Source organism: Nonomuraea sp. NPDC049141, assembly GCF_040648415.1.
In the GTDB taxonomy this organism is placed as follows: domain Bacteria; phylum Actinomycetota; class Actinomycetes; order Streptosporangiales; family Streptosporangiaceae; genus Nonomuraea.
In genome coordinates this window covers 246,231-338,730 of sequence record NZ_JBEZDR010000014.1, presented here as the reverse complement: position 1 = coordinate 338,730, position 92,500 = coordinate 246,231, and the positions used below count along the sequence as shown (strand labels likewise).

101 protein-coding genes (1 of these 101 running past the window's edge) are annotated in these 92,500 nt (G+C 68.1%); 72 read left to right on the top strand and 29 right to left on the bottom strand.

What is annotated here, in order from left to right; genetic code table 11:
* The 40 genes from AB0B91_RS38485 to AB0B91_RS38290 all read left to right on the top strand — a co-directional run.
* Nucleotides 1–2,124: DNA-directed RNA polymerase subunit beta (locus AB0B91_RS38485; RefSeq protein WP_358330642.1), on the top strand; the 2,124-nt coding region annotated here is incomplete at its 5' end.
* Nucleotides 2,125–2,141: 17 nt separating this feature from the next.
* Nucleotides 2,142–6,017 carry a DNA-directed RNA polymerase subunit beta' gene (locus tag AB0B91_RS38480; protein ID WP_358330639.1) on the top strand — a complete coding sequence of 1,292 codons (3,876 nt, stop codon included), beginning with the start codon at nt 2,142–2,144 and terminating at the stop codon, nt 6,015–6,017.
* Between the two features lie 649 nt (nt 6,018–6,666).
* Nucleotides 6,667–7,041: a 30S ribosomal protein S12 gene (gene rpsL, locus AB0B91_RS38475; RefSeq protein ID WP_214633169.1), complete on the top strand. Its 375-nt coding sequence runs from the start codon at nt 6,667–6,669 to the stop codon at nt 7,039–7,041.
* Between the two features lie 2 nt (nt 7,042–7,043).
* Entirely contained in the window at nt 7,044–7,514 is a 471-nt protein-coding gene (gene rpsG, locus AB0B91_RS38470; protein ID WP_138670613.1) for a 30S ribosomal protein S7, read from the top strand.
* A gap of 39 nt (nt 7,515–7,553) precedes the next feature.
* Nucleotides 7,554–9,653, top strand: a complete 2,100-nt coding sequence (fusA, locus tag AB0B91_RS38465) for an elongation factor G (RefSeq protein ID WP_358330635.1) — start codon at nt 7,554–7,556, stop codon at nt 9,651–9,653.
* Nucleotides 9,654–9,803: 150 nt separating this feature from the next.
* Nucleotides 9,804–10,997: an elongation factor Tu gene (tuf, locus tag AB0B91_RS38460; protein ID WP_358330632.1), complete on the top strand. Its 1,194-nt coding sequence runs from the start codon at nt 9,804–9,806 to the stop codon at nt 10,995–10,997.
* A gap of 275 nt (nt 10,998–11,272) precedes the next feature.
* Complete coding sequence (rpsJ, locus tag AB0B91_RS38455; protein WP_012887830.1) at nt 11,273–11,581, top strand: 30S ribosomal protein S10; 309 nt, start codon at nt 11,273–11,275, stop codon at nt 11,579–11,581.
* A 14-nt stretch (nt 11,582–11,595) separates the two neighbouring features.
* A complete protein-coding gene (gene rplC, locus AB0B91_RS38450; protein WP_219539602.1) occupies nt 11,596–12,249 on the top strand; it encodes a 50S ribosomal protein L3 in 654 nt (217 codons plus the stop codon).
* The gene (gene rplD, locus AB0B91_RS38445; protein WP_219539601.1) at nt 12,246–12,908 is read left to right on the top strand and encodes a 50S ribosomal protein L4; all 663 of its coding nucleotides are present in this window, start codon (nt 12,246–12,248) and stop codon (nt 12,906–12,908) included. The genes rplC and rplD overlap by 4 nt, the downstream gene beginning before the upstream one ends.
* Entirely contained in the window at nt 12,908–13,210 is a 303-nt protein-coding gene (rplW, locus tag AB0B91_RS38440; protein ID WP_358026397.1) for a 50S ribosomal protein L23, read from the top strand. The genes rplD and rplW overlap by 1 nt, the downstream gene beginning before the upstream one ends.
* A gap of 104 nt (nt 13,211–13,314) precedes the next feature.
* Nucleotides 13,315–14,151: a 50S ribosomal protein L2 gene (gene rplB, locus AB0B91_RS38435; RefSeq protein ID WP_214633175.1), complete on the top strand. Its 837-nt coding sequence runs from the start codon at nt 13,315–13,317 to the stop codon at nt 14,149–14,151.
* A gap of 11 nt (nt 14,152–14,162) precedes the next feature.
* The gene (gene rpsS, locus AB0B91_RS38430) at nt 14,163–14,441 is read left to right on the top strand and encodes a 30S ribosomal protein S19 (RefSeq protein ID WP_358026393.1); all 279 of its coding nucleotides are present in this window, start codon (nt 14,163–14,165) and stop codon (nt 14,439–14,441) included.
* Between the two features lie 32 nt (nt 14,442–14,473).
* Nucleotides 14,474–14,827, top strand: coding sequence for a 50S ribosomal protein L22 (rplV, locus tag AB0B91_RS38425; protein ID WP_219539598.1), 354 nt, complete (start codon nt 14,474–14,476; stop codon nt 14,825–14,827).
* Complete coding sequence (gene rpsC, locus AB0B91_RS38420; protein WP_358330628.1) at nt 14,827–15,690, top strand: 30S ribosomal protein S3; 864 nt, start codon at nt 14,827–14,829, stop codon at nt 15,688–15,690. Before rplV ends, rpsC begins: the two co-directional genes overlap by 1 nt.
* 2 nt (nt 15,691–15,692) lie before the next feature.
* A complete protein-coding gene (rplP, locus tag AB0B91_RS38415; RefSeq protein ID WP_219539596.1) occupies nt 15,693–16,112 on the top strand; it encodes a 50S ribosomal protein L16 in 420 nt (139 codons plus the stop codon).
* A complete protein-coding gene (rpmC, locus tag AB0B91_RS38410) occupies nt 16,112–16,348 on the top strand; it encodes a 50S ribosomal protein L29 (RefSeq protein WP_214633180.1) in 237 nt (78 codons plus the stop codon). Before rplP ends, rpmC begins: the two co-directional genes overlap by 1 nt.
* A complete protein-coding gene (gene rpsQ, locus AB0B91_RS38405) occupies nt 16,341–16,637 on the top strand; it encodes a 30S ribosomal protein S17 (protein WP_214633181.1) in 297 nt (98 codons plus the stop codon). The genes rpmC and rpsQ overlap by 8 nt, the downstream gene beginning before the upstream one ends.
* Before the next feature lie 188 nt (nt 16,638–16,825).
* Nucleotides 16,826–17,197 (top strand): 50S ribosomal protein L14, encoded by a 372-nt coding sequence (gene rplN / locus AB0B91_RS38400; RefSeq protein ID WP_026214151.1) that lies wholly within the window; start codon nt 16,826–16,828, stop codon nt 17,195–17,197.
* An 8-nt stretch (nt 17,198–17,205) separates the two neighbouring features.
* A complete protein-coding gene (gene rplX / locus AB0B91_RS38395) occupies nt 17,206–17,508 on the top strand; it encodes a 50S ribosomal protein L24 (protein WP_358330662.1) in 303 nt (100 codons plus the stop codon).
* Nucleotides 17,508–18,083, top strand: a complete 576-nt coding sequence (gene rplE / locus AB0B91_RS38390; protein ID WP_214633183.1) for a 50S ribosomal protein L5 — start codon at nt 17,508–17,510, stop codon at nt 18,081–18,083. The genes rplX and rplE overlap by 1 nt, the downstream gene beginning before the upstream one ends.
* 2 nt (nt 18,084–18,085) lie before the next feature.
* Nucleotides 18,086–18,271, top strand: a complete 186-nt coding sequence (locus AB0B91_RS38385; RefSeq protein WP_090769707.1) for a type Z 30S ribosomal protein S14 — start codon at nt 18,086–18,088, stop codon at nt 18,269–18,271.
* Nucleotides 18,272–18,439: 168 nt separating this feature from the next.
* Complete coding sequence (rpsH, locus tag AB0B91_RS38380) at nt 18,440–18,838, top strand: 30S ribosomal protein S8 (RefSeq protein ID WP_192789898.1); 399 nt, start codon at nt 18,440–18,442, stop codon at nt 18,836–18,838.
* Between the two features lie 16 nt (nt 18,839–18,854).
* Entirely contained in the window at nt 18,855–19,397 is a 543-nt protein-coding gene (rplF, locus tag AB0B91_RS38375; protein ID WP_214633184.1) for a 50S ribosomal protein L6, read from the top strand.
* Nucleotides 19,398–19,399: 2 nt separating this feature from the next.
* The gene (rplR, locus tag AB0B91_RS38370; RefSeq protein WP_358330625.1) at nt 19,400–19,783 is read left to right on the top strand and encodes a 50S ribosomal protein L18; all 384 of its coding nucleotides are present in this window, start codon (nt 19,400–19,402) and stop codon (nt 19,781–19,783) included.
* 49 nt (nt 19,784–19,832) lie between these two features.
* On the top strand, nt 19,833–20,462 hold the full coding sequence (gene rpsE, locus AB0B91_RS38365; protein WP_049572667.1) for a 30S ribosomal protein S5: 630 nt from the start codon (nt 19,833–19,835) through the stop codon (nt 20,460–20,462).
* Nucleotides 20,463–20,464: 2 nt separating this feature from the next.
* Nucleotides 20,465–20,647 (top strand): 50S ribosomal protein L30, encoded by a 183-nt coding sequence (gene rpmD / locus AB0B91_RS38360; protein WP_132509679.1) that lies wholly within the window; start codon nt 20,465–20,467, stop codon nt 20,645–20,647.
* 2 nt (nt 20,648–20,649) lie between these two features.
* Entirely contained in the window at nt 20,650–21,105 is a 456-nt protein-coding gene (gene rplO / locus AB0B91_RS38355) for a 50S ribosomal protein L15 (RefSeq protein ID WP_345558121.1), read from the top strand.
* A gap of 168 nt (nt 21,106–21,273) precedes the next feature.
* A complete protein-coding gene (gene secY / locus AB0B91_RS38350; RefSeq protein ID WP_358330621.1) occupies nt 21,274–22,584 on the top strand; it encodes a preprotein translocase subunit SecY in 1,311 nt (436 codons plus the stop codon).
* Nucleotides 22,584–23,234, top strand: coding sequence for an adenylate kinase (locus AB0B91_RS38345; protein WP_214633188.1), 651 nt, complete (start codon nt 22,584–22,586; stop codon nt 23,232–23,234). Before secY ends, AB0B91_RS38345 begins: the two co-directional genes overlap by 1 nt.
* A 109-nt stretch (nt 23,235–23,343) precedes the next feature.
* Nucleotides 23,344–24,147, top strand: coding sequence for a type I methionyl aminopeptidase (gene map, locus AB0B91_RS38340; RefSeq protein WP_358330618.1), 804 nt, complete (start codon nt 23,344–23,346; stop codon nt 24,145–24,147).
* A 21-nt stretch (nt 24,148–24,168) separates the two neighbouring features.
* Nucleotides 24,169–24,597, top strand: a complete 429-nt coding sequence (locus AB0B91_RS38335) for a DUF1707 domain-containing protein (protein WP_358330615.1) — start codon at nt 24,169–24,171, stop codon at nt 24,595–24,597.
* A gap of 137 nt (nt 24,598–24,734) precedes the next feature.
* On the top strand, nt 24,735–25,184 hold the full coding sequence (locus AB0B91_RS38330; protein ID WP_358330612.1) for a hypothetical protein: 450 nt from the start codon (nt 24,735–24,737) through the stop codon (nt 25,182–25,184).
* Nucleotides 25,185–25,477: 293 nt separating this feature from the next.
* Nucleotides 25,478–25,699 carry a translation initiation factor IF-1 gene (gene infA, locus AB0B91_RS38325; RefSeq protein WP_012887858.1) on the top strand — a complete coding sequence of 74 codons (222 nt, stop codon included), beginning with the start codon at nt 25,478–25,480 and terminating at the stop codon, nt 25,697–25,699.
* Nucleotides 25,700–25,723: 24 nt separating this feature from the next.
* A complete protein-coding gene (gene rpmJ, locus AB0B91_RS38320; RefSeq protein ID WP_003956441.1) occupies nt 25,724–25,837 on the top strand; it encodes a 50S ribosomal protein L36 in 114 nt (37 codons plus the stop codon).
* 218 nt (nt 25,838–26,055) lie between these two features.
* Entirely contained in the window at nt 26,056–26,436 is a 381-nt protein-coding gene (gene rpsM, locus AB0B91_RS38315) for a 30S ribosomal protein S13 (protein WP_214633192.1), read from the top strand.
* 45 nt (nt 26,437–26,481) lie between these two features.
* Complete coding sequence (rpsK, locus tag AB0B91_RS38310; RefSeq protein ID WP_012887860.1) at nt 26,482–26,886, top strand: 30S ribosomal protein S11; 405 nt, start codon at nt 26,482–26,484, stop codon at nt 26,884–26,886.
* A 20-nt stretch (nt 26,887–26,906) separates the two neighbouring features.
* Complete coding sequence (gene rpsD / locus AB0B91_RS38305) at nt 26,907–27,533, top strand: 30S ribosomal protein S4 (RefSeq protein ID WP_358330608.1); 627 nt, start codon at nt 26,907–26,909, stop codon at nt 27,531–27,533.
* A gap of 93 nt (nt 27,534–27,626) precedes the next feature.
* Nucleotides 27,627–28,643, top strand: coding sequence for a DNA-directed RNA polymerase subunit alpha (locus AB0B91_RS38300; protein ID WP_214633194.1), 1,017 nt, complete (start codon nt 27,627–27,629; stop codon nt 28,641–28,643).
* Nucleotides 28,644–28,798: 155 nt separating this feature from the next.
* Nucleotides 28,799–29,341, top strand: coding sequence for a 50S ribosomal protein L17 (rplQ, locus tag AB0B91_RS38295; protein ID WP_358330605.1), 543 nt, complete (start codon nt 28,799–28,801; stop codon nt 29,339–29,341).
* 96 nt (nt 29,342–29,437) lie between these two features.
* Nucleotides 29,438–30,514 (top strand): tRNA pseudouridine synthase A, encoded by a 1,077-nt coding sequence (locus AB0B91_RS38290; protein ID WP_358330659.1) that lies wholly within the window; start codon nt 29,438–29,440, stop codon nt 30,512–30,514.
* A gap of 124 nt (nt 30,515–30,638) precedes the next feature.
* Here the strand turns inward: AB0B91_RS38290 and AB0B91_RS38285 are convergent, their stop codons facing one another.
* The 3 genes from AB0B91_RS38285 to AB0B91_RS38275 all read right to left on the bottom strand — a co-directional run bounded on the left by AB0B91_RS38285 (nt 30,639) and on the right by AB0B91_RS38275 (nt 34,884).
* Nucleotides 30,639–32,807: a hypothetical protein gene (locus AB0B91_RS38285; protein ID WP_358330602.1), complete on the bottom strand. Its 2,169-nt coding sequence runs from the start codon at nt 32,805–32,807 to the stop codon at nt 30,639–30,641.
* Nucleotides 32,808–33,240: 433 nt separating this feature from the next.
* Nucleotides 33,241–34,185 (bottom strand): hypothetical protein, encoded by a 945-nt coding sequence (locus AB0B91_RS38280; RefSeq protein ID WP_358330599.1) that lies wholly within the window; start codon nt 34,183–34,185, stop codon nt 33,241–33,243.
* A 24-nt stretch (nt 34,186–34,209) separates the two neighbouring features.
* Entirely contained in the window at nt 34,210–34,884 is a 675-nt protein-coding gene (locus tag AB0B91_RS38275; protein ID WP_358330596.1) for a CAP domain-containing protein, read from the bottom strand.
* Between the two features lie 397 nt (nt 34,885–35,281).
* Here AB0B91_RS38275 and rplM point away from each other — a divergent pair, with 397 nt between their 5' ends.
* Genes rplM through AB0B91_RS38245 form a run of 6 tightly spaced genes read left to right on the top strand, consistent with a single transcriptional unit; the run spans nt 35,282 to nt 41,378 of the window.
* Complete coding sequence (gene rplM / locus AB0B91_RS38270) at nt 35,282–35,725, top strand: 50S ribosomal protein L13 (protein ID WP_219531477.1); 444 nt, start codon at nt 35,282–35,284, stop codon at nt 35,723–35,725.
* 25 nt (nt 35,726–35,750) lie between these two features.
* Nucleotides 35,751–36,272 (top strand): 30S ribosomal protein S9, encoded by a 522-nt coding sequence (rpsI, locus tag AB0B91_RS38265; RefSeq protein ID WP_358330593.1) that lies wholly within the window; start codon nt 35,751–35,753, stop codon nt 36,270–36,272.
* A gap of 1 nt (nt 36,273) precedes the next feature.
* Nucleotides 36,274–37,620 carry a phosphoglucosamine mutase gene (glmM, locus tag AB0B91_RS38260; RefSeq protein ID WP_358330590.1) on the top strand — a complete coding sequence of 449 codons (1,347 nt, stop codon included), beginning with the start codon at nt 36,274–36,276 and terminating at the stop codon, nt 37,618–37,620.
* Between the two features lie 57 nt (nt 37,621–37,677).
* On the top strand, nt 37,678–38,787 hold the full coding sequence (locus AB0B91_RS38255) for an ATP-grasp domain-containing protein (protein WP_358330587.1): 1,110 nt from the start codon (nt 37,678–37,680) through the stop codon (nt 38,785–38,787).
* Nucleotides 38,784–39,887 (top strand): GNAT family N-acetyltransferase, encoded by a 1,104-nt coding sequence (locus tag AB0B91_RS38250; protein WP_358330584.1) that lies wholly within the window; start codon nt 38,784–38,786, stop codon nt 39,885–39,887. The genes AB0B91_RS38255 and AB0B91_RS38250 overlap by 4 nt, the downstream gene beginning before the upstream one ends.
* 9 nt (nt 39,888–39,896) lie before the next feature.
* On the top strand, nt 39,897–41,378 hold the full coding sequence (locus AB0B91_RS38245) for a class I adenylate-forming enzyme family protein (RefSeq protein WP_358330581.1): 1,482 nt from the start codon (nt 39,897–39,899) through the stop codon (nt 41,376–41,378).
* On the opposite strand, the gene AB0B91_RS38240 is transcribed toward AB0B91_RS38245, so the two are convergent.
* Genes AB0B91_RS38240 through AB0B91_RS38220 form a run of 5 tightly spaced genes read right to left on the bottom strand, consistent with a single transcriptional unit; the run spans nt 41,362 to nt 45,720 of the window.
* Complete coding sequence (locus AB0B91_RS38240) at nt 41,362–42,081, bottom strand: ABC transporter permease subunit (protein WP_358330578.1); 720 nt, start codon at nt 42,079–42,081, stop codon at nt 41,362–41,364. The two genes, AB0B91_RS38245 and AB0B91_RS38240, sit on opposite strands and share 17 nt — an antisense overlap.
* Nucleotides 42,081–42,995, bottom strand: a complete 915-nt coding sequence (locus AB0B91_RS38235) for an ABC transporter ATP-binding protein (RefSeq protein ID WP_358330575.1) — start codon at nt 42,993–42,995, stop codon at nt 42,081–42,083. Before AB0B91_RS38235 ends, AB0B91_RS38240 begins: the two co-directional genes overlap by 1 nt.
* Nucleotides 42,992–43,852 carry an ABC transporter permease gene (locus AB0B91_RS38230; protein WP_358330572.1) on the bottom strand — a complete coding sequence of 287 codons (861 nt, stop codon included), beginning with the start codon at nt 43,850–43,852 and terminating at the stop codon, nt 42,992–42,994. The genes AB0B91_RS38235 and AB0B91_RS38230 overlap by 4 nt, the downstream gene beginning before the upstream one ends.
* Nucleotides 43,845–44,753 (bottom strand): ABC transporter ATP-binding protein, encoded by a 909-nt coding sequence (locus AB0B91_RS38225; RefSeq protein ID WP_358330570.1) that lies wholly within the window; start codon nt 44,751–44,753, stop codon nt 43,845–43,847. Before AB0B91_RS38225 ends, AB0B91_RS38230 begins: the two co-directional genes overlap by 8 nt.
* A 40-nt stretch (nt 44,754–44,793) precedes the next feature.
* A complete protein-coding gene (locus AB0B91_RS38220; RefSeq protein WP_358330567.1) occupies nt 44,794–45,720 on the bottom strand; it encodes a DUF389 domain-containing protein in 927 nt (308 codons plus the stop codon).
* Between the two features lie 63 nt (nt 45,721–45,783).
* On the opposite strand from AB0B91_RS38220, the gene AB0B91_RS38215 reads away from it, so the two are divergent.
* The gene (locus AB0B91_RS38215; protein WP_219531460.1) at nt 45,784–45,921 is read left to right on the top strand and encodes a hypothetical protein; all 138 of its coding nucleotides are present in this window, start codon (nt 45,784–45,786) and stop codon (nt 45,919–45,921) included.
* On the opposite strand, the gene coaA is transcribed toward AB0B91_RS38215, so the two are convergent.
* Complete coding sequence (coaA, locus tag AB0B91_RS38210) at nt 45,893–46,810, bottom strand: type I pantothenate kinase (RefSeq protein WP_358330564.1); 918 nt, start codon at nt 46,808–46,810, stop codon at nt 45,893–45,895. The genes AB0B91_RS38215 and coaA overlap by 29 nt on opposite strands.
* A 198-nt stretch (nt 46,811–47,008) precedes the next feature.
* Between coaA and AB0B91_RS38205 the strand changes: the two genes are divergently transcribed.
* Nucleotides 47,009–48,427, top strand: coding sequence for an alkaline phosphatase PhoX (locus AB0B91_RS38205; RefSeq protein ID WP_358330560.1), 1,419 nt, complete (start codon nt 47,009–47,011; stop codon nt 48,425–48,427).
* Here AB0B91_RS38205 and AB0B91_RS38200 read toward each other — a convergent pair.
* The gene (locus tag AB0B91_RS38200) at nt 48,424–49,554 is read right to left on the bottom strand and encodes an aminotransferase class V-fold PLP-dependent enzyme (RefSeq protein ID WP_358330558.1); all 1,131 of its coding nucleotides are present in this window, start codon (nt 49,552–49,554) and stop codon (nt 48,424–48,426) included. The two genes, AB0B91_RS38205 and AB0B91_RS38200, sit on opposite strands and share 4 nt — an antisense overlap.
* Nucleotides 49,555–49,645: 91 nt before the next feature.
* On the opposite strand from AB0B91_RS38200, the gene AB0B91_RS38195 reads away from it, so the two are divergent.
* The 14 genes from AB0B91_RS38195 to AB0B91_RS38130 all read left to right on the top strand — a co-directional run bounded on the left by AB0B91_RS38195 (nt 49,646) and on the right by AB0B91_RS38130 (nt 61,400).
* Nucleotides 49,646–51,037, top strand: coding sequence for a PLP-dependent aminotransferase family protein (locus AB0B91_RS38195; protein ID WP_358330556.1), 1,392 nt, complete (start codon nt 49,646–49,648; stop codon nt 51,035–51,037).
* A gap of 32 nt (nt 51,038–51,069) precedes the next feature.
* Nucleotides 51,070–51,609: a hypothetical protein gene (locus AB0B91_RS38190; RefSeq protein WP_358330553.1), complete on the top strand. Its 540-nt coding sequence runs from the start codon at nt 51,070–51,072 to the stop codon at nt 51,607–51,609.
* 22 nt (nt 51,610–51,631) lie between these two features.
* Nucleotides 51,632–51,982, top strand: coding sequence for a holo-ACP synthase (locus AB0B91_RS38185; RefSeq protein WP_358330550.1), 351 nt, complete (start codon nt 51,632–51,634; stop codon nt 51,980–51,982).
* 9 nt (nt 51,983–51,991) lie between these two features.
* The gene (locus AB0B91_RS38180; RefSeq protein WP_358330547.1) at nt 51,992–53,452 is read left to right on the top strand and encodes an NAD(P)H-hydrate dehydratase; all 1,461 of its coding nucleotides are present in this window, start codon (nt 51,992–51,994) and stop codon (nt 53,450–53,452) included.
* Between the two features lie 84 nt (nt 53,453–53,536).
* Nucleotides 53,537–54,667, top strand: coding sequence for an alanine racemase (gene alr, locus AB0B91_RS38175; protein ID WP_358330657.1), 1,131 nt, complete (start codon nt 53,537–53,539; stop codon nt 54,665–54,667).
* The gene (locus tag AB0B91_RS38170; protein WP_358330544.1) at nt 54,664–55,713 is read left to right on the top strand and encodes an alpha/beta hydrolase; all 1,050 of its coding nucleotides are present in this window, start codon (nt 54,664–54,666) and stop codon (nt 55,711–55,713) included. The genes alr and AB0B91_RS38170 overlap by 4 nt, the downstream gene beginning before the upstream one ends.
* The gene (gene tsaE / locus AB0B91_RS38165) at nt 55,713–56,177 is read left to right on the top strand and encodes a tRNA (adenosine(37)-N6)-threonylcarbamoyltransferase complex ATPase subunit type 1 TsaE (RefSeq protein ID WP_358330541.1); all 465 of its coding nucleotides are present in this window, start codon (nt 55,713–55,715) and stop codon (nt 56,175–56,177) included. Before AB0B91_RS38170 ends, tsaE begins: the two co-directional genes overlap by 1 nt.
* A gap of 137 nt (nt 56,178–56,314) precedes the next feature.
* Complete coding sequence (locus AB0B91_RS38160) at nt 56,315–57,007, top strand: hypothetical protein (protein WP_358330538.1); 693 nt, start codon at nt 56,315–56,317, stop codon at nt 57,005–57,007.
* A 3-nt stretch (nt 57,008–57,010) separates the two neighbouring features.
* Nucleotides 57,011–57,547, top strand: coding sequence for a class F sortase (locus AB0B91_RS38155; protein WP_358330535.1), 537 nt, complete (start codon nt 57,011–57,013; stop codon nt 57,545–57,547).
* The gene (locus AB0B91_RS38150; RefSeq protein ID WP_358330532.1) at nt 57,544–58,473 is read left to right on the top strand and encodes a phosphotransferase; all 930 of its coding nucleotides are present in this window, start codon (nt 57,544–57,546) and stop codon (nt 58,471–58,473) included. The genes AB0B91_RS38155 and AB0B91_RS38150 overlap by 4 nt, the downstream gene beginning before the upstream one ends.
* Before the next feature lie 27 nt (nt 58,474–58,500).
* Nucleotides 58,501–59,145, top strand: coding sequence for a tRNA (adenosine(37)-N6)-threonylcarbamoyltransferase complex dimerization subunit type 1 TsaB (tsaB, locus tag AB0B91_RS38145; protein WP_358330530.1), 645 nt, complete (start codon nt 58,501–58,503; stop codon nt 59,143–59,145).
* The gene (gene rimI / locus AB0B91_RS38140) at nt 59,142–59,609 is read left to right on the top strand and encodes a ribosomal protein S18-alanine N-acetyltransferase (protein ID WP_358330527.1); all 468 of its coding nucleotides are present in this window, start codon (nt 59,142–59,144) and stop codon (nt 59,607–59,609) included. Before tsaB ends, rimI begins: the two co-directional genes overlap by 4 nt.
* On the top strand, nt 59,602–60,633 hold the full coding sequence (gene tsaD, locus AB0B91_RS38135; protein WP_358330524.1) for a tRNA (adenosine(37)-N6)-threonylcarbamoyltransferase complex transferase subunit TsaD: 1,032 nt from the start codon (nt 59,602–59,604) through the stop codon (nt 60,631–60,633). The genes rimI and tsaD overlap by 8 nt, the downstream gene beginning before the upstream one ends.
* Nucleotides 60,634–60,764: 131 nt before the next feature.
* A complete protein-coding gene (locus tag AB0B91_RS38130) occupies nt 60,765–61,400 on the top strand; it encodes a hypothetical protein (RefSeq protein ID WP_358330521.1) in 636 nt (211 codons plus the stop codon).
* Here AB0B91_RS38130 and AB0B91_RS38125 read toward each other — a convergent pair.
* The 3 genes from AB0B91_RS38125 to AB0B91_RS38115 form a co-directional block, all read right to left on the bottom strand.
* A complete protein-coding gene (locus AB0B91_RS38125) occupies nt 61,382–62,290 on the bottom strand; it encodes an NAD(P)-dependent oxidoreductase (protein ID WP_358330518.1) in 909 nt (302 codons plus the stop codon). The genes AB0B91_RS38130 and AB0B91_RS38125 overlap by 19 nt on opposite strands.
* 494 nt (nt 62,291–62,784) lie before the next feature.
* Nucleotides 62,785–64,677: a hypothetical protein gene (locus AB0B91_RS38120; RefSeq protein WP_358330515.1), complete on the bottom strand. Its 1,893-nt coding sequence runs from the start codon at nt 64,675–64,677 to the stop codon at nt 62,785–62,787.
* A gap of 178 nt (nt 64,678–64,855) precedes the next feature.
* Entirely contained in the window at nt 64,856–66,271 is a 1,416-nt protein-coding gene (locus AB0B91_RS38115; protein ID WP_358330511.1) for a class I SAM-dependent methyltransferase, read from the bottom strand.
* 423 nt (nt 66,272–66,694) lie between these two features.
* Between AB0B91_RS38115 and groES the strand changes: the two genes are divergently transcribed.
* The 3 genes from groES to AB0B91_RS38100 all read left to right on the top strand — a co-directional run bounded on the left by groES (nt 66,695) and on the right by AB0B91_RS38100 (nt 69,921).
* Nucleotides 66,695–67,009 (top strand): co-chaperone GroES, encoded by a 315-nt coding sequence (groES, locus tag AB0B91_RS38110; RefSeq protein ID WP_214633886.1) that lies wholly within the window; start codon nt 66,695–66,697, stop codon nt 67,007–67,009.
* A gap of 84 nt (nt 67,010–67,093) precedes the next feature.
* Nucleotides 67,094–68,713, top strand: a complete 1,620-nt coding sequence (gene groL / locus AB0B91_RS38105) for a chaperonin GroEL (protein WP_358330509.1) — start codon at nt 67,094–67,096, stop codon at nt 68,711–68,713.
* A gap of 572 nt (nt 68,714–69,285) precedes the next feature.
* A complete protein-coding gene (locus AB0B91_RS38100) occupies nt 69,286–69,921 on the top strand; it encodes a sigma-70 family RNA polymerase sigma factor (protein WP_246651813.1) in 636 nt (211 codons plus the stop codon).
* A gap of 109 nt (nt 69,922–70,030) precedes the next feature.
* On the opposite strand, the gene AB0B91_RS38095 is transcribed toward AB0B91_RS38100, so the two are convergent.
* Both AB0B91_RS38095 and AB0B91_RS38090 read right to left on the bottom strand, forming a co-directional pair.
* The gene (locus AB0B91_RS38095; protein ID WP_214633227.1) at nt 70,031–70,408 is read right to left on the bottom strand and encodes a DUF5319 domain-containing protein; all 378 of its coding nucleotides are present in this window, start codon (nt 70,406–70,408) and stop codon (nt 70,031–70,033) included.
* A gap of 39 nt (nt 70,409–70,447) precedes the next feature.
* Nucleotides 70,448–71,455 carry a LuxR C-terminal-related transcriptional regulator gene (locus tag AB0B91_RS38090; RefSeq protein ID WP_358330506.1) on the bottom strand — a complete coding sequence of 336 codons (1,008 nt, stop codon included), beginning with the start codon at nt 71,453–71,455 and terminating at the stop codon, nt 70,448–70,450.
* A gap of 450 nt (nt 71,456–71,905) precedes the next feature.
* On the opposite strand from AB0B91_RS38090, the gene guaB reads away from it, so the two are divergent.
* Nucleotides 71,906–73,387: an IMP dehydrogenase gene (guaB, locus tag AB0B91_RS38085; RefSeq protein WP_358330503.1), complete on the top strand. Its 1,482-nt coding sequence runs from the start codon at nt 71,906–71,908 to the stop codon at nt 73,385–73,387.
* Nucleotides 73,388–73,390: 3 nt separating this feature from the next.
* Nucleotides 73,391–74,512 carry a GuaB3 family IMP dehydrogenase-related protein gene (locus AB0B91_RS38080; protein ID WP_358330500.1) on the top strand — a complete coding sequence of 374 codons (1,122 nt, stop codon included), beginning with the start codon at nt 73,391–73,393 and terminating at the stop codon, nt 74,510–74,512.
* Nucleotides 74,513–74,838: 326 nt separating this feature from the next.
* Here AB0B91_RS38080 and AB0B91_RS38075 read toward each other — a convergent pair whose 3' ends face one another.
* Nucleotides 74,839–75,747 (bottom strand): hypothetical protein, encoded by a 909-nt coding sequence (locus AB0B91_RS38075; protein ID WP_358330497.1) that lies wholly within the window; start codon nt 75,745–75,747, stop codon nt 74,839–74,841.
* Entirely contained in the window at nt 75,744–76,289 is a 546-nt protein-coding gene (locus AB0B91_RS38070) for a sigma-70 family RNA polymerase sigma factor (protein WP_358330494.1), read from the bottom strand. The genes AB0B91_RS38075 and AB0B91_RS38070 overlap by 4 nt, the downstream gene beginning before the upstream one ends.
* 427 nt (nt 76,290–76,716) lie before the next feature.
* Here AB0B91_RS38070 and AB0B91_RS38065 point away from each other — a divergent pair, with 427 nt between their 5' ends.
* Nucleotides 76,717–77,274, top strand: a complete 558-nt coding sequence (locus tag AB0B91_RS38065) for an AAA family ATPase (protein WP_358330491.1) — start codon at nt 76,717–76,719, stop codon at nt 77,272–77,274.
* A gap of 39 nt (nt 77,275–77,313) precedes the next feature.
* Here the strand turns inward: AB0B91_RS38065 and AB0B91_RS38060 are convergent, their stop codons facing one another.
* Nucleotides 77,314–78,270: a WYL domain-containing protein gene (locus AB0B91_RS38060; protein WP_358330488.1), complete on the bottom strand. Its 957-nt coding sequence runs from the start codon at nt 78,268–78,270 to the stop codon at nt 77,314–77,316.
* 62 nt (nt 78,271–78,332) lie between these two features.
* On the opposite strand from AB0B91_RS38060, the gene AB0B91_RS38055 reads away from it, so the two are divergent.
* Nucleotides 78,333–79,496 (top strand): epoxide hydrolase family protein, encoded by a 1,164-nt coding sequence (locus tag AB0B91_RS38055; RefSeq protein WP_358330485.1) that lies wholly within the window; start codon nt 78,333–78,335, stop codon nt 79,494–79,496.
* Between the two features lie 159 nt (nt 79,497–79,655).
* On the opposite strand, the gene AB0B91_RS38050 is transcribed toward AB0B91_RS38055, so the two are convergent.
* The 4 genes from AB0B91_RS38050 to AB0B91_RS38035 form a co-directional block, all read right to left on the bottom strand.
* Nucleotides 79,656–80,336 carry a hypothetical protein gene (locus AB0B91_RS38050; protein WP_358330482.1) on the bottom strand — a complete coding sequence of 227 codons (681 nt, stop codon included), beginning with the start codon at nt 80,334–80,336 and terminating at the stop codon, nt 79,656–79,658.
* Nucleotides 80,333–80,893 carry an RNA polymerase sigma factor gene (locus tag AB0B91_RS38045; RefSeq protein WP_358327329.1) on the bottom strand — a complete coding sequence of 187 codons (561 nt, stop codon included), beginning with the start codon at nt 80,891–80,893 and terminating at the stop codon, nt 80,333–80,335. The genes AB0B91_RS38050 and AB0B91_RS38045 overlap by 4 nt, the downstream gene beginning before the upstream one ends.
* Before the next feature lie 206 nt (nt 80,894–81,099).
* A complete protein-coding gene (locus tag AB0B91_RS38040; protein ID WP_358330479.1) occupies nt 81,100–82,299 on the bottom strand; it encodes an erythromycin esterase family protein in 1,200 nt (399 codons plus the stop codon).
* The gene (locus AB0B91_RS38035) at nt 82,296–82,883 is read right to left on the bottom strand and encodes an NAD(P)H-dependent oxidoreductase (RefSeq protein WP_358330476.1); all 588 of its coding nucleotides are present in this window, start codon (nt 82,881–82,883) and stop codon (nt 82,296–82,298) included. The genes AB0B91_RS38040 and AB0B91_RS38035 overlap by 4 nt, the downstream gene beginning before the upstream one ends.
* A 103-nt stretch (nt 82,884–82,986) precedes the next feature.
* Between AB0B91_RS38035 and AB0B91_RS38030 the strand changes: the two genes are divergently transcribed.
* Nucleotides 82,987–83,613 (top strand): TetR/AcrR family transcriptional regulator, encoded by a 627-nt coding sequence (locus tag AB0B91_RS38030; protein ID WP_358330473.1) that lies wholly within the window; start codon nt 82,987–82,989, stop codon nt 83,611–83,613.
* Between the two features lie 59 nt (nt 83,614–83,672).
* Here the strand turns inward: AB0B91_RS38030 and tgmC are convergent, their stop codons facing one another.
* The 6 genes from tgmC to AB0B91_RS38000 all read right to left on the bottom strand — a co-directional run bounded on the left by tgmC (nt 83,673) and on the right by AB0B91_RS38000 (nt 88,489).
* A complete protein-coding gene (tgmC, locus tag AB0B91_RS38025) occupies nt 83,673–84,815 on the bottom strand; it encodes an ATP-grasp peptide maturase system methyltransferase (protein ID WP_358330470.1) in 1,143 nt (380 codons plus the stop codon).
* A 127-nt stretch (nt 84,816–84,942) separates the two neighbouring features.
* Nucleotides 84,943–85,566 (bottom strand): hypothetical protein, encoded by a 624-nt coding sequence (locus tag AB0B91_RS38020; protein WP_358330467.1) that lies wholly within the window; start codon nt 85,564–85,566, stop codon nt 84,943–84,945.
* 214 nt (nt 85,567–85,780) lie between these two features.
* Nucleotides 85,781–86,080, bottom strand: coding sequence for a putative ATP-grasp-modified RiPP (tgmA, locus tag AB0B91_RS38015; RefSeq protein ID WP_358330464.1), 300 nt, complete (start codon nt 86,078–86,080; stop codon nt 85,781–85,783).
* A 253-nt stretch (nt 86,081–86,333) separates the two neighbouring features.
* Complete coding sequence (locus AB0B91_RS38010) at nt 86,334–86,579, bottom strand: DUF397 domain-containing protein (RefSeq protein ID WP_358330461.1); 246 nt, start codon at nt 86,577–86,579, stop codon at nt 86,334–86,336.
* 26 nt (nt 86,580–86,605) lie between these two features.
* Nucleotides 86,606–87,463: a helix-turn-helix transcriptional regulator gene (locus tag AB0B91_RS38005; protein ID WP_358330458.1), complete on the bottom strand. Its 858-nt coding sequence runs from the start codon at nt 87,461–87,463 to the stop codon at nt 86,606–86,608.
* Nucleotides 87,464–87,751: 288 nt separating this feature from the next.
* Complete coding sequence (locus AB0B91_RS38000) at nt 87,752–88,489, bottom strand: serine/threonine-protein kinase (RefSeq protein ID WP_358330455.1); 738 nt, start codon at nt 88,487–88,489, stop codon at nt 87,752–87,754.
* Between the two features lie 354 nt (nt 88,490–88,843).
* Between AB0B91_RS38000 and AB0B91_RS37995 the strand changes: the two genes are divergently transcribed.
* Complete coding sequence (locus tag AB0B91_RS37995) at nt 88,844–90,241, top strand: serine hydrolase (protein WP_358330451.1); 1,398 nt, start codon at nt 88,844–88,846, stop codon at nt 90,239–90,241.
* Between the two features lie 398 nt (nt 90,242–90,639).
* On the opposite strand, the gene AB0B91_RS37990 is transcribed toward AB0B91_RS37995, so the two are convergent.
* Complete coding sequence (locus AB0B91_RS37990; RefSeq protein WP_358330448.1) at nt 90,640–91,230, bottom strand: TetR/AcrR family transcriptional regulator; 591 nt, start codon at nt 91,228–91,230, stop codon at nt 90,640–90,642.
* 121 nt (nt 91,231–91,351) lie between these two features.
* Here AB0B91_RS37990 and AB0B91_RS37985 point away from each other — a divergent pair, with 121 nt between their 5' ends.
* Nucleotides 91,352–92,500, top strand: the 5' portion of a protein-coding gene (locus AB0B91_RS37985; protein WP_358330445.1) for an MFS transporter. 231 nt of this gene lie beyond the right edge of the window; only the first 1,149 of its 1,380 coding nucleotides appear in the window; its start codon is at nt 91,352–91,354; its stop codon lies beyond the right edge, outside the window.

Genomic DNA, 92,500 nt, shown 5'->3' with positions numbered 1-92,500 from the left:
GGCTTCGAGGTTCGTGACGTGCACCCGTCCCACTACGGCCGGATGTGCCCGATCGAGACCCCGGAAGGCCCCAACATCGGCCTGATCGGCTCGCTGGCCTCCTACGGCCGGATCAACGCCTTCGGCTTCGTGGAGACGCCTTACCGCAAGGTCGTCGACGGCAAGGTGACCGAACAGATCGACTACCTGACCGCCGACGAGGAAGACCGCTTCGTCAAGGCGCAGGCCAACAGCGCGATCAACCCCGACGGCTCGTTCGCCGAGGCTCGCGTCCTGGTCCGCACCAAGGGCGGCGAGACCGAGCTGGCCCGGGCCGAAGAGGTCGACTACATCGACGTCTCGCCGCGCCAGATGGTGTCGGTGGCCACCGCGATGATCCCGTTCCTGGAGCACGACGACGCCAACCGCGCGCTCATGGGCTCCAACATGCAGCGCCAGTCGGTGCCGCTGCTCAAGAGCGAGGCGCCGCTGGTCGGCACCGGCATGGAATACCGTGCCGCGACCGACGCCGGTGACGTCATCAGCGCCGAGAAGGCGGGCGTGGTCGAGGAGGTCTCCGCCGACTACGTCACCGTGATGAACGACGACGGCACCCGCACCACCTACCGTGTCGCCAAGTTCAAGCGGTCCAACCAGGGCACCTCCTTCAACCAGAAGCCCATCGTCGCCGAGGGCGACCGGGTCGAGGTCAACCAGGTCATCGCCGACGGTCCCTGCACCGACACCGGTGAGATGGCGCTGGGCAAGAACCTCCTCGTGGCGTTCATGCCATGGGAGGGCCACAACTACGAAGACGCGATCATCCTGTCCCAGCGGCTGGTGCAGGACGACGTCCTGTCCTCGATCCACATCGAGGAGCACGAGGTCGACGCCCGCGACACCAAGCTGGGCCCTGAGGAGATCACCCGGGACATCCCCAACGTCTCCGAGGAGGTCCTGGCCGACCTCGACGAGCGCGGCATCATCCGCATCGGCGCCGAGGTCGTACCCGGCGACATCCTGGTCGGCAAGGTCACCCCGAAGGGCGAGACCGAGCTGACCCCGGAGGAGCGGCTGCTGCGCGCGATCTTCGGTGAGAAGGCCCGTGAAGTCCGCGACACCTCGCTGAAGGTGCCGCACGGCGAGCAGGGCAAGGTCATCGGGGTCCGCGTGTTCTCCCGCGAAGAGGGCGACGAGCTGCCGCCCGGTGTCAACGAGCTGGTCCGCGTCTACGTGGCCCAGAAGCGTAAGATCACCGACGGCGACAAGCTGGCCGGCCGGCACGGCAACAAGGGTGTCATCTCCAAGATCCTGCCGGTCGAGGACATGCCGTTCCTGGAGGACGGCACCCCGGTCGACATCATCCTCAACCCCCTGGGCGTGCCCGGCCGAATGAACGTCGGCCAGGTGCTGGAGACCCACCTCGGGTGGATCGCCGCCCGCGGCTGGGACATCTCCGGCGTCCAGGAAGCCTGGGCCGAGCGGCTGCGTGACAAGGGCTTCGAGAAGGTCGCCCCGCGCACCAACATGGCCACGCCGGTCTTCGACGGCGCCCACGAGGAGGAGATCGTCGGCCTCCTCGGCAACACCGTCGCCAACCGCGACGGCGACCGGATGGTGCAGCAGAGCGGAAAGGCCAAGCTGTTCGACGGCCGCTCCGGCGAGCCGTTCCCCTATCCGATCGCGGTCGGCTACATCTACATCCTGAAGCTGCTCCACCTGGTCGATGACAAGATCCACGCCCGGTCGACCGGCCCCTACTCCATGATCACCCAGCAGCCGCTCGGCGGTAAGGCCCAGTTCGGTGGCCAGCGCTTCGGTGAGATGGAGGTCTGGGCTCTGGAGGCGTACGGCGCCGCCTACGCGCTCCAGGAGCTGCTGACGATCAAGTCCGACGACGTCCTGGGCCGCGTGAAGGTCTACGAGGCGATCGTCAAGGGCGAGAACATCCCCGAGCCGGGCATCCCGGAGTCCTTCAAGGTCCTCATCAAGGAAATGCAGTCGCTGTGCCTCAACGTCGAGGTGCTCTCCAGCGACGGCATGTCCATCGAGATGCGTGACACCGACGAGGACGTCTTCCGCGCGGCGGAGGAGCTCGGTATCGATCTGTCCCGGCGTGAGCCGAGCAGCGTGGAAGAAGTCTGAGGGGGAGATCGCACAAAATGCTAGACGTCAACTTCTTCGACGAGCTCAGGATCGGCCTCGCGACGGCCGACGACATCCGTCAGTGGTCGCACGGCGAGGTAAAGAAGCCAGAGACCATCAACTACCGCACCCTCAAGCCGGAAAAGGACGGGCTCTTCTGCGAGAAGATCTTCGGTCCGACCCGCGACTGGGAGTGCTACTGCGGCAAGTACAAGCGCGTCCGGTTCAAGGGCATCATCTGTGAGCGCTGTGGCGTCGAGGTGACTCGCGCCAAGGTGCGTCGTGAGCGGATGGGCCACATCGAGCTGGCCGCGCCCGTCACGCACATCTGGTACTTCAAGGGCGTCCCGTCGCGCCTCGGTTACCTGCTCGACCTGGCCCCGAAGGACCTGGAGAAGGTCATCTACTTCGCGGCGTACATGATCACGCATGTCGACACCGAGATGCGTGAGCGTGACCTGCCCTCGCTGGAGGCGAAGATCTCCGTCGAGCGGCAGCACATCGAGCAGCGCCGTGACGCCGACGTCGAGGCCAGGCAGAAGAAGCTCGAAGGCGACCTGGGCGAGCTTGAGGCCGCGGGCGCCAAGGGCGACCAGCGCCGCAAGGTCCGTGAGGGCGCCGAGCGCGAGATGCGTCAGCTTCGCGACCGGGCCCAGCGTGAGCTGGACCGGCTCGACGAGGTGTGGAGCCGCTTCAAGAACCTCAAGGTCCAGGACCTTGAGGGCGACGAGCTGCTCTACCGCGAGATGCGCGACCGCTTCGGCCGCTACTTCAAGGGCGGCATGGGCGCTCAGGCGATCCAGGACCGCCTGATCAGCTTCGACCTCGACGTCGAGTCGGAGAACCTGCGCGAGACGATCCGCAGCGGCAAGGGCCAGAAGAAGGCCCGCGCGCTCAAGCGGCTCAAGGTCGTGTCGGCGTTCCTCAACACCACCAACTCGCCGCGTGGCATGGTGCTCGACTGCATCCCGGTCATCCCGCCGGACCTGCGCCCGATGGTGCAGCTCGACGGTGGCCGGTTCGCGACCTCCGACCTGAACGACCTGTACCGCCGGGTCATCAACCGGAACAACCGCCTTAAGCGTCTGCTCGACCTCGGCGCGCCCGAGATCATCGTAAACAACGAGAAGCGGATGCTCCAGGAGGCCGTCGACGCGCTGTTCGACAACGGCCGTCGTGGTCGCCCGGTCACCGGTCCCGGCAACCGTCCGCTCAAGTCCCTCAGCGACATGCTGAAGGGCAAGCAGGGCCGGTTCCGCCAGAACCTGCTGGGCAAGCGAGTCGACTACTCCGGCCGTTCGGTCATCGTCGTCGGCCCGCAGCTCAAGCTGCACCAGTGCGGTCTGCCCAAGCAGATGGCGCTGGAGCTGTTCAAGCCGTTCGTGATGAAGAGGCTGGTCGATCTCAACCACGCCCAGAACATCAAGTCGGCCAAGCGGATGGTCGAGCGGGCTCGTCCGGTCGTGTGGGACGTGCTCGAAGAGGTCATCACCGAGCACCCGGTGCTGCTCAACCGCGCTCCGACGCTCCACCGTCTGGGCATCCAGGCGTTCGAGCCGCAGCTGGTCGAGGGCAAGGCCATCCAGATCCACCCGCTCGTCTGCACCGCGTTCAACGCGGACTTCGACGGTGACCAGATGGCCGTGCACCTGCCGCTGTCGGCTGAGGCCCAGGCCGAGGCACGCATCCTGATGCTCTCGACCAACAACATCCTCAAGCCGGCCGACGGCAAGCCCGTGACGATGCCCACCCAGGACATGGTCATCGGCCTCTACTGGCTGACCACCCAGAAGGACGGCGCGGCGGGCGAGGGCCGGGTCTTCGGCTCGATCGCCGAGGCTCAGATGGCCTTCGACCGTCACGAGCTGGAGATCCAGGCGAAGATCCAGATCCGGCTCAAGGACGTCCTGCCGCCCCGCGAGTGGGTCGCGCCGGAGGGCTGGGAGCAGGGTGACCCGATCCGTCTGGAGACGACGTTCGGCCGGTGCCTGTTCAACCAGACGCTGCCGGCGAGCTACCCGTTCGTCAACTTCCAGGTCGGCAAGAAGCAGCTGTCCGTCATCGTCAACGAGCTGGCCGAGACCTATCCCAAGGTCGACGTGGCCAACTCGCTCGACGCGCTCAAGGACGCCGGCTTCCGCTGGGCGACCCGCTCCGGTGTCACGATCTCGATCGACGACGTCGTCGCGCCGCCCAACAAGGCCACCATCATGGAGAACTACGAGCGCCGGGCCGACAAGGTCCAGCGTGAGTACGAGCGTGGTCTGATCACCGACGAGGAGCGCCGTCAGGAGCTCATCGAGATCTGGACGCACGCGACGGCCGACGTCGAGACCGACATGGTCAACGCCTTCCCGGCGACCAACCCGGTCTGGATGATGGTCAACTCCGGTGCCCGAGGCAACAAGATGCAGGTGCGTCAGATCGCCGGCATCCGTGGTCTGGTGTCCAACACCAAGGGTGAGACGATCCCGCGTCCGATCAAGGCCTCGTTCCGCGAGGGCCTGTCGGTGCTGGAGTACTTCATCTCCACCCACGGACAGCGGAAGGGTCTGGCCGACACCGCCCTGCGTACCGCCGACTCGGGTTACCTGACCCGTCGTCTGGTGGACGTGGCGCAGGACGTCATCGTGCGTGAGATCGACTGCGGCACCGACCGCGGGGTCCCGCTGCACGTCGCCGATCGGGACGCGTCGGGCAACCTGGTCAAGGCGGAGAACGCCGAGTCCAACGTGCACGGCCGCATCCTGGCCGAGGACGTCGAGGTCGACGGCAAGGTCATCGCGGCGGCTGGTGTCGACATCAACGACATCCACGTCACCGCGCTGGTCGAGGCCGGCATCGAGACCGTCCGCACGCGGAGCGCGCTCGTCTGCGAAGCCAAGATCGGCGTCTGCGCGACCTGCTACGGCCGCTCGCTGGCGACCGGCAAGCTCGTCGACGTCGGCGAGGCGGTCGGCATCATCGCCGCCCAGTCGATCGGTGAGCCGGGCACGCAGCTGACGATGCGTACCTTCCACACCGGTGGTGTGGCGGGCGCCGACATCACCCACGGTCTGCCCCGTGTCCAGGAGCTCTTCGAGGCGCGCATCCCCAAGGGTGTCGCCCCGATCTCCGAGACCGAGGGCAGGGTCCGCATCGACGAGACCGACAAGTCTCGTAAGATCGTCATCACACCGGATGACGGTTCGGAGGAGATCGCGTACCCGGTCTCGATGCGTTCACGCCTGCTCATCTCCGATGGCCAGCGCGTGACGGTCGGCCAGCAGCTGGTCGCCGGTGCGGTCAACCCCAACGAGGTGCTGCGCATCCTCGGCCCGCGGGCCGTGCAGCTGCACCTGGTGGCCGAGGTCCAGCAGGTGTACCGCTCGCAGGGTGTGTCGATCCACGACAAGCACATCGAGATCATCGTGCGGCAGATGCTCAAGCGCGTGAACGTGCTGGAGTCCGGCGAGACCGACCTGCTGCCCGGCGAGCTCGTCGAGCGCCCGCGCTTCGAGCAGATGAACCGCCAGACGGTGGCGGAAGGTGGCTCCCCGGCCGCCGGTCGCCCGGTGCTCATGGGCATCACGAAGGCGTCGCTCGCCACCGAGTCGTGGCTGTCGGCGGCCTCCTTCCAGGAGACCACCAGGGTCCTGACGGACGCGGCGATCCACGCCAAGTCCGACTCGCTCCTGGGCCTGAAGGAGAACGTCATCATCGGTAAGCTCATCCCGGCCGGTACGGGCATGCCCCAGTACCGCAACATCCGGGTCGAGCCCACCGAAGAGGCCAAGGCGGCGATGTACACCGTCGGTGGATACGACGGTTCCGCGGCCGACTACACCTTCGGCACCGGCAGCGGCGAGGCCGTTCCGCTGGAGGAGTACGACTTCGGTCAGTACAACCGCTAGTCAGCGTTTCGAAGCACCGCGTCTGGATCTTGGTGATCCGGGCGCGGTGCTTTGTTTTGGTAGTTACGGCCAGCCCGGTGGGCCCCACCCGCCGTACGGGGCCGGGCTCCCTCCAGGGGCACGCTCCTCCGGTTTACGGGCTGGGCGCCGCTACGTGCGCGCTCTGGGCCGTCTGGGTGGTCGGAGGGTAGCCGGGACCACTTCACAGGTTCCGATGCCTGGTGCGCCCATCCAGCGCGCGCATGGCCATGCGTGGTCCGGTGCGAGTCATCATGGGGAACCGCGACGAAATACTCCGTGGGCCGGATATCATGGGCGTGGAGCAGTAGCCGGGCATGTATCGAAGAGGGCCCAGCGACCAGCAGTAGTGGCAAAAGCGTGTCCGCTTTGTCGCGCTGCTTTGACGTGTCGCGTGGGCCTGGGTAGTCTAGAGCATCGTGCCCGTCGTTAGCGGGCTCTCGGCTGTGCGCTCATATATGGGAGCGCCGGACGGCTTCCTGGCTCGTTGTCCCTGCGGATGTGTCTGTGCGAAGAGCGCGACACGCCCGAGCGCGGGGGCGCCGAGACGGGGAAAACCAGCAGGTCATGACACCGGCAGAACCTGCGAAATGCACAAGACGTATTACCGGCCAGCACGAACGGAGTGGCAGTGCCCACTATTCAGCAGTTGGTCCGCAAGGGCCGGCAGGACAAGGTCGCCAAGACCAAGACTCCTGCCCTAAGGGCGAATCCGCAGCGTCGAGGTGTGTGCCAGCGCGTCTACACCACGACCCCTAAGAAGCCCAACTCGGCACTGCGCAAGGTGGCCCGTGTTCGGCTCACCAACGGCATCGAGGTCACGGCTTACATCCCCGGTGTGGGCCACAACCTGCAGGAGCACTCCATCGTGCTCGTGCGCGGCGGTCGTGTGAAGGACCTGCCGGGTGTCCGCTACAAGATCATTCGCGGTTCGCTGGACACCCAGGGTGTCCGCAACCGCAAGCAGGCTCGCAGCAAGTACGGCGCGAAGAGGGAGAAGAGCTAACTATGCCTCGCAAGGGTTCTCCCGGCCGCCGTCAGCTCATGTCTGACCCGGTCTACAGCTCGCCGCTGGTCACCGCTCTGATCAACAAGGTGCTCCTGGACGGCAAGCGTTCCATCGCGCAGTCGATCGTGTACGGCGCCCTTGAGGGCTGCAGGGACAAGACGGGCAACGACCCGGTCGTCACCCTGAAGCGCGCGCTTGACAACGTCAAGCCGACCCTCGAGGTTCGCAGCCGTCGTGTTGGTGGCGCGACCTACCAGGTGCCGGTCGAGGTGCGCGCCGCGCGCAGCACGACGCTGGCCCTGCGCTGGCTGGTGCAGTACTCCCGCGCCCGCCGCGAGAAGACCATGACCGAGCGCCTCATGAACGAGCTCCTCGACGCCAGCAATGGCCTCGGAGCGAGTGTCAAGAAGCGCGAGGACACCCACAAGATGGCCGAGTCCAACAAGGCCTTCGCCCACTACCGCTGGTAACCCCGGCGGGTTCGACGAGACGACGAGGACGCGAGAGAAGTGGCCGCAACGACCGCTCTAGACCTGGCAAAGGTCCGAAACATCGGGATCATCGCCCATATCGACGCGGGTAAGACCACCACGACTGAGCGCATCCTGTTCTACACCGGCATCAACTACAAGATCGGTGAAGTCCACGATGGCGCAGCCACCATGGACTGGATGGAGCAGGAGCAGGAGCGTGGCATCACGATCACGTCCGCTGCGACGACCTGCGAGTGGGACGGTCACACGATCAACCTGATCGACACCCCCGGCCACGTCGACTTCACCATCGAGGTCGAGCGTAACCTTCGTGTCCTCGACGGTGCGGTCACCGTGTTCGACGGTGTCGCGGGCGTCGAGCCGCAGTCGGAGACGGTGTGGCGTCAGGCCGACCGCTACAACGTCCCCCGCATTTGCTTCGTGAACAAGATGGACCGGGTCGGCGCGGAGTTCCACCGCTGCGTCGACATGATGGTCACGCGTCTGGGCGCCACCCCGGCGGTCATTCAGCTTCCCTGGGGCGTCGAGGCCGGTTTCAAGGGCGTCATCGACCTGGTGAAGATGAAGGGCCTGCTCTGGAGCGAGGACGCGGCCAAGGGCGAGATGTACGACGTCGTCGACATCCCGGCCGACCACGCCGAAGCCGCTCGTGAGTGGCGCGACAAGCTCGTCGAGACCGTCGCCGAGAACGACGACGAGATGATGGAGCTCTTCCTCGAGGCGATCGAGCCCACCGAGGAGCAGCTGGTCGCGGCTATCCGCCGCGCGACGCTGGCCAGCGTCATCAACCCGGTTCTCACCGGCACCGCGTTCAAGAACAAGGGCGTGCAGCCCCTGCTCGACGCGGTGGTCGCCTACCTCCCCGCGCCGATCGACATCCCGGCCTTCGAAGGCCACGCGGTCGGCAACGAGGAGAAGGTCGTCGTCCGTCACGCGGACCCGACCGAGCCGTTCTCCGCGCTGGCGTTCAAGATCGCGAGCGACCCGCACCTGGGCAAGATCACCTACATCCGCATCTACTCCGGCACTCTCGAGTCGGGTTCACAGGTCGTGAACTCGGTGAAGGGCCGGAAGGAGCGGATCGGCAAGATCTACCAGATGCACGCGAACAAGCGTGAGGAGCGCCCGGTGGCCTCCGCCGGCCAGATCGTCGCCGTCATGGGTCTCAAGGACACCACGACCGGCGACACCCTGTCCGACCCGGCCAACCAGGTCGTGCTCGAGTCCATGACGTTCCCGGCTCCGGTCATCAACGTCGCGATCGAGCCCAAGACCAAGGGCGACCAGGAGAAGCTGTCGACCGCGATCCAGCGGCTGGCCGAGGAGGACCCGTCCTTCCAGGTCCGTCGTGACGAGGAGACCGGCCAGACGGTCATCTGGGGCATGGGCGAGCTTCACCTGGAGATCCTCGTCGACCGTATGCGTCGCGAGTTCAAGGTCGAGGCCAACGTCGGTCGTCCTCAGGTGGCCTACCGCGAGACCATCCGCCGCACGGTGGACAAGGTCGACTACACCCACAAGAAGCAGACGGGTGGGTCCGGCCAGTTCGCGCGGGTCATCATCAAACTCGAACCGCTGGGCGAAGGCAACGACGGCTACGAGTTCGAGAACAAGGTCACGGGTGGCCGGGTCCCGAGGGAGTACATCCCCTCGGTCGACGCGGGTGCCCAGGAGGCCGCCGAGTTCGGCGTGCTGGCCGGCTATCCGATGGTGGGCGTGAAGGTGACGCTGATCGACGGTGCCGCGCACGACGTCGACTCCTCGGAAATGGCCTTCAAGATCGCCGGCTCGATGGCCTTCAAGGAGGCCGCTCGCAAGGCCGACGCTGTACTCCTCGAACCGATGATGGCCGTCGAGGTCACCACGCCCGAGGACTACATGGGTGACGTCATCGGTGACCTCAACGGTCGCCGCGGGCAGATCCAGGCGATGGACGAGCGGGCTGGTGCCCGTGTCGTCTCGGCGCTCGTACCGCTTTCTGAGATGTTCGGCTACGTGGGCGACCTGCGTAGCAAGACGCAGGGGCGCGCGAGCTACAGCATGCAGTTCGACTCTTACTCGGAGGTGCCTCCGGGCATCGCCAAGGAGATCGTCGCGAAGGTCCGGGGCGACTAGTCCCGGAACCCCCGGCCGGGCCCAGCCCGGCCGTCAAGGGGCTTCGGCCTCTGGTGGGGCGGTGCGAGCCGCCTCACCGCCTAGGGGTTCGGGATCACCCGGGCCCGAGTGTGTAGACGAAAGTCAGTCAGATTCTCAAGGAGAGAACCAGTGGCTAAGGCCAAGTTCGAGCGGAACAAGCCGCACATGAACATCGGCACCATTGGGCACATCGACCACGGCAAGACCACGCTGACCGCGGCGATCACCAAGGTGCTCCACGACCGTTTCCCCGAGCTGAACAAGGCTACTCCGTTCGACAAGATCGACAAGGCGCCGGAGGAGAAGGCCCGCGGCATCACGATCTCCATCGCGCACGTCGAGTACCAGACGGAGAAGCGCCACTACGCTCACGTGGACTGCCCCGGTCACGCGGACTACGTGAAGAACATGATCACCGGTGCCGCGCAGATGGACGGTGCGATCCTCGTGGTCGCCGCCACTGACGGCCCGATGCCGCAGACGAAGGAGCACGTCCTCCTGGCCCGCCAGGTCGGCGTCCCCTACATCGTCGTGGCCCTCAACAAGGCCGACATGGTCGACGACGAGGAGATCCTGGAGCTCGTCGAGCTCGAGGTCCGTGAGCTGCTCTCGGCTCAGGAGTTCCCCGGCGACGACCTTCCGGTCGTTCGCGTCTCCGCGCTCAAGGCTCTTGAGGGCGACGCGAAGTGGGCCGACAGCATCATCGAGCTGATGAACGCGGTCGACGAGAACGTGCCCGAGCCGCCCCGCGAGACGGACAAGCCGTTCCTCATGCCGGTCGAGGACGTCTTCTCGATCACCGGTCGCGGCACGGTCGTCACCGGCCGTATCGAGCGCGGTGTCGTCAAGACCAACGAGCAGGTCGACATCATCGGCATCAAGGCCGAGAAGACGACCACCACGGTCACCAGCATCGAGATGTTCAACAAGATCCTCGACGAGGGTCACGCGGGCGACAACGCCGCGCTGCTGCTCCGCGGCATCAAGCGCGACGACGTCGAGCGCGGCCAGTGCATCATCAAGCCGGGCACGACCACCCCGCACACCGAGTTCAACGGCCAGGTCTACATCCTGTCGAAGGACGAGGGCGGCCGCCACACGCCGTTCTTCAACAACTACCGCCCGCAGTTCTACTTCCGTACGACTGACGTGACCGGTGTCGTGCACCTCCCCGAGGGCACCGAGATGGTCATGCCGGGCGACAACACCGAGATGCGCGTTGAGCTGATCCAGCCCATCGCCATGGAGGACGGTCTCAAGTTCGCGATCCGTGAGGGTGGCCGCACCGTCGGCGCCGGCCGGGTCATCAAGATCATCAAGTAGTACGATCGCGGGGCGGCGGTCGTCCCTCGGATATCGAGGCCGACCGCCGCACCACGAGAGGGCAGGAGTCCCTACGGCTCCCGCCCTCAGGCCTCACGGGAAAGCCGTGATCTCGCAGTGGCTTCGGAGTGACCGAAGTAACTGCCGGATCACGGAAGAAAACGGCAGATCATCAACGTCTGTCACGTGGGGTTGTGCGGGCTCGTCCTGCACGAATAGCGGCAACAGGCCGCACGATACTTTTTCAGACGACAGCGAAGGACACCGAGGCCACTATGGCGGGACAAAAGATCCGCATCCGGCTTAAGGCCTATGACCACGAGGTCATCGACAGCTCGGCCAAGAAGATCGTCGAGACGGTGACGCGGACTGGCGCGAAGGTCGCGGGCCCGGTGCCGCTGCCGACCGAGAAGAACGTGTACTGCGTCATCCGCTCGCCGCACAAGTACAAGGACAGCCGCGAGCACTTCGAGATGCGCACGCACAAGCGGCTGATTGACATCATCGACCCGACGCCCAAGACCGTCGACTCGCTCATGCGGCTCGACCTCCCCGCGGGCGTCGACATTTCGATCAAGCTCTGAGGGAACGCACTGACATGGCTAAGACGATCAAGGGCGTCCTGGGCAAGAAGCTCGGCATGACCCAGGTCTTCGACGCGGACAACCGGATGGTTCCGGTAACCGTGGTCGAGGCCGGTCCGTGCGTGGTTACCAGGGTCCGCACCGCCGACAAGGATGGCTATTCCGCCGTTCAGCTCGGCTTCGGACAGGTCGACCCACGGAAGGTCAACAAGCCGCTCGGCGACTACCTGCGTAAGCACGACATCACCCCGCGCCGTTACTTCGCGGAGATCCGCACCGACGACGCTAGCGACTACACCCTGGGCCAGGAACTCCTGGCCGACACCTTCGAGGCCGGCCAGTTCGTCGACGTGACGGGCAAGAGCAAGGGCAAGGGCTTCGCCGGTGTCATGAAGCGACACGGCTTCAAGGGCCTGAGCGCGTCGCACGGTACGCAGCGCAAGCACCGCTCGCCGGGTTCCATCGGTGGCTGCGCCACCCCGGGCCGCGTATTCAAGGGTCTCCGCATGGCTGGTCGGATGGGTAACGTCCGCACCACCGTGCAGAGCCTCAAGGTTCACGCCGTCGACGTCGAGAACGGTCTCATCCTGATCAAGGGTGCGATCCCCGGCGCCAACGGCAGCCTGGTCCTCGTCCGCACCGCTGCCAAGAAGGGGGCTGCCAAGTGACCAGCATTGACGTCCTCGACGCCAGCGGTTCCAAGGCCGGCACCGTCGACCTGCCCGAAGACATCTTCGGCGCCAAGGTCAACATTCCGCTGATCCACCAGGTGGTCGTGGCCCAGCTCGCCGCTCGCCGGCAGGGCACCCACAAGGCCAAGACCCGTGGTGAGGTCAGGGGCGGCGGCAAGAAGCCGTACCGCCAGAAGGGCACCGGTCGCGCCCGTCAGGGCTCGACCCGCGCGCCGCAGTTCACCGGTGGTGGCGTCGTCCACGGCCCGGTGCCGCGCGACTACTCGCAGCGGACGCCCAAGAAGATGAAGGTCGCCGCCCTGCGCGGTGCCCTGTCCGACAGGGCGAGCGGCGGGCGCGTGCACGTCGTGAGCGGTCTGGTCACCGGCGAGACGCCGAAGACCAAGGCGGCTCTCGAGGCCCTGCGTAAGATCACCCAGTCCAGGACCGTCCTCCTCGTCGTCGACGAGGCCGACGAGCTGACCTGGCTGAGCCTGCGCAACGCTCCCGAGGTTCACCTGCTGGACTCCGGGCAGCTCAACACCTACGACGTGCTCTGCCACGACGACGTGGTCTTCACCCAGGAGGCGTACGACCAGGTCGTGGCGCGGCTGTCGGCAGGGTCGGCCAATGCGAGTGAAGGGGCTGACGCCTGATGGAGAAGATCGCCGACCCGCGCGACATCATCATCAAGCCGGTCGTCTCTGAGAAGAGCTACGGCCTGATCGATGAGAACAACAAGTACACGTTCCTGGTGCGCAATACCGCGAACAAGACCCAGGTCAAGATCGCTGTTGAGCAGATCTTCGGGGTCAAGGTCACCAGCGTGAACACGATCAACCGGCAGGGCAAGCGCAAGCGCACCCGCACCGGTTTCGGCAAGCGTCCCGACACCAAGCGCGCGATTGTGAGCCTGGTCGAGGGCGATCGGATCGACATCTTCGGTCAGATCGGCTAGCAGCCATAGAAGTAGGCGGGCCGTACGGCTTGCCAAGGGTAGAGACCGTCGCACGTTCGTGCGGCGGGCTCACCCATGTAACCGACGAAGGATGAACGAAAAAGATGGGCATCCGTAAGTACAAGCCGACGACTCCGGGTCGCCGCGGGTCGAGTGTCTCGGACTTCTCCGAGATCACCCGCAGCACGCCCGAGAAGTCGTTGCTTGCGCCCCTTCACAGCAAGGGCGGCCGCAACGTACACGGCCGGGTCACCGCTCGCCACCAAGGCGGCGGTCACAAGCGCGCCTACCGGATCATCGACTTCCGGAGGCATGACAAGGACGGCATCCCGGCGAAGGTCGCTCACATCGAGTACGACCCCAACCGCACCGCCAACATCGCTCTGCTGCACTACGCCGACGGCGAGAAGCGCTACATCATCGCGCCGACCGGCCTCAAGCAGGGCGACCGCATCGAGAACGGCGCCGGGGCCGACATCAAGCCGGGCAACTGCCTGCCGCTGCGCAACATCCCGACGGGTACCTTCATCCACGCGGTGGAGCTCCGTCCGGGCGGCGGCGCCAAGCTCGGCCGCTCCGCTGGCGCTCAGATCCAGCTGCTCGCCAAGGAAGGCCAGTACGCCACGCTGCGTATGCCGTCCGGTGAAATGCGCATGGTCGACGTGCGCTGCCGGGCGTCGGTGGGTCAGGTCGGCAACGCCGAGCAGGCCAACATCAACTGGGGCAAGGCCGGCCGCATGAGGTGGAAGGGCAAGCGCCCGACCGTCCGCGGTGTCGCCATGAACCCCGTTGACCACCCGCACGGTGGTGGTGAGGGTAAGACCTCCGGTGGTCGCCACCCGGTGAACCCGAAGGGCAAGCCCGAGGGCCGTACCCGCCAGGCCAACAAGTCCAGCGACCGGCTGATCATCCGCCGCCGGAGCAAGAGGAAGAAGCGGTAGGAGCAGCCGATATGCCACGTAGCCTTAAGAAGGGTCCCTTCGTCGACGACCACCTCGCCAAGAAGGTGGACGTTCAGAACGAGAAGGGCACCAAGACCGTTATCAAGACGTGGTCGCGGCGCTCCATGATCGTGCCGGACATGCTCGGGCACACGATCGCCGTGCACGACGGCCGCAAGCACGTCCCGGTGTTCGTCACCGAGTCGATGATCGGCCACAAGCTGGGAGAGTTCGCCCCGACGCGTACCTTCCGCAGCCACGTCAAGGAAGATCGCCGCAGCCGGCGATAGACGCCTTCAGAAGCAGTTAAGAGGAGTAAGCGATGGAAGCCAGGGCTCAGGCGCGGTTCGTCCGCGTCACGCCCCTCAAGGCCCGCCGCGTGGTGGACCTTATTCGCGGGCTGCCCGCTTCGGAGGCGCAGGCCGTGCTGCAGTTCGCTCCCCAGTCGGCGAGCGAGCCGATCTACAAGGTGCTCTCGAGCGCCATGGCAAATGCAGAGCACAACTTCGATCTCGACCCCCAGACGCTCTTCGTGAGCCGGGCGTGGGTCGATGAGGGCCCGACGCTGAAGCGGTTCCGTCCGCGTGCCCAGGGTCGTGCCTATCGGATCAACAAGCGGACGAGCCACATCACCGTGATCGTGGAGTCCCGCGAGCCGAAGGGAAGGACCCGATAGTGGGCCAGAAGGTTAACCCGCACGGGTTCCGCCTCGGCATCACGACCGACTTCAAGAGCCGGTGGTACGCCGACAAGCTGTACAAGTCGTACGTCGCCGAGGACGTGTCGATCCGTCGCATGCTGCAAAAGGGCATGGAGCGGGCCGGCATCTCCAAGGTGGAGATCGAGCGCACGACCGACCGCGTCCAGGTCGACATCCACACCGCCCGGCCGGGCATCGTCATCGGCCGTCGCGGCGCGGAGGCCGACCGCATCCGCGGTGACCTGGAGAAGCTGACCAAGAAGCAGGTCCAGCTCAACATCCTCGAGGTGAAGAACCCCGAGATCGACGCCCAGCTCGTCGCGCAGGGTGTCGCCGAGCAGCTCTCCAGCCGCGTCTCGTTCCGTCGTGCCATGCGCAAGGCCATGCAGTCGGCCATGAAGAGCGGCGCCAAGGGCATCCGGGTGCAGTGCTCGGGCCGTCTTGGCGGCGCTGAGATGTCGAGGTCGGAGTTCTACCGCGAGGGCCGCGTGCCGCTGCACACGCTCCGCGCGGACATCGACTACGGCTTCTACGAGGCCCGCACCACCTTCGGCCGCATCGGCGTGAAGGTGTGGATCTACAAGGGCGAGGCGCCCACCAGCCGCGCCGAGCGTGAGGCGGCCGCTGCCGGTGCCCGCGCCGGCCAGCGTCGTGAGCGTGACGACCGTCGCGGCGGCCCCGGTGGCGGCGGCGGCGGTGACCGTCCGCGCCGTGGTGGCGGCGCCGGTGGCGCCCGTCGCGGTGGCGGTCGTGGCGACCGCGCCCCCAGGACTGAGGCGGCCTCACAGGCTGCCCCCGAGACCGGCCCGGCTGCGCAGCCGGGTGCTGAAGGGAGCTGACCATGCTGATCCCGCGCAGGGTCAAGCACCGCAAGCAGCACCGGCCCGACCGCAGCGGTGCCGCCAAGGGCGGCACCAGGGTCGTGTTCGGCGAGTTCGGCATCCAGGCTGTTGAGCACTCCTACGTGACCAACCGCCAGATCGAGTCGGCTCGTATTGCGATGACCCGTCACATCAAGCGTGGTGGAAAGGTGTGGATCAACATCTACCCCGACCGCCCGCTGACCAAGAAGCCGGCTGAGACCCGCATGGGTTCCGGTAAGGGTTCGCCCGAGTGGTGGATCGCCAACGTCAAGCCGGGTCGCGTCATGTTCGAGCTTTCCGGTGTCGCCGAGTCGGTTGCCCGCGAGGCGCTCACTCGCGCGATCCACAAGCTGCCCATGAAGTGCAAGATCGTTAAGCGTGAAGTTGGTGAGGCGTGATGGCTAAGGGCCTGACCGCCGGCGAGCTGCGAGTCGAGGACGAGGACACCCTGGTCCAGAAGCTCAAGGAGGCCAAGGAGGAGCTGTTCAACCTCCGCTTCCAGGCAGCGACCGGACAGTTGGAGAGCCACGGGCGGCTGCGTGCCGTCCGCCGCGAGATCGCCCGTATCTACACCGTGATGCGCGAGCGCGAGCTTGGCATCATCACGGTTGAGAAGGAGACGAGCGATGGCTGAGACCGAGACCACAGAGACCACCGAGACGAACGACGACTCGCGGAACTTCCGCAAGGTCCGTGAGGGCCTGGTCGTCAGCGACAAGATGGACAAGACCGTCGTCGTCGCCGTCGAGGACCGTGTCAAGCACCGTCTGTACGGCAAGGTCATTCGCCGTACGACCAAGTACAAGGCACACGACGAGGCCAACGCCTGTGGCGTCGGCGACCGTGTGCTTCTGATGGAGACCCGCCCCCTCTCCGCCACCAAGCGGTGGAGGGTCGTGGAGATCCTCGAGAAGGCCAAGTAACACTTCTCGGATATACCGCGCCTCGTGGGGGCCTCCAGGCCCCCATGACGGTGTCCAAGGACGCGAGGCCCCGGCCTCGCGTCGCCTGCGGTGCGGCTCCTGGAGCTGTGGCCGGAGGAAAAAGACCATACAAGTTCCGCCAGGCTCGGCAATGACGAGAACCAGCGCGACTGATCAGGAGAAGAAACGTGATCCAGCAGGAGTCGCGGCTCAAGGTCGCCGACAACACGGGTGCCAAGGAGATTCTTTGCATCCGCGTTCTCGGTGGCTCGGGCCGACGCTACGCCGGTATCGGCGACGTGATCGTCGCCACTGTCAAGGATGCCCTGCCCGGTAGCACGGGCGTCAAGAAGGGCGACGTGGTCAAGGCCGTAATCGTCCGCACGGTCAAGGAGCGCCGCCGGCCCGACGGCTCCTACATCCGCTTCGACGAGAACGCCGCCGTCATCATCAAGGACAGCGGCGACCCTCGCGGCACCCGTATCTTCGGCCCGGTGGGCCGTGAGCTGCGCGACAAGAAGTTCATGCGCATCATCTCGCTCGCGCCGGAGGTGTTGTAATGCCGAAGCTGCATGTGAAGAAGGGTGACCTCGTCCAGGTCATCGCCGGTAAGGACAAGGGTGCCAAGGGTCATGTCATCGCCACCCTCCCGCGGGAAGACCGCGTGGTGGTCGAGGGCATCAACATGATCAAGAAGCACGCGAAGGAGACCCACCAGGGTCCGCGCGGCGCCAAGACCGGCGGCGTGCAGACCATGGAGGCTCCCATCCACGTGAGCAACGTGAAGAAGCTCAAGGACGAGAAGCGCGACGACAAGCCCGCCGACAAGAAGGCCGACGACAAGGCCGACGAGACGGGTGAGGACAGCTGATGACTGCCACGACTACTGAGACCGAGCGTCCGACGCCGCGCCTCAAGACGAAGTACCGCGAGGAGATCGCGGCCAAGCTTCGCGAGGACTTCGGCATCGAGAACGTCATGCAGATCCCCGGCCTGGTGAAGATCAAGGTCAACATGGGTGTCGGCGAGGCGGCTCGCGACTCGAAGCTCATCGAGGGGGCCGTTCGCGACCTCACCGTGATCACCGGTCAGAAGCCGGCCGTCGTCCGGGCGCGCAAGTCCATCGCCCAGTTCAAGCTGCGCGAGGGCATGCCGATCGGTGCGCACGTCACCCTCCGCGGCGACCGGATGTGGGAGTTCCTCGACAGGCTTCTGTCGCTGGCGCTGCCCCGCATCAGGGACTTCCGTGGCCTGTCGCCCAAGCAGTTCGACGGCAACGGCAACTACACGTTCGGTCTGACCGAGCAGGTCATGTTCCACGAGGTCGACCAGGACAAGGTCGACCGGCCGCGGGGCATGGACATCACGGTCGTGACCACCGCGAAGAACGACGACCAGGGCCGGGCGCTGCTGAAGCTCCTCGGGTTCCCCTTCAAGGAGGCCTGATCATGGCGAAGAAGTCGCTGATCGCCAAGGCAGGGCGTAAGCAGAAGTTCGAAGTCCGGGCGTACACCCGTTGCACGCGTTGTGGCCGGCCCCGCGCCGTCTACCGCAAGTTCGGGCTCTGCCGTGTGTGCTTCCGTGAGATGGCGCACCGGGGCGAGCTGCCTGGCATCACCAAGTCCAGCTGGTAGTTACCCTTGGGGGCGGCCACGTGTCGCCCCCGTGGGGCTGCCGGCCGTACATATGTAGAACTGTCAAACCAGGGTGCTCTCGCGGAGAGCGCCCATGACCGCGCCGAAGGTCCACCGGTAGAGCTCTGCTTCACCGACTGGAAACCGCGGCGAGGAAGGCCACTGGCCATGACGATGACCGACCCGATCGCAGACATGCTGACGCGTCTGCGTAATGCGAACTCGGCGTACCACGACAGCGTGACGATGCCGTATTCGAAGATCAAGGCGCACATCGCCGAGATCCTCCAGCAGGAGGGTTACATCCAGGCTTGGACTGTCGAAGACGCCAAGGTTGGCAAGAACCTCGTGGTGGAGCTCAAGTTCGGGCCTACCCGTGAGCGGTCGCTCGCGGGACTGCGCCGGGTGTCGAAGCCCGGTCTGCGGGTGTATGCGAAGAAGGACAATCTGCCTCGAGTCCTGGGTGGGCTGGGTGTCGCGATCATCTCGACGTCCGCCGGCCTCATGACCGACAAGCAGGCCGGCAAGCGTGGTGTGGGCGGGGAAGTCCTCGCCTACGTCTGGTAGAGGGGAGGAACACAGCATGTCGAGAATCGGACGGCTGCCCATCCCTGTGCCGAATGGCGTAGACATCGCGATCAGCGGCCAGGATGTTCAGGTCAAGGGCCCGAAGGGCACGCTTTCTCATACGGTCGCGGAGCCCATCGTGGTGGGTCGCGACGACGACGGCGCTATCGCCGTCACCCGGCCGAACGACGAGAACAAGGTTCGTGCGCTGCACGGCCTGTCGCGGACGCTGATCGCCAACATGGTGCAGGGCGTCACGCAGGGCTACTCCAAGACCTTGGAGATCGTCGGCGTCGGTTACCGCGTTCAGGCCAAGGGCCCGACGCAGCTGGAGTTCGCACTGGGCTTCAGTCACCCGGTCATCGTCGACGCCCCCGAGGGCGTCACCTTCCGTGTCGAGAGGCCGACCCTGTTCCACGTGGACGGCATCGACAAGCAGAAGGTCGGCGAGGTCGCGGCCAACATCCGCAAGTTGCGCAAGCCTGACCCGTACAAGGGCAAGGGCGTGCGTTACCAGGGCGAACAGATCCGCCGCAAGGTCGGAAAGGCTGGTAAGTAGGCATGGCTCCGAAGACTGCGTTCGGCAAGCACACGGCTGCCCGCACCGTCTCGCGGGCCCGCCGTCACCGCCGCGTCCGCAAGAACGTCGTCGGTACGGCCGCGCGTCCGCGCTTGGTCGTCAACCGCTCGACTCGTCACCTGTTCGTGCAGATCGTGGACGACTCCGTCGGCCACACGCTGGTGAGCGCGTCCACCATGGACTCCGCGCTGCGCACGCTCGAGGTTGACAAGACCGAGAAGGCCAAGAAGGTCGGCGAGCTCCTCGCTCAGCGGGCCAAGGAAGCCGGGATCACCGCGGTTGTGTTCGACCGTGGTGGCAACCGCTACGCAGGGCGCATCGCCGCTCTGGCGGACAGCGCCCGCGAAGGCGGGCTCGAGTTCTGATGCGGGCCCGGACATCGCAACTAATGGCAACTGAGATGAGGAACCACTGATGGCTGCAGCTCCGCGTCGCGGTGGCGGCACCGGTGGCGAGCGGCGTGACCGTCGTGACGATCGCCGCGGCGGCGCCGCCGACAAGGGCGTCTCGTACATCGAGCGCGTAGTGAAGATCAACCGAGTGGCCAAGGTCGTGAAGGGTGGTCGTCGCTTCAGCTTCACCGCCCTCGTCGTCGTCGGTGACGGCAACGGCCTGGTCGGCGTCGGCTATGGCAAGGCCAAGGAAGTCCCCGCGGCCATCGCCAAGGGTGTCGAGGAAGCGAAGAAGCACTTCTTCAAGGTGCCGCGCATCCAGGGCACCATCCCGCACACCGTGCAGGGTGAAGAGGCGGCCGGTGTCGTCTTCCTGCGTCCGGCCTCCGCCGGTACCGGCGTCATCGCCGGTGGCCCGGTGCGCGCCGTACTGGAGTGCGCCGGGATCCACGACGTCCTGTCCAAGTCGCTCGGCTCGGACAACCCGATCAACATCGTGCACGCCACCGTGGCGGCTCTGAAGGGTCTTTCCCGGCCCGAGGAGATCGCCGCCCGCCGTGGCCTGCCGATCGAGGACGTCGCTCCGGCCAGGATGCTGAAGGCTCAGCGCGAAGGCATCGCCGAAGCCGCGGCAGCCAAGGCGGTGAGCTAGTCATGGCACGCCTGAAGATCACTCAGGTTCGCTCGAAGATCGGTGGCAAGCAGAACCAGCGTGACTCGCTGCGTTCGCTTGGCCTGAAGCGAATCGGCGATGTCGTCGTCAAGGAGGACCGGCCCGAGATTCGCGGCATGGTCACCGTGGTGACGCACCTCGTCGAGGTGGAAGAGGTCGACTAGTCATGACTGACAAGGCTCCGCTCAAGATTCACGATCTGCGTCCGGCCCCCGGCGCCAACAAGTCCAAGGTCCGCAAGGGCCGTGGCGAGGCGTCCAAGGGTAAGACGTCCGGTCGCGGCACCAAGGGCAGCCACGCCCGTACGACGGTCCCCCTCGGTTTCGAGGGTGGCCAGGTGCCGCTGCAGAGGCGTCTGCCGAAGCTCAAGGGCTTCTCCAACGCGCTGTTCAAGACGACCTACCAGGTTGTCAATCTGGACAGGATCGGCGAGTTGTTCCCCGACGGTGGCGAGGTCACTGTCGAGACGCTGGTCGCCAAGGGTGCTGTCCGCAAGAACCAGCTGGTGAAGGTGCTCGGCACCGGCGAGATCTCGGTCGCGGTGAACGTGCAGGCTCACGCCTTCTCGTCCGCCGCGAAGGAGAAAATCGCCGCTGCTGGGGGTTCCGTTACCGAGCTGTAAGAGCTATTACGAGGCGTGGGGGCTCTGTCCATGGGCCCCCACGCCCGTAGTGCGTTAGAGTTCGCGAGACGGCAGGCTTCTGTCCGGCTCGTTTTACCAGAGACTTCTGATGGCAGATCCCCGCACCATCGCATACTCACACCGCCTTATAGGCGCGCAGGAGGGACCGTGCTGACCGCGTTTACCCGGGCGTTCCGGACGCCGGACCTGCGCAAGAAGTTGCTCTTCACTCTGGGCATCATCGCGCTGTTCCGTCTCGGCTCGGTTCTTCCGACTCCGGGCGTTCACGTCCAGAACCTTGCGTCCTGTTTTGATCAGGTCCGCAATGGTGAAAACGGCAATATCTACGGGATGGTGCAGCTGTTCAGCGGCGGCGCGCTCCTGAAGCTGTCGGTGTTCGCGCTGGGCATCATGCCTTACATCACCGCGAGCATCATCCTTCAACTTCTCGTCGTTGTGATCCCACGCCTCGAAGCCCTCAAGAAGGAGGGACAGGCCGGTCAGACGAAGATCACCCAATATACGCGTTACCTGACGATCGGTCTGGGCATTCTGCAGTCGACCGCGTTCATCGCGCTGGCGCGCTCCGGTCAGCTCTTCCAGGGTTGCGACAAGGACGTCCTGCTGGACCCCGACAACATCTTCATGATCGTCACCATGGTCGTCATCATGACGGCCGGCACCTCGGTAATCATGTGGCTGGGCGAGCTCATCACCGACCGTGGTGTGGGCAACGGCATGTCGATCCTGATCTTCACGCAGGTCGTCGCGGTCTTCCCGTCCGAGCTGGCCAGCATCTTCCAGGCCAACAAGTTCACCTTCGCGGTCGTCATGGTGGTCGGTGTCTTCATGATCGCCGCCGTGGTCTTCGTCGAGCAGGCGCAGCGCCGCATTCCCGTCCAGTACGCCAAGCGGATGGTCGGGCGCAGGATGTACGGCGGCACGTCCACCTACATCCCGCTGAAGGTCAACCAGGCCGGCATCATCCCGGTCATCTTCGCGTCCTCGCTGCTCTACCTGCCGCAGCTCCTGACCTCGCTCTTCGCCAACGCGGAGTCGCCGAACGCGGTCGTGGAGTGGATCTCTCAGAACCTTACCAAGGGTGACACGCCCGTCTACATGATCACGTTCTTCGTCCTGATCGTGTTCTTCACCTACTTCTACGTGTCCATCACGTTCAACCCCACTGAAGTAGCTGACAACATGAAGAAGTACGGTGGGTTCATTCCGGGCATCCGTCCGGGCCGGCCGACGGCTGGCTACCTGAGTTTTGTGCTCACCCGTCTGACCGCCCCTGGCGCTCTCTATCTGGGTCTGATCGCCATGATCCCGATCGTCGCGCTCGCGGTGGCCGGGGCGAGCCAGAACTTCCCGTTCGGAGGGACGAGCATTCTCATCATGGTTGGCGTCGGCCTGGACACCGTGAAGCAGATCGAGAGCCAGTTGCAGCAGCGTAATTACGAAGGCTTCCTGCGGTAGTGCGTCTCGTTCTAGTCGGGCCCCCCGGAGCGGGTAAGGGGACACAGGCCCAGTACATCGCGTCGAACCTGTCAATCCCGAAGATCTCGACAGGTGACATCTTCCGTGCCAACGTCTCCGGGGGCACGGAGCTCGGCAAGCTCGCCAAGGCTTACATGGACCGTGGCGACCTGGTGCCTGACAAGGTCACCATCGCCATGGTCCGTGACCGCCTCGCCGAGGACGACGCGCAGGACGGCTTCCTGCTCGACGGCTTCCCCAGGAACGTCGCTCAGGCCGAGATCCTGCGCGACATGCTGAAGGAGTGGGGCCAGGCTCTCGACCTGGTCCTGGAGCTCGTGGTGGACGACGACGAGGTGGTCAGGCGGCTGGCCGGCCGTCGCACCTGCAGCCAGTGCGGTCGCATCTGGCACGTCGAGTTCGACGACAAGAAAGACGACAGGTGTGACGCCTGCGGCGGCACGCTGTTCCAGCGTGACGACGACAAGGAAGAGACCGTCAGGCATCGCCTGGAGGTCTACCAGGAGCAGACGGCGCCGCTGGTGTCCTATTACGCGGACGAGGGCATCCTCGTGGGTGTCGACGCGACCGGTCCGGTCGAGGAGGTAACCCAGCGGGCCATGGAGGCCATCAGCCCTTTCATGGGGTAGGCCCGATGGCCGAGTGCGGAGGTGGCACGGATTTCCGTGCCACCTCGCGGCTATTGTGGGGGAATTGGTCTCCCACAACTGCCCGTTGAGACCCCGGGAGGTGCCAGACGTGTTCAAGAAGAACAAGCATGGAATTCAGATCAAGACGGCCGAGCAGCTCGACAAGATGCGGGCGGCCGGTCTGGTGGTCGGACGCACGCTCGACCTGCTGAAGCGTTCGGTCGAGCCGGGGATGACGCCCCTGGACCTCGACGCCATCGCCGAGAAGGCGATCAGGGATGAGGGCGCGATCCCGTCGTTCAAGGGTTATCAGGGGTTCCCCGCCACGATCTGCGCCTCGGTCAACGAGGAAGTGGTGCACGGCATCCCGACGGACGCCCGCCCGCTGCGCGACGGCGACGTCATCTCCATCGACTGCGGCGCGATCCTCGACGGCTGGCACGGCGACTCCGCGGTCACGGTGCCGGTGGGGGAGGTGGATGCGAAGCTCACCGAGCTGATGCGGATCACCGAGGAGGCGATGTGGCGCGGCATCGCCGCGTTGACCGTCGGCCGCCACCTGTCGGACATCGGGTACGAGGTGGAGCGCTACGTCAAGTCGCAGGGCCGCTTCGGCATCCCTCCGGAGTACGGCGGGCACGGCATCGGCACCGAGATGCACATGGACCCGTGGATCGCCAACCACGGGCGCCCCGGAAAGGGGCCGGTGCTGGAGGCCGGGATGTGCCTGGCCATCGAGCCCATGGTCAACCTGGGCACGGAGCGCACCCGTGTACTGGCCGACGATTGGACCGTCGTGACGATCGACGGCAAGCAGTCCGCACACTTCGAACACAGCGTCGCGGTGACACATAATGGTCCTTGGGTGCTTACCGCCCTTGATGGGGGCAAAGAGCGCTTGGCGCAGCCGTAGAACGAGCCGGGAGTGGTGGGTATGGCGCAGAGCCCCGAGATGCGTGCCTCGGACGTCGACCGCGACCGGGTGGCCGCCGTGCTCCGAGAGCACACCGCGCAGGGCCGCATCACGATGGACGAGTTCAACGAGCGCCTCGAACAGCTCTACCAGAGCAAGACGTACGGTGAGCTGGCCCGGCTGACCGCCGACCTGCCGGACGTGGACCTGCGCAACCCGCCCGCCAAGCTGCCCGGCACCGCTCCGGCGCCCAAGAGCGGCATGCATTCGGGGATGCGGGCGGCCTGGGGAGCGTGGGCCGCGGCGAGCTCGATCAACTGGGTGATCTGGTTCATCGTGAGCGTCACCTCCGGGCACATGATCTATCCCTGGCCACTGTGGGTGATGGGCCCCTGGGGTGTGATTCTGCTGCTGAGCACCATCTCCGGAGGCGGGCAAAAGCGGCGATGAGTGTGTAGTAGTGCACTGTGTGTATTCGTGCGCAGAAGGCCTGACATGACCTCCATAACGTAAGCGGTGCCGGACAAAAAGGGACTGACCCGAGCAGTCCCAGTCCGGTACGGGGAACCGTCTTACAGGAGGACACAGTGCGTATCCGTAACCTGCTCGCCGGCACCGCTCTCGCAGGATCGATGGTCGCCGGAGCGCTGGCCATCGCTCCCGCCGCCCAGGCCGACGCCGCTACCGCCACTCAGGCGCAGAGCGCCCAGGCCGCTCCGAAGCACTTCTTCGGTCCCTACTTCTCCAACGGCTCCGAGAACGGCAGCCACGAGTCGTACTTCAGGGGCTACTGGCAGAAGCGCGGCGGCAACTACTACTTCTACGGCGATCTGTGGGACCGTCACCACAACGACGGCGACTACAGCTACGTGTGGTTCAAGTACTACGACCGCCACGGCAACTTCCACAAGAACTGGTACCGGTCCGACGACCGTCGCCACTTCGACAGCATCCGCTTCAAGCGGGACTTCAAGATCCAGGTGTGTGAGGGCAACACGCGGAACAGCGGCTGCGGCAGCTGGCACGACGTGTTCTAAGCCCACCAGGGAGTGTGCTGACTCTCACGGGCCCGCCGGTTCGCCGGCGGGCCTTTCGCCGTACATACGGCCTGGACGGGTCTGCGGATGGGGTAAACTCGCTCGTGGTTGTGTCAGGACACCTGGCACGCGTTTCGCGTTTTAGTCTCAGGTGTCGTACACTCCTTACTCGGCTCACTATGACTATCACGCGTCGGCGCCCGTTGCCGGTCGCCGCTCTCTTCGAAGCGTGAGGTCGCGGCTGCTTAGTGAACCGGAGCCTCAGACGATCGATCAGTGAAACGCGAGGAATTTTGGCCAAAAAAGACGGCGCCATCGAGATCGAGGGCACTGTGGTCGAGTCGCTCCCGAACGCCATGTTCAGGGTGCAGCTTGACAACGGCCATAAGGTCCTGGCCCACATCAGCGGACGGATGCGGATGCACTACATCCGGATCCTGCCCGACGACCGGGTAGTCGTGGAACTGAGCCCCTACGACCTGAGTCGTGGGCGGATCGTCTACCGATACAAGTAAGACGTCTGAGGAACACGAAGGACAATGAAGGTAAAGCCGAGCGTCAAGAAGATCTGCGACAAGTGCAAGGTGATCCGCCGGCACGGTCGCGTCATGGTGATCTGCGACAACCTGCGCCACAAGCAGCGTCAGGGTTAGTCGCCGCAAGGCTTCTCCGAGTCCGCCCCAGCACGGGAGCGGGCTCGACGCATGAGAAGCCTGAGACAGTAATCGCGCGTCACACCTGAGCAGGCGGCCTGTTTTTCAGGCCGTACCACCCAGGAGACCCCCGGTCGGAGGCCGGGGCCCTCACCCCGGGCATGGGGAGGGGACGTGAGGCGCAAGACCTCCGCCACAACGAAGGAGAATGCCCGACCATGGCTCGCCTGGTTGGCGTCGACCTCCCCCGCGAAAAGCGGCTGGAGATCGCTCTCACCTACATTTACGGAATTGGCCGCACCCGCGCGCTGGAGGTCCTCGAGGCCACCGGTGTCAGCGGTGACACCCGCGTCCACCAGCTCACCGACGCCGAGCTCGTCCCGATGCGTGACTACATCGAGGCGAACTTCAAGATCGAAGGTGACCTGCGCCGCGAGGTTCAGGCCGACATTCGTCGCAAGATCGAGATTGGTTGCTACCAGGGCATCCGGCACCGCAAGGGCCTGCCTGTCCACGGTCAGCGCACCCAGACCAACGCGCGCACCCGCAAGGGCAAGAAGAAGACCGTGGCCGGCAAGAAGAAGCCCGGTAAGAAGTAGTCCACGCAGCCGCGGGACCGAACACCTCAGGAGTGAAGGCAAAGGATGCCTCCTAAGAGCCGTCAGGGTGCGCCCAAGAAGGTGCGCCGCAAGGAAAAGAAGAACGTCGCTCATGGGCACGCCCACATCAAGAGCACGTTCAACAACACGATCGTTTCGATCACCGACCCCAGTGGGAACGTGATCTCCTGGGCCAGCGCCGGCCACGTGGGTTTCAAGGGCTCCCGGAAGTCCACCCCGTTCGCCGCTCAGATGGCCGCCGAGAACGCCGCCCGCCGCGCCATGGAGCACGGCATGCGTAAGGTCGACGTCTTCGTCAAGGGTCCCGGCTCCGGCCGTGAGACCGCGATCCGTTCCCTTCAGGCCACCGGGCTCGAAGTGGGCTCGATCCAGGACGTCACCCCGGTTCCGCACAACGGCTGCCGTCCGCCGAAGCGCCGCCGCGTCTGACACCCAGGAGAAACTGAGAAATGGCTCGTTACACGGGTGCGGACTGCAAGCTCTGCCGCCGGGAGAAGACCAAGCTCTTCCTCAAGGGCAGCAAGTGCGAGTCCGCGAAGTGCCCCATCGAGATCCGTCCTTACCCGCCGGGTGAGCACGGCCGCGGACGTCCCAAGGAGTCCGAGTACCAGCTTCAGCTTCGTGAGAAGCAGAAGACCCGCCGCATTTACGGCGTCCTCGAGAAGCAGTTCCACAACTACTACGAGGAAGCCTCCCGCAAGGCCGGTAAGACCGGTGAGGCGCTGCTCCAGATCCTGGAGAGCCGTCTCGACAACGTGGTCTACCGCGCCGGGTTCGCCCAGTCGCGCGACGCCGCTCGCCAGCAGGTCCGTCACGGGCACTTCCTGGTCAACGGCAAGAAGGTCGACATCCCCTCGTACCGCGTGCGCGAGCACGACATCATCGAGGTCCGCGAGACCAAGCGCAACCTGCTGCCTTACGAGGTGGCTCGCGCCACCGCCGGCGACCGCTCGGTCCCGCCGTGGCTCGGCGTCGTGCCGGACAAGATCCGCGTCCTGATCCACCAGCTGCCGGTCCGCCAGCAGATCGACACCCAGGTTCAGGAACAGCTGATCGTCGAGTACTACTCGAAGTAAGTAGTGGTTGAGGTACGGCTCGCCGTACCTCAACTAAGCTTGTATCGGAGTGGCGTCATATAGCGGGCGCCACACGAAAAGGGGAGAACCCGCATGCTGATCGCTCAGCGCCCGACTCTTCTCGAAGAGTCGATCGACGACACCCGATCCCGATTCGTCATCGAGCCGCTGGAGCCGGGTTTCGGCTACACCATCGGCAACTCGGTCCGCCGCACGCTGCTGTCGTCCATTCCGGGCGCGGCCGTGACGAGCATCCGGATCGAGGGCGTGCTGCACGAGTTCTCGACCGTTCCCGGGGTCAAGGAAGACGTCACCGACATCATCCTCAACCTCAAGGAACTGGTCGTCTCGTCCGAGCACGACGAGCCGGTCGTGATGTACCTGCGCAAGCAGGGCCCGGGTGAGGTCACCGCCGCCGACATCGCGCCTCCGGCCGGTGTCGAGGTGCACAACCCCGAGCTGCGCATCGCCACGCTCAACGGCAAGGCGAAGCTGGAGATGGAGCTGACCGTCGAGCGCGGTCGCGGCTACGTCTCCGCCGCCCAGAACAAGCAGCCGGGCCAGGAGATCGGTCGTATTCCGATCGACTCGATCTACTCCCCGGTGCTCAAGGTCACCTACAAGGTCGAGGCGACCCGAGTCGAGCAGCGTACCGACTTCGACCGCCTGATCCTGGACGTCGAGACCAAGCCGGCCATGAAGCCCCGCGACGCGGTGGCCTCCGCCGGTAAGACTCTCGTCGAGCTCTTCGGCCTGGCCCGCGAGCTCAACGTCGAGGCCGAGGGCATCGACATCGGCCCGTCGCCGACCGACGCCGCCCTGGCCGCCGACCTGGCGCTGCCGATCGAGGAGCTGAACCTCACCGTTCGCTCGTACAACTGCCTCAAGCGCGAGGGCATCCACACCGTGGGTGAGCTCGTCGCCCGCAGCGAGCAGGACCTTCTCGATATAAGGAATTTCGGCGCCAAGTCGATCGAAGAGGTCAAGCAGAAGCTGCACGAGATGACGCTGGCGCTCAAGGACTCCCCGCCCGGGTTCGACCCGAGCGCGGTGGCCGGCGCCGGTTACGACGACGACGACAGCGCGTACGTCGAGACCGAGCAGTACTAAGCCATCGCGAGGGCTCATCCTCGCGAACCCCCGCGCCGGACGGCTCAGCCGCCCGGCGCGGGCGACGATAACGGGTCGCACAGAGAGCGACTGCGACCCGGCCCGACTTCGGTACCTGGTACGGCCGGGGCGGGTTAACTCACAAGGAGAACGCAATGCCCAAGCCTCCCAAGGGTGCACGTCTTGGTGGCAGCCCGGCGCACGAGCGGCTGATCCTGGCGAACCTCGCCACGGACCTGTTCCGCCACGGCAAGATCCGGACCACGGTCACCAAGGCCAAGCGCGTCCGTCCGCTGGCGGAGCGCCTGATCACCAAGGCGAAGAAGGGCGACATCCACAACCGTCGCCAGGTGCTCACGGTCGTCAAGGACAAGGGCGTCGTCCACCACCTCTTCACGGAGCTCGCGGTGACGTTCGCGGAGCGTCCGGGCGGTTACACCCGGATCACCAAGGTGGGCGCCCGTAAGGGTGACAACGCTCCTATGGCGGTGATCGAGCTGGTGACCGAGCCGCTGAACCCGGTGCGCGTCTCGCGCTCGGAGGCCCCGGCCGCTGCCGCCGCCCCCGCCGCTGAGGCGCCTGCTGCCGTTGAGGAGCCTGCTGCCGAGGCCGTCGCGTCGGACGAGGCCCCTGAGGCCCCCGCCGCGGAGGCCGCCGAGGCTGGCGAGGCTGGCGAGGCGAAGAAGGACGAGGCCTGATCCGTCAGGTCGGTTGAATCGGGCTCGGACCCCTCTTGTGGGGGTTCGGGCCCATTCGCGTTTCAGGTGGTCTGGGGAGGTTGCGGGAGGATGATCGTGGTACGGCTCCGCCTTGATCTCGGCTACGACGGGACGGATTTCTCCGGGTGGGCCAGGCAGCCGGGGCTGCGTACGGTCCAGGGGGAGATCGAGCAGGCGCTCGGCCGGATCCTGCGGCTCACCGAGCCGCCGGCGCTGACCGTCGCCGGGCGTACGGATGCCGGGGTGCACGCGCGCGGGCAGGTGGCGCACGTGGATCTCCCGGTGGAGGCGCTCTCCGCCCTCGACCGCAACCACCGGAGATCCGCCGTCCGCGAACCCTCGGCGACCTTCCAGCCTGCTGGCCCCACGCCTGCCGACCTGGCGTCAGCCGGCTCCGCGGCGACCGGCCCCAGGGCAATCGGCCCCGCATCGACCGGCCCCGCATCGACCGGCTCCAGGGCGACTGGCTCGGTGTCGGTGGACGCCGTAGGGGGGCTGGACGTGGATGAGCGGCTCGCTACGCTGCTGCGGCGGCTGGCTGGGGTGCTGGAGTCGGATGTGCGGGTTCATCGGGTCTCCGTGGCTCCTGAGGGCTTTGACGCGCGTTTCTCCGCGCTGTCACGCCGGTACGCGTACCGGGTGAGTGACGCGCCCGGTGGGGTGGATCCGTTGCGGCGCCGCGAGGTGGTCTGGCATAACCGCCCGCTGGACCTCGACGCGTTGAACGCGGCGGCCGGGGACCTGCTCGGTGAGCATGACTTCGCCGCCTTCTGCAAGAAGCGCGAAGGGGCCACCACGATCCGGCGGCTGCAACGGCTCGACTGGGTGCGGGAGGGCGACGGGGTATTGGTCGCCACCGTGGTCGCCGACGCGTTCTGCCACTCGATGGTGCGCTCGTTGGTCGGCTCGCTCCTGTCGGCGGCCGATGGGCGCCGGCCCATGGAGTGGCCGGGCCAGGTGCTGGCGCGGGCCGTGCGGGACTCCGGGGTGCACGTGGCGCCCGCGCACGGCCTGTGCCTGGAAGCGGTGAGCTACCCGCCGGACGCGGAACTCGCCGAGCGCGCCCTCGCGACCCGGCGCGTCCGCACGCTGGGCGATGTCCCGCCTACCACCGACCAGCAGATAGGCGATGTCCCGCCTGCCACCGACTAGCAGATCTCCGGCCTGCCACCGACTAGCAGATCTCCGGCCTGCCGCCGATCAAGGCGATCTCTGGCCCCGCCGCCGATCAAGGCGATCTTCGGCCTGCCGCCGACTGAGCCGTAGCCGTCATCGGTCAGTCGTTGGTGAGGCGGCGTTCCAGGACCTGTGAGGTCTGGTCGCGGAAGGCGCCGCTGACCTTGTCGAGTGTCTTCTCCTTGGTGCCGGGCGTGTGGCCGTCGGCGTACGTGGCGTAGCTGAAGACGATGTACCGGCCCCAGACCAGGCCCGCCGCGTAGCCGCCGGCGATCTCCACGCGTTCGCCGCCAGTGCCTTCCGCCGCGGGGAGGCCGCGGAACCAGACGTTGCGGCCGAGGTTCTTGGCCTTGTCGGCGCTCATGGCCGCCTCTTTGGTCGGCAGTACGGCGATGCCGGTCGTCACGGCGTAGCGGCGCTTGGTGTCCACATAGGTCGCCCGTACGATCCGGCTGCACTTCTGGTCGCGCAGCGCGTCGGCGAAGGGGCCGGAGGCGGCCTTCTCGCAGCTCGACGTCATGTCGGTCTTGACCTTGGAGAACACGGCGCCACCCGCTTCGATCTTCTTCTGCGGGAACGCCTCGGAGAGCGACATCTTGCGCGGATCGGTCTCTTCGGAGTTGAGGATCGAGGTGGCCGGGACGACCGGGGTCGTGGCGACGTCGGTGCTGACGATGGTCGGGGGTGCCGTCGCCGACGGCTCCTTGGCGGCCGTCGTGGCGGCGGGCGGGGGCGGCGCGCTCACCGACTTGTAGGCGAAGAAGCCGCCGGTGGCGACGCCTGCCAGAGCCAGTACGCCCAGGGTGATGAAGAGCGCCTTCCTGCCTGCCGGCTTGCCGGGCGGGCTGCCGGCGGGCGGTGTCGCCTGGAACGGCGACTGCTTGAACGGTCCTTGCCCGTAGGCGGCGGGGAGGCTCTGCGATCCCGGAGACAGTGCCACCGGGGCGGGCAGAGCGGGAGTGGGTTTCTGGCCCCATACCTCGAAGGGGAGGTCGGGGACCCGGCTCTCCTGCTCGGGTCCGCCGTGGGGGAGCGGGGGCCAGACCGGGACATCGCTGGGCTCTACCGGGTGTCCGGCGGGGGCGTTCGGATCGAATGCCGATGGAGCCGAGCCCGTGTCGAAGGCATGGGCTCGGGCGTTGGGGTCGAAGGCGCGCGCGGGAGTGGTGGGGGTGGAGGCGGCCGGGGTGGTCGCGTCGAACCCGGGCGCGGTCGTGTTCGCGTCGAAGTCAGGATCGGTGGTGTTCGCGTCGAACCCGGGTTGGGCCGCGTCCCTGGCGCCGAAGGGCCGGGCGGAGGCGCCCCTCGCGTCGAAGGGGTGGGGGGCGGTCAGGTTCGGGTCGGTCTGGAAGTCCTCGGCGTCCTCCGAGGGGTCGGCCTCTTCGTAGTCGGGTGCGGGCTCGCCGAATGTGGGGCCCTTGGTGGTGGGGCCGCCGTATACGGAGCTCTTGGCGCCGGACGGGGAGTCGCCGGATGTGGAGGTGAGAGGCGGGATGAGACCGCCCGGATAGGTGGGGGCGTCGTCCGGTGGCTCGTCCGAACTGTCCGATGGGACGTTCCAGGGAGACCTCGGGTCTGCCGCGTCGTCGGCGTCCGGCTCCACGGCGAGCTCGCCTGTGGCGGCGGGCCAGGGCGCGGGTGGGTCGGAGACCGGCGCGGGCCATACCTGCATGCCGGCGGCAGCGGCGGTGAAGGCCGGCGGTGGCTCCCAAGACGGCGCGCCGGGCACCACGGGTTCGACCGCCCAGGTGGCGGGCTCCTCCGGGACGGGCGCGGGCCACGGGCCGCTCGACGGCGACCATGGGACGCCGGACTGGCCGGGTGGTGTCTGGGGGTCCGGCTCCGGCTCCGCGACCTGCCACGAAGGCTGGGCGCCGGGCTGCGCGGGAGGCTGAGCACCGGGCAGCGCCGCGCCGGACTGCGACGCGGGTTGGGGGCCGGATGCCTGCGCGCCTGGTGCCGTGGGCTGCCGTGGCGGTCCGGAGCCGGTGGCCTGGGGGCCGCTGGGCGGTCGCGGGGAGGGGGACGGGGTGCCGGGCTGGGCGCCGAGATTGCGGGGCAGGCGGCCACGCATGGGGCGGGGCGGGCCCTGAGGGTCGGCGAACCAGTCGTACTGGGCGCCGTCGTCGCCGGCCACCTCCCACGGCTGCGCACCAGGGAAGGCCGGCAGGGCGGGCCGGTCCTCGGCCTCATCCGATGCCTGGTCCGCCGGCTGTGGTTCGAACGGTTGCCAGTCGGCCGACGCGTCGAAGGCCGATGCCCCGGTCACCGTCTGCTCGGCATCCGGCGTACCCGGGAAGGCGGGCAGCCTCTCCCCAGTGGGAACGGGGCCGAACGCCCCGCCCGGACGGGTTTCGGAGTCGTCATCGGCACGGTCATAACCGGCACCGCTATAGCCGCCGCTGTCAGAGCCGGAATCAGCGCCCGAGCCGGGTTCGGCTGGAGCCGGCGATGCTTGATGAGACCCGGGCGCCTCTTGGGACGCCCGTGACTCGGGATATTGAAGGGGCTGGCCGAAGCTCGGCGGGGGCGTCGCCGGTGCGGCCGAGCCGTCGGATTCCCTACGATCGTTCTCAGACCCAGGTTCCTGGCCACGCATAAAGGGGAGCCTAGCGAGAGTCGCGAGATCGTTATGCCGGTATGGGCGTTCCCGACTGGATCATCGATGCTATTTGAGTACTTATGAAGGGGTTTAAGCGCGTTTACGCACCCGAGTGGCCGGTCAGCGTGCGGGCGTCGAGAGCCTTGAAGACGGTGGCCTTGGTGATGTCGTCGACCGCCTGGAAGAGCTTCTTCTGCCCCTTCTTGTCGGGCTTGCTGCCGTCCTTGTTCTGGAACCAGATCATGACGGCGTAGTGGCCGTACATCCAGATCTGGGTGCCGCCGCTGCCGGAGCCCAGGTTCTTGGTGAGCGAGTCCTTGCCGGCCAGCGGCTTGACGTAGTCGGTCTTGCTGCCGACCGACCGCACCTTGGTCGCGGCCTTGGTGGAGGTGAGGTTGGCCACGCCGACCGTGCCCATCACCTTGCCGGCCTTGTCGCGGAAGGTGGCGCGGATGATCTGCGTGCACTTGCCGGACTTGAGGGCCTTCTGGATCTTGCCGCCGACAGCCCCGTCGGCGCACTTCTTGATCTTGCTGATGGTCGTCATCGTGTACGAGCGGCCGGCGACGGTGACCTTCTTGGTCGCGAAGAGCTCCTTGACCGTGAGCGGGTCGGGGTCGGTCTTGCGCTCGGACGCGTAGCTGTACTTGCCGGGCGGCGCCGACGGCAGCGGCGCGGAGGTGCGGCGGGCCGCCTCGGTCTGTGCCTGCTGGGAGTCGTCCGACCTGAACATCACCACGAGGCCTCCGACGAACACGCCGAGCACCGCGAGGCCGCCGAGCGTGAACCAGAGCGGTCCACGCGAGCGTTTGCCCTCGTCATAGGGGCTCCAGGTCGTGCTGCGCCGCACCGGCTCGGCGGCCGGCTCGGTCGGCGTCGGCGTCGGCGCCGGGGCCTTGTCCTTGTCCTTGGCTCTGCGGGAGGAACTGGCCGCGACCGGCTCGAAGGGGTTGCGGGTGCCGCCGGGTTCGGCCGTGTCACGGGCCCTGCGAGAACGGCGGGGAGTGCTCTCCGTGCTGGTGTCACGTTCGTCGGGAAAACCCATGCGGCGACATTACCGTGAAGGCGGTCATGAATAACCGAAGTCCTGGGTCCACCAAGGTCCGCCGGGACCGGCCACCACACCGACGCCGATGGACTCGATACGGCAGTTGAGGATGTTCTGGCGGTGGTCGGCGCTGTCGAGCCAGCCGCGGACCGCCTCTTCCGGCGAGGTGTAGCCGCGGCCGATGTTCTCGGCGGCGCCCATCCGGTATCCGGCGCGCTCCATCCGGTCCCACGGTGACGAGCCGTCGGGGGAGTCATGGGTGAAGCGGCCGCTCTCCGCCATCTCGATGGAGTGCGCGCGGGCCGAGCGGGTCAGCCTGGCGTCCGTCCGGAGCGGGCCGCAGCCGCGCTTGGCCCTGGCGGCGTTGGTGAGGCTGACGACCTTGGCCGCCATCGCCGGCGACACCTCGACGGTCTGCTCGCCGAGCACCCGAGTGGGGTCCTCCGCGGTGTAGCCGGGCACCGTGTTCTTGTCCGGGCGCTTGGTGGGCCGGATGCTGGCCCTGCCGCGCGGGATCCCGGTGGTGGTCTCCCTCGCGATGCGCCCGGCGTACGGCTGCGCCTTCTTGGGCTTGGGCGTGGCCTTGACCTTGGCCGCGGCGGCGGGCGGGGCCGTCTCGTTGAGATAGATGTGGTCGGCGGGATCCGCCTCGTCGGTCATCCGCCCGATCAGCACGCCCGTGAAGAGGACCGCCATGAGGCACGCGAGCACCCCCAGATGGTTCCGGCGCCGTGCGCTCCGCTGGGTTTGCCGGGTGAGAGAGTTGTGCCACATGCCGCAGTCAACGATAGAGATGTCTGGTCCTGGGAAAGAAGGGATCCCAGGGAACCGAAATCGAACCGTTCTGTGTCAGGTAGACTCGCCTTCGGGTTACCAGTCTTTTGACCAGCACCCTTAAGTGCGGGTAGCCTAATCAATCGTTGTGTGCATAGGTCCAGCGAGACCAATGCGCGGCGCGTCCGGCGTCATCTCCCATCATCAGCCCATCGGGCGGGGAGACGGAAGGTCCGGGCCGTCGTGTGCCCGCACCGACCGACCCTAGAGCTGTCGCTTCCGACAGCGCCGAAGACGCGAGCATAAGAAGGCTACGACCGTGCGCACGTACTCACCGAAGCCCGCCGACGTCCAGCGTCAGTGGTACGTCATCGACGCGACCGATGTCGTGCTGGGCCGGCTGGCCAGCCACGTCGCGATCCTGCTCCGCGGCAAGCACAAGCCGATCTTCGCCAACCATGTCGACACCGGTGACTTCGTGGTCGTCATCAACGCGGACAAGATCGCGCTCACCGGCAACAAGCGTGAGCAGAAGAAGGCTTACCGTCACTCGGGTTACCCGGGCGGTCTGCGTTCCGTCAGTTATGGCGAGCTCATGGACAAGCGGCCGGACAAGGCCGTCGAGAAGGCCGTCAAGGGCATGCTGCCGAAGAACTCCCTCGGCCGGAAGATGGCCAAGAAGCTGAAGGTCTACGCGGGGTCCGAGCACCCGCACCAGGCCCAGCAGCCGGTGCCGTTCGAGATCACCCAGATCGCCCAGTAGTTTCCGAAAGATTTAGAGGAGAACCGTGGCTGAGCCCACCGGTGTCGAGACGGCCGTCGAGGCCGAGGTGGAAGGCTTCTCCGGCGAGGAGTTCCCTTCCGAGTACACCACCGAGTCCACCGCCAGCGCTGACGCTCCCGTGCGTAAGCCCGTCACCACGGGCAACTCGTACGGAACCGGCCGCCGGAAGGAGGCGATCGCCCGCGTGCGCATCGTCCCTGGCACCGGCAAGTGGACGATCAACGGTCGTTCGCTGGACACCTACTTCCCCAACAAGGTCCACCAGCAGATCGTCAACGAGCCCTTCGTGGTGCTCGGCGCCGAGGAGGCGTTCGACGTCATCGCGCGCATCGACGGTGGCGGCGTGACCGGCCAGGCCGGCGCGCTCCGCATGGGCCTGTCCCGAGCGCTGTCGATCCTTGATGTCGATGTCAACCGAGCGCCTCTCAAGAAGGCCGGCTTCCTCACCCGTGACGCCCGCGCCACGGAGCGGAAGAAGTACGGTCTCAAGAAGGCCCGTAAGGCTCCGCAGTACAGCAAGCGCTAAATTGGCGCGCCTTTTCGGCACCGACGGGGTTCGTGGGGTCGCTGGCCGCGATCTCACGGCGGAGCTCGCCATGGACCTTTCGGTCGCGGCGGCTCACGTCCTCGGCGATGCGGGCGCGTTCACGGCCACAGGACGTCGTCCTGTGGCCGTCGTAGGCCGGGACCCGCGTGCCTCGGGGGAGTTCCTCGAGGCCGCCGTGGTCGCCGGCCTTGCGTCGTCCGGAGTGGATGTGCTGCGCCTCGGCGTGCTGCCCACCCCGGCCGTCGCCTACCTCACCGCCGCGCTCGGCGCCGACATCGGCGTCATGCTGTCGGCCTCGCACAATCCGGCGCCGGACAACGGCATCAAGTTCCTGGCCCGCGGCGGCTACAAGCTGTCCGACGCGGTCGAGGACGAGATCCAGCGCCGGCTCGGCGAGGACTGGACCTTTCCCGTCGGCTCCGCCGTGGGCCGGGTCCGCGACGCGTACGGTGAGGCCGACCGTTACATCTCCCATGTGCTGACCAGCGTCAGCGGCCGGCTCGACGGGCTCGACATCGTGGTCGACTGCGCTCACGGCGCGGCCCACATGGTCGCCCCCGAGGCGCTGGTGCGGTCCGGAGCCAGGGTGGAGGCGATCGGCGCGCGGCCCGACGGCCTCAACATCAACGCCGGCTACGGCTCCACCCACCTGCCCAAGCTGCAGCAGGTGGTCGTCTCGCGCGGCGCCGACCTCGGCATCGCCTACGACGGCGACGCCGACCGCTGCCTGGCGGTCGACCACACCGGTGCGATCCTCGACGGTGACCAGATCATGGCGATCCTCGCGGTCGACATGCACGCCGAGGGCACGCTGGCCAAGGACACCGTGGTCACGACCGTGATGTCCAACCTGGGCTTCAAGCTGGCCATGCGCGATACGGGCATCAACGTGGTGGAGACCGCGGTGGGCGACCGCTACGTGCTCGAACGCATGAAGGCCGACGGCTACAACCTCGGTGGCGAGCAGTCGGGTCACGTCATCATGCTCGACCACGCCACCACCGGAGACGGTCTGCTCACCTCGCTGCACCTGCTCTCGGTCGTGGCCAGGTCGGGCAAGTCGCTGCGTGAGCTGGCCGCGGTGATGACGCCGCTGCCGCAGATCCTGATCAACGTCAAGGACGTGGACCGGGGCAAGGCGTCGGTGCCCGAGCTCACCGAGGCCGTCGCGCTGGCGGAGAAGGAGCTGGGCGAGACCGGCAGGGTGCTGATCAGGCCCAGCGGCACCGAGCCGATGATCCGCGTGATGGTCGAGGCCTCGTCCGAGGAGCACGCCTCCGAGGTCGCGGGCCGGCTGGCCGACGTGGTGCGGGCCGCCTGCGTCTGAGGTCTTCACTGTGAGGGGCACGGCACCGCCGTGCCCCTCACGCGTATTCTGCGGCTGGTGAGCGTGACTGTGCTGATCACCGGTGGGCGGGCCCCTGTGGCGTTGGACCTGGCCAGGAAGTTCGCCAGGTCGGGCGTGCGGGTCGTGGTGGCCGAGAGTTCGCGGGCGCAGCTCTGCGCGCGGTCGGCGGCCGTGGCGGTGAGCCATCGGGTGCCGCCGCCCAACCGTGCCCCCGAGGCGTTCGCCGACGCGCTGGCCGACATCGTCAAGCTGGAGGGTGTGCGGCTGGTCGTGCCCACCTGCGAGGAGATCTTCTGGGTCGCCCGGGGGCGGAAGCGGCTGCCCTGCGAGGTGCTGGCCGAGCCGCTCGGGACGCTGCGGGCGTTGCACAGCAAGTGGGAGTTCGTCCAGCTGGCGAAGGGGTTCGGGCTGCCGGTGCCGGAGACGGTGCTGGTGACGTCGCAGGACGACCTGGTGGGGGTCCGACGGCCCTTCGTGCTAAAGCCGGTTTTTTCGCGCTTTGGTACGAAGGTGCGGGTGGTGCGGGGAAATATCGCGTTAAGGGCGGGCGAGGGGCCCTGGGTGGCTCAGGAGTTGCTCGACGGGGAGCAGATCTGCACGTACTCCGTGGCCGTCAAGGGCAGGGTGGTGGCTCATGCCGCCTACGCGGTGGAGTTCACGGCTTCCGGGGCCTGTGTCAGTTTTGAGCCGGTGGAGCATGCCGAGGTGGACGCCTGGGTGACGCGGTTCGTGGAGCGGACTGGGTTCAGCGGGCAGATCGCCTTCGACTTCATGGCCGGCGACCGGGTGGTGCCGATGGAGTGCAATCCGCGGGCCACCAGCGGGGTCCATCTTCTGGGCGACGAGCTGGCCGGGGTGTTGCTCGGTGACCTGCCGGACGAGCCGCTGCGGCCCGCGCCCGGCGCGCGGGCGATGATCGGGCTGGCGATGCTCGGCTTCGGGCTGGCCGGCGTGCGGTCCTGGCCGGAGTTGCGCCGGTGGGCGAGCGTGGTGTCGTCCACTGACGACGTGATCGCGGTGAAGGGTGATCGGGGGCCGTTCGTGGCGCAGTTCGGGGTGCTGTGGGAGAACTGGATCCGCTCGCTGTGGACGCGGCGGTCGCTGATCGAGTGTTCGACGTACGACATCGAGTGGGACGGTCGGTGAAGGCCGAGCTGTACACGAGGGATGACCTCGGCGAGCTGCCCTGGCCCGAGACCGAGGACGGCGCCTATGCGCGGGCCTACCTGGTGCCGCTGGTCGAGGGCGGGACCGAGGCGTACGTCGGCAATGTGGCCACGACCTACGGGGTCCTGCTGGTGGACGGGCGCGTGGTGCTGCCGGTGTCGGTCAACGACGGTGAGCAGGGGAACGCGTGGGTGTGCTCGCCGTACACGCATTATGTGACCTATGCCGGTGAGGAGCTGCGCGTGCTTCGTAGCGGGGTGCTGCGCGCGGTGCTGGCGGCGGCGCTGTCCGCGTTGGGGGCGCTGTGCCGGTGGGCGGAGCTGGACCGGGTGGTGCTGGTCAACAACTGGCTGCTCTCCACGAACCTCTATCCGGCGATCGAGCCCGCCCATGAGCAGGCGGCCATCCGGTTCCTGCGCGAGCGGTTCCCCGGGCACGCCGTCGGGTTCTGCTCGGTGAACCGGCGGATCGACGGCTGTGTGATGGTGCCGGGGCGGCGGATCTACCTGGTGCGGCCGGGGGAGCAGGGGGCCCGGCAGCGCAAGAAGTGGCGGCGTGATCTGCGGCTGATCGAGCGCCGGGGGTATGAGGTGGTGCGGCCGCGCGAGGATGACGCGGCTCGGGTGGTCGAGCTTTATAACCTGCTTTATCTGGATAAATACTCGCGGAACAATCCGCAGTTCACCGAGCGGTTCGTCCGCGAGACCATGCGGGCGGGGACGATCACTTACTGGGCGCTGGCCAGGGACGGGCGGATCTCCGGGGTGCTCGGCTACTTCCACCGTGACGGGACGCTGACCACGCCGATCTTCGGGTACGACACCGCGCTGCCGCAGCAGGTCGGGCTGTATCGGATGCTGAGCGCGCTGGTCTATCAGATCGCGGTGGACGAGGGGCTCGCGGTCAACGACAGTGCTGGTGCGGGGGAGTTCAAGCGGCTGCGCGGCGGGGTGCCGGAGATCGAGTACCGGGCCGTGCATGTCGGGCATCTGCCGTGGCGGCGTCGTACGGGCTGGGTGGTGCTGGCCTGGCTGCTGAACACGGTCGCGGTGCCGATCATGCGGCGTTACGAGCTTTGAGGGAGTGGGATGGGGAGCGATCTGCTGGCTCAGGTGTTCGCCGCCTGTGAGCGTACGCCGGGGGCGACGGCGATCGTGGGGGCGCGGGGGCGGGAGCTGACGTTCGGCGGGCTGCGCGAGCGGGCGCTGCGCATCCGCGACCGGCTGGTGGCCGAGGGGCTCGCGCGCGGGGACGGCGTGCTCTACGCCGTCGAGCCGTCGCCGGACGCGATCGCCGTGGCGCTGGGCGTGGTCGCCGCAGGTGGGGTGCTGGTGCTCGCCGATCCCGGTCTCGCGCCGGAGATCCTCCAGGCCCGGCTCCGGCTGGCCCGGCCGGGCTGGGTGGTGGCGGGGTCGCTGCTGTACGCCGTCACGTCGTTCGCGCCGCTGCGCGCCCTGGCCAGGCGCCGGGGCGTGCTCCTGCCCGACCTCCGCGATCCGCTGCCGGAGCTGGAGCTGCGTCACGCCTACACCGGTCGCCGGCTGCCCGGCGTGCCCAGGGACGCCGTACGCTTACGCGGCCTGAACGGACCGCTGACCGGTACCGTCACCGGCGACGTGGACGATCCGGCGGCGGTGATCTTCACCTCCGGCACCACCGCGCACCCCAGGGCCGTCGTGCACACCCGCGCGTCCCTCGCCGCCGGGCTGGAGATCTTCAGGGACCGCTTCCCCGTCGAACCCGGCGACGTCGTCCACACCGACGGCCTGATGCTGGGCCTGCCCGCGCTCATCGGCGGCGCCACCTGGTCGATGCCCGGCCAGGACAAGCTGATCTTCGAGCGCCGGGTGACCCACCTGTACTGCGTGCCCGTCGAGCTGGCCGCCCTCGTCGAGCGGGTGGAACGGCTGCCGGAGAGCCTGCGCCACCTGCTGCTCGGCTCGGCTCCCGCGCCGCCGGCCGTACTGCGGAAGGCGATCGCCGCCGCGCCGGGCGCGGAGGTGCTGAGCATCTACGCGATGACGGAGGCGCTGCCCATCGCACTGGCGAGCGCGGCGGAGAAGCTGGCCTGCGCGGAGGGAGACCTGCTCGGCGCACCGCTGCCGGGCGTCGGCGTGCGGTTCACCGAGGACCAGGAGCTGATCGTCAGCGGCCCGCACCTGGCGCGCGGCTACCTGGGCGAGCCGCCGCACGACGAGGTGGCCACCGGCGACCTGGTACGTCTGGACGGACAGGGCCGCCTCGTGTTGCTCGGCCGGAAGAAGGACATGATCCTTCGCGACGGGTTCAACATCTACCCGAGCCTGTACGAACCGGCCATCGCGGCGCTGCCCGGCGTGGCCGACGCCGCTATCGTCGGCCTGGCCGATCCGGTCACCGGCGACGAGGAGGTCGTGCTGGCGCTGGTGCCGGGCGACGGCTTCCAGGAGGCGGCCGTACGCGCCCGGCTGCCCGCGCTGGTCGACGTGGGCGCGCTGCCCGACCGGATCGCGGTGCTCGCGGACTTCCCGCGATCCAGCAGGCGCAAGCTCGACCGGGCGGCGCTGCGTGCGGCTATTCGTCGCCCGTGAGGGCGAAGACGCGCAGCCGCTGTCCCGCCCAGAGCACCGCGCCCAGCGTCACGATGATCAGCGCCGGCACGGCGAAGCCGAGCGTCACGTTGGTCTTCAGGAACGGGTTGTCGGAGATCTGGTCGGCGATCGTGTTGGCCCACTGCTGGATGGAGAACTTCTGCGCCCCCGGTACGAACGAGCCGACCAGCGTCTCCCACAGCAGCGCGTAGATGATCCCGATCGTGACCGCGTGCCGGGTGATGATGCCGAGCAGCAGGAACACCGCGGCGTAGGCGATGCCCGCGACCAGCGCGCCGAGTGCGAAGCCGACCGCGAGGTCGTCTTCGTTGCCCACCAGCAGCCAGGCCGCGAAGTACGTCGGGACCGCCGCGAACACCGCCAGCAGCGAGGCGCCCACCAGGAACTTCGTCTGCGCGATGACCGGCCGGGAGATCGGCTTGGACATCAGGTGGATGATCGTGCCGTCGTCGATCTCCGGGGCGATCACCCCGGTCCCCGCGATGAGGCCGAGCAGCGGGAGCATCGTGCCGATGGCGAACTTCTCCATCAGCAGTTCGGCCGAGTGCGGGTCGTTGGCGCCGCCGAACAGGCGCAGCATGACCGCCAGGGCGATCAGCGCCAACGGCAGCAGAAGCAGCAGGACAATCCGGCGCCTGCCTAGCAGCGCCCGGTAGGTGATCCCTGCAACGACCGTGTTCATCAGGTACTCCTGTTGATCAGGTAGGCGAACACGCTCTCCAGGTCCTCGTCGGCGGGGGAGACCTGGTGCAGGTGGATGCCTTCGGTGCGGGCGACGCGTGGCAGCAGTCGCGCGAAGCGCCGGAACTCGGTCGCCTGGACTTCCAGCCCGTCGGGGCCGAGTGCCACGCCGCCCGCCGAGCTGTCGAGCATCAGGGCGGCCGCGAGCTTCCGGTCGTCACTCGACCGGATCCTGAACAGGTGCGGCCGGTCGGTCATCAGCCGGCGGATCTCGCGGAAGTTGCCCGAGGCGGCGTGCCTGCCCGCGACCAGTACCTCGATCTGCTGGGCGACCCGCTCGACCTCTTCCAGGATGTGCGAGCTGAACAGGATCGTCTTGCCCGCCGTGCCCATCGCGCGGATCAGGTCCATCAGGTGCATCCGCTGGCGCGGGTCCATGCCGTTGAACGGCTCGTCGAGCAGCAGCACCGGCGGGTCGTGGACGAGCGCGGCGGCGACCTTCACCCGCTGGCGCATGCCCTTGGAGTAGGTCTCGACGCGGCGGTCCTTGGGCTCCTCCATCTCGACCGTGGCCAGCGCCTTGCGGGCGGCCTCGACCGGATCGGCCAGGCCGTGCAGCCTGGCGGCGGACAGAACGAACTGCCAGCCGGTGAGGAACCCGTAGACACCTTCCCGTTCAGGAACCAGGCCGATGTTCCGGTAGATGTGGTGATTTTTCCAGATCTGGGTGCCGTCCATCGTCACTGTGCCGCCCGAGGGGGCCAGGAACCCGGCCATCATGTGCAGCAGCGTCGACTTGCCCGCGCCGTTGGGACCGAGCAGGCCGGTGACGCCGGGACCGATCGTCATCGTGACGTCGTTGACCGCCACCACGTTGCCGTACCAGCGCGAGACCTGTGCGAGTTCGATGTTCATCGGGCGGCCGCCTTCCGGTAGCGCGCCGCGAGCGCCCCCAGTCCGATCGCGATGAGCACGACCACGATGATCGCCGGGGCGGGCCCCGGCGGGTAGCCGCTGCCGTCCAGCGCGTTGGACGTGGTGTTGAACAGCCACACCTGTACGGCGTCGACCAGCCAGAACGGGTGGATCAGCCAGGCCCAAGCGGCAGCCGACCGGTAGCCCGACGAATCCAGCGCGGCGAACATGATCGGGGTGGAGGCCGAGGTCAGCAGGTAGACGGCGATGATGGAGGCGACGCCGAGCCCGCGCCTGGGCGTCAGCGAGGCGATGGCCAGGCCGAACGACGACAGCAGGATCGACAGCAGCAGTGCCATGGCCATGGCCCCGAGGTATTCCTTGGTCTGCGGCGGCCCGTCGAGGTCGATGAGCAGCTCGCCCACGTAGATCAGCGTCAGCGGCACGGCGATCAGCAGGAACAGCGCCACGGTCATGGCGGTGACCTTGGCGGTCACGTACTCGGTGATCGTGACCGGACGTGACAGATACAGGGGCAGTACCCGGTGGCGCAGGTCGGGCGCGACCACCGTCGGGGCCTGCGAGGCCAGGAAGATCGCCAGGACCGTCTGCATGTAGACCGCGAAGCCGGTGTAGCTCATGCCGTGCTGCTTCAGCAGGGCCATCATCGCGATCGACACGATCGCGGGCAGCAGCATGATGAAGGCCAGGGCGAATGGCATGATCTTGCTGCGTGCCGTACGGCCGAGGCCGAAGACGCCGCGCAGGCTGTGGACGGTCAGGGCGCGCGTCGAGTAGCCGCGGCCGAGTCGCGGACCGTCGTAATGGCGGTAACCGATGTCATAGATCTCAGACATTCGCCGCCTCCTCCCTGAAGACGTCCTCGATGCGATGGCGGCCCTGCTCCAGCCGGATCAGGCAGAGGTCGAGATCGACGGTCGCGTCACGGATCGCGTCGAACGTCTCCGGACCCGTCACCTCGACCACCAGCAGGCGGCCGTGCTGGGTGGCGGAGTGGCCGAGCTCGGACAGCCGCTCGGCGAGCGGCTGCGTGCCCTCCTCGACCTCGACCGTGACGGTCTGCGTGGCCTGGGTGAACTCGGCGATCGCGGACGAGCGCAGCAGCCGGCCCGCGTCGATGACGATCACGTGGTCGCAGATCCGCTCCAGCTCGCCGAGCAGGTGCGAGGTGACGAGCACGCTGATGCCGAAGTCGGTGCCGATGCGCCTGATCAGCGACAGCATCTCGTCGCGGCCACGCGGATCGAGCCCGTTGGTCGGCTCGTCGAGGAAGATCAGCTTGGGGTCGTGCACGAGCGCCTGGGCCAGCTTGACGCGCTGCTTCATGCCGGTGGAGTAGCCGCCGATGGCGCGGTAGCGCTCCTCGGCCAGTCCCACGTGGCGCAGCACGTCGGCGGCGCGCTCTCGGGCGGCCGTGCGCGGCAGCCCGGACATCTGGGCGAGGTGGACGACCAGCTCGGTGGCGGACACGTCAGGGGGGAGACAGTCGTGCTCGGGCATGTAACCGACGAACCTGCGGATCTCGGCGCCCTGCGTGGTCACGTCGAGATCGAGCACGCGCGCGCCGCCCCCGGTCGGTGGCAGTAAGCCCAGCAGGATCTTGATCAGCGTCGACTTGCCCGCGCCGTTCGCCCCGACCAGGCCGGTGACGCCGGACCCGACGTTGACCGTCAGCTGGTCGAGTGCCGTGACGGTCGGGAAGCGTTTGGTCAGCCCCTCGGTAGCGAGGATGTGCATGATCTGGACCCTACTGGCCGGGGGTGGGGTGTGGCCTCGTTCACACGGATGAACGATGTCCTACTTGAGGCCAGAATTTCCGCTGGACCGCGAGGGTGACGGTGCCCGCGATGAGCATGCCGACGATGTTCAGCGCGAGCTGCGCGACCGACCCCGCGACCTCGTCCCAGTCACTGAGCGCCAGCGCCACGGCCACGTAGCCGGCGGCGGGGACCGTGGTGACCGAGATGAAGACGCCGATCAGGGCAGACGACTTGCCGGCCGTGATCGACAGCACCCCGGCCGCGCCCGCCAGCAGCGCCACGATGAACGACCAGCGGTCGGGCTTGACGATGAACTGGACCTCCTCGTTGACCCGCAGATTGGACAGGTCGATCCAGCCCATCCAGCGCGAGACCAGCGCGCAGGCGAACGTGATCGCGATCGCCACCGCGAATCCGATGACCAGGGTCTTGGCCGAGGTGATGATCAGATGGCCGCGGAAGCGGAGCAGGCCGAAGCAGATGGCCGCGATCGCGCCGAACTCGGGGCCGAGCACCATCGCGCCGACGATCAGGATGGGGGAGTTCTGCAGGACGCCGATGCCCGCGAGCTGCGTGGCGATCGCGAGGAAGGCCAGGTACGCCCATGTGATGCGCGACTCGGCCTGCACCTTGTGGGCGAGCTCCTCCCAGACGACCGCGTCGTCGGGGTCGCCGGGAGCCTCCTCGACGGCGTCCGCGGCCACCTTGGACAGGGCCAGGTGGATCTGCTCGACGGCGATGGACCCTTCGTCCTGCACCCACTTGAGCCTGCTGATCACCTCGTTGGCCGCCTCGCGGGCGACGTCGCAGAGGATCAGATCGCCGGCCGGCTCGCGGGCCGCGCCGGGCAGCACGGCGACGTTGGTGACGCCCGTGCACTCGTCGAGCACGGTCGTCACCTCGCCGGTACGGGCGGACGGGCAGATCAATCGCAGATGTAGCACCGGGTCATTCTTGTCGATCGGATGTTGATGATGTGTTGACAGTGGTACGCGAGGGTTTTTCGCATGAGGGAGACGTTCAGGTGCCACGACGAGGGCGAGGACTGCTGGTTCGCCGACATCGACGATCAGGGGTGCGCGGGCAGGTTCGCCGCCTACCTGTTCGAGGAGGCGTTCAGGTTCGGCGAAGCCGTACCCGCCTGACGGAGTGGTCGGCGCCTTTCTGCATGACCAGGCTGGCGCGGCCGCGCGTGGGGGCGATGTTCTCGACCAGGTTGCGCTCGTTGATGTCGCGCCAGACGTTGACCGCGAACTCCGTCGCCTCCTCGTCGGACAGGTCGGCGATGTACTTGAAGTACGACTGGGGGTCTTCGAAGGCGGTGCGGCGGAGCTTGTGGAAGCGGTCGACGTACCAGGCCCGGATGTCCTCCACCTTGGCGTCGACGTAGATCGAGAAGTCGAAGTAGTCGTTGACCGCCAGGGACGTGGGCGGGGCGGGCTGAAGCACGTTCAACCCCTCGATGATCAAGATATCCGGATTTTTCACCACTTGTTTTGCGCCAGGGACTATGTCGTATTCGAGGTGGCTGTAGACCGGGGCGTGCACCTCGGACTGCCCGGCCTTGACCTCGGCCACGAACCTGACCAGCGCCCTGCGGTCGTAGCTCTCCGGAAATCCCTTGCGGTGCATGATCCCCTTGGATTCCAGCACCGCGTTGGGGTAGAGGAAGCTGTCGGTGGTGAGCAGCTCCACGTGCGGGTGTTCCGGCCAGCGGGCCAGCAGCGTGTGCAGAAGCCGCGCCGTCGTCGATTTCCCGACCGCGACGCTGCCCGCGATGCCCAGGATGTACGGCACGCGCTGCCCCGGATGCTCGAGAAAGGCGTTCAGCACGTTACTGCGTTGTTTGGACCCGGTGAAGTGGAGATTCAGCAGCCGGGTCAAGGGGAGGTAGATGTCGGTGACCTCGGTGAGGTCGATGGGATCGTCGACGCCACGCAGCTCTTCCAGCTCTGCCGCGGTGAGAGTCAAGGGCGTGTTCTTGCGGAGTTCGCTCCACTGCTCCCTGCTCAGTTCAACGTAGCCGTTGTTCACCTTGGCAGCGTAGCGACGACGTCCAAACGCGCTCTCGACGGGTGCCAATCTTTGTCCACAGCCTGTGGATAAAGACATGGGATTACTTGGTCGCAGTTCTGGGTATGGGTGGCGGCTCCCGCCTGGGATCTCGGTGAAACGGGGCATGCGGCGATTTGTCAGAGGCTACTGTTCGGATACCGAGCCCTGGGAGGCCTTGTGGATCGTCGTCGCTTTCTGACCAGAGCAGGTCTGGCCGCCGCGGCCGGCATCGCCGGGCCGTTCGCCGGAGTCGCCTGCGCGGGCGCCAGAGGCGGCGTCGCCCTGGCGACCGGGTACGGACCGCTGAAGGCGGTGCGCGACGCGCGTGACGGGAAGGTCCGGCTGCACCTGCCCGAGGGGTTCAAGTACCGCTCTTTCAGCCCGGCGGGCAGCAAATACTCCGACGGCTCCATCGTGCCGGGCAAGCACGACGGGATGGCCGCGTTCCGCGGCCCGCGCGACACCGCGATCCTGGTGCGCAACCACGAGGTCGCCGGGCCGGTCGGCGCGTTCGGGGACAAGGACAAGGCCTACGACCCGGCGGCCGGCGGCGGCACCTCGACCCTCCAGGTCACCCGTTACGGCGAGGTGCTCAAGAGCGCCCCGTCGCTGAACGGCACCATGATGAACTGCTCGGGCGGCCCCATGCCCTGGAACGCCTGGGTGAGCTGCGAGGAGACCGTCAACGGCCCCGACGTGGCCAACGACTTCAACGGCAACGACAACAGCAAGCTGACCCGCAAGCACGGCTACATCTTCGAGGTGCCGGTGTCGGGCACCTCCAACGCCAAGCCGATCAAGGCGGCCGGCCGGTTCGCGCACGAGTCGGCCGCGTTCGACCCGCAGGCCGGGGCCCTCTACCTGACCGAGGACTGCTTCGCGTTCGCCTCCGGCTTCTACCGCTACACGCCGCCGAAGCACCCGCTCAAGGCGGGGCGGCTGCTCGACGGCGGCCGGCTGCAGATGCTCGCGATCAAGGGCTCCCCGCACAAGGACCTGTCCAAGGGGCAGCGGGCCGGCGTCACGTACAACACGGTATGGGTGACCATCGACGACCCCGACCCCACCTTCACCGGCAAGCCGTCGAACGACGATGCCGTCCAGGCCGTCGGCAAGCAGGGCCGGGCCGAGGGCGCGGCGATCTTCTCCCGGCTCGAAGGGGCCATCTACCACCAGGGCGTCGTGTACTTCTGCTCCACCCAGGGCGGCGCCACCGCCGAGGGTGACACGCCGCCGTCCGGGTTCGGCAAGGGACGCGGGCAGGTGTGGGCGTACGAGACGTGGACCGGGCGGCTCAGGCTCGTGTACGAGTCGCCGCGCTCGTCCGTGCTGGACCTGCCCGACAACGTGACGGCCAGCCCCCGCGGCACGCTGGTGCTCTGCGAGGACGGCGACGGCGACAACTTCCTGCGCGGCCTCACCAAAAAGGGAGAGATCTTCGACTTCGCCCGCCTGGAGCCGGTGGAAGGAGACCCGGGCGCGGAGTTCGCGGGCTCCACCTTCGGCCCCGGCGGTCACACCCTGTACGTCAACATCCAGTCCAAAGAGGGCATGTCCTTCGCCATCTGGGGACCCTGGCAGCGGGGCTCGTTCTAGACGGCCAGCTCCGCGACCGCGGCGGCCACCTGGTCCACCTCCTCCTCGGTGTTGTAGTAGTGCGGTGACAGGCGCAGGCACCAGTCGACGTCCTTGTCGCCGAAGTCGAACTGGGCGAACTCCCGGAAGCTGAGCGCCGAGTTGATCCGCCGTGCGTCCATCGCCGCCTTGAACGGCTCCGGCTGCCAGCCCTCGATGGTGAAGGTGACGATGGCGCCCAGCTCAGGGCCCTGTTCGAGCACCCGTGCCCCCGGAACGGCGTCGAGCAGGTCACGCAGCCGGGCGGCGAGCGCGGGCGAGCGGCGCGCGATGGCCTCGACGCCGATTCCGCGGGCGTAGCGGGCGGCGGCCGCGCAGCCCAGCACGGTCGCGTACGGGAACTCCCACTCCTCGAACCGCGAGGCCGACTTGGCGGGCTGGTAGCGGTCCGGCCCGGTCCAGCGCGCGCCGTGCATGTCGATGAACAGTGGCTCGTAGCCCGCCTTGAGTACCCGGTCCGACACGTACAGGAAGCCCGAGCCGCGCGGTCCGCGCAGGAACTTCCGGCAGGTGGCGGTGAGCAGGTCGCAGCCGATCTCGGCCACGTCGATGGGGCGCTGGCCGATCGACTGGCAGGCGTCGACCATGTACAGCAGGTCCAGTTCGCGGCAGTGGCGGCCGATCTCGGCGACCGGCTGGACCAGCCCGGAGTTGGTGGGGATGTGGGTGGCGCTCACCAGCCGGGGGCGGTGCACCCGCATGAGCCTGGCCATCGCCGCCACGTCCACGCCGCCCTCCGGCGCGTCCGGCGCGTGCACGACCCGCACGCCGAAGCGCTTGCGCAGGGACAGGAACGCGATCTGGTTGGAGATGAAGTCGTTGCGCGTGGTCAGGATGACGTCGCCGGCCTCGAACGGGATCGCGGACAGGGCCGTGGCGAAGGCGTGGGTGGCGCTACCGGCGAACGCGATGTTCTCCGGATGGCAGTTGATCAGGCCGGCGAGCTCCGCGTAGAACTCGCGGACCTGGCCGGCGCGGGCGGCCGCCGCCTCGTAGCCGCCGATCTGGGCTTCCAGTCGCAGGTGGTCGACCATCGTGGCCAGCACCGGAGCGGCCAGCAGCCCGCATCCGGCGTTGTTGAAGTGCACGACCTGCTTACACCCTGGAGTGTCGGCTCGCAGGGCCTCGACGTCGAGTAGCGGTTCAGAGCTGCTATTGAAAGCGCTATTATCCAGTTTCATGTCGGATAGTAGCAGTTCGGCGGAGCTGGCAGTGCGGCTGCGTGCCCTGCTGTCCGGGATGGCGCCGGGTGACCGCCTGCCCAGCAGCCGCGACCTGGTCCAGCGCTACCGGGTGGGCCCGGTGACCGTGTCGCAGGCCATCGCCGCGCTGGCCGCCGAAGGCGCGGTGATCACCCGGCCGGGCAGCGGCACGTTCGTGGCGCCGCGCGCCAGGAAGGGCGCCGCGGTCGCCGACACCGCCTGGCAGACGGTCGCGCTCACCGACCGGGCCGTGGACACCCGCTCACTGACCGACGCGCTCGGCCCGCCACCCGCCGGGACGATCATGCTGGACGGCGGCTACCTGCATCGATCGCTGCAGCCGACGCGGGCACTGACCGCGGCACTGGGCCGCGCGGCCCGCCGCCCCGACGCGTGGGACCGCGCGCCCGCGGCCGGCCTGGCGCCGTTGCGCGCCGTGTTCGCCACCATGGCGGGTGGCGGCGTCACCCCGGACGACGTGCTGATCACGGCGGGCGGGCAGAGTGCGCTGTCGATGGCGTTCCGCGCCATCGTCGGCCCCGGCAACCCGGTGCTGGTGGAGTCGCCCACCTACCCCGGAGCGATGGCCGCCGCCCGCGCGGCCGGGCTCAGCCCGGTGCCGGTGCCCATGGACGCCGACGGTCTGCGGCCCGATCTGCTGGCCGAGGCGTTCGAGCTGACCCGCGCGCGGGTGCTGTACTGCCAGCCGGCCCACCACAACCCGACCGGCGCGGTGCTGGCGCCCGAGCGGCGCCGTCAGGTGGTCGAGGTGGCCAGGGCGGCGGGTGCGTTCGTGATCGAGGACGACTTCGCCCGGCACCTCGGCCATGGCGGGCCCGTGCCGCCTCCGCTGGTGGCCGACGACCGTGACGGCACCGTCGTCTACCTGACCTCGCTCACCAAACCGGCCGCGCCGAGCCTGCGCATCGGGGCGCTGATCGCGCGCGGGCCCGTGATGGCGCGGCTGCGGGCGGTCCGCCTGGTCGACGACTTCTTCGTCACCCGGCCGCTTCAGGAGGCCGCACTGGAGCTGGTCAGCTCGCCGGCCTGGGAACGGCACCTGCGCACGCTGGCCACGGCCCTTCGGGAGCGGCGCGGGGAACTGGCCGCCGCCGTCGCGCGCGAACTGCCGGGCTGGACCATCGCGCGGGTGCCCGCCGGTGGGCTGCACCTGTGGGTCCGCCTGCCCGACGGGCTGAGCGACCCGGTGGTCGCCGGCGCCGCCCGGCAGCTCGGGGTCGCGGTCAGCGCGGGCAGCCGCTTCTTCGCCACCGAGGTGCCCGCCGCGTGGCTGCGCCTCGGATTCGCCGCCACGGCCGACGCCGCCGAACTGGCCGAGGGCGTACGGAGGCTGGCAGCCCTCTGTTGAAGGCGGCCAAGCGGTTGTTCATACTCCAAAGCATGCTGTACATCTTCGGTTTTGAGCGGATCGGCGTGGCCGTGAGCGATCTGTACTTCGTCGATCCGAACCCGGGCAAGGGCCAGGAGGGAGCCGAGCACGGCGTACGTCTCGAAATACGGATGCTCGAACGAGGGCAGCTGAAAGGGTCCATCTATTCGGCGCGGCCCATCAACGTCGACCGGCCCATCTGGCGCGTCGACCTGCTGGAATCGGTCGACGGCCGCCCCGGCAGCTTCGACCGGACCCATCACCACCCGGCCTTCACCGAATGGAACCCGGGCCCACGCGTGTTCGACAAGGAGCTGTCGAGTGATCCCCTGACGTGGCTGGCGGGCAAGCTGGCGGATCTGGACGCCGTGCTGGAGAAGGCGGGGGTCGATCGCGACGAGTCGATCGCGGCGGACGTGGCCGCGTTGCGCGGGTGCGTTCCCGAGATCATCGACAGCGTCAGCCGCCTGCTCGCAAGGCTGGGTAAGGGCGAGCTCGGCACGCGGCCCGATGACGGGTCGGCCGACAGCGTCCGGGCCAGTTGGTTGTAGGCGCGCCCGTTAACCTGAGGGGATGATCCTGGGCATCGGCGTGGACGTCGTCGACATCGCGCGGTTCGAGTCGGCGCTGGAGCGCACGCCGGGGCTGCGCGAGCGGCTGTTCACCGAGGTCGAACGGCCGCTCGCGGTGCACTCGCTGGCGGCCAGGTTCGCCGCCAAAGAGGCCGTCGCCAAGGCGCTCGGCGCGCCGAGAGGGCTCGGGCACCTGGAGGCCGAGGTGCGCTGCGACGAGACCGGCAAGCCCGAGCTCCACGTCACCGGCAAGGCCGCCGAAGTCGCCTACGGCCTGGGCGTCAAGCGCTGGCACGTCTCGCTCAGCCATGACGCCGGTGTGGCGATGGCCTACGTGATCGCGGAAGGATAGCTTCGGATCATGCCTACCGCCTACACCGCCGACCAGATCAGGACCGCCGAGCGCGCGCTGATGGCGCGACTGCCCGACGGCACGCTCATGGACCGCGCCGCCGCCGGCCTGGCCGCCGTCTGCGCCGGCCTGCTCGGCAAGGTGTACGGCACGCGCGTCCTGCTGCTCATCGGCAGCGGTGACAACGGCGGCGACGCCCTCTACGCCGGAGCCCGGCTGGCCGGACGCGGCGCCCGGGTCGAGGCCGTCCTGGCGGGCGCCAAGACCCACGAGGCCGGTCTGGAGGCGTTCCGCCGGGCGGGCGGCACCATCGCCGGCCCGGACGCCCTCGACCGGGCCGAGCTGATCGTCGACGGGCTGGTGGGCATCGGGGCGACCGGCGCGTTGCGGGAGCCGTACGCACGGCTGGCCGAGGCGGCCAACACCGCGCCCGGCCTGGTCGTCGCGGTGGACGTGCCCAGCGGCGTCGACGCGAGCACCGGTCAGGTGGCCGGGGCGGCCGTCGCGGCCCAGGTGACGGTGACCATGGGAGCCCGCAAGACCGGGCTGCTCGTCGATCCGGGCGCGAGCTACGTGGGCGAGCTGGAGCTGATCGACATCGGGCTCGACCCCTACCTGCCCGACCCCGACGTGGTGTCGCTCTCCCACCATGACGTCTACGGCCTGCTGAAGCACCCGATGGGCGAGTCCGACAAATACCGCAGGGGCGTCCTGGGTGTAGCGGCGGGCAGTGACCGCTACACGGGCGCCGCCGTGCTCGCCGTGGGCGGGGCGCTGCGCGCGGGCGCGGGGATGGTGCGTTACGTGGGGCCGGCGGAGCCGGTGACCCAGGTACGCGCCCGCTGGCCCGAGGCGGTCATCACCGAGCTGAGCGAGCCGTCGATCGACGAGGTCGGGCGGGTGCAGGCATGGGTGCTGGGACCGGGTCTTGGCACCGGTGACTGGGCGCACGAGCTGGCCGCCAGGGTGCTGGCCAGTGACGTGCCCGTCCTGATCGACGCCGACGCCCTGACCCTGGTCGCCGGGGACAGGGCGCTGCTCCGCCGTACCGCGCCGGTGCTGATCACGCCGCACGCGGGGGAGCTGTCGCGGCTGCTGGGGGCCGACCGCGCGGCGATCGAGGCGGGCCGGCTCGAACACGCCCGCCGGGCGGCGGCGGAGCTGGGCGTGACCGTGCTGCTCAAGGGCTCGACCACGGTCGTGGCCGCGCGGGACCTGCCGGTACGCGTCAACGGGACCGGCACCGCGTGGCTGGCCACCGGTGGCACGGGCGATGTGCTCTCCGGCGTGGCCGGCGCGCTGCTGGCGCAGGGGCTCGACTGCTTCGACGCGGGCTCGTGCGGGGCCTACCTGCACGGGCTGGCGGGGCGGATCGCGGCAGACGACGCCCCGCTGACCGCCGCCGACGTGGCCGAGGCGGTGCCGGCGGCGATCCGCATGCTGCGGGGCGCATCGCGTTCTCCCAGGTGAGCCGGAGGGCGGTCGTCGCCCCAAGAGGGCGAATCGCGCTCGACCACGCGAGTGAGCTGCCAGACTGGAGGGATGACATCCCCGATGGCGACGCCCGCGGAGGCGCGGGTCGATCTGGCCGCGATCAGGCACAACGTGGCACTGCTCAAGGAGCGCGCGGGCGGCGCCGAAGTGCTGGGGGCCGTCAAGGCCGACGCCTACGGGCACGGGCTCGTCCCGACCTCCGAGGCCGTGCTGCAGGGCGGCGCGAGCAGGCTCGGCACCGCCTACATCCGTGAGGCGCTCGCGCTGCGGGCCGGTGGCATCACCGCGCCGCTGCTGTCCTGGATCATCACGCCGGGAGAGCCGCTCGACGAGGCGCTCGAAGCCGAGATCGAGCTGTCGGCGGCCGACGAGGGGCTGCTCGACGAGATCGCCGCTGCGGCGCGGCGCACCGGGCGGACCGCCCGGACGCACCTTGAGGCCGACACCGGCATGAGCAGGGGCGGTTCACCGCTCGCGGCCTGGCCGGGGCTGCTGGCCAGGGCGCTCGCCCTCCAGGCCGAGGGCGTCATCGAGATCGTCGGCCTGTGGTCGCACTTCGCCTGCGCGGACATGCCGGGGCACGGCTCGATCGACCGGCAGATCGAGGCCTTCGAGGCGGCGCTCAAGCAGGCCGAGCAGGCCGGCGCGGCCGGGTCCCACGTCATCAGGCACCTGGCCAACTCCGCCGCGATCCTGACGCTGCCGCGCACCCACTACGACATGGTCCGGCCCGGCATCGCGATGTACGGGCTCAGCCCGGTCCCCGAGCTGGGCGACTTCGGGCTGCGGCAGGCGATGACGCTGGTGGCGCGGATCGCGCTGGCCAAGCGGGTGCCGGAGAGCTCAGGAGTGTCCTACGGACACCTTTATGTCACGAGTTCCGAGACCACGCTTGGCCTGGTACCGCTCGGGTACGCCGACGGGATCCTCAGGCACGCGACGGGGCGGGCGGAGGTGCTGGCAGGCGGCCGCCGCAGGGCGATAGCCGGCCGGGTGTGCATGGACCAGTTCATGATCGACATGGGCGACGACCCGCTGGCCGCGGGGGACGAGGTCATCCTGTTCGGGCCAGGTGGGAGGGGTGAGCCGACCGCTCAGGAGTGGGCGGATAACCTCGGCACGATTACGCATGAGATCGTGACCAGGATCGGTTCGCGGGTGCCGCGGGTGTATAGGGGATCAGGGACATGACGACGACAACACGGCGGAAGGTCGGGATCGCCGGCGCGATCGTCGGTGCCGCTTCGGCCGGTGTGGCCGCCGCGGCACTGGCCAAACGCTACGCGGTGGGCCGCATGAGGCTGCGCCCCGACGCCGAGGCCAGCGAGCGGTTCGGCGAGCTGCGCGGCCGGGACCGCACGCTCATCACCTCCGACAGCACGGCCCTGCACGTCGAGCTCGACGGGCCCGAGGACGCGCCGCTGACCATCGTGTTCTGCCACGGCTACTGCCTGAGCCTGGAGTCGTGGCACTACCAGCGCCGTGACCTGCGCGACAACTACCGCATGGTGCTGTGGGACCAGCGCTCCCACGGCCGCTCCCAGCGCGCGAGCGCCGAGGACAGCACGATCGACCGGCTGGGCGACGACCTGGCCGAGGTGATCGACCGTTTCGTACCCGGCCCGTGCGTGCTGGTCGGCCACTCCATGGGCGGCATGACGATCATGGCGCTGGCCGACCGCCACCCCGAGCTGTTCGGTGACAAGATCCGCGCGGTGTCGCTCATCGCCACCTCGGCGGGCAAGCTGGCCGAGCTCACGCTGGGCCTGCCCGCGCTGCTGTCCAAGGTCGTGCACAAGATCGCTCCGCCGACGATCTCGATGCTGGGCAAGCGGGGCTCGTTCGTCGACAAGACCCGCCACGCGGGCAGCGACATCGCGTTCCTGATGACCCGTCTCATGGGCTTCGGCGACTCCAAGAACGTCAGCCCCACCCTGGTCGACTTCGCCGAGACGATGATCAGGGCGACGCCGACCGAGGTGTTCGCCGACTTCTACCCGGCACTGATGAACCACGACAAGCTGGCCGCCCTCCACGTCCTCGACCCGGTGCCGACCGCGATCCTGGTCGGCGACAAGGACTGGTTGACGCCGCCCGAGCACAGCAAGGCGATCGCCGCCGCGCTGCCCGAGGCCCAGCTCACCGAGGTGCCGGACACGTCGCACCTGATCCAGCTGGAGCGCCCGGGCGTGGTCAACGACGCGCTGCGCGACCTGATCAAGCGAGTGGAGCTGTAGTGGCGGAGAGGCTCCCGACCGCCGAGGACATGCGCGCCTACGGCGCCCGCCTGGCCGGCCTGCTGGGCCCCGGCGACCTGGTCGTCCTGTCCGGCCCCCTCGGCGCGGGCAAGACCACGCTCGTGCAGGGCATCGCCGAAGGGCTCAAGGTACGCGGCCCGATCACCTCGCCCACGTTCGTGATCGCCAGGGTGCACCCGTCGCTCCGGCAGGGCCCGCCACTCGTCCATGCCGACGCCTACCGGCTGGGCGGTGACCTGGAGGTCGACGACCTCGACCTCGACGCCTCGCTCGACGAGTCGGTGACGGTCGTGGAGTGGGGCGAGGGACTCGTCGAGGGGCTGTCCGACGACCGGCTGGAGATCCACATCGACCGTGAGAGTGGCGACGACGCCCGCATCGTGACGCTGCGCGGCGTCGGCGCCCGGTGGGCCGACACGCCGTCCGAACCTGCGGAAAAGTAAAATCCGCCCTGTCTTCCGGCAAAGCTGTCACCCTTGATCTACCTCACCATCGATAGAAAACATGATCATTGGTAAGGGTTCGCCCAGAAAATCTGGGTATCAGGAGGGGCGGCGTCCACTTTTTTGGTGGATGCTTGGTGAAGGACGGCGCGGAGTGGGGTGCGGCGGTGCTCAGGGTCAGGCGAGTCGCGTACGCGGGAGCCATCGTCATGATCGGCGCGGTCGGCTGCTCAGCCTCCGCCCAAACCACACCGACCGCCACACCATCAGCCTCGGCCAGCACCACCCCCACGCTCGGCGCCACTCCGACCGCCAGCAGGAAGCCCATCCTCGTGCAGTTGAGCCCCGCGAAGGTCACCGCGGGTGAGAACTCCAAGGTGTGGATCTTAGCGAACTGCCCGGTCCCCACCGGCGGCCCCGCGCACACGGGCACCGCCGCGTCCAAGGCGTTCCTCAGCGGCGTGCCGCTGACCACCGCGCCGACCGCCGCCACGGCCACGCCCACGCCGACCGGCCGCGTCACGGCCGCCAACCCGTGGGTACGCGGCGAGGCGCAGGTGTCGAGCACCGTCAAGCGCGGCTCCTACCTGGTCGAGGTCAAGTGCGACGGCACCAACGACACCGGCAAGGCCACTCTGCAGGTCGTCAGAGCGACCGCGGACACCTCGGACGACGACACCAAGCCCACCAAGGCACCCCGAGCGGGCGGCGGCGGCACCTTCGGCAAGGACATCGACGACGACTCGGGGATGCCGGTCGGCGGCGTGCTGGCCGGCGTGGCCGTGCTGGCGGCGGCCGGGCTGCTGATCAAGCGCCGCGTCCGGGGTTAGCCGATGGCCCGCCCTGGACGCGTGGTCCTCGCGGGAGCCGTCACCGGGCTGTTGCTGGTCGCGTTCGGCAAGTCCTACCAGAACACCACCAAGACGACCGGCTCCGTCGTGCCCCAGAGCATCGACATCCCGTCGATCGAGGTCGAGGCGCCGCTGATGAAGCTCGGCCTGAGCAAGGACGGCGAGGTCGAGCTGCCGCCGTACGAGAAGCCCAAGATGGCCGGCTGGTACACCGGCAGCGCGGTGCCCGGCGACAAGGGCGCCTCGGTCATCATCGGCCACGTCGACACCAAGACGGCCCCGGCGGTGTTCTACAAGCTCAGGCAGGTACGCAAGGGCGAGATCGTCAAGGTCGAGCGAAGCGACGGCAAGGTCGTCAAGTACAAGGTCGACTCGATCGAGCAGGTGGCGAAGGAGCAGTTCCCGGCCGAGCGCGTCTACGGCGGAGACGGCCTCAAGCTGGTGACCTGTGGCGGCAAGTTCGACTACGCCAAGGGCGAATACCTCGACAACATCATCGTCTACGCTTCCCGAGCGTGAGCGATGAGCGCAACCCGCCCGCCTCGGGCGCGCGGGTTCCCTGGCCGGAGGTGCACCCGGCCGCCCGCGCGGCCGTCGAGGAGTTCCTCGGCGCTCCCGTGACCGAGGCCGTGACGCAGCAGGGCGGGTTCTCGCCCGCGGCGGCGGCCCGGCTCCGCGCCGCCAACGGCCGGCGCGCCTTCGTCAAAGCCGTCGGCCCGGAGCCGAACCCCGACAGCGTCCGCCTCTACCAGGCCGAAGCCAGGATCGCCGCCGCCCTGCCCGAGTCCGTGCCCGCGCCGCGGCTCCAGTACGACGTCGAGATCGAGGGCTGGGTGGTGCTGGTCTTCGAGGACATCGAGGGCCGCCACCCCGAGCTGCCCTGGCGCCGCGACGAGCTCGACCGGGTGATGGAGGCCGTACGGCGCATGTCCGCCGCGCTCACGCCCCCGCCGATCGAGGTGCCGCCGGTCGCGGAGGCGTTCGGGGAGGCCTTCCGCGGCTGGCGCTCGCTGCTCGACGAGGACACCACCGGCCTCGACCCCTGGGCGCTTCGCCACCTCGGCGCGCTGGCCGAGCTGGAGTCCGGCTGGGCCGACGCCGCCGCCGGCGACACGCTCCTCCACGCCGACCTGCGGGCCGACAACCTGCTGCTCACCGAGGACCGCGTCTACGTGGTCGACTGGCCGTGGGCCTGCGTCGGCGCGAGCTGGTTCGACTCCCTGGGCATGCTGCCCTCGGTCGCCATGCAGGGCGGCCCGCCGCCGCAGGAGCTGTTCCCCGACCCCGATCCCGCCGCCACCGCGGTGATCGCCGCCTTCACGGGTTACCTGGTACGGCAGGGCCGCCGGCCGTCGCCGCCCGGCCTGCCCACGGTCAGGGCGTTCCAGCGGGCGCAGGGCGTCGTGGCGCTCGACTGGCTGAAACTGCGCACCGGCTGGGCGTGACCCGCCAGGCAGGTAGGCTAAACAGTCGTGCTGGTCCTGGCCTTTGATACCGCGACGCCCGCCGTCACGGCCGCCCTCCATGACGGGCAGCGAGTGCTCGCCGAGTCGACGACGATCGACGCCCGGCGACACGGCGAGCTGCTCGTCCCCACCGTCGAAACCGTGCTGCGCGAGGCGGGCGCCGTCCTGTCCGACGTCACCGCCGTCGTCGCGGGCAGCGGCCCCGGCCCCTACACGGGGCTGCGCGTCGGGCTGATGACCGCGCAGGGGCTCGCCACCACGCTGGGCGTCCCCGCGTACGGCATCTGCACCCTCGACGCCGTCGCCTACGGCAGCGGGTTCACCGAACCGTTCCTGGTCGCCACCGACGCGCGGCGCAAGGAGGTGTTCTGGGCCCGCTACGCGGACGCGCGCACCAGGCTCGACGGGCCGTTCGTCGACCGGCCCGCCGATGTGCCGGTGGACGGCCTGCCCGTGGCCGGTGCCGGAGCCGGGCTCTACCCCGACCTCCTGGGGCGATCCGACGCTCCGCCGTACCCCTATGCCGGGTTCCTGGCCGCCCTGGCGGCCGAGGGCATCGCGGCGGGGGTGGCGCTCGGGCCGCCGCGCCCGATCTACCTGCGGCGCCCCGACGCGGTGGTGCCCGGCGCGCCCAAGCGGGTGACGGCATGAAGCTCCGGCAGATGGACGTGCGGCTCCGGCAGATGACCGAGGCCGACCTGCCGGCGGTCATGGAGATCGAGCGCAACACGTTTCCGATGGACGCGTGGAGCGAGGGCATGCTCCGTGGCGAGCTGGCCGACCAGCCGCGGACCAGGCACTACGTGGTGGCCGTCGTCGGTGAGGAGATCGTCGGCTACGCCGGTCTGGCCGCCGCGGCCGACCAGGCCGACGTTCAGACCATCGCGGTCGACTACCCGCATCAGGGCACCGGGATCGGCGGCGCGCTGCTGGCGGAGCTGCTGGCCGAGGCCGGCCGGCGCGCGGCGCGGGAGATCTTCCTGGAGGTGCGCGCCGACAACCCGCAGGCGCGGGGGGTCTACGAGCACTTCGAGTTCGAGGTGATCGGCCGGCGCCGCCGCTACTACGACGACGGCACCGACGCGATCATGATGAGAAGGAAGCTGGATGGCTGACGCACCCCTGGTCCTGGGCATCGAGACGTCCTGCGACGAGACCGGCATCGGCATCGTCAGGGGCCACACGCTGCTGGCCAACACGATCGCCTCCAGCATGGAGGAGCACGCCAGGTTCGGCGGCGTGGTGCCCGAGGTCGCCTCGCGAGCCCACCTGGAGGCGATGACGCCGACGGTGGAGGCCGCGCTGGCGCAGGCCGGGCTGAAGTTCTCCGATATCGACGCGATCGCCGTCACCGCAGGCCCGGGGCTGGCCGGGGCGCTGCTCGTCGGCGTCGCCGCGGCCAAGTCCTACTCGCTCGGCCTCGGCGTGCCCCTCTACGGCGTCAACCATCTGGCCGCCCACGTCGCCGTCGACCAGCTCGAACACGGCCCGCTGCCCAAGCCGTGCATCGCCATGCTGGTGTCGGGCGGCCACTCGTCGCTGCTGCTCGTGCCCGACGTCGCCGAAGACGTGATCTCGCTCGGCTCCACCGTGGACGACGCGGCCGGGGAGGCGTTCGACAAGGTGGCGCGGGTGCTCGGCCTGCCGTTCCCCGGCGGCCCGTACATCGACAAGGCGGCCACCTCCGGCTCGGGCACGGCCATCGCCTTCCCGCGCGGCAAGATCGACGACGGCACGCTCGACTTCTCCTTCTCCGGGCTGAAGACCGCGGTGGCGCGCTGGGTGGAGGCCCGTGAGACGGCCGGCGAGTCCATCCACGTGCCCGACGTGGCGGCCTCTTTCCAGGAGGCCGTGGTCGACGTACTGACCCGCAAGGCGCTGCAGGCCTGCCGGAAGTACGAGGTGCGCGACCTGCTGATCGGCGGGGGTGTCGCGGCCAACTCCCGGCTGCGTGCCCTGGCCCAGGAGCGGTGTGACGCGGCGGGCGTACGGTTGCGGGTGCCGCGGCCCGGGCTGTGCACCGACAACGGCGCCATGGTCGCGGCGCTGGGGTCCGACCTGGTCGCGGCGGGCGTCACCCCGTCGGCGCTGGACATCCCGGCTGACTCGTCGATGCCGATCACGACCGTGCACGTATGACGGGCGCGTTGGGGCCGTTCCCCCCTGCGGGGGAGGCGGTTCCCTCCGGCGGGCGATGAGCCGGCCCTGACGCGGCTGCGATCTTCGAGGTAGATCGGGCAAGCCATGCCCGCAGGCCCGAAGGACCGCCGATGACCACCCTCACCGAAGTACCGCCGACCACCGGGCGGCTACGCGCCGCCTGGACGGCCGCCCACGCCCCCGTGCCCGGAGTGCCCCGCTGGGCGCGGATCGCCGCCTACGCCATCCCGTTCACCGTGCTGCCGGCCAGCGTCTGGCGGATCGCGGCGGTCACCTTGCACCTGCCGATCGGTCACGGCGAGCAGGGCGCCGGGGACATCCCGTCATGGCTCCCGATGGAGCTGTACGTGGTGCTGCTGTCGATCTTCTCCGAGCTGGTGGCGTTCACCGCCATCGGGCTGATCTCCGCGTGGGGAGAGGTGTTCCCGCGCTGGATCCCGGGTCTGCGCGGGAAGCGGGTTCCGGTGCTGGTCGCCGGTGTCCCCGCCGGGCTCGGCGCGGTCGCCCTCACCTGGCTGTGGACGCTGGCGGCGGTCGCCACCTCAGCCGGACACGACATCTACGGCCGGCCGCTGCCCGCGGACTTCCCCCTGGAGTTCCACGACTGGCAGGGCCTGCTGGCCGTCGCCGCCTACGCGCCGCTGCTGCTGTGGGGCCCGCTGCTGGGAGCGCTCACCGTCGCGTACTGGCGGCGCCGCCGCGCCAGGCCCGCCGCGCCTGTGGCAGCTCACAGGCCGTCGCGGTAGGAGGGGTAGGCGGGCGCCCAGCCGAGCTCCCGTTTCGCGCGTTCGCTGGACACCCGGATGCGAACGCCCGTCATGAAGGCCCGCATGTACGGCGTCGGCGTCAGCAACCAGCCGGGCACCCGCGGCGGTGCGGGGGCTTTCGCCGCCCGAGCCAGCGCTCGGACGTACTCGTCGAAGCTCACCGGCTCGTCATCCGCGACGTTGTACGCCCGGCCGGGCCGGCCCCGGTCGAGCGCGGCGACGGCGGCCGAGGCGGCGTCGTGGATGTGCACGAGCGAGATGACGCTGGCCGGGTGTACCTCCGGCAGCATCCGCCGCCTCGCCATGGCCATCATCTTCCGCGTGGTCACCTCGGGGCCGTAGAACAGGCCGTAGCGCAGGGCGATGCCCTCGATGCCCGGTGTGTTGAGCACCTGCTCCTCATTGGCGCGCAACGTCCTCATGTGCACGCCGAAGGGGCCCCTGGCGGGCTCGGCGAACGGCCGGTCCTCGGTCACCGGCTCCGGGCCGTGGTCGCGGTAGCCGTACCCGAGGAAGAACGACTGCGTGACGAAGCGGCGCGCGCCGACCTTCTCGGCGGCCGCGATCAGGTTGGCCGTGCCCCGCTCGCGCAGCGCGCCGGTCGGATACAGCGCGCGGTGGAACAGCGGCACGCCGGTGATCGCCGTCGCCTGGTGCATCACCGCGTCGGCCTGATGACCCTTCACCGCGGCGAGCAGGGCGTCGCGGTCCATCATGTCCGCGACCAGGCCGGTCGCGCCCGCCTCCGCCAGCTTGGCGGCACCGCGCTCGGTACGGGTGAGGCCGAGCACGGAGTGGCCGGCGGAGATCAGCTGGGGGATCAGCTCGGTGCCGACGGTGCCGGTGGCTCCTGCCAGAAGTACCTTCATTCCTGCTTCCTTGTTGTGTGGTGGGGTTCTCACGCAACAGCTGCGTGGCGGGGCTCCCGATGTGACATGGCGAGCCGTGAGATGACCTACGTGCCCGCTACGGTGGGCCGAAACCGCCCCGGGGGAGCTGGAAGGGATCGTGGCCGATGCTGAGGCGGTGTTCACGTGGCCTGCGTGCCGCCAGAGGACGTGGCTGCCCGAGCCGCGGGTGACGCCCGACTACCCGGTGACGGCCGCCGAGAACGTCACCACGGGCCTGCTGGTCGTGCTGGAGACGTTGTCACCGCTGAAGTGGGTGGCGCGGGTGCTCACCGGAATCGTTCCCCGGTACGCGGGGGTGGACGTCCGGCGCGACGGGGTGTCGGCCTGCCCCGGCGACGGCCCAGGATGCGCGTCGTCACGGCGGGGACCCCGTGAGCGTTCACGACCGGCCAGGAAGGTCGCGCGCCCAGGTCGGCGCGTGCGGGTGACCTTGGCTGTGCCGTACAGGGAGGTCAGTCTTTTCTGGTGGGGCGGAGGAGGGCTTCGGCGAGGGCGAGCATGGTCTCCTCCAGAGCGCCCAGGCGCTTGGTGAGGTCGCCGGTGGCGGGCTCGACGATGTCGGTGACCGTCTGGGTGAGCTCGGAGCGGTCGGGGCGCGCCGCGACCAGCTCCGTGAGCGCGGACGCGGCGGCGGTCAGGCGCTCGCCCTGGTCGGTGGTCTGGGAGTCGAGGAGCTCGCGCACTCGCTCGCCGATGCTGAGTGTCGCGGGTAGCTGACCGATGCGCTGGTTGACGGCCTCGATGCGGTCGTCGACGGCTTCGAGGTGCTCGTTGGCCTGTTCGGCGCGTACGGCGAGGCCAGTCAGGTTGGTCTCCACGCTGTTGAGCTGGGTGCCGAGGCCGTTGACCGAGGTGCCGAGACCGTTGATCGAGGTGTCGACGCCGGCCAGCCGGGTGTTCAGGCCGGTTACGGAGAGGTCGACCTCGGTGAGCCGCTCGCTCAGGCCCGTCACGGTGGCGTTGACGCCGGTGAGCTGGTTGTCCAGGCCGTCGAAGCGGGTGGTCAGGCGCTCCTCCACCTCGCCCAGGCGTTCGTCGAGTGACTCCAGGCCGTTGTCGAGCTGGTTGAAGCGGCCCTCGTTGCGGGTGGCGGACTCGGTGAGGTGCCGGTCGGCGACGGCCAGGCGTTCGTCGAGCCGGATGAAGTGGCCGTCGACGCGGCCGTCGAGCGCGTCGAACCGGTCGTCGTGGCGGGACAGGTGACTGTTGACGGAGTTGAGGTGCTGGTCGACGCCGCCGAGCCCGCTTTGGGCGTCGAGCAGCTTGCCGTCGACGACGTCGAGGCGACCGGTCAGGCGCTGCTCGGACTCGCCCACACGGGCGGTGAGACCCTGCTCGGTCCTGTCGAGACGCGCGATCAGGGTCTGCTCGGCCCTGTCGATACGCGTGGTCAGGGTCTGCTCGGTCTTGTCGAGGCGGCCGGCGAGTCGCTGGTCCAGGTCGGCCAGTTGCTGCTCAGCGTCGTCGAGGCGGCCGACGAGGCGTTGTTCGGTGCCGTCCACCTGGGCGCCGAGACGGTCCGTCGCCGCGGTGAGCTTGCCGCCCAGTTGGTTGGCGGTGGCGGTGAGCTTGCCGTCGAGCTGGTCGGTTGCGGCGGTGAGCTTGCTGTCGAGCTGCTCGGTGGCGGTGGTGAGTTGTGCGGCGGTGGCGGTGAGCTTGTCGTCGAGCTGCTCGGCCGTGGCGGCGAGCTTGCCCTCCAAGCCGTCGGGCAGCTCCAGCACCGCGCTTTCGACACGGTCGGTACGGGCGGTCAGCTCGGCGAGCGACTTGTCGATGCGGGTGAAGCGGTTGGCGGCGGCCTCCATGCCCGTGGTGAGCCGGCCCAGCCTCATGCCCAGATCACCCATCTGCTTGGTGATGCCGTCGGTGCAGTCGAGGACCGACTGCAGCTTCTTGAGCACCTCGTCCACGTTGTCGCCGACGCTGCCGACCTCGGCCCAGAGCCCCGGCAGCTCCGACACCGGCGCCACCCGCTGATGAACCGACTCCACATGCGCGTCAACGGTGCCCACCTGCTCGCCGACGGCGTCAACGTGGTCGCGTACCGCCTCCACATGCTGGGCGAGACCCTCGGCCCACATCGGCGGTTTGGCCGCGATGTCGTCAAGCCGCCCGCTCACCGTCTCGAGCGTGCCGCTCAGCCCGCCGAGCTCCCGTTCGCGGACCTCGCGCAGCAGCCACTCCATACCTTCGAGGCGCTGGCGGATCTCGTCGAGGACGGCGCCCTGGGTGCGCTGCTCGTAGACGTGATCCTGGGAAGCACGCGCCAGCAGGTCCCGCATCCTTTCGGAGATGGCGGAATCGCCGCCTGCCTGTAGAAGGGTGGTGTGGTTGGAGTGATCCACCGAAAGGCTCCTTCGCTCGCCGACGGTCTGCCGCGCAGCGGTGGGATAGGTCCGGTTTGCAGATGGAAGAAAGAGAGCGCGGCTAACCGCCAGCGTGCCCACCTTAGCCTCTCGATCAAGGTAAGTCAGGGGCGAAGTGAAAGATAGGTATTGGCCCGGGAACGCCCGGATTTGTCATTTATGCAGGTGGGGCGGCATGGCAAATCAGGACGGAAGGCTTATTCATCACGCGGGTAAGGACGATTACCGCTGATTTATCGCCAGAAAGCCGAAGGTCATTTCTGAGCCGCTCGATGTCGACTGCCGAGGCTCGCTTCTTGATAACGACATTTCCGATTTGCCGCTCGCGAAGGGTGGCGCGGAGGCGCTTCAGCGAGAACGGCAGCACTTCCTCCACCGAGTAACGCGCGGCCCACGGGGTGTCGAACGCCTCGTCGCTCGTGATGTAGGCGATCATCGGGTCGGGGAGGCGGCCATTGACCATCTCGGCGACCTCCCCGATGAGGTGTGCACGGATCGCGGCCCCGTCGGGCTCGTACACATAGCGCCCGACGGGACCGATCTGCGCCTCGACCCCGCGGGCGACGAGCGTTTCCCCACCGGGCAGCAACGTCGCCCGCCGCACCGCACCACCGGGCACCGTCGCCGGTGGCACCACATCTCCCAGCCGCTCAACAGCGCCGATCGGACCTGTGGCGCTGATTGTGGGCGCTTCGTCTGTTCTGGGGGCGCCGGTTGTGTCTGGGGTGCCGGCCCTGGTCGTGGCGTCGATGGAGCCTGTCCAGAGGGCCGCTTCTTTTACCTCGCCCTTGTACGACACCCACTCGGCTTCGGCGCCGGCCGGGATGAACTCGTACGGGATCCCCGGAGCCACCTTCAGACAGGCCCGCGGGGCCCTGGCGACCAGGTCGAGCACGACCGGCCACGGCGGCGAGTAGGCCATGGGGTCGAACGTCCTGCCCCGGCTCGTACGGCGGGCAGGGTCGGCGAACAGCCAGTCATACTCCTCCGGCGAGACCGTCGCGGCGTCGCCCACCCGGACGGTGACCCGCTCCCCGAGCCCGAGCGCTTCGGCGTTGGCCCGGGCGACCGCGACGGTCAGCGGATCGAGGTCCACGGCGTCCACGAGGCACCCGGCGCGGGCCAGCGCGATGAAGTCGCCGCCGATCCCGCAGCAGACGTCCACCACCCGCGTTCCCCTGGTCACGACCCGCGTTTCTCCGGCCCAGCCAGGCCTGCCACCGGCCGCGACCGGCGTTTCCCTGGCCGCGCCCTGCGCTTCGCCGGATGTGGCCCGCGTTCCGTCGGTGAGTGTGGCCAGGCGGCGGGCGCGGTGGGCGCCGACCTCGGCGCGGGTGGCCTGCTCCAGGCCGTGCGGAGTGAAGTACATGCTGGCCGCGTCGGCGCCGAACTTGGCTCTGGCGCGGTCGCGTAGCCCCGCCTGGGTGAGCGCGGCCGAGGTGAGCGCGGCGTCGTACGTCCTGCGCAGTCTCGTCGCGGCGGTCACCGGATCGGCCCCCACCAGCTCGACGGCCTCGGCCAGAGCGCGCTGCCCGCGCGGGGTGAGCAACTCGGTGAAGGCGTCGAGATCCACGTCACACCACGCTAGCGCCTCCCCGCCACGCTCCAGGCCGCGACCCCGTAGGCGCGAAGGCGGTGGTGAAGGGACGGGTGGCCGCACGCGTTGCGGTGGTCTGACGCGGCTGCCTGGCCAGATACGGCTGGTGGACTGATGTGTCCGCTGTGCGCGTAAAGCGGGTACTCGTGCGTACTCACGCATCCGCCGTACCCCACGAGCACGTGTCACCCCATTTACTCCCAACCTTGGGCAAGCTCTTGGGCCTGATCGCTCTGAGCAGACGCGTTCGTGTTGACTGTCAAGCCCCTCTTGCATATGTTTCCTGTTGGCACTCTCCCCTTGAGAGTGCCAACGTGCGACGAGGCAGGTCTGACACCCGCGACGGCAGGCCCCGCTGGTCGCCTCTTCTAGATCATTCAAATCTGAAGGGGAGGTCCGATCGTGACGACCGCCACCAAGGTTCCCGTTAAGCCGCTCGGCGACCGCATTGTGGTTCAGCCGCTTGAGGCCGAGCAGACGACCGCTTCCGGCCTGGTCATCCCTGACACCGCCAAGGAGAAGCCGCAAGAGGGCAAGGTCCTCGCGGTGGGCCCGGGCAACTGGGATGAGGACGGCGACAAGCGCATTCCGCTTGACGTCGCTGAGGGCGACATCGTCCTCTACAGCAAGTACGGCGGCACCGAGGTCAAGTACGGCGGCGAGGAGTACCTCGTGCTCTCCGCCCGCGACGTTCTCGCGATCATCGAGAAGTAAGTCGGATGCGTCGGGCCCCGGGCGCGCGCTTCTCGTCTGAGCGCGTGCGGCCGGGGCTTTCGACGCTAGGAGAGGACTTTCAGCATGGCCAAGATCCTAGCGTTCGACGAGGACGCCCGCCGCGCGCTTGAGCGCGGCGTCAACGCCCTCGCGGACGCCGTGAAGGTTACCCTCGGCCCGCGTGGCCGCAACGTCGTCATCGACAAGAAGTTCGGTGCTCCGACGATCACGAACGACGGCGTGACCATCGCTCGTGAGATCGAGCTGGAGGAGCGCTACGAGAACCTCGGCGCCCAGCTCGCCAAGGAAGTCGCCACCAAGACCAACGACGTCGCCGGTGACGGCACCACCACCGCGACCGTCCTGGCCCAGGCGATGGTCCGCGAGGGTCTGCGCAACGTGGCGGCCGGCGCTTCGCCGCTGTCGCTCAAGCGCGGCATCGACAAGGCCGCCAAGGCGGTCAGCGACAAGCTGCTCGCCAGCGCGCGCCCGGTCGAGGACAAGAAGGAGATCGCGAACGTCGCGACCATCTCCGCTCAGGACGCCAAGATCGGCGACCTGATCGCCGAGGCGTTCGACAAGGTCGGCAAGGACGGTGTTCTCACCGTCGAAGAGTCCAACGCCATGGGCATGGAGCTCGAGTTCACCGAGGGCCTCCAGTTCGACAAGGGCTACCTGTCGGCGTACATGGTGACCGACCCCGAGCGCATGGAGTCCGTCCTCGAGGACGCCTACATTCTGCTCACCCAGGGCAAGATCTCCTCGATCGCGGACTTCCTGCCGCTGCTCGAGCAGATCGCCCAGACCAAGAAGCCGCTGCTCGTGGTCGCCGAGGACGTCGAGGGCGAGGCCCTGGCCGTTCTGGTCACCAACAAGATCCGTGGCACGTTCACCTCCGTGGCCGTCAAGGCTCCGGGCTTCGGCGACCGCCGCAAGGCGATGCTGCAGGACATCGCCATCCTCACCGGTGGCCAGGTCGTGAGCGAGGAAGTCGGTCTCAAGCTCGAGAACGTCGGCCTTGAGGTGCTCGGCACCGCTCGCCGCATCGTCGTCACCAAGGACGCCACGACCATCGTCGACGGCGCCGGTGACGCGAAGGCGATCGAGGACCGGGTCAAGGAGATCAAGCTCGCCATCGAGCAGTCCGACTCCGACTGGGACCGCGAGAAGCTGCAGGAGCGCCTGGCCAAGCTGGCCGGCGGCGTGTGCGTGCTGCGCGTCGGCGCTGCCACCGAGGTGGAGCTCAAGGAGAAGAAGCACCGTCTCGAGGACGCGATCTCCGCTACGCGGGCCGCGATCGAGGAGGGCATCGTCTCCGGCGGTGGCTCCGCGCTGATCCACGTCTCCAAGGACCTCGACGACCTCGGCCTGACGGGCGACGAGGCGACCGGTGTCGCCATCGTCCGCCGCTCGCTGGTCGAGCCGACGCGCTGGATCGCCGAGAACGCCGGTCTCGAGGGCTACGTGGTCACCCACAAGGTCTCGGAGCTGTCCGCGGGCCACGGCCTCAACGCCGCCACGGGCGAGTACGTCGACCTGCTCAGCGAGGGCGTCATCGACCCGGTCAAGGTCACCCGCTCGGCCGTGCAGAACGCCGCGTCCATCGCCGGCATGCTCCTCACCACCGAGGCGCTCGTCGTCGACAAGCCGGAAGAGGAGTCCGCTCCTGCCGGTGGGGGCCACGGTCACGGCCACGGTCACTGACCAGTTTCTCCCTTACACGGTTCGCGCCTGTTCTCTGGGTGCGGGCCGTGTTTTGGTTTTTGCGGCTTTACGGCAGGCATGGGCCGGCCCCACCCGCCGTCCAGGGCCGGGGTCTGTCCAGGGGCACGCTCCTCCGGTGGAGGCGGCTGAGCGCCGTGACGCGCGCATGGTGGGCCCCGGCCATCCCTTCTTGCCCGGGTTGCCGCCCTGGCACTTCCTTGGACGCTGAGGCGCCGCGTATCGCCTACCCTCGGCCGCTCTCACGGCCGAGAGACGTTGGCCCAACTCCCACCACCAGGTATGGCATATGACATACGCTCAATCCCGGCAGGCCGCTGGAGAGGTGGCCGAACGATGATGAAGTGGGAAAAGTCCTTTATTCGGGTAAACCTGATGTGTGCCGTAAACGTCTAGCCGCCTGGCAATTTCTGCACATTTCGGGTTATGGGATGAAATATTCTTCCGCAATAAAGGCTTAGTGTCGTCGTTTGATTACTGCCCGTTATCGTCTCGTCAATGTGACCAATCCGTAGCCGTTCGCGATGACGACAGGCCCGATCAGTGCGGGCATCATGCCTATCGTGAGCGAGGGAAGCGTCGCCGACGCCAAAATTGGGGTAAGGCTCGCGTCGAGACTTCCGGCACGGACGGATGACTCCGACCTAAGGGAACTGACGAGCCTCGCCGTGCAGGGAGATCGCAGTGCGATCGAATCCCTGCTGGGCGAGTTGCGTCCGATGGTGGTGCGCTATTGTCGCGCCAGGCTGGGCAGGGTTTCAGGGCAATATCACATTGCCGATGACGTAGCCCAGGAGGTGTGCATCGCGGTCCTGTCCGCGCTGCCGCGATACCGAGACATGGGGCGGCCTTTCGCCTCCTTCGTCTTCGGTATCGCCTCGCACAAGGTGGCCGATGCGTTGCGGAGTTCGGTCCGCTCGGCCGTACCGACTCAGGATCTACCGGACGGGCCGGACGATGGACCGGGGCCCGAGGAGACGGTAGTCCGTTACATCGAGGTGGAGTACGCCCGCAGGCTGCTCGCCAAGCTGCCCGACAACCAACGCGAGTTGCTGTTGTTGCGGGTGGTGTCGGGGTTGTCGGCGGAGGAGACCGGTAATGTACTCGGTATGTCACCAGGTGCGGTCCGCGTCGCCCAGCATCGAGCGCTGGCGAGGTTGCGGCAGATGGCCGAACTGGAGTCGGCTTGACGCCGGAGGAGCAGACTGACGCGCTTCTCGACGTGCTAGCCCGCGGCGAGCTGCCTGATTCGCGCGATCCGGCCGCACGGCTGCTCGCCGTGCTGCTGGACGACGTGGATCAGCGGCGCTCCTCGGTGTCGATGACACCGTCGACATAGCCTCTGGCGTACTCCCAGGTCACGTAGTCGGCCGGGTCGGGAAGAAAGGCCGGCTCGTGCATCTGGGGCTGGCCTTTGTCGATCATCTGGCGCAGATTGCCGCGCAGCAGCTCCCAGTCGAAGAAGTGCTGCTCGCCGCATTCCGGGCAGTCGAGCACGAGTCCCAGCACTCCCTGCTGCTCTAACAAGGAGCGAAAGACCTCGACGTCGGCGAGGTCGGTGATGGCCTCGTCGCGCTCGCTCGCGGTCAGCGGTTCGGCGTCGTCGAGCTCGCCCATCGCTGAGGAGGGGTCGTTCGGGTCGTCCGCGAACGGGTCGCGGGGGACGTCTTCCAGCACCTTCCCACCATATGACCGATGCGGCCGACGCGGTGGCTATTAGCTCAGCCAGCCACGCCGCGCGGCCTCCACACCTGCGTGAAAGCGTGATTGCGCGCCGAGCTGAACCATGGCGTCGGCGAACCTGGCCCGTACCGTGCGCACCGAGACGCCCAGCTGGCGGGCGATCGAGTCGTCGCACATGCCCTGCGCCGCGAGCCGCAGCACCTGCACCACGCCCTCGCCCCGGCGGCCCCAGGGCAGGGGTACGGCCCGGCCCCACAGCTCCTCGAAGAGCGATCGGAGCATGCCGACGACGATCGGCGTCCGTACTAAATAGAAGTTGTACGCGTGGTCGGGCAGGTTGCCGCCCCATAAAGCAGGCAGGCCGGCGGCGTCGGAGCCGGCGGTCATGAACCAGCTCGGCACCCGGTCCAGTGTGCGGACCGTTCCGCCGGTCGCCAGCAGCCTGGTCAGCTGGTCGCGTACGCCGGGCAGGGTGAGCGTGGAGACCGGGATGACGGCCCGCACATTCAGGAGTTTCCGCTGCTGTGCATCGATCCAAGGATCGGCAAATTTTCGTACAAAGTCTGCCATGGTGCGGTCATCGGGGATCGCGGTGAGCAGTCGCATCGGCGGGGACTGCACCGCCATGCCCACCACGCTCTCGTAGAGCACGTCGGCGCCGCTCACCATCTCGACCCGGAACGCGCCGTTCTGGTAGTCGTGCCCCACGTCGTAGTCGCGGATCAGCCCCCGGATCGATCCAAGCGCGGAGTCGATGCGCCTGCTCTCCTCGGCCAGCCGGTCGAGGCGCTCGGCGATCAGCCGGCCGAGCGCGGCGGCGGGGTGCCTGGCCAGGTACTCGCCCGACTGCTCGTCGATCACGCCGAGCCTGACCAGGTCGTCGAGCTGCCTGCTCACCTTGTCCACGGGACCGTCCATGGCCTCGGCCAGTTCGGTACGCGTGGTTCTGTGCAGGCGCAGCACCGCCGTGTACAGCGCGGTCTGAGCCGGGTCGAGGCCCAGCGTCGCGAGGGGATCAGACGCCTTAAGGGGATCAGACACCTTAAGGGGATCAGACACGGTGTGGGACTCGGTGCGCATATAAGGGGCTCCGTAGGGAGGACACGGGCGTGTCGTGAGAATAACTCGGCGATACGTCCTTGTCCGCTCCTTGCGTTGGACTCCCTGGTCACATGTGCAACTTCGTGCAATTGCACGTTTTCACATTGCGGTGTGCCGATGAGTAACGCAGGCTTAACCCAGCGTCGGCATCCACTTGAGCTGGCAGCGCTGGCCATCAGGACGCGGAGGGGGGTTCGGTGGCGCTTTACGCGCTTCCGCCCGGATGCCGGTGGCCGGAGGATGGGGCGGATCACCGACCGCCCCATCCCTCGGCACTTTTGGCGGCCGGGGGTACGACGGGCCGTGGGGGCCATCGTGCTCCCGGCCTCAAGACTTTTGCACGTAGGCCCTAGACTTGCCTGCATCAGCATCGGCAGGAGGGGCCGCAGCATGTCCAAGTTCACCGAGACAGGTCTGACCTTCGACGACGTGTTGCTCGTCCCGAGCTATTCAGATCTGCAACCCGGTGACGCGGATACCGGGTCGCGGCTCTCCCGTGGGATCAGACTGTCGATCCCGCTGGTCTCCGCCGCGATGGACACCGTCACCGAGGCCCGCATGGCCGTCGCGATGGCCCGCCAGGGCGGCATCGGCATCCTGCACCGCAACCTGTCGGCAGAAGAGCAGGCTCAGCAGGTGGACCTGGTCAAACGGTCCGAGGCCGGGATGGTCACCAACCCGGTGACCTGCACTCCCGACAACACCCTGGCCGACGTGGAGCGGCTGTGCGCGACGTACCGGATCTCCGGGGTGCCGGTCACGGACGTCTCCGGCGTACTCGTCGGCATCGTGACCAACCGCGACATGCGCTTCGAGACCGACCAGTCGCGCCCCGTGCGCGAGGTCATGACCAAGATGCCGCTGGTCACCGCCCCGGTGGGGGTGTCGCGTGACGACGCGTTCGCGCTGCTCCGGCGCAACAAGATCGAGAAGCTGCCCCTCGTCGATCACGAGGGCAAGCTGCGCGGCCTGATCACGGTCAAAGACTTCACCAAGAGCGAGCAGTACCCACTGGCCACCAAGGACGCCGACGGCCGCCTGGTCGTCGGCGCCGCGGTGGGCGTCGGCGGCGACGCGGAGCTGCGGGCCAAGGCGCTGATCGAGGCGGGCGTCGACGTGATCGTGGTCGACGTCGCGCACGGCCACTCCAAGGGCCTCGCCGAGATGATCGCCAAGGTCAAGGCCAACAGCAAGGTCGACGTCATCGGCGGCAACATCGCGACGAGGGCGGGCGCCCAGATGCTCGTCGACGCGGGTGTCGACGCGGTCAAGGTCGGTGTGGGCCCCGGCTCCATCTGCACCACCCGCGTCGTGGCCGGGGTGGGCGCGCCGCAGGTCACCGCCATCTACCAGGCGTCGCTGGCGTGCGGGCCGGCCGGTGTGCCGGTCATCGGCGACGGCGGCCTTCAATACTCCGGCGACATCGTCAAGGCCATCGCCGCCGGCGCCGACACGGTCATGCTCGGCTCGCTGCTCGCCGGCTGCGAGGAGTCGCCCGGTGAGCTGATCTTCATCAACGGCAAGCAGTTCAAGTCGTACCGCGGCATGGGCTCGCTCGGCGCGGTCCGCAACCGCGAGCGCGGCGGCATGTCCTTCAGCAAGGACCGCTACGCCCAGGCCGACGTCGGCGGCGACGACAAGTACATCCCCGAAGGCATCGAAGGCCAGGTCCCCTTCCGGGGCCCGGTCGCGGCCGTCGCCCACCAGCTGATCGGCGGACTGCGCCAGGGCATGTGGTACGCGGGCTGCCGCACGATCAGCCAGATGCACACCGACTGTGAGCTCATGCCGATCACGGCGGCGGGTCTCACGGAGAGCCATCCCCACGACATTCAGATGACCGTGGAAGCCCCGAACTATCACAGAAGGTAAGACATGACTCAGCAGGTGGAGATCGGCCGGGGCAAGACCGGTCGCCGGGCCTACGCGCTCGACGAGATCGGCCTCGTACCCTCCCGGCGCACTCGTGACCCGGAGGAGGTCTCGATCGCCTGGCAGATCGACGCCTACCGGTTCGAACTGCCCGTGGTCGTCGCTCCCATGGACAGCGTGGTCTCGCCCGCCACCGCCATCGAGATCGGGCGGCTCGGCGGCTTGGCGCCGCTCGACCTCGAAGGCCTCTGGACTCGCTACGACGACCCGTCGCCGCTGCTGGAGGAGTGCGCCTCGCTCGATGCCGAGGCCGCGACCAAGCGGCTGCAGGAGATCTACGCGGCGCCGATCAAGGAAGAGCTGATCGGGCAGCGGATCTCGGAGATCCGGGAGTCCGGCGTGACGACCGCCGTCCGCCTGTCTCCGCAGCGTACGGTGCAGTACCACAAGGCCGTCATCGACGCGGGCGTCGACATCTTCGTCATCCGCGGCACCACGGTCTCGGCCGAGCACGTCTCGGGCCGTGCCGAGCCGCTGAACCTCAAGCAGTTCATCTACGAGCTCGACGTGCCGGTCATCGTGGGCGGCTGCGCCACCTACACGGCGGCCCTGCACCTCATGCGTACCGGCGCGGCGGGCGTTCTGGTGGGCTTCGGCGGCGGCGCCTCTCACACCACCCGCAACGTGCTGGGCGTGGCCGTGCCGATGGCCACGGCGATCTCCGACGTCGCCGCCGCCCGCCGCGACTACATGGACGAGTCGGGCGGACGCTACGTCCACGTGATCGCCGACGGCGGCATGGGCACCTCGGGCGACATCGCCAAGGCCATCGCCTGCGGGGCCGACGCGGTCATGGTCGGCTCCCCGCTCGCCCGCGCCACGGAGGCGCCCGGCCACGGCTTCCACTGGGGCTCGGAGGCACACCACCCGGACCTGCCTCGCGGGCGTCGGGTGGCTTTCGGCCAGGTGGGCAGCTTGGAGCAGATTCTGCACGGGCCGTCCAGCGTGGCCGATGGGTCGATGAATCTGATGGGGGCGTTGAAGCGGGTGATGGCTTCTACGGGCTACTCGGACATCAAGGAGTTCCAGCGCGTCGAGGTGGTTGTCGCTCCTACCCAGCGCTGAGTGTTCGGCGCCCATCCGCGAAAAAACTTCGCGGGTGGGCGCTTCGCGCTTCGGGGGCAGGCGTTGCTTCCAGTCGGGCCGAGGCCCGACCCCTGAAGGTCCTCGCTCCGCTCGGGCCCCCTTCTTGGCGCGGCTTCGCCGCGCGCTTCGCCGTCGTTGGCCGGAGGAAGCGCGGATCGAGGGGCGGCCGGTGGCCTGGCTTGGTAGGTCGAGCGCCTTTGTCCATGACCCTGGAGACTGGCCTACCCCGGTTGATGACTCTTCCAGAGGGCGGGCCAGAACGCCGCCGTCGAGCGGCCCCCAGTTGGTGGGCCGCTCGACCTTGCTCAGTCCTGGTCGTATGCGAGGCCGGGATTGCGCTCGGGAGTAACCTGCAGACGGACCACACCGACGCGCACCGACGCGACTCTGTAGACGATCCAGTTGGCGCCGACCTGATCCGCCGCCAGCGGCTTGAGCTCGTACCCGCTGTCATGGACGTCGACGAGGTTGAATTCGGCGGTCAAGCCGCGCTTCCGCACCTCGGCCAGCACGTCACCAACGGTCCGGCCGCTCGCCTTGGCTCCGGCCAGTTGCTCTCCGGCATGAGTGGCCGACAGCCATTCGTTCGCGTAGGACTCGCCTGGCTTGGCCTGCCGTCCCAGATCGAAGTGCATCAGGCTGGAGGTGTCCTTGACCACTGCTGGGACGGTCACCACCATGAAGCAGTCGCTGTCGGCCAAATCGCAGTCGTCCGGTTCCCGGCCTGCCCCGAAAGGCACGTTCGGAATGGCCGAGTGCATAGTCCCGCCCATGCCCACGATCTTGCCCACCGCACTCGGCGAGACCGGGATCACCCTGAGTTCGACGTTGAGGCCAAGGGCCCGGAACGCCTCGGAGAATTTCTGCTGATCCGCGTACGGGTCCTTGATCCGGGCGACATAGGTGTTCGCCTCTTTCCGGATCTCCACCGCGGAGTTGGCGTAGGAGGTCGCGGTACCGCCGCCGTGTCCCAGCAGGCTCGGTCCGAGGACGACGCCGAGGGCGAGGACGACGGAGGCGGCGAGTCCGAGCAGCGTGCGACGAGCCCAGCGCCGGTCCCGCGGGGGTCCCGCCAACGTCGGCTGCCGCTCTTGGGCGATGATGTCCGTGAGCAACGCCTGTGCGCGGGCGCCGCCGGCACGTCCGCCCGGTTCGTCCGTTCCGATCCGGGCCAGCGGCCTCAGCAGTTCGTTGATCTCATCAATGTCCTTCATAGCGGTCTCCCTGCGGGAACGATGGCGCTGGCTGGTGTGAATCGGACATCGGCTTCGTCGAGCGCGCGGGAAAAGCGTTTGCGGGCCCGGTACAGCCGGATGCGTACGGCATTGCGGGAGAGCCCCAGCATCGTGGCGATCTCTTCGCGGTCCAGGCCCTCCCACGCGACCAGCGAGAGGAGCTCGCGGTCGTCGTCGGAGAGCGTTCTGAACACCTGGGCGATCGCGTTCAGCTCGACGTTGTGGTCAGCGGGGTCGCCATAGAGGTCGGCCATCTCCGCGTCGAGTTCCCGGTGACGTGCCTGGTGGCGAAGCGCGCTGCGGCGGTGGTCGGCCAGCACGTTGCGCGCGACTCCGTACACCCAGAGTCTGGCCTCCGCGCCTGGAGGTAATTCGTCGATCTTGCGCCAGACAATGGTGAAGGTCTCGGCGACCACGTCGGCCGCGTCCTGCGGGGAGTCGCAGCGACGTCCGGCGTAGGCGATGATCTGGTCGTAGGTCGCCCTGTAGACGGCTTCGAACCTGTCGGTGTCATCTGGCACGGGCGGTTCCCATCGTGACGTGCTCCGCTCGGTTGGGGATGCGAACGCCCTCTTCATTGGTCGACGAGGGCTCACCATTTCGCCCCAAGCCAAAGAATCTTGCGCGTTTCTGGCCTTGCTCGGCAGCCACGGGTATCTTCGTGGTCAACCCGCCCCGGGGGCGGCCGAGTTCATGGCTGGCGATCCCGGTGTCGATTCCATCGGGTTTTCCCTTTCCTCGCCCCTTCTTTCGCGCACCCCGACCGCGTGCTCCCGGGCGATCGTGGAATCCACGGGCACATCGCAGGCGAGTAGCCCGGCCGCGTCCGCCACGACACCCGGCCCGGATCCGCTTCCGAATCCCGTTGATCACTTACGCCCCGTTTTGTTGCCTCAGCAACGGTTCCAGCACCGCCCACTGCGAGTCGGTCATCAGAAAGGCGACCAGATGACGATGAAGCGCTACATCCTCACCGGCACCCCCGGTGCCGGCAAGACCGCGATCCTGCGGTGCCTGGCGACGCTTGGATACGCGACGGTCGAGGAGGCGGCCACGGCGGTCATCGCGGACGCGCAGGCGTGCGGTGACGCCGAGCCGTGGACCCGGCCGTCCTTCATCGACAAGATCGTGGCCTTGCAGCGACGGCGACAGATGCGGTCGATCGTCGCCGCGCCGCCCGTGCAGTTCTTCGACCGCTCTCCCATTTGCACCCACGCTCTCAGCACCTACGTCGGGCACCCGATCTCCTCGGCCCTGTCCACCGAGATCGAAAGGATCACCCGAGAGCAGATCTACGACCGGCGGGTGTTCTTCATCCGCAATCTCGGCTTCTGCGAACAGACCGAGGCCCGCCGGATCAGCTTCGAAGACTCTCTGACGTTCGAACGCCTCCACGAGCAGACCTACCGCGCCTTCGGCTATCAGCTCATCGACATCCCCGCCGGACCGCTGTCCGAACGAGTGACCACGATCCGAACCGTGATCTTCCAGCACGCGGACATCTGACGGCAGGAGAGCAGCGTCTCCCGCAGGTGGGTCTTACCGTCAGCCGCGCAGGGCGTCCAGGCAGCGGCGGGCCTGGGCGCGTAGGGCGTTGGCGAGCTCGGGCGGGCCGCTGGTCAGGGTGAAGTCGGCGTCGACCGACGTGATCATCCAGACCAGCGCCCATAGGTTCTCGGCCCCGACGTGCAGCAGACAGCTGTGGTCGTCCACCGCCTCGACGACGCCCATCCCCGGCCACACCCGGTCGGCGATCGCCTCGGCCGGCTCGTGCAGGGTGACGACCGCCTGGTACGGCCAGGCTCGCGAGGACAGCCGGTGTGCCAGGTATGTGACGGTGTCACCGTACGGTGGTTGCCTGGGTGTGAAGCGCGGGCCGGTGGGTGTGCGCGGAGTGAGGCGGTCGGCCCGGAAGGTGCGCCAGTCGCGGCGATCGGTGTCCCAGGCGACGAGGTACCAGCGCCGTTCGAAGTTGACGAGGCTGTGCGGCTCGACGGACCGGACGGTGTCGCCGCCGCGGTGACTGGTGTAGTCGAAACGCAGGCGTTCGCGGCGGCGGCAGGCGTCAGCGATCGCCATGAGGGTGTCCGGGCTGACCACGGGCCCGGCCGCGCCGACCCGGACCGTTGCCGTGTTCAGGGCGTTCACCCGATAGCGCAGCCGAGGTGGCAGCATGCGCTCGAGCTTGGTGAGCGCCCGCAGCGCGGTCTCCTCGATGTCGGCGACCGAGCCGCCCGCCGCCGTCCGCAGGCCGACTGCCACGGCCACCGCCTCGTCGTCGTCGAGCAGCAGCGGCGGCAGCGACGCTCCGATGCCGAGCCGGTACCCGGCGGTGCCCTGAACGGCGTCCACCGGATAACCCAGCTCGCGCAGCCGCTCCACGTCTCGGCGGACCGTACGGGTGCTGATGCCCAGCCGCTCGGCGAGTTCGCCGCCGGACCAGTCGCGATGGGTCTGCAACAGTGACAGCAGCTTGAGCAGCCGTGCGGATGTCTCCAGCATGTTCACCAGTCTGCCCGCAGCTTAGGACCGAATCTGTCCTAAGCGTTCCTATGGTCGGAGACATGACCCACGACATCAGCCCCTTCCGCATCGACATTCCGCAGTCCCAGCTCGACGACCTGAAGGCACGGTTGGCGGGCACTCGCTGGCCGGACGAGCTGCCGGGCGTCGGCTGGAGCCGCGGCGTGCCGGTGACGTACCTGAAGGAGCTCGCCGAATACTGGCGAACCGGCTACGACTGGCGGGCGCATGAGGCGGCGCTCAACGCCTACCCGCAGTTCCTCGCCACCCTCGACGGGCAGAATGTGCACTTCCTCCACGTACGCTCGCCCGAGCCGGATGCGACGCCGCTCATCCTGCTGCACGGCTGGCCGGGCGGCGTGGTGGACTTCCTCGACGTCATCGGCCCTCTGTCGGACCCACGCGCCCACGGTGGCGACGCGGCCGATGCGTTCCACCTGGTGATTCCGTCGCTGCCGGGGTTCGGGTTCTCCACGCCGCTGGCCGGGCCGGGCATGGACTCCGCCAGGATGGCCGGGCTCCTCGTCCGGCTGATGGCCCGGCTCGGGTACGAACGCTACGGCGTGCAGGGCTACGACACCGGCTCGTGGGTCGGCCCCGCGATGGGCAAGCAGGACCCGGACCATGTCATCGGTGTCCACCTCAATGCCATGATCACGTTTCCGATCGGGGCGGTCGGCGAGATGGGCGGGCTGTCGGAGATCGAGCAGCGGCGCTGGCAGCGCATGCAGGACTTCAACGACGGTTACCTGCGGTGCAACTCCAAGCGGCCGCAGACGGTGACGTACGGGCTGCACGACTCGCCGGTCGGCCAGCTCGCCTGGATCGTGGAGAAGTTCAAGGAACTCACCGAGCCGGAGGAAGGGCTGCCTGAGGACAGCATCGATCGCGACCACATCCTGACCGACGTCTCGATCTACTGGCTGACCGGCACGGCCGGGTCGGCGGCGCAGTGCTATTACGAAGAGATCAGCGCCACCGAGCCGGACTGGGGTGACGGCGCGGACGCTTGGGCGCCGGAGCGTGGCACGGTGCCGACCGGGGTGCTGGTCTCCGCCCACGACGTGACCGTTCGTCCCTGGGCAGAGCGCGACCACAATGTCGTCCACTGGACCGAGTTGGGCAAGGGCGGCCACTTTCTCGCGATGGAGGCGCCGGACCTGCTGGTCGGCGACGTACGAGCGTTCTTCGCGAAGGTGCGCTGAGATAGACGCCCGCGTACCGGTGCGGCTCGGCGTGTCAAGGGGCCGGCGCATCATTCGAGGCGGGTAGCTGGTTCAGTCGCTCGCCCCGGTGGATCGCGTGGTGGCCCCCGGGCGGTGGGTACGGCGGCGCCGTCCGCCGTACCCACCGCCCGGCGAGGGTCAGCTGCCGGGCGGCGGGTACGCCTCGGGGTTCGTCTTGGGGTCGGGCAGCTTGTCCCAGGACGGGTCGGCGATGACCTTGCAGGGCTTGACCGGGCCGGTGACGAGGTAGCCACTGAACTGCCACAGAGCTCTGGGCTTCTCCGGGCCCGAGGTCTGGTCCGCGTTCTCGGTGAACTCCATGACGGCCGTCTGCCCCGGCTTGATGTACTGCGGACTGATCCGCACCTGGCCGCGGCCCATCTTGAACGTCTTGCCGTTCGGCGAGTTCGCGATCGCTTCCTCGATCTTCTTGCGGACCGCGGGATCCTTGCTCTTGAGTTCCTCCTTGGAGAAGGAGGCGGCGCCTTCGCCCTCGCCGCGGCCGGGGGCGCATCGGGTGCCGGGTTTGACGTAGGAGACGTCGGCGGTGACGCCGAGTTTCGCCAGGTCCTTCTCCACCTGGTCCGGGTCCCTGAATTCGTTGATCTTCAGGGTGATCGTGCCGTCGGTGTTCTTGGTGACCGCGTAGGCCGGGGTCTCGGATCCGGTCAGGAGCGGCACCGCGACGGCCGCCGCCGCGGCGATCGTGGCGACCGCTCCTGTGGCGAGCAGGCGTCGTCTGACGAGCAGGCGGCGGGCCTTGTTGCGGGCCGCGATTTCGGCTTTGAGTTCCATCAGTACGTGCTCCTTGAAGTTCATCGCGTTCCTTCCATGACGAAGGGAGCCATCTCCGGCACGTTCCTGAGCGTGTGGCGGGCGCGGTGCAGTCTGGCCCTGGCGGCGCCCTGGCGGATGCCCAGAGCGGTGGCCGCCTCGCCGATCGTGAGCTGGTCGATGACGACCAGTTCGAGCATCGCGCGATCACCGTCCGGTAACCCGGCCATGGCCTGGAAGGCCCGCCTGGCCACGCTTTCCGCGTCGATCCGCTCTTCGAGCTCGGCGACGTCGTCGCAGTCGAGCGGTCGTCGTCCGCCTACGCGATCGGCCAGTCTCGTCTCCTTGAACGCCCGCCGCCGCTCGGCCGACAGGGTGTTGCGCGCCACGCCGTACAGCCAGGCGATCTCGCTGCCGAGTCCGGGCCGGTAGGTGTGGGCGGAGTCGAGCACCGCGAGAAAGACCTCCGCCACCAGGTCGGCGACCGTGTTCGGATCATCGACCCGGCGGGCGAGGAACGACGTGATCGCGTCGACGTGGCGCCGGTAGAAGGCTTCGAAAGCCTCCGGATCTGTGGCGATGTCCGCCTGTCTGCGACGCACCGGCCGTGCTCCCTTCGTCGACTACACCCCTTCTTGGTCAGCAGCCGGAAAAGCGTTATGAGAGTGAACAGATGGGGTCAAATGTCTCCGCTGTGAGGCGGTCGCGCGGGCTGACCGCGGAAATCGGGTCGCAGGCCGGTGAGCTGGGGCATGGGTGGGCTCCGGATCCGGGCGGTGCTTGCGGTCGTCGGGGCGGATCGACCGGATCAAGGCAGCCATCGCACTGGGGATGCCTGGCGGATGTGGATGAGCACGTCGAAGGCGTCGGCCAGGGATGCCACAGCCATATGCTCGGCGGCGTCGCGGGACGGATCGTAGACACCGCTGATGACGCGTACCTTCGCCGGTCCGTCCCATCGGCGGCGCGTGTCGTCGGGGCGGAGGTCCAGCCAGCGGGCGGGCAGTTTCACCTCGCCGAGCTTGGCGTCGATCAGGTCCCTGGCCGGCTCCGGGACGACGGCGACGCCGAGATCTCCATGATGGAAGCCGATCGCCACGGAGACGTACTGCCTACCGTGGCGTTCGCGCAGCAGGCTGCCGACGCTGGGCTGGGGACCGCGTTCAGGAGCCAGGCCCAAGGTTGCCGGCGCTGCTGATGTGTGAGCGATGCCGTCCCAGAAGGCCACCCGCTGGCCGGTTCGGCGCTGATAGTCGCTGATCGTGTCGGCCCACACCTCCGCATCGCCCGCGTAGCTGCCTCGCCCAGCGACGCTGCGTTCGTGGAAGTCGACGATAAGCCGCATCCGCTCCATGATGGCGCCGTGGGCGTCGATGTCTGGCAATGATCGGATCAGCGTGAGCGCGTCACGGGCGTGGTCGGCGAACGGGCGGCCCGGGTGCAGTCCCCGCACGCGCTGCACGTGCTCATCGGTCTGATGGGCGGTTCGGATGGGATTCAGGTGGGACGCCAGGTCCACCAGCCGTTCCGGGGCCAGCCGATGGACATGTTCGAGGATGGTGTCGTAGTCCGTGGGCTGTGCCTGTGCGGGCTTCACGCCGAAAATCCGGAGGGGATCGTCCAAATGGTCCTGGTTGAAGGCGCGGATCCAGTGAAGCGTCGCGACCATCTCGACGGTGCGCCAGGGACGCCAGGCGTCGCCGAGAGCAGATTCGGCGGTGCCCTCGCCGAAGGTCACGTACCTGTCGAGCCTCGTGGCGACAGCGGCGTTGTCCTGTAGAGCCAGTGCCCGGAATCCGTACTGCTGGGCCAGTCGCCGGAACAGCCGGTCTCGCACGGTGAAGGTCTCGCGGGAGAATCGTGTGGACTCCCCGAGGCCAACGATCTCCGCCTCGACGGCGATCTTCTCGGCCAGCTCGTCGAGCGCGGCGTCCGGCAGCGGGCCGCTGTCGGCAGGCTGCGGTCCGATCGGCTCCCTTGGCACGGCCGGGGCGGTGATGTCGGTCATGCCAGAGCTCCTTCCCGAAGCGGCCGCAGCGCGCTCGACCAGATGACGACCTCGTCCAGCAGGGTGCTGAGGGTCTTGTCCTGGTGTGGGCCGGGGGTGAAGGTGCCCGGTTCGGCCGGGGTCGGGATGGTGAAGTCATGGAACAGGGACAAGGCGACCTGTGTGCGTACGGTGGCGACCTTCAGCTCAGCCAGGATCAACCGTAGGTGCTCGACGGCGCGGGTTCCGCCGTGCAGTCCGTAGCTGACGAAACCGGCTGCCTTGTTGTTCCACTCGGCGTACACGAAGTCCAGGGCGTTCTTCAGGGCTCCGGGGACCGAGTGGTTGTACTCGGGGGTGACGAATATGAATCCGTCGAAGCGACCGATCGTCTTGGCCCAGCGGACGGTGTGCTCGTTGCCATACTGGCCGAACAGCGCCGGCTGCTCCTCGTCGAGCAGCGGCAGGCCGACGTCGACCAGGTCAAGAAGCTCGAAGTCGACAGTGGGGTGTTCCTGGGCGGCCACGCCGGCCACCCACTCGGCGACTGCGCGGCCGCGTCGGCCCGGGCGCGTGCTGCCGACGATGATCGCGATCTTGGTCATGAGAGTCTCTCTTCAAGTGGGTTATTACACCGATCGATGCAAACATTACTCCGATCGGTGCATGTAGTGCAACGATCGGTGTAACACGGTAGCCTCGGTAGGCATGACGGACAAGAAAAAGCCCGGTGGGCAGCCCGACAAGCGGCGGGCGATCGTCCACGGTGCGCTGCAGTTGTTCGCCCGAGACGGCTACACCCGGGCGAGCCTGGACGCGATCGCGGCGGAAGCGGGTGTCTCCAATCGCACCATCTACAACCACTTCACCGACAAGGCTGAGCTGTTCCAGACCGTGATCCAGGACAGCACCCGGCGAGTGGCCGACACGATGATCGACATCATCGACCGCCACCTGGCAAAGGTCGTCGACCTGGAGAACGACCTGGTCGAATTGGGGCTCGCGTGGCTCCGGTTGCTGACCTCCGACCTCGCCCCGCACTTCGCCTTGATCCGCCAGATCAACGCCGAGATCGAGCACATTCCCCCGACCGCACTCAAAGTCTGGCAGGAGACCGGGCCCAGTCGCGTTCGCCAGGAACTGGCCAACCGGCTATGCCAGATCGCCGGCAGTGGCCAGCTCACCTTGGCCGATCCGCTTCGCGCGGCGGGACACCTCATGCTGCTCATCTCCGCCGAAAACCTCACCGACCGCACGGCCCTCCACGACGAGGCCGAGCTCGCCGCCATGGTGTCCGCGGGCGTGCGTGCCTTCCTCTACGGCTACAAGAGGTGACCCGCCGGTTTGCGGCCGAGGATGGCCAGCTTGGGTCACTGCTGCCATACCGAAGATCGCTAGGCGGGAAGGTTCCATGAGGGGCCGTCGGGGTTGCCGAGCCATACCTTCTGACCCTGTTTGGTGACGGTGAGGCCGAACCTCGACTGGTGCGGCCTGCCCGCCACCTGCCAGGCCGAGACCGCCTGTTCGACGCCATCCCACAGCTTCAACGGCCCGTGCTGGCGTACCAGCCAACCTCCGTCCGGCGACTGCTCGGTGGTGGCCTGCGAGCCCGTTGCCACGTCCAGGAGGATGATCCGGTCGTCCGCCCCCATCTTCTCGGCCGACGGAGCGCCGAGCTGGGCCACGAACAGGCCGGTCGGGTCGTGCAGAACGCGCGGGTCGATCACGCTCTCGCGCTGCTCGCCGAGGCCGAGCAGGTAGTGGGAGCGCGGGGGCCGGTCGTGGGGCCGGGCGAACATGAACGACAGGTCATCGGTCAGGAAGCGTCCCGTGGCGGTGCCGTCGTCGGCCAGGGTGAGGTGCGCCAGGGCCGTGCCGCCCATCCAGCCGGACAGCGGCGCCGTGATGGTCCCTCCGTCTCGGACCTGCCACATCCACGAGGCCGGAACGTAGCGTACGGAGCAGGTCGCGATCAGCCGGTCGTATTCTGCGTTCTTGTCATATCCCGCCAGACCATCACCAACGACCAGGGTCGGCGCGTAACCGGCGGCGGTGAGGGCGTGCGCGGCGCGGGCCGCCACTTCGGGGTCGTACTCGATCGACGTCACCTTGCCATCCCCGAGGCGATGACAGAGCAGGGCCGTGGAGTAGCCGGTGCCGGTGCCGATCTCCAGGACCCTGTTCGCGTCGCCGATCCCTGTGGCCTCCAGCATGCGTACGACCAGGCTGGGCAGGGTGGAGGAAGACGTGGGCGGCCCGGGCAGAGGGCCGTTGGCGGCCTCGGCCATGACTCCCTCGACCTGTGTGACCCAGGTCCGGTTCTCGTAGGCCATGCGGAGCCACTGCTCGCGGGATGTCTTCGCGCGCTGGACCGGCTCCCATAGCGGTCCGTTCGTGTCATCGACGGGCCGGAAGACCGCCTCTCCCAGGAACAGCTCGCGCGGCACGGCTTGGACCGCCGCCGCCCAACGGGCGTCGGTGAGGGACCCCTTGGCGACCAGGAGTTCTGCCAGCTCTTGGCGGAGTTCGGCGCTCACGAGAGCTCCCTCGGGCGGGTCAGATGGTCGGCTATCGCGCTGGAGATCTGCTGCGGGATGGGATCGTCGAACCAGGCCCACTGGCCGTTGGGATTGCACTCCAGGAACACCCACTGGCCATCATGAGTCAGGGAGAAGTCGAAAGCCCCGAAAACAAGCCCGAAAGCGTCGAGTAGGCGCGCATGCCCTTGATCACAGCGGTCGGCGCCTCGATGAGCTGGTAGGTCAGCGATGGGTAGTCGTGCCGCCAGTCAAGGCCGGGAGCGCCGTCTATGCGGACAGGGAACACATGCTCACCCACCATGGTCACGCGCACGTCGGCGATCTTGTTCACCTGCTGCTGGAACAGGTGCGCGGCCCCGCTGACGCTCTCGTTCAAAGTGCCGGGGTCGATAACGTCCGCCCACACTGTACGAGCCTCTCCATCAGCGTTCCGGTAGGGGGTGGACCACAGCGGCTTGTAGACCACACTCCCCATCCGCGAGGCGAAGGTACGGGCACTGTCGACCCGGTTGGTGATCAGCGTGGACGGAATCGTGAGCCCGCAGGCGGCGGCCGTGGCGAGTTGGACCGGCTTGTGCTCGGCGTCGCGATTGCGCCAGGGATGGTTGAGGTAAGAGGCCCCCGGTAGCGCGGCCATGACACCGCCCAGACCGAAACGGGACTGGTCAGCGACCCACGCCCCCGTGTACTTGTCGAGGTCCTCGGGCCGACGATAAGGCGTCGGCTGACGCCAGTAGACAGCGCGCACACCCGCCAGGTCGAGATGGCGCGTCTGAGAGTGCCGAGGGAGCCCTTCATGCCCGTGCCGTCAAGGAAGGCCTCCAGCGTTGCGTGGCGTGGGAAGTCGGCGCCGGGATCGAATTGCACGACCGGGACGTCCCGGCCGTGCAGCTCGCCCAGTACCAGGTCGGCGGTGGGGTCATCCAGGCAGGCGACCACCAGGACCGGGGCTGGGATCGGCATCAGTCCGACACCCAGTCCGTCGTGGAATCCGGCTTTGCACCGCCGTCCCTGCTGCCGTCACCGTCGGGGGTAGGCGGCGCGGTAGGGGTGGCCTGCTGCACGTTGGAGCCGTGCTTGCCGGCGGCCTCGATCGGCCGGTTGGTCACCGGATCGAGGCGGACGCCCTTCTGAGTTACAGGGTCGATGCTGATGCGGTGATGAGGGGTGGGCCCTTCGCCCTGGGAAGGGAAGGGGGCCATCCGGCTCACACCCCAGGGAACGAAGCTCTGGTCCGCGGGAGCAGCGGGGGACTGGCTCATGAAGCCTCCGAATCAGAGCGGGCACGCGTGCAGCGGCCTCGGCGGGCTCCAGAGGAGGAACCTCGCGTTCGGTGACGGACGCCTTCACCGTAGAGAGGGGCTGCGCCACTCGTCATACGTTCTATGAAAGAAGTTCCTTGGGAACGGTTCCACTATTCTGGCGTTTGAGGACAGAAGCCAAAAGCCCTCCCTTGGGCGCAAGGGGAGGAGGGTCGGCGGGCTACATGAATGCAGTCGATGTTGACGCGTTCGATCAGACAGTGATCAGATCGGTGTATTCGCCGTCCTGCATGCCGAGCACAAGGGCGGCGAACTCAGCCTTGTCGAAGTACAGCTTCGGGCCGTCGGGGTCCTTGCTGTCGCGAATAACGACCAGATGGCCGTGTTTGTGCAAGCCCGCGCTGGCGGGAACGTGGATAAGTCCTGCCTCAAAGCAGTTTCCATCGGCATTGCTTCGCTTCGGCTTGCGCCAGCGCACCTCTGACAGGTCGATCTCCATGCCTGCTCCTTGGTTTGATGTATGCATCAGAGATCCTTTTCCGCCTGGACGAGCAGTCGCAGACTCTCGCTGGGGTCCAGCGCCTTAGCTCGAAGGTGGTTAAAAACTACGTTATATCGATCAACGACGTCGGCTTCCTCTAGATAACGGGCATCTGTCTGGCTCTCCAGATAGACCACATCGGGAGAAGTTCGCTCGGGGAACTCGATGATCACGAAGCTTCCGTCCATGGCAGGATGGGAACCGGCGGAGAACGGCAGGATCTGCAGGGTGATGTTGGGGCGTTCAGTGGCCGCGATCAGGTGCCTCAACTGGGCCTTCATCGTGGTGGTGCCGCCCACCATGCGTCGGATGCATGCCTCATTGGTGATCGACCACAGCCGCAGTCCGTCCGGCGCGGCCAACTGCTCTTGGCGGGCGAGACGGAAAGCTACCTTCTGCTCTGTCTCTTCGGCGCTCAAGTGAATGGGCGTCGTACTGAGGTGGGCCTTGTAGTAGTCGGCCGTCTGCAGAAGGCCGGGGATCAGCTCGGAGTCGTACGGTCTCAACTCGATCGCGGCGGACTCCAGCCCGACGAAGGTCTCGAACCACGGCCGGATCGCCTTCTTGTGATCCTGCCACCAGCCGCGCTGACGCGCCTCGCGGGCCAGCGTAATGAGGAATTCCTTGCGTTCTTCATCGACGCCATAGAGGTCGAGAAGCATGGCCACGTCGGCAGGGCGCGCGACTGAAGTCGCGTTTTCCACCTTTGTGATAGTGCTTGGCGCTACCCCGAGATGGCCTGCGGCCTGGTCGCGATTCAGGCCGGCGGCGATTCGCAACACCTTGAGCTCGGCACCGAGCCGCCTCCGGCGGACCGTTGGGGAAGACAGTCTGCTTGCCACGATTCCACCTCATATATCGGGAAATGCCAGCGGCTCGGAACAATAACTTCTGGAACTGTTCCGAGAGAACGCTTTACATGCTCCTTGTTGTACGGGCACCATCGGGTCAAGGATTCCGCACCCCTACGGTCTGTGACGACCGCAGTGGCAGAACTCGTCGAAAGCTCCGTGCCGCGACCACCGGAGCCGGCAAGAAGCTCGGATCGGGTCTATCGCCAAGGATGCGCCCTGCCCGCCAGGCAAGGTGGCGCGGTGTTCGACCGAGGACCGGATGCGACCCATCCGAGATCAAGCCTGGCGCGAGTAATGGGTGGGACCAGCGGATTGGCGCGATCGGACGGATCTGGAGAGGCGGGCAATGAGCGGGTTGTTTCTGGGCGAGATCGTGTTGCCGGGAGTGAAGCTTGCGGTGCCGCTGGCTCGTGCGTACAGGTCGGTGCGGTGGTCCACCTGCCCGCCTTGGATCTGCTCGGGCGCCATGTACAGCGGGGTCCCCGCGGAAGAGCCGGTGGCGGTGATCTTCGTGGCGTCGGCGAGGCGGGCGATCCCGAAGTCGCAGATCTTCACCCGGCCCTCCTCCAGCAGGAACAGGTTGGCTGGTTTGATGTCACGGTGCACCACGCCACGGCGGTGCGCGGCGGCGAGCGCATCGGTGATCTGTACGGCCAACTCCCTCACCTGCTCGATCGGCAGGCCCTTGGGACTGGCGGCGAGTAGGTGGCGCAGGTCGCGGCCGACCATCAGCTCCATCACCAAGAACAGCCAGAGCTCGTTCTCATGCCGGTGTTCGTCGATGTCGAAGACCGTGGTGATGCCTGGATGATTCAACGTGGCGGCGACCTCGGCCTCTCGGCGGAATCTGGCCACCCCGGTCGGTTCCGCCGCGATCGTCAACGGAAGGATCTTGACGGCGACCGGACGCCGGAGCCGCAGATCGACCCCCCGCCACACCTCACCCATCCCGCCCCGGCCCAGCGGCTCCTCCAGCCGGTACCGGCCGGCCAGCTCCACCTTCCGCCGCACCATCGCCTCCACCTAAGGAAAGATCACACCGCCGCTACATTCCATCAGGTATGTACGGCTGGGGTATCCAGGTTTCCCACGCCCTGCCTGAGCGGCGAAAGGGGCGAACAGCCAGAAACCAAGATCCAGACTGTGTTAAGGTCACGAACCTGCATCGAAGGGGGCCTCGATGAAGGGGTGTAATCGTCATGCGCGCTGAGGTGAGATCACCGTCACCTGCGGATCAGCTGGTCGTCGAGGGTCCTCTATGGACGATGCCCAGGTCGGCCGACGGGCCTGAATCCCTGGAATGTGAACATCTACCGAAGAGGATCACGAATCTTGCCCATCTTCCGAACCAGAACGAGTCGTCGTGCTGTGGCCGCACTGTCCGCCGCCTCGGTGCTGTTATGCGCCGCGGTACCGTCCGCCCAGGCCGCCGATACCGGTGAGGTGGCCGCCTTCCTGCAGGACGCCATGAACGAGCTGCGCTTTGAGCAGGTCCTCGACCTGGCGCCGCCGGCATCCCCGCAGGCTCGGACGCTGGCCGGCGTGGTCGACAAGGACGCGCAGACGGCCGCCGACTACGCCCGGCTGTTCGCCGCCGCAGTCGACCCCAAGCCCATCGTCCAGCAGCCGCAACTCGACGTGACCGTACTGGAACTGGACCGGCGGGGCCGGCCGGTGTCGTCCGGCACGGTCCTGATGAGCCCGCAGTATCCGAACGGGATCGCCGTGCCGGTGGACCAGAACTTCCACACCGACCAGGTGCGATATCGGCAGTGGGACGACGCGGGATGGTACGCCAACCAGGGCAAGGGCACCATCGACATCGTGCCGGGCCGGGAGAACGCGCCCATCGACTTCATGCTCCCCTATCCGGCCTCTGTCCTGAAGCTGATGGTCACCTTCGGGGTGCTGCGCCTGGTCGACAAGGGCGAGATCAAGCTTGACGACACCTACGCCTACCAGCCCACCACGCTCAGTTCCCTGTGCGGCGGGCCGACGAGCAACACCATCGGCGCCTACATGGACGCCTCGATCACCTCCTCCTCCAACGCCGGGACCTGTGCGCTGGTGAAGCTGCTACACGACCGCGGTGCGGTGGACGAGCTCAACCAGACCTTCCAGGACCTGGGCCTGGAGACCATGCAGCTGAAGAACACCAACCCGGCCAACGGCGGCCGCTGGTCCAACCCGGTCACGATGAGCTCGCTGGACACGGCCAAGCTGCTCGCGCTGGTCAACGGCGTACCTGGCACGGCGTGGACCGCCCCCAACGGCAAGCCCGTCACCGGCGAGGTGCTGAGCGCCACGTCCCGCCAGGTCTTCAAGAAGCTGCTCGACGAGCAGGGCTTCAACGACATGCTCTCCACCACCAACCGGTGCGGCAGCACCTACCCGGCCGCGGGCATCCCGCAGCGGGTGAACTCGCGGTGGGTGGCCGCCGACGGCACGGTGACGGTCGAGGGCCTCAAGTTCGGCCAGGACGTCCGGCCCTGCAACAAGCAGGCGCAGGTCACGTTCGGGCACAAGACCGGATGGGTCGGCAACTCGGGAGCTGACGCGGGGATCGTCAGGTCCCTGCCGGGCAAGGCGGGCCGCCACTACGTCGTCGTGGCCATCACCAACCTCGGCACCCAGTACGTCGACGCCAACCGGCCGGCCACCGAGCCCGGCATCTACCCGGTCGCCTTCACCGAGAAGCTGGCCAAGCTTGGTGCGGCGATCGACCGGTACGAGGCCGCCTGGTATGCCCGGCGCAACGTGAAGTGACCATCCGCATGGCAGCCTGTGCAACCGCGAATCGCCGCCGCGTGCGGCTTCGATCCGGTTGTTGACGGTCACGACGGCGCTGGCCCGCTGGCGCCGTCGTGACCGCCCTGCTCCGCTGGGATCTGGAGGCAGCCCGACCTCGTTGAACCAGTTGGTCTAGGAATAGACGGGGCCGTCGCTGTCGCCGTGCGCGACGCGCCGATGTGGCAACGGCGTCCCATCTGGCCCACAGGCGCCTGTGGTGTGGCGCTGACTGTGAGGCATGCGCAGGAGGTAGTTCATCGGGCGGGAGCCGGATGGTTCGTGATCGGCCCGCCGCGGGCGGAGTACCGCGCCCTTCGGTCAAGGGGCGGGTCGCCGTGCGCGGCGACGGCGTGTCCGCCGAGTTCCCGTACGACCTACCTACCCTCAGGGGTGGGGACGTGCTGGTCGATGAGGATGCGTGCGGCGGCGACGGATCGGGCGGCGGGGCCGGAGGGGCCGAGCGTGGCCGCGTTGGCGTAGAGGCCGGAGATGATGAGCATCAGCATGTCGGCCAGGGCTTTGGGATCGGTGGCGCGGGCCGCGGACGCGAGGGTGCACAGCAACTCGCGTAGCCCTTCGAGGTGGGCGACGGCCTCCCGGCGGCCGGGGTGGCCGGGGTCGCGGAACTCCGCCGAGGTGTTGTAGAAGGTGCAGCCGTGGGCGTCGGAGCCCTGGGTGCCCTCCTGGGCCTGCTCCACGATGGCCAGGAGCTGGCGGGCGGGGTCGCCCTCGTGCCGGGCGATCGCACTGCCGATCTGTGCCCAGGCGTGGTCGTGCAGCTCGCCCACCCACGCCCTCACCAGCTCGTCCTTGCTGGTGAACTCGCGGTAGAGAGCGCTCTTGCCGAGCCCCGTCTCCTCGACGACCTGCTGCATGCCCACGGCCCGCGCGCCCTGCTCGCGGAACAGACGGGCGGCCGTCTGGAGGATGCGCCGGCGGGTGCCGGGAACCGGTGTGCGCGTCACCTTCGGGTCCCTTCGCGAGGAGTTCAAGGATCTTCGTTGACAGCGTAGCGCGCTACCCCCAAGATTGGACCGATCGGTCCGGACCGATCGGTCCGTTATGAATGAGGGGGTGTGTTCTTGTATGACCGAGACTGCGGCCGGCACCCGGAGCGGGAATGCCGGTCTGCTGCTCGCGGTGATGTCCGCCGTACAGTTCCTGGACGCGATGGACATCGCCAGCATCGGGCCCGCGCTGCCGCTCCTACAGCGTGACCTGGGTATGTCGCCCGAGGCGTTGCAGTGGGTGGTGAGCGGCTACGCGCTGGGCTTCGGTGGATTCCTGCTGTTAGGCGGGCGGCTGGCCGATCTGTTCGACCGCAGGAGGTTGTTGCTCGGCTGGCTGGTGGTGTTCGTCGTCGCCAGCCACGTCGGCGGTCTGACCAACGAGGGCCTGATTCTCGTGATCGCCCGCCTGCTCAAGGGCGTCAGCGCCGGCTTCACCGCCCCGGTGGCCATGGCGTTGTTGCTGGACACCTTCCGCGAGGAACGGGCCCGCAACCGCGCGCTGGGGACCTTCCTCGCCATCTCCTCCTCCGGTTTCTCGCTGGGCCTGGTGTTCGGCGGGGCGCTGGCGCAACTCGACTGGCGCCTGGTCTTCCTGCTGCCCGCGGCGGTCGGCGTCGTCGTCGCGCTCGTGGCCGCCGCCGTGGTGCCGCGGGACCGTACGAGAAGAACCCGGACCGGGCGCCTGGACGTCCTCGGCGCGATGCTGGTCGCGGGCGCCGCGATCACTCTCGTGTACGGAGTCAGCCAGGCCTCCATCGTCGGCTGGAGCCATCCGCTCACCCTGGCAGCGCTCGGCGGGTCCGCCCTCCTGCTTGCCCTGCTCCTCGTCGTGGAACGCGGGCATCCGGCGCCGCTCATACCGTTATCGATCTTCGCCAGGGCAGGACTGGTGCGGGCGAACGTCGGCATGCTCATGTTCGGCGCCTACGTGGCCTTCCAGTTCGTTCTGACGCTCTATTACGAGGGCACGCTGGGCTGGTCACCGCTACAGACGGCGCTGTCCTTCCTGCTCGGCGGCCTGCTCACCGGCACCACCGCCAGATACTGGGCGGCGGCGGTGACCAGGTTCGGCGCCTGGCCGGTCGCCACCGCCGGGCTGTTCCTGCTCGCCGCCGGCTACGCGGTCTGGGCCGTGCTGATCGGCCGAGCCGAACCGCTGGCGGTCCTGCTCATCCAGCAGGTGCTGGGCGGGCTCGGGTTCCCCGCCGCCTACTCGGCGCTCAAC

Excerpts from the sequence above, each read along its gene's own strand:
- AB0B91_RS38480 (WP_358330639.1), top strand. The coding sequence starts at position 2,142 with ATGCTAGACGTCAACTTCTTCGACGAGCTCAGGATCGGCCTCGCGACG.
- rpsG (WP_138670613.1), top strand. The coding sequence starts at position 7,044 with ATGCCTCGCAAGGGTTCTCCCGGCCGCCGTCAGCTCATGTCTGACCCG.
- rpsJ (WP_012887830.1), top strand. The coding sequence starts at position 11,273 with ATGGCGGGACAAAAGATCCGCATCCGGCTTAAGGCCTATGACCACGAG.
- rplC (WP_219539602.1), top strand. The coding sequence starts at position 11,596 with ATGGCTAAGACGATCAAGGGCGTCCTGGGCAAGAAGCTCGGCATGACC.
- rplW (WP_358026397.1), top strand. The coding sequence starts at position 12,908 with ATGGAGAAGATCGCCGACCCGCGCGACATCATCATCAAGCCGGTCGTC.
- rplB (WP_214633175.1), top strand. The coding sequence starts at position 13,315 with ATGGGCATCCGTAAGTACAAGCCGACGACTCCGGGTCGCCGCGGGTCG.
- rpsS (WP_358026393.1), top strand. The coding sequence starts at position 14,163 with ATGCCACGTAGCCTTAAGAAGGGTCCCTTCGTCGACGACCACCTCGCC.
- rplV (WP_219539598.1), top strand. The coding sequence starts at position 14,474 with ATGGAAGCCAGGGCTCAGGCGCGGTTCGTCCGCGTCACGCCCCTCAAG.
- rplP (WP_219539596.1), top strand. The coding sequence starts at position 15,693 with ATGCTGATCCCGCGCAGGGTCAAGCACCGCAAGCAGCACCGGCCCGAC.
- rpmC (WP_214633180.1), top strand. The coding sequence starts at position 16,112 with ATGGCTAAGGGCCTGACCGCCGGCGAGCTGCGAGTCGAGGACGAGGAC.
- rpsQ (WP_214633181.1), top strand. The coding sequence starts at position 16,341 with ATGGCTGAGACCGAGACCACAGAGACCACCGAGACGAACGACGACTCG.
- rplE (WP_214633183.1), top strand. The coding sequence starts at position 17,508 with ATGACTGCCACGACTACTGAGACCGAGCGTCCGACGCCGCGCCTCAAG.
- AB0B91_RS38385 (WP_090769707.1), top strand. The coding sequence starts at position 18,086 with ATGGCGAAGAAGTCGCTGATCGCCAAGGCAGGGCGTAAGCAGAAGTTC.
- rpsH (WP_192789898.1), top strand. The coding sequence starts at position 18,440 with ATGACGATGACCGACCCGATCGCAGACATGCTGACGCGTCTGCGTAAT.
- rplF (WP_214633184.1), top strand. The coding sequence starts at position 18,855 with ATGTCGAGAATCGGACGGCTGCCCATCCCTGTGCCGAATGGCGTAGAC.
- rplR (WP_358330625.1), top strand. The coding sequence starts at position 19,400 with ATGGCTCCGAAGACTGCGTTCGGCAAGCACACGGCTGCCCGCACCGTC.
- rpsE (WP_049572667.1), top strand. The coding sequence starts at position 19,833 with ATGGCTGCAGCTCCGCGTCGCGGTGGCGGCACCGGTGGCGAGCGGCGT.
- rpmD (WP_132509679.1), top strand. The coding sequence starts at position 20,465 with ATGGCACGCCTGAAGATCACTCAGGTTCGCTCGAAGATCGGTGGCAAG.
- rplO (WP_345558121.1), top strand. The coding sequence starts at position 20,650 with ATGACTGACAAGGCTCCGCTCAAGATTCACGATCTGCGTCCGGCCCCC.
- AB0B91_RS38335 (WP_358330615.1), top strand. The coding sequence starts at position 24,169 with ATGGCGCAGAGCCCCGAGATGCGTGCCTCGGACGTCGACCGCGACCGG.
- rpmJ (WP_003956441.1), top strand. The coding sequence starts at position 25,724 with ATGAAGGTAAAGCCGAGCGTCAAGAAGATCTGCGACAAGTGCAAGGTG.
- rpsM (WP_214633192.1), top strand. The coding sequence starts at position 26,056 with ATGGCTCGCCTGGTTGGCGTCGACCTCCCCCGCGAAAAGCGGCTGGAG.
- rpsK (WP_012887860.1), top strand. The coding sequence starts at position 26,482 with ATGCCTCCTAAGAGCCGTCAGGGTGCGCCCAAGAAGGTGCGCCGCAAG.
- rpsD (WP_358330608.1), top strand. The coding sequence starts at position 26,907 with ATGGCTCGTTACACGGGTGCGGACTGCAAGCTCTGCCGCCGGGAGAAG.
- AB0B91_RS38300 (WP_214633194.1), top strand. The coding sequence starts at position 27,627 with ATGCTGATCGCTCAGCGCCCGACTCTTCTCGAAGAGTCGATCGACGAC.
- rplQ (WP_358330605.1), top strand. The coding sequence starts at position 28,799 with ATGCCCAAGCCTCCCAAGGGTGCACGTCTTGGTGGCAGCCCGGCGCAC.
- AB0B91_RS38280 (WP_358330599.1), bottom strand. The coding sequence starts at position 34,185 with ATGGGTTTTCCCGACGAACGTGACACCAGCACGGAGAGCACTCCCCGC.
- AB0B91_RS38275 (WP_358330596.1), bottom strand. The coding sequence starts at position 34,884 with ATGGCGGTCCTCTTCACGGGCGTGCTGATCGGGCGGATGACCGACGAG.
- AB0B91_RS38245 (WP_358330581.1), top strand. The coding sequence starts at position 39,897 with ATGGGGAGCGATCTGCTGGCTCAGGTGTTCGCCGCCTGTGAGCGTACG.
- AB0B91_RS38240 (WP_358330578.1), bottom strand. The coding sequence starts at position 42,081 with ATGAACACGGTCGTTGCAGGGATCACCTACCGGGCGCTGCTAGGCAGG.
- AB0B91_RS38235 (WP_358330575.1), bottom strand. The coding sequence starts at position 42,995 with ATGAACATCGAACTCGCACAGGTCTCGCGCTGGTACGGCAACGTGGTG.
- AB0B91_RS38230 (WP_358330572.1), bottom strand. The coding sequence starts at position 43,852 with ATGTCTGAGATCTATGACATCGGTTACCGCCATTACGACGGTCCGCGA.
- AB0B91_RS38225 (WP_358330570.1), bottom strand. The coding sequence starts at position 44,753 with ATGCACATCCTCGCTACCGAGGGGCTGACCAAACGCTTCCCGACCGTC.
- AB0B91_RS38215 (WP_219531460.1), top strand. The coding sequence starts at position 45,784 with ATGAGGGAGACGTTCAGGTGCCACGACGAGGGCGAGGACTGCTGGTTC.
- AB0B91_RS38195 (WP_358330556.1), top strand. The coding sequence starts at position 49,646 with ATGTCGGATAGTAGCAGTTCGGCGGAGCTGGCAGTGCGGCTGCGTGCC.
- AB0B91_RS38190 (WP_358330553.1), top strand. The coding sequence starts at position 51,070 with ATGCTGTACATCTTCGGTTTTGAGCGGATCGGCGTGGCCGTGAGCGAT.
- AB0B91_RS38185 (WP_358330550.1), top strand. The coding sequence starts at position 51,632 with ATGATCCTGGGCATCGGCGTGGACGTCGTCGACATCGCGCGGTTCGAG.
- AB0B91_RS38180 (WP_358330547.1), top strand. The coding sequence starts at position 51,992 with ATGCCTACCGCCTACACCGCCGACCAGATCAGGACCGCCGAGCGCGCG.
- alr (WP_358330657.1), top strand. The coding sequence starts at position 53,537 with ATGGCGACGCCCGCGGAGGCGCGGGTCGATCTGGCCGCGATCAGGCAC.
- AB0B91_RS38170 (WP_358330544.1), top strand. The coding sequence starts at position 54,664 with ATGACGACGACAACACGGCGGAAGGTCGGGATCGCCGGCGCGATCGTC.
- AB0B91_RS38155 (WP_358330535.1), top strand. The coding sequence starts at position 57,011 with ATGGCCCGCCCTGGACGCGTGGTCCTCGCGGGAGCCGTCACCGGGCTG.
- rimI (WP_358330527.1), top strand. The coding sequence starts at position 59,142 with ATGAAGCTCCGGCAGATGGACGTGCGGCTCCGGCAGATGACCGAGGCC.
- tsaD (WP_358330524.1), top strand. The coding sequence starts at position 59,602 with ATGGCTGACGCACCCCTGGTCCTGGGCATCGAGACGTCCTGCGACGAG.
- AB0B91_RS38130 (WP_358330521.1), top strand. The coding sequence starts at position 60,765 with ATGACCACCCTCACCGAAGTACCGCCGACCACCGGGCGGCTACGCGCC.
- AB0B91_RS38125 (WP_358330518.1), bottom strand. The coding sequence starts at position 62,290 with ATGAAGGTACTTCTGGCAGGAGCCACCGGCACCGTCGGCACCGAGCTG.
- groL (WP_358330509.1), top strand. The coding sequence starts at position 67,094 with ATGGCCAAGATCCTAGCGTTCGACGAGGACGCCCGCCGCGCGCTTGAG.
- AB0B91_RS38100 (WP_246651813.1), top strand. The coding sequence starts at position 69,286 with ATGCCTATCGTGAGCGAGGGAAGCGTCGCCGACGCCAAAATTGGGGTA.
- guaB (WP_358330503.1), top strand. The coding sequence starts at position 71,906 with ATGTCCAAGTTCACCGAGACAGGTCTGACCTTCGACGACGTGTTGCTC.
- AB0B91_RS38080 (WP_358330500.1), top strand. The coding sequence starts at position 73,391 with ATGACTCAGCAGGTGGAGATCGGCCGGGGCAAGACCGGTCGCCGGGCC.
- AB0B91_RS38075 (WP_358330497.1), bottom strand. The coding sequence starts at position 75,747 with ATGAAGGACATTGATGAGATCAACGAACTGCTGAGGCCGCTGGCCCGG.
- AB0B91_RS38065 (WP_358330491.1), top strand. The coding sequence starts at position 76,717 with ATGACGATGAAGCGCTACATCCTCACCGGCACCCCCGGTGCCGGCAAG.
- AB0B91_RS38060 (WP_358330488.1), bottom strand. The coding sequence starts at position 78,270 with ATGCTGGAGACATCCGCACGGCTGCTCAAGCTGCTGTCACTGTTGCAG.
- AB0B91_RS38055 (WP_358330485.1), top strand. The coding sequence starts at position 78,333 with ATGACCCACGACATCAGCCCCTTCCGCATCGACATTCCGCAGTCCCAG.
- AB0B91_RS38050 (WP_358330482.1), bottom strand. The coding sequence starts at position 80,336 with ATGAACTTCAAGGAGCACGTACTGATGGAACTCAAAGCCGAAATCGCG.
- AB0B91_RS38040 (WP_358330479.1), bottom strand. The coding sequence starts at position 82,299 with ATGACCGACATCACCGCCCCGGCCGTGCCAAGGGAGCCGATCGGACCG.
- AB0B91_RS38035 (WP_358330476.1), bottom strand. The coding sequence starts at position 82,883 with ATGACCAAGATCGCGATCATCGTCGGCAGCACGCGCCCGGGCCGACGC.
- AB0B91_RS38030 (WP_358330473.1), top strand. The coding sequence starts at position 82,987 with ATGACGGACAAGAAAAAGCCCGGTGGGCAGCCCGACAAGCGGCGGGCG.
- tgmA (WP_358330464.1), bottom strand. The coding sequence starts at position 86,080 with ATGAGCCAGTCCCCCGCTGCTCCCGCGGACCAGAGCTTCGTTCCCTGG.
- AB0B91_RS38010 (WP_358330461.1), bottom strand. The coding sequence starts at position 86,579 with ATGGAGATCGACCTGTCAGAGGTGCGCTGGCGCAAGCCGAAGCGAAGC.
- AB0B91_RS38000 (WP_358330455.1), bottom strand. The coding sequence starts at position 88,489 with ATGGTGCGGCGGAAGGTGGAGCTGGCCGGCCGGTACCGGCTGGAGGAG.